The following is a 115,343-nucleotide window of genomic DNA, read 5'->3' as shown; positions in this document are numbered from 1 at the left end:
AACTACACTGCCGCCGACGTCAAGCGGCTCCGTGAGCTCACCGGCTCCGGAATGATGGACTGCAAGAACGCGCTCGCCGAGAACGACGGCGACTACGACAAGGCTGTCGAGTACCTGCGTATCAAGGGTGCCAAGGACGTCGGCAAGCGCGCCGAGCGCAACACCGCCGAGGGCCTCGTGGTCGCCGAGGGTGGAGTGCTCGTGGAAATCAACTCCGAGACCGACTTCGTCGCGAAGAACGACGAGTTCCAGACGTTCGCCGCGTCGGTCGCGGCAACCGCCGCAGCAGGCAAGCCGGCCGACGTCGACGCACTCAAGGCGCTCGACCTCGGTGGCAAGACCGTCGAGACGGCTCTGAACGAGCTGTCGGCCAAGATCGGCGAGAAGCTCGAAATTCGCCGCGTCGTCTCGTACGACGGCAACACCGCTACTTACCTGCACAAGCGCAGCGCGGACCTGCCGCCGGCCGTCGGCGTCTTGGTCGAGTACACCGGTGACGGTGACGCCGCAGGCGACGCAGCACGCGCCGCCGCCATGCAGATTGCAGCTCTCAAGGCCAAGTACGTGAGCCGTGACGAGGTCCCCGAGGATCTGGTCGCAGCCGAGCGTCGGATTGCCGAAGAGACCGCTCGCGAAGAAGGCAAGCCGGAGCAGGCTCTGCCGAAGATCGTGGAAGGTCGCGTCAACGGATTCTTCAAGGACGTCGTTCTCACCGAGCAGAAGTCGGTTCAGGACGGCAACAAGACTGTGAAGGCCATTCTGGACGAGGCCGGCGTGACGATCACTCGGTTCTCTCGATTCGAGGTAGGCGCCAGCTAGTCTGCGCACCTGTCGGTCGAGGCGATGCCGCTCATTCGATTCCATCGAGTGGGCGGCATCGCTCGTGTGTGCAGCAGGTCGGAGCCGTGTCCACCGATCCGGTGTCGATAGGGCAGGATGATCGGTGAGTAAACCGTAGTGTTCGACGAGTACCGAGGAGAGCTATGACCGATCCGGCCCCTGACCGTCCCGGGTTCCGACGCGTGATGCTCAAACTGGGTGGGGAGATGTTCGGTGGCGGCCAAGTGGGGCTGGATCCGGATGTCGTGAACAACGTCGCCGAGCAGATCGCCGAGGTGGTGGCCACGGGAGTTCAGGTTGCCGTGGTGATCGGCGGTGGAAACTTCTTCCGCGGGGCCGAACTGCAGCAACGCGGGATGGACCGATCGCGCTCGGACTACATGGGCATGCTCGGCACGGTCATGAATTGTCTTGCGCTGCAAGATTTCCTGGAGAAGCAGGGAGTCGCGACCAGGGTCCAGACGGCAATCACGATGGGTCAGGTCGCCGAGCCGTACCTACCGCTACGCGCGCGCAGGCACCTGGAGAAGGGCCGAGTCGTCATCTTCGGTGCCGGGATGGGAATGCCGTACTTCTCGACCGACACCACAGCTGCTCAGCGTGCTCTCGAAATCGGAGCCGAGGTGTTGCTGATGGCCAAGGGCGTCGACGGCGTGTACTCGGCCGATCCACGGATCGATCCCGACGCGACGATGTTCGAGAGCATCACCCATCGGGAGGCGCTCGAGCGGGGGCTCAAAGTCGCCGACGCGACTGCTTTCAGCCTCTGCATGGACAACCAGATGCCGATGCTGGTGTTCAATTTGTTGGTTCAGGGGAATATCGCTCGCGCTGTGTCCGGTGAGAAGATCGGCACTCTGGTCACATCGTGACCGTCACCGACCTGGACGCGAACGAATCGAGAACGAAAACGATGGAGGACAGATCGTGATTGACGAAGCTCTCTTCGACGCCGAAGAGAAGATGGAAAAGGCCGTATCGGTTGCACGTGACGACCTGTCCTCGATCCGCACCGGTCGTGCCAACCCGGGAATGTTCTCGCGCATAGTCATCGAGTACTACGGTGCACCGACCCCGATCACACAGCTGGCCAGCATCAGCGTGCCCGAGGCGCGGTTGGTGGTGATCAAGCCGTACGAGTCGAACCAGCTCGGGCCGATCGAAACCGCCATCCGCAATTCCGATCTGGGCGTCAACCCCACCAACGACGGCAATCTCATTCGCATCGGCGTACCGCAGCTGACCGAGGAACGCCGCCGTGAATTCGTCAAGCAGGCCAAGGGCAAGGGCGAGGACGCGAAAGTGTCCATTCGCAACGTGCGCCGTAGGACGATGGACGAGCTCAAGCGCATTCAGAAGGACGGCGAGGCGGGCGAGGACGAAGTCGTGCGCGCCGAGAACGAGCTCGACAAGACCACCGCGAAGTACACCGCATCCGTGGACGATCTCGTCAAGCGCAAAGAGGGTGAACTGATGGAGGTCTGACCTCCTTCGGGTTCGTGCGCCGAACGACAGAACGACGATGACATTCGAGGAGTTGACGACAGTGGTGGGACCCGATCGGCAGGAGGGCAGCGGAAAGCCCGTCGCCTCGTCCGGGGTCTCCTCCACGAAGTCCGCAGGCAAGGCCGGTCGCAATCTGCCTGCCGCAATCGGCGTCGGCGGCAGTTTGGGCATCGGTTTGATACTCGTGCTCGTGTTCGTGCCGTTGGTATGGATCGGCGTCGTTGCGGTCGCGTTGGCCGTCGCCACGTACGAGGTGTCCAAGCGGCTGCGCGAGGGCGGGGTACTGGTACCGCGTATCCCTTTGATCCTCGGTGGTCAGGCCATGATCTGGCTGGGCTGGCCGTTCGGTGCGGTGGGGGTCCTCAGTGCGGCGGTGGGCACCGTCGTGGTGTGCATGGTGTGGCTACTACTGCGACAAGGCTTCGGGGCTGCTCCCAAGAACTATCTCGAGGAGCTCTCGGTCACTGTTCTGGTGGCCTGTTGGCTACCGCTGTTGGCCTCGTTCGCTGTTCTGATGGTGTTGCAGGACAACGGTGCCGGGCGCATTCTGGTCTTCGTCATCGGAGTCGTGTGTTCGGATGTCGGCGGCTACATCGCGGGTGTGTTGTTCGGTAAACATCCGATGGCACCGGCCATCAGCCCCAAGAAGTCCTGGGAGGGGCTCGTCGGATCGCTCATCTTCTGCGTCATCGGATGTCTTCTGACAGTGACCCTGATCCTCGAGGCGAACTCGATGATCGGAATCCTGCTCGGGGTGGTGCTCGTGGTGACCGGCACCCTCGGCGACCTCATCGAATCGCAGGTCAAGCGTGATCTGCGGATCAAGGACATGGGCAGCCTTCTGCCCGGCCACGGCGGCATCATGGACAGACTGGACTCGCTTCTGCCGTCGGCGTTCGTTGCCTGGCTCGTTTTCACCGTCCTGCTCTGAACCGAGTGCGGACGGGAATGCGCGGCGACACCACCGGAGTGATCCCCAGTCCGAACATCTGGCACTGGCCACACCTGTACGAGGCGGAGAATCGAGCCCAGGACGCGGACGGTGCGCTGTTCGCTGCCATCGGATCCGGTGTCGACTGGACGGCGAAGATCGTCGTGGATGTGGGCTGTGGCACCGGTTTCCACCTGCCCGTCTTCGCCGCCGATGCCCGGTGCGTCATCGGTGTGGAACCGCACGAACCGTTGGTGTCCGCGGCGCGAGCACGAGTCGAGGCTCTCGGCAATGTCGAGGTTCGTACCGGTAGGGCGGACTCGCTGCCCGTCGACACAGGTTCGGTCGATCTCGTCCACGCGCGTACCGCGTATTTTTTCGGCCCCGGCTGTGGCCCGGGTATCCATGAAGCGATGCGAGTCCTGAAGCCCGGCGGGGCGCTGGTGGTCGTCGATCTCGATGCGACAGCAGCACCGTACGGGAACTGGATGCGTGCGGACCTGCCGCACTACGCTCCCGCGGCCGTCGAGGCGTTCTTCGATGCGCAGGGGTTCGACCTGCGCCGGGTCGACACCAGATGGACGTTTCCCGATCGTCGGACCTTGCGTGACGTACTGGGAATCGAGTTCTCACCGCGGGTAGCGCGCGCCGCGGCAAGACAGGTCGATGGCCTCACCCTGAATGTGCGCTATCGCATCCACACTCGATACAAGCCGACCGGCGTCGAGTCGGTCTGAGCCCGGCTCTCTGCACCGAGCGATCAGGACGCGGCAGAGATTCCGAAAACTCGAGCCAGCTCGTCGATCTTGAGCGCCTTCGCCAACCGTGGCAGATCGCTACCGTCTTTGACGTGGGCACCGTCCGCGCCCAGAGCATGGATCACCTCGTGTGCCCAGGACACGTCCGCGGGGGAGGGTGCCAACTCGCGGTTGACGATGGCCACCTGATCGGTGTGCATACACAGCTTGCCGGCCATACCCATCGACAGCGTCAGCGCTGCATCGCGCCCCAGAATACTGTCGTTCGCGGTCAGTGTCGGACCGTCGATGGGTCCGGGCAGTCGCGCTACCCGTGAGGAGACGACCAGCCGCGAGCGTGGATAGGCCATGGCCAACGGGTCGTCGCTCATGCCGGTATCACGCCGGAAGTCGCCACTGCCGAAGGCGAGTCGGAAAGTCGAGTCGGCACGGGCAATTTCGGTGGCTGCTTCGAGGCCTACAGCCGACTCGACCAGCGCGAGGATCGGAGTGCCGTCGGCAAGGCGGGCCGCAGTCGCCTCGACCTGGCCGCCGCTTTCTGTCTTTGCGAGCATGACGCCCACCAATCCGGGTAGCCCGGACAACGCGGCGAGGTCGTCCGCCCAGTAGGGGGTCGTCGCGTCGTTGACCCGGACCCAGGCAGAGTTGCCCTCGCTCAACCAACGCACGACGGACTCGCGCGCGGCAGGCTTGTTCGCCGGAGCTACCGCGTCCTCGATGTCGAGGATGACTGCGTCGACACCGGACGCCACGGCAGCGTCGAAGGTGTCGGGTTTCGTGGCGGGTACCAGCAGCCACGATCGTGCGCGGTCCGGTGCAACGCCGGATGCCACCGGTGTTTCCATGAATGTGGTCACGTCATGCTCCTCGCGTGAAGTCGGGCACCACCGACCTTATCGATTCAGTCGAGCCGTACCAGCTTCTGTGCATAGTGTTCACGAACTGTGACGCTCGTTTTTCCTCGCCGCGCGGCGGACCTGGGGGATTCGAGCGCCGCCCGCCATGGCCATCACCAGTGCGCCCGCGATCGCGGCCGGCAGCATGCCGATTCCAAGGGGTAGATCCAGTTGCCAGGCGAACATCTGAACCGAGTCGAGGTTCTACACGATGAAGGCGAGGAGGACGACGAGAACGACGGCTCCGACCACCAAGCCGGTCCAGAGCGCTGCGTTGCGGGTATGGGCAACGTCGGTGCGGGTGTGTTGCCGTTCCGGAACGAACTCGGGGTCGGGCGCGGAATGACCGTCCGAATCCGGGGTCGTGATCGGGTTCGGATCGTTCGAGGGTCCCGCCGGCCGGTGGAATGTCGGCTTGTCCGACGCCGTCGTGTCCGACGAAGCGTCGTTGCTGTCGTCCGCTCTGGAAGCCATGTCGATGATCCTTTCGCACGCGTGATCCGAATGCATGCGCAATCGGCCCGCTTCCGATACCCGCCGGGCACCGCCGGAAACCGTCGCGAATAGGACTGTGAGCAGAACGGGTGGACAATGGTCTGCATGGAGTTGAGTCAGCAGGAACGACGCGGAGGACGAGAATGAGCGATCCCGCACCCGCAACCGGCAGTACAACGGAGCAGAAGAGGCCGAATCTCCCGCTCGTGTTCACCGCTCCGCGCCGGGGAATGCCGTCGCGTCACCTCGCCGACCTCGACAAAGAGGGCCTTCGTGAGGCAGTGAAGGCGCTGGGTTTACCTGCCTTCAGGGCCGATCAGCTGGCGCGGCACTACTACTCGCGGCTCGAAGCCGACACGACCAAGATGACCGATCTTCCGGCCGAAGCTCGTGAGAAGGTCGGTGCCGATCTCTTTCCCACCTTGTTGACGCCGATCAAGCATTTGGCGTGTGACGACGGCGACACTCGGAAAACCCTGTGGAAGGCCAACGACGGGACTTTGCTCGAAAGCGTTCTGATGCGCTACCCGGACCGCGCGACGCTGTGCATCTCGAGCCAGGCCGGTTGCGGAATGGCCTGCCCGTTCTGTGCCACCGGTCAGGCGGGACTGACGCGGAACCTGTCGACGGCCGAGATCGTGGACCAGGTGCGCTCGGCCGCAGCGGACATGCGCGACGGCGTAGTTCCCGGCGGTGAGGGCCGTCTGTCGAACGTGGTGTTCATGGGGATGGGCGAGCCGTTGGCAAACTACAAGCGGGTCGTGGCCGCAGTGCGCAAGATCGTCTCGCCTGCACCCGACGGACTCGGCCTCTCTCAGCGCTCGGTGACGGTGTCGACGGTCGGTCTCGCACCGGCCATCCGGAAGCTGGCCGACGAAGGTCTGTCGGTGACGTTGGCGGTGTCGCTGCACACGCCGGACGACGAACTCCGCGACACTCTCGTACCCGTCAACAACCGGTGGTCGGTGGCCGAGGTTCTCTCGGCTGCGCGGTACTACGCCGATCAGACGGGACGACGGGTGTCCATCGAATACGCGATGATCAGAGACGTCAACGATCAACCGTGGCGGGCCGACATGTTGGGGAAGAAGCTGCACAAGGCACTCGGGTCACGAGTGCACGTGAACCTGATTCCACTCAACCCGACCCCGGGCAGCGAGTGGGATGCCAGCCCGAAGCCGGTGGAGCGAGAATTCGTGCGACGAGTGATTGCGCAGGGTGTCTCGTGCACTGTCCGCGACACTCGCGGACAGGAGATCGCCGCAGCGTGCGGTCAGCTCGCGGCCGAGAACTGACAGCCGCTATCTCGGCTTGCGGCGAACGACGACGTCGCGCACGACCAGCCCGATCAGGGTGGCAGCGAATCCGACCAGCCACAGATCCTCGACCTTGCCGGTGTGATTACCGATCATCATGAAGAGCAGGAATACGGCAACCACGATCGCGGCAACTCGCATCGCGCGGTTCGATTCGCCGCTCCACCCCCACTCGGCGGACGGCACGTCCGGGACCTCGTGACGGGTATCGACGACCTGGTCGTACGAAGCGGATTCCAGTTCGTTGTTTGCCACCGGGTCGGTCCTCTCGGGTGATGGTTCGCGTTGACGAGCGCACGGGCCGTCGAGACTGCCGCGTGTCGACAATATTGGCATACGACCGTCCGTCGTAGCCATCAGGGTTGTGCTCACCCGGCGCGAGTATCGACTTCGGTGAGAGACTGCCCAGGTGACGTCCGAGCGCCTTCCGCACCCGCTGACCCAGTTTCCGCTGAGCTACCCCCGTGACATGGTCGGGTACGGGCCGACGCCACCGGACGCGCAGTGGCCGGCAGGGGCGAACATCGCCGTCCAGTTCGTCCTCAACTACGAGGAGGGCGCGGAGAACAATGTGCTCGACGGGGACACGAAGTCCGAGACTTTCCTGTCGGAAATGATTGGGGCACAGGCGTTTCCGAATCGCCACATGAGTATGGAATCGCTGTACGAGTATGGATCACGGGCCGGGGTGTGGCGAGTACTCCGGGCATTCGAGAAGCGAGACCTACCTCTGACGGTGTTCGCCGTGGCCAAAGCCATGCAGCGCAATCCCGAAGTGGTTGCCGCACTGGCAGAGCTGGGCCACGAGATCGCCTGCCATGGACTGCGCTGGCTCTCCTATCAACAGATCGACGAGAACGTCGAGCGTGAGCACATGGCCGAGGCGGTGGCGATCCTGAAGGAGCTGACCGGCGCTGCGCCGTTGGGGTGGTACACCGGCCGGGATTCACCGAACACGCGGTCGCTGGTCGTCGAGCACGGTGGATTCGTCTACGACTCCGATTCCTACGCCGATGATCTGCCCTACTGGAAAAAAGTGTCAACGGGCAGTGGCACGGTCGACCACCTGGTGGTTCCCTACACCCTGGACACCAACGACATGCGATTCGCCTCACCGGGAGGCTTCTCGACCGGTGACGAGTTCTACGCACATCTGCGGGACGCGTTCGACGTGCTCTATGCCGAGGGAGAGCAGGGCAACCCTAAGATGCTGTCGGTCGGACTGCACTGTCGGCTGGTGGGCCGGCCCGCTCGCATCGCGGCTCTCGAACGCTTTCTCGATCACGTGCAATCGCACGAGAAGGTGTGGGTCGCCAAGCGAATCGACATCGCCGAACACTGGCGCGCCGTACATCCCCCCGGTCCCTGACTCAACGGGCGGAACGGCACGCTTTCTCCAGCGCGGCGAAGTATCGGTCGGTGGCCAATGCCTGCCCCTGTCGACCCACCGGGCCGGCGAGTCTGGTGTACCAGCGCCCCGGCCGTGAGAACGCCGAGATGTGTGCGGTGACGATGCCGTCGGCAGGGGAGTAGTCGATGTGGAAGAGTTCCTCGCCGGCCTCGGGGTGGCCGTCCAGCGTGCCGTAGGCGAAGCCCTGGCGATTGGCCTCGTCGATGACGTAGATCACCCGGCACGGGATTCGGATGGGGCCGAGCGTGAGCACCACGACCGCGTCGGTCACCGCGGTGTCGGTGGTTGCATGGACCTTCAGGCCCGCACCCCGATGCATATCCCACTGCATCAGGGCATCGGCTCCGGCCCCGAATTCGTCGAGTCCGGATCCGATCACTCGCGACTTCGTCAGGTGGTGGTAGCCGGTTGGAAACGTGCCGTTCGTCGCCCCCACATCGGCGTAGTTGAACGATGCCGTGCGGTACTTCGAGACGTCCATGGCCTCCAGCGTGCCAGCCTTTGTCGACGCATAGGGGTTTCTCAGACTCGGTAGGCAACAATGGACCGGTGCCAGACCATAGTGGAACGACCACCTCGGATCGTCCCGAGCCGATTCGCGTGCTGCTGTTGGGGAGTACCGGATCGATCGGAACCCAAGCGCTCGACGTCATTGCAGCCAACCCTGGTCGCTTCGTCGTCGTCGGTCTCGCGGCGGGAGGCGGCAACATCGACCTGCTGCGTCGTCAGATCGCCGAAACCGGAGTCGACCGCGTCGCCGTTGCAGATCCGGACGCTGCCGCCGCGCTCGATTTTCCGGGAACACTCAGTGGACCACGGGCAGTTACCGAACTCGTCGAGACGACTCCGGCGGACGTCGTGCTCAATGCTCTGGTTGGTTCGCTCGGTCTCGAACCGACGCTCGCAGCGCTGAAAACCGGCGCCCGGCTCGCATTGGCCAACAAGGAATCACTGGTGGCCGGCGGCGAGCTCGTCCTCGCTGCTGCCGCCCCCGGGCAGATCGTGCCGGTGGACTCGGAGCACTCGGCGTTGGCGCAGTGCCTTCGCAGCGGCACTCGGAGCGAGGTGGATCGACTGATCCTGACCGCGTCGGGTGGACCGTTTCGCGGGTGGAGCGAGATGGAACTGAAAGCCGTGACACCGGCTCAGGCCGCGGCGCATCCCACGTGGTCCATGGGTCCGATGAACACGTTGAACTCGGCGACGCTGGTGAACAAGGGGCTCGAGCTGATCGAGGCGCATCTGCTGTTCGGTGTGCCCTACGAGAAGATCGACGTGACCGTACACCGGCAATCCATCGTGCATTCGATGGTCACGTTCGTCGACGGGTCGACCATCGCTCAGGCCAGTCCACCGGACATGAAGTTGCCGATCGGGCTGGCGCTCGGGTGGCCCGATCGCGTGCCGGACGTCGCACGCGCGCTCGACTTCACGACCGCGTTCTCCTGGGATTTCGAGCCATTGGACGATCGCGTGTTCCCCGCCGTGCAACTGGCGCGCGAAGCAGGAATTCTGGGCGGCTGCATGACGGCGGTGTACAACGCGTCCAATGAGATAGCGGCCGAGGCCTTCCTTGCCGGAAGGATCGAGTTCCCGCAGATCGTGCAGACGGTACGTGCGGTGCTCGACGGCGGTCGCGGCGACTGGTCGGCGGTGCCCATCACCGTCGACGACGTACTTGCGGCGGATTCCTGGGCGCGCGCTCATGCGCGCGAGCTCTCGAAACAGAAGGGTCTCTGACTCACATGGCGTTCGCAATAGGTGTTGTGCTGTTCGCTTTCGGCATCGGTGTGTCGATCGCGCTGCACGAGGCGGGACACATGTGGACCGCGAAAGCGCTCGGCATGAAGGTCCGCCGCTACTACATCGGTTTCGGCCCCAAGATCTTCTCCTTCCGGCGCGGCGAGACCGAGTACGGACTCAAAGCCATTCCGGCAGGCGGGTTCTGCGATATCGCCGGAATGACGGCTATCGACGAGCTCGCGCCCGACGAGGTCGAGCGAGCGATGTACCGCCAGAAGACGTGGAAGCGCATCGCCGTCATGGTCGGCGGTATCGCGATGAACTTCGTGCTGGGCATCGTGCTGGTCTACACGCTGGTGGTGGTGTGGGGAACGCCGGATCGGGTGACACCGACGACGACGGTCCAGGCCGTCGTGTGTGTGAGTGCGACGCAGACGCAGGATGGCGCATTGTCGGAGTGTTCGGGGGGCGGTCCGGCAGCTGCGGCCGGACTGCTCACAGGCGACATCATCACAGCGGTGAACGGTGAGCCGACCGAGGTCTGGTCCGACGTCGTACTCGCCATTCGGGATTCGACCGGATCAGTCGTGCTCACGGTGGATCGTGACGGTTCTTCACGGACTCTCACCGTCCCCATCCAGCAGGTACAGCGATATGTCGTCGATCCCGACACCGGAGCGAAGGAATCGACGACTGTCGGCGCGGTGGGTATCACCGGCGGTCCGCCGCCGAACATCATGTACAACCCCATCGAGGCGGTGCCCGAGACGTTCGTCTTCACCGGAGACATCTTCGTCGAGACCGGCAAGGCCCTACTGCAACTGCCCACCAAGGTGCAGGCATTGTGGGAGTCCATCTTCGGCGGCGAACGCGGACTCGACACTCCGATGAGCGTGGTGGGTGCCAGTGTCATCGGCGGCCAGGCGGTGGAGCGCGACGACCTGGTGACGTTCGTGGGACTGCTGGCGTCGCTCAACTTCTTCCTCGGTGCGTTCAACATCGTGCCGCTGCTGCCGCTCGACGGTGGACACATCGCCGTGACGATCTACGAGCGCATTCGCAACATCTTCCGCAATCGTCGCGGCCTGCCCGACGGTGCGCCGGTGAACTACATGAAACTCATGCCGGTCACCTACGTGGTCATCATTGTTTTCATCGGGTTCTCCTTGCTGACGCTCACCGCGGACATCGTCAACCCGATCCAGATCTATCAGTAGACTGGTCAGTCGTAGCTAGGAAAGAAGGCCATTGTGTCCGTGTCAGTCGGATTGGGAATGCCCGCACCGCCGGTGCCCGTACTCGCGCCTCGCCGTAAGACGCGGCAACTTCAGGTCGGATCGGTGGGAGTGGGCAGTGAAAGCCCCATTTCGGTTCAATCGATGTGCACCACCAAGACTCACGACATCAACGCCACGCTGCAGCAGATTGCCGAGCTGACGGCATCGGGCTGCGACATCGTGCGTGTGGCGTGTCCCACACAGGACGACGCCGACGCTCTGTCGATCATCGCTCGCAAGAGCCAGATCCCGGTGATCGCCGACATCCACTTCCAGCCCAAGTACATCTTCGCCGCGATCGACGCGGGCTGCGCTGCGGTCCGCGTCAACCCCGGCAACATCAAGGAATTCGACGGCCGCGTCAAAGAGGTTGCCAAGGCTGCGGGCGACGCGAACATTCCGATTCGCATCGGCGTCAACGCCGGATCGCTCGATCCTCGCCTGATGAAGAAGTACGGAAAGGCCACTCCGGAGGCGCTCGTCGAATCGGCACTGTGGGAAGCAGGTCTGTTCGAGGAACACGGGTTCGGCGACATCAAGATCTCCGTCAAGCACAACGACCCGGTCGTCATGGTCGCCGCCTACGAGCAGTTGGCCGCGCAGTGCGACTACCCACTGCACCTCGGCGTGACCGAAGCAGGCCCCGCCTTCCAGGGCACCATCAAATCCTCGGTGGCGTTCGGGGCCCTGCTGTCTCGGGGAATCGGCGACACCATCCGCGTGTCGCTGTCGGCACCGCCGGCCGAGGAGATCAAGGTCGGCAACCAGATTCTGCAATCGCTCAATCTGCGTCCGCGCAAGCTCGAGATCGTCTCGTGCCCGTCCTGCGGACGTGCACAGGTCGACGTCTACACCCTCGCCGACGAGGTCACCGCGGGCCTCGAAGGCATGGAAATCCCACTGCGCGTTGCAGTCATGGGCTGTGTGGTGAACGGGCCAGGCGAGGCGCGGGACGCTGATCTGGGCGTGGCCTCGGGCAATGGCAAGGGCCAGATTTTCGTCAAGGGCAAGGTCATCAAGACCGTGCCCGAGGCGCAGATCGTGGAGACCTTGATCGAGGAGGCGATGCGCATCGCCGAGGAATTCGAGAAGGATGAGAGTGCCGACGGCGGCGCTCCGGTGGTGACCGTCAGCTGAGCACGGCGACCCCGATCTTCGTCCGGTTTGTCGCACTGCCACCGGGGGAACACGTTCTCTGGAATGATTCGGTGCACGCTCGATCGACGGGTGCGCGATAGGTGGGTCAGGAGGTCGGTAGGTGCTCAAGCTCCTCGGTGCGAAGCCTCTCGGTAATCGGGACGTTGCGCATGTCTTGCGGGTGCTCGATGCCGACCCCGTCGCGACATGCATGGTCGCCGCTCGGGTTCAGGAATCCGGACTGGATCCTCGGTCGTTTCACGGTGAGATGTGGAGCAGGGGCGGCCCCGACGAGTCGCTCTGTTTCTACGGTGCCAACCTCGTGCCCCTTCTCGGATCGAGTGACGATCTGCGCTCGTTCGCCGATCGTGCATGCCGCGGCCCACGATTGTGTTCCTCGTTGGTCGGTCGCGCCGAATTGACCCTGCCGCTGTGGGACATGCTCGAAACCGACTGGGGCCCTGCCCGCGAGGTTCGCGGTGAACAGCCACTGCTCGCCACGTCGGTTCCGTCATCCGTCACGCCCGATCCGTACGTACGTCTGGTTCGTCCCGAGGAGTTGGACGTCTACCTGACTGCGGCAGTGGCGATGTTCATCGAGGAAGTCGGAGTCGACCCGAGGCAGAACGACGGCGGCCGCGGATACCGGCGACGGATCTCCAGTCTGATTGCCGCGCGGCGTGCGTGGGCTCGATTCGAGGACGGTCGCGTCGTGTTCAAGGCCGAGATCGGATCGCAGTCTGCGACGGTGGGACAGATCCAGGGGGTCTGGGTTCATCCCGATCGGCGCGGGCACGGTCTCGGAGCGTCCGGTACCGCGGCGGTGGTGAACTCGGTGGTCGCTCAAGGCCGCACCGCCAGCCTGTACGTCAACAGTTTCAACTACGTCGCACGCCGTGCGTACGCCAAAATCGGCTTGACCCAGGTGGCCACCTTCACCACGGTGTTGCTCGATTAGCTTGTCGCGAACCGCGATTCGTTACCGTCGGTGAAGGTCCCGCCCTATTACGATGGGGCGCAATGAGATCTCGTGGTGCAACCGAAGTGCGGTATCGGGTCGGCGCGGTATCGGTGGTCGGAGCCGTCATTGCTGCTGCCCTCACCGGATGTACCCCCAAGCCCGACGGCCCGGAGCCGGCCGCGCAAGCCTTTCTCGCCGCGTTCGAGTCCAACGACATCGCGGCAGCGGCCGCGGATACCGACAAGCCCGACGCGGCGGCCACAGCGCTGGCCGAGGCGTGGACCAATCTCCAGGCCGAGGCTCTCGATGCCGACACGACGTCGGTACAGGTCGACGGCGACACCGCCACGGTCGGATACACCTACACCTGGCAGTTGCCGAGAGATCGGGAGTGGACGTACGACGGTGAATTGAACATGGGCCGGAGCGAGGGTGAGTGGGTGGTGCGCTGGACGGCGTCGGACATCCATCCCCAGCTCGGCGACACCCAGACCATGTCCCTGCGGTCCACTGCGGCTCCGCGCGCGCGAGTCAACGAGCGCTCCGGCACCGATGTGCTGGTTCCCGGTGTCGTGCACCGAATCAAGTTCGACTCGGCGAATGCGAACAACGTCGTGGCCTCGGCGACGGCGCTGTCGACGTTGCTGACGCCGTTCGATGCGTCCATCACCGCGCAGTCCATCGTGGAATCGGCCACCTCGGTCGACGGCGACTACCCGGTGGTGCTGCTGCGAGACAGTGACTTTCAGCCGATATCTGCGGCATTGACCGAGATTCCGGGAGTCACCGCGTCCGACGAATCGGATCTGGTGTCCACCGATCCGACATTCGCGCCGGACCTGGTCGGCCAGGTCAAGAAGGCCGTCATCGACGAGGTCGACGGCAAGGCCGGGTGGAGCGTGGTGACGACGAACCGCAACGGCATCGACATCGATGTCCTCACCGACACCCCACCGGAGCCGTCTCCGTCGTTGTCGGTCAGTCTCGATCGCAACATCCAGGTTGCTGCGCAGCGAGCGGTGAACGCGCGCACCGAACAGGCCATGACCGTGGTCATCCAACCGTCGACGGGTGCGATTCTCGCGGTGGCGCAGAATCCTGCGGCCGATCGGGACGGGCCGGTTGCGTCCGCCGGTCTTTACCCACCCGGATCGACTTTCAAGATCATCACTGCAGGCGCGGCCATTTCGAGCGGACTGGCTACCCCGGGCAGTACCGTCCCGTGTCCGGGTCGCATCGTGATCGGGGAGCGCAGTGTGCCCAACTACAACGAGTTCGCGCTCGGCAACGTGACGATGAGTACGGCGTTCACGCGATCGTGCAACACCTCCTTCGCCAAGCTCGCCAGCGAAATGTCGCCAGACGCATTGACCGTCGCGGCGTCTCAGTTCGGTGTGGGGCCCGACTACGACGTGGTCGGATTGCCGACCGACTCCGGTTCGGTGCCTCCGGCCGAAGAGCTTGTTCAGCGCACCGAGGACGGCTTCGGTCAGGGCAAAGTGGTCGTGTCGACGTTCGGAATGGCCCTGGCCGCTGCGACGGTGGCGAACGGCTCGACGCCCGTCCCCAATTTGCTGGTGGGCCGAGAGACGGTGATCACCGGAGATCATCCGCCGATCGAGCCGGAGATGGTGGACGGACTGCGCGGGATGATGCGCTCGGTGGTCACCAGCGGTACGGCCGAGCGCATCGCGGACCAGGGCGAGGTCTACGGCAAGACCGGCGAAGCAGAGGTCGACGGCGGCTCGCACTCGTGGTTCGTCGGTTATCGCGGAGACATCGCTTTCGCCACCCTCGTGGTGCGCGGCGGCAGTTCGGACAACGCGGTTGCGGTGACCCGAGAGATGTTCGAGCAGTTGCCGCCCGGATACTGACCGCGTTGCGGTAGGCGATGTTCAGGGGGCGCGATGTTCAGGGGGCGTGATGTTCAGGGGGCGTTGCTCAGTAGGGCAGCACGCCGAGCCGACGGCACGCCACCACGGCTTCGTAGCGGGTGTGCGAACCGGTTTTCCGCATCACACTGCGCAGATACGACTTGACCGTCTCGGCACCGATCGACAGGCGCGCACCGACCTCGATGTTTGTGCAGCCCAGCGCTACCTGTGAAATGACGTCGATCTCGCGTGGCGTCAACGACTGCGATATCTCCTGGGTTCGTCGATCGTGGGGGAGCTGCTCGCCGAGTGACTGGGCCACGCGCGCTGCGACGGCGTCGAGTCTGCGCCGGATCGCGGTGTCACCGATCGAACGGGCGAGATCGGACAGTTCCTCATGGACGCCGCGCAATTCGGCTGCGCGCGCGACATCCGAATCGAGTGTCGTGCGGGTGGTTGCCAACAGTCGGACCCTTCGGTCGACCTCGTCACGCACGGCGATCTCCTGGCCGAGGCGTCTGGCAGCGGTCGTCATCAAGTCGCCGACTCGGTCGCCGAGCGGACCGCGCTCGCGAAGCGCCGCGTACATCACCACTCGCGCTACTCCGGCCACGACCACCGGTACTGCGAGTATGGATTTGAGACCTTCACCGAGCACCGGTCGGTCGAAATGGTGTGTGATGGACATCGATGCGCCGTAATCGCTCACGGCCGCGGGCCTGCGCTGTTCCATGACGCGTCCGCCGAGACCGGATCTTGACGGAATGGCAAGTCCGTCGAGCCCGCGGGTTCTGGTCCCATGAAACTCGCTCAGGTACAGAGTGTCCGAGGAGACCTCACCGCCGAACACGACCGGCACATCGGACGTGGCCGCCACCCGGCGCAACTCGGCGCGTAGAGCATCGCCGTCACGGGGCCGCAACACATTCGAGTGGACCACGGGTCTTCCCTTCTCGCGTCGGTTGCGTGAGCGACGAACGTGATGCACATCATATCCACTGCGGCATGCGCTGTTCGGACTGGTTCGGGCACTGCGCTGCGGTTCGGGGCCGAACACGCGCCGACTACTCTGGACACCATGTCTGTGACCGCCGAGAGCAAGCCCCGCCAGCCACTCGTACCAGGCGTCGTGTCGCCCGTCCTCGTGGTACCCAAGTCCATCGAGAGCCCCGAATACGCGTGGAAGTCGACCGTTGCGGAAGGCCGCGAACCGTGGGTGCAGACCCCCGAGGTGATCGAGAAGATGCGGGTGGCTTCGAAGATCGCGGCCGGGGCCTTACAGGAAGCGGGCCGAGCGGTGGCACCGGGAGTCACCACCGACCAGCTCGACCGGATCGCTCACGACTACATGATCGATCATGGCGCGTACCCGTCGACGTTGGGCTACAAGGGTTTTCCGAAGTCCTGCTGCACCTCGCTCAACGAGGTCATCTGCCACGGCATCCCGGATTCCACGGTGATCGAGGACGGCGACATCGTCAACATCGACGTCACCGCGTACATCGACGGCGTCCACGGCGACACCAACGCAACCTTCTTGGCCGGCAACGTGTCCGAGGAAGCCCGCCTGCTGGTCGAACGTACGCATGAGGCCACAATGCGTGCCATCAAGGCGGTCAAGCCAGGGCGTGCACTGAACGTGATCGGCCGCGTCATCGAGTCGTATGCGCACCGGTTCGGTTACGGCGTCGTGGAGGATTTCACCGGCCACGGCATCGGCACCACCTTCCACAACGGACTCGTCGTTCTGCACTACGACCAGCCGTCGGTGGACACCGTCATCGAACCCGGAATGACGTTCACGATCGAACCGATGATCAACCTGGGCACAATCAACGCCGAGATGTGGGACGACGGTTGGACGGTGGTCACGCACGACAAGAAGTGGACCGCGCAGTTCGAGCACACGCTCGTGGTGACCGAGACGGGTAGCGAGATCCTGACGCTCCCGTGAGCGGAGCCTGCGGAGTGAATAGAAAACGAATGCCGTGAGACTGAAGGGCGCGCTGCTCGTCGCGGGGACGACGTCGGACGCGGGTAAGAGTGTGTTGGTGGCCGGTCTGTGTCGCATGTTGGCGCGACGGGGTGTGCGGGTGGCACCGTTCAAGGCGCAGAACATGTCCAACAATTCGGTGGTCACGCTCGACGGCGGTGAAATCGGTCGGGCCCAGGCGATGCAGGCGGCGGCCTGTGGTCTCGAGCCCAGTGTGCGGTTCAATCCGGTGTTGCTGAAACCGGGGAGTGACCGGACGTCGCAGTTGGTGGTGCGGGGGCGGGCCGTGGCGCAGGTGAGTGCGAGCAACTACATCGAGCATCGGCAGTTGTTGCGCGCCGTGGTGGCGGACGAGTTGGCTTCTCTGCGTGCAGAATTCGATGTGGTGATCTGCGAGGGCGCGGGCTCGCCCGCCGAGATCAATCTGCGCGCCACGGATTTGGCCAACATGGGGTTGGCGACGGTGGCGTCCCTGCCGGTGATCGTGGTGGGAGACATCGACCGTGGGGGAGTGCTGGCCCATCTGTTCGGCACGGTGGCGGTGCTGTCTCCGGGGGATCAAGCGCTCGTTGCGGGTTTCGTGATCAACAAGTTCCGCGGTGATCCAGCGCTGCTGGCACCAGGCCTCGATCAGCTGCGCGCGCTGACGGGACGGCCGACGTACGGCGTCGTCCCGTTCGCCGACGGCCTGTGGATGGACGCCGAAGATTCTCTGGGGACCGTTCCCGATGCTCCGGTGGGGCGGCCGCGTCCACCGCACGGCTCGCAGTGGTTGCGCGTCGCGGCGGTGCGGTTGCCGAGAATCTCCAACACCACCGATGTCGAGGCGTTGGCCTGCGAGCCCGGGGTGTCGGTGCACTGGGTAACCGAGCCGTCTCGGCTCGAGGATGTGGATCTGGTCGTGGTCCCGGGCAGCAAGTCCACGGTGTCGGATCTGGAGTGGTTGCGGCGCACCGGTCTTGCTCGCGCAATTTCCGAGCGCGCCGCTGTGGGTAGGCCGGTTCTGGGTGTCTGTGGCGGCTACCAGATGCTCGGCCGCACCATCTCGGACGCGGTCGAGTCGGGTGTCGGAGTGGTCGAGGGGCTCGGTCTCCTCGACCTCGACATCGAGTTCGCGGTCGAGAAGACGCTGGCGCAAGTGACGGGTCGGGCAGAGCGGTTCGGCGCACATTCCGTGTCCGGGTACGAGATTCATCACGGACGAGTTGTTCGTAGTGGGGACGATGCACTGCTGACTGCAGCGTCGGGTGTTCGCGAGGGCAGTGTGCGTGGCAGTGTCGTGGGAACCCATTGGCACGGTCTGCTCGAGTCCGACGATTTCCGGCGCTCGTTCCTGACCTGGGTCGCGGGCGAATCGGGCCGCGCGGGCTTCGTGGTGGCCCCCACAACGTCGGTCGCGGCTCTGCGGGAGCAGCAGTTGGACCTGCTGGCCGACTTGGTGGAAAACAACCTCGACATCGACGCCGTACTCGACCTCATCGAGAACGGCGTCGATCCGGGGCTCGACACGATCGTCAACCACGTGTCGTGATGTGTGCGAGTCCTAACGGCATCCCCACCAGGTCTTCGGTTCGTGACTCGGTCGACCGAGGGACTTCAGTCACTCTGCCGCGACTCGAGGCAGTACCGTCGTCCCCATGGAGTTCACGCATGTGAGTGCTGCGGGTGGCCGTTGTTCGGTGCGGGTTGCAGGCCCCGACAGCAGGCACGCCGTTCTCTTGCTTCCCGATGCAGGCGATCCGGTGGATGTGTACGACGCCGTCAGTGAGCGGCTGCACAATTCCGACCTGAAAACCGTTGCGCTGGAAAGCGTCGAGGGCGTCAGCGACGACGCCATTCTGGCGGTTCTGGACGAGCTGAAGCTCTCGTGGGTGCACCTGGTCGGCAGCGGTGCGGGTGCCGAACCCGCGTGGACGCTGGCTGCGCGAACATTCGGTCGCTTCGCCAGCTTGATTGCAGTGAACCGCTGTCACCCGGCTATCGCAGACGAGCACGGCTCCATACGAGCGGCCGACTGCCCGCCCGTCGAACTGCCGACGACACTGGTCGTCGGGTCTTCGCTCGGTCGGCCGTCCGCCGATGCCAGCGGGCGGTTCGTCTACTCGGATTTCCGGGTGGTCCAACTCGACGGCATCCGTAACATTCCCGCCGACGCGTCGGCGGCGCTGGCCACCGAGATCGTGCTTCGTACCAGCCCCTGGTGACCGGGGTTACAGGTCGAGCCCCAGCAATGCGTTCTCGACCACCTCGGGCAAGCCGGGGTGAATCCAGTACTGGCCACGGGCCATGTCCTGAGCGGACAGTCCGAAGCTCATCGCCTGTATGAGTGGCTGAATCAACGTGGGGGCCTGCGCGCCGATGATGTGTGCGCCCAGTATCTTTCCGGTGCCCTTCTCGGCGATGATCTTGCACAGACCTTGGCTGTCCTCCATGGCCCAGCCGTAGGCAACGTCGCCATAGTTCTGAACTTTGACCGTGATGTTCAGTCCCGCGTCACGCGCTTGCTGCTCGGTCATGCCCACCTCGGCAATCTGCGGATCGGTGAACACGGCCGCGGGAACGAAGCGATGGTCGTTGGCGCGCAACGCCGACGTGTCGCCGTGCCACGCGTCCTGCAGCAGGTTGTGTTGGACTACCCGGGCTTCGTGGTTGGCCACGTGCTTGAGCTGGTATGGAGAAGAAACGTCGCCGAGCGCGAACACTCCCTCGGCGGCGGTGCGGCCGAACTCGTCGACCACGATCCGGCCCTCGTCGTCGAGTTCGATGCCGGCTGCATCGAGACCGAGCCGATCGCCGTTGGGCGCGCGACCGATCGCCACGAGGAATGCGTCTCCGAGCACCTTCGTGCCGTCCGCCAGGACGACGCCGTGCCGACCGTTCTCCGACATCGTCTTGGTCTCGCCGGCGTCGAGATGCACGTCCCATTTGGCGCGGGCGAGCTCGGTGAACCGGCGTGAGATGTCGGCGTCGTTCGCGCGCAGTAGAGCCCCGCTGCGCGCGATGATGCTCACTTTCGATCCCAGAGCCGAGAACACGTGCGCGAATTCCGCTGCGATGTAACCGGATCCGAGAATGACCAGATGTTCGGGAAGTTCCGGCAGCCGCATCACGTCGTTGTTGGTGTGGTAAACGACACCCGAATCGACCACGGCCTCCGGAACGATCGGGCGGGATCCGGCTGCGATCACGATCTGATCGGCGGTGATGACGGTCCCGGTGCCGGTGTCGATGGTGCGCGGACCCGTGAAGGTGGCGTGCCCCTCGAACAGCGTGATGTTGGGGGTGCCCTCGGCGCGGTACCGCTTACCGCCCTCGGAGATTGGGTCCACACGTCCGAAGACGCGGTCGACGATGTCGGACCAGCGCACCGCGTCGACATGTGCGTCGACACCGTATTTAGCCGAATTACGTGCGGTCAGTGCCACTTCGGCTGCGTACACGAACATCTTGGTGGGGATGCAGCCGACGTTCAGGCAGGTGCCGCCGAACGTCGGGTTCTCCTCGAGCAGAGCGATCTTCTTGTCGTCGAAGCGCGCATCGACGATGGAGTTGCCCGATCCCGAGCCGATGATCGCGACGTCGAAATGCTCGCTCATGAAATGTGCCCGCTCTCGCTGTGGTCTTTGCCCGACGCGTGGTCGGTGCTCTCGCCTCGGTGCAACCACTCGATCCACTCGTCCATTTCCTCGAACGCCCGCGCACGTGCGTCCTCGGTCGACAGAAACACGTCGTGGCGGGCTCCCTCGATGGGCACGATCGTGGTGCGGTCGCCCAGGCACCCGGCCCAGCGAGCGATCTGGCGCACATCCAGCACTGCGTCTGCGGCATCGACGGCAGAGCTGTACCGGCGTGAGAAGTGCGTCACTTTGGAACGGAGGATCAGCGAGGGAATGCCGATGTCGAGGCCTCGATGCAACTCCGCGTGCCCGTGGCGGACAGCGCGAATCCAACCGAAAGTGATGGGGAAGCCGGCGAGCGGCTTCCAGTCCAGGTCGTAGTCCCATTCGCCGTTCTCGGACGCGGCGAGCGACAAGCCGTAGGTGTCGAGGCCGCCACCGGGTACTTGCGCCTTGGACCGGAATCGGCCGATGACGTCGATAGCAGCCGTGCCGACGCTGCGAATGGCGGGTGGACCCTGCAGGTCGAACCACGGACTGTTGAGGACGACGCCTGCCAGACCGAGGCCGGCGGAGCCGCCTTCCCGGCGGTTGAGGCGGTTGAGCCACAGCGGCAGGATGAGTCCGCCCGTGGAATGCGCCATCAGCAGCACGGGGGCGTCCCCACGCTCGGTGCGCACCAGGTTCAGTGACTCGTTCAGTTCGACGTCGTACATCGCCAGATCGGTCACGAAGTGCGCTGTGTGCCCCGCACGGCGGGACCGTCCGCATTTGCGGAGGTCCAATGCGTAGAACGCGTAGCCCATCGCCGCGAAGTGCTCGGCGATGTGTCGCTGGAAGAAGTAGTCGGTGAAACCGTGCACGTAGATCACCGCGCGCTCGAAGTTCGAGGTACCGGGCGGTTGGTACCGGACGAGAGTGGCTTCGACCTGCCCTTCGCCGTCCGGATCGTCACCGAGTGGAATGGTCGTCTGCTCGTAGCCGTCGCCGAGGACGTCGGGCACCCAGGTAGTCACAGATCACAACTGTAGTGGGCGCCGCAGGCGACGTCCGAGAAGCACAATCGAGAGCGGGTTGACGTGGTGTCCGATGGGGTAGGCCCAGCTAGTAACCTGACCGCATCGGGTGAACAGCCCTTGACAGCACAGTTCTCCCGTCGAGACCGCCACAGACAAGGAAGTCGATTCTCCAGTGTCCACAGAAGAGCAGGGTAAACGGATCAAGACCGACGTCGTTCTGGTCGGTGCCGGAATCATGAGCGCCACCCTCGGTGCGCTGCTCCGTCAGCTCGAGCCGAACTGGTCGATCGACGTCTACGAGCGCCTCGACGCCGCGGCGGCCGAGAGCAGCGACGCGTGGAACAACGCCGGAACCGGCCACTCGGCGCTGTGCGAACTGAACTACACACCGCAGAACAAGGACGGCAGCGTCGATATTGCCAAGGCGCTCAACGTCAACGAGCAGTTCCAGGTCTCCCGGCAGTTCTGGGCACACGGTATCGAGACCGGAGTGCTCTCCGATGCCAAGAACTTCATCAACCCCATCCCTCACGTGAGCTTCGTTCACGGCGAGGACAACGTGAAGTACCTGCGGGCTCGTTACGACGCACTCGTATCCAATCCGTTGTTCGCGGGCATGGAGTACATCGACTCCAAGGACGAATTCTCGGCACGACTGCCGTTGATGGCGAAGGGCCGCGACTTCTCCGATCCGGTGGCACTGAACTGGAGTCAGGAGGGCACCGACGTCGATTTCGGAGCCTTGACCAAGCAGCTGCTGAACTACCTGTCGGCCGCGGGCAGCACAGTGCACTTCGGTCACGACGTGCGCAACATCACCAAGCAATCCGACGGCACCTGGGACGTCAAGGTGGCCAACCAGCGCACCGGTGCCAAGAAGACGGTCAACGCGAAGTTCGTCTTCGTCGGGGCCGGCGGAGGCGCACTGCACCTGCTGCAGAAGTCCGGCATCGCGGAGATCAAGGGCTTCGGCGGTTTCCCGGTCAGTGGAGAATGGCTGCGGTGCACCAACCCGGAGCTGATCGCGCAGCATTCGGCCAAGGTGTACGGAAAGGCGTCCGTCGGAGCTCCTCCGATGTCGGTGCCGCACCTGGACACGCGCGTGATCAACAATGAGCAGGGGCTGTTGTTCGGCCCCTACGCAGGCTGGTCACCCAAGTTCCTCAAGCAGGGCAAGATCACCGACCTTCCAGGCTCGGTGAAGCCCGGCAACCTGATGTCCATGCTGGGCGTGGGCGTGACCGAACTCGGGCTCGTCAAGTACCTCGTCAGCGAGTTGGCGCAGTCTCAGGCCGACCGCGTGGACACTCTGCGTGAGTTCGCGCCCTCGGTGATCGGCAAGGACTGGGAACTGGTCACCGCGGGTCAGCGAGTGCAGGTCATCCGCAAGAAGGGGCGCGGTGGTGTGCTCGAGTTCGGCACCGCTGTGGTCAACGCGGCGGACGGCACGATCGCCGGATTGCTGGGTGCTTCGCCCGGTGCGTCCACCGCTGTCCCGGCGATGTTGGACGTACTCCAGCGGTGCTTCGGCGACAAGTACGACGCGTGGCAGCCCAAGTTGAAGGAAATGATTCCGTCTCTGGGGGTCAAGCTGGCCCAGTCGAGCTCGTTGTTCGACGAGGTCTGGAGCTGGACGTCCAAGACACTGGAGCTCGAAAGCACGCGCGAAGTCGCACAGCCCACGGGTGTGTGATAGCAAAAGGTATGAATACGCAAGCAGCAGCCCTCAAACGATCCTGGGCACTCGACCTGTCCAACAACACGTTGTACGACCTGTTGAAGCTGCGTGTCGAGGTGTTCGTGGTTGAGCAGGCGTGCGCATATCCGGAGTTGGACGGGCGTGACCTGCTGACCGAAACACGGCACTTCTGGCTCGAACGGGACGGGGAAGTGGTCTGTACTCTTCGCCTGCTCGAGGAGCACGACGACGGCGAGAAGGCGTTCCGTATCGGCCGCCTCTGTACCCAGCGCTCTGCCCGAGGACAGGGCCACACCACGCGCATTCTGCGGGCCGCGCTGGCCGAGGTCGGTTCTGCGCCGTGCCGCATCAACGCTCAGAGCTACCTCGTCGACATGTATGCCAAGCACGGCTTCCTGCCCGACGGTGAGGAAGTTCTCGAAGACGGCATTCCGCACACCCCGATGCGTCGGGGTGGCGGCACCGCGTGGAGCGAGGCCTGACCCTCTCGCAGTACTCGACTACCAGCGAGGTCGTTCCGCAGGCTCCAGTCCTGGAACGAATGCCACACACGGACCTACCGTGTGTGGCATTCGTTCGTTCGGCGGTAGTGTTCGGTTCGAAGTCGGTTGCGGAGAAGTCCTGTGTCAATCAGGCGCGGTCCCGCCACTGTGTTCAGGAGTTTCTTCTATCGGGAGATTCCCCTGTCAGCCAGATCGCCGCCCGGCTTCGCGTATCTCGACCGAACGTCCGGCGCGGAACTCCGGGCACGAAGGGAATTGGCTGTGCAGCAAAGTGGGAGTGTTCCCGAACCGGGATATCCGTTCAGTGCGATCGTGGGCCAGGACCAGCTGCGGCTGTCGCTGATTCTGTGTGCCGTACATCCCGGTATCGGCGGTGTGCTGGTGCGCGGCGAGAAGGGCACTGCGAAATCGACGGTGGTGCGAGCGCTCGCGACACTGCTTCCGGCAGTCGAAGACGAAGAAGGCTCGCACCCGGCGAAGCTCGTGGAGCTTCCGGTGGGGGCCACCGAGGATCGTGTGGTCGGCTCCATCGACCTCGAGAAGGTCCTGCGTGACGGTGAACGCGCCTTCCAGCCCGGTCTGCTCGCGGCCGCGCACCGCGGAGTTCTGTATGTCGACGAAGTGAATCTGCTGCATGATCATTTGGTGGACGTACTGCTCGACGCGGCGGCGATGGGCCGCGTCCACGTCGAGCGCGACGGCGTATCACATTCGCACCCAGCACAATTCGTACTCGTCGGCACGATGAACCCGGAGGAGGGCGAGCTGCGACCGCAGCTGCTCGACCGGTTCGGTCTCGCCGTCGACGTGACGGCATCGCGTGATGTCGACGTTCGCATGAACGTCGTCCGCCGCCGGATGAACTACGAGCGTGATCCGCACGCGTTCGCCGCACAATTCCGCGACGACGACATCGCCGTGGCCGAGCAAATTTTGGCGGCCCGCAAGATCCTCGACGATGTGGTGTTGAGCGACAAGGAACTTCGGCGCATCGCCGCCCTCTGCGCATCCTTCGACGTCGACGGGATGCGCGCCGATCTGGTGTTGGCGCGCACGGCGTCGGCCCACGCCGCGTGGCGGGGCGCGAGCGAGGTGACCGAGGAGGACGTGCGAATCGCCGCCGAACTCGCGCTACCGCATCGGCGTCGCCGCGATCCGTTCGACGAGCCGGGCATCGACGACAAGCAGTTGGACGACGCCATGCGCGACGCTGCGGAACAGGCCGAGCAGCAACCGGATCCCGATCCGGATCCGACCCCCGACGGGGACGGCGACGGTGACGGCGGAGCGCCCGTGCCGGACGGTGCCGACGGGAACGAGTCCTCGGAGTCCTCTTCGTCGTCGGCCGACACCTCGGACAACTCCCAGCCGCAGCCCTCCGGCGCGGGCACGAGCAAGCAAGCAGGAACCCCGGGTGCGCAGTTCAAGGCCCGGCTGCTCGAGGTCCCGGGAGTGGGCGAGGGTGCGCCGGGGCGACGCTCGCGGTCGCGCTCGTCGCACGGACGGTCGGTACGGCCCACCGTCGAGCGAGGCCGAGGGCTGCATCTGGTCGGAACTCTGTTTGCTGCCGCCGAGCATCAGGTCCTCCGCGGCCGCACCTCGGGCCGGTTGAAGCTCGAGCCCGCTGATCTGCGTGGGGCGATCAAGGAAGGCCGTGAGGGCAACCTGATCGTCTTCGTCGTCGACGCCTCGGGATCGATGGCGGCGCGAGATCGACTCTCCGCGGTGACCGGAGCGGTGCTGTCGCTGCTGCGTGATGCGTATCAACGCCGTGACAAGGTTGCCGTCATCACCGTTCGCGGCACGGAAGCCGAGACGGTACTGCCGCCCACGTCCTCGGTGGACGTAGCGGTGACCCGGTTGCGCAACATGAAGACCGGTGGTCGGTCTCCGCTGGCGCAGGGATTCCTGAAGGCCCGGGAACTCGTTCTGCGAGAACGGGTTCGAGACCCGCTGCGCCGCGCACTGGTGGTGGCGCTTACCGATGGCCGAGCCACCGGAGGCGCCGACCCTGTCGGCCGCGCCCGCATCGCCGCGGCCCGCATCGCGTCGGACAAGATCGCCTCGGTCGTCGTCGACTGCGAATCGGGCATGGTCCGTCTCGGACTGGCCGCCGATTTCGCTGCGTGTCTCGGGGGCGGCTACGTGGCGCTTGCGGACCTGTCGGCAGAGCAAGTCACCGCCGTCGTTCGCGCAGCGGCGTAGGGGGCACGCGATGCCTCAGGGTGTACCCGCCGCCGGCACCGTTCCGCAGGACGGCCTCACGACGCGTCAGCGCCGCAATCTGCCCGTCCTCGCCGTCCATACCGGCCCGGGCAAGGGCAAATCGACCGCCGCGTTCGGGATGGCGTTGCGGGCGTGGAACCAAGGGTTCGATGTCGGGGTGTTCCAGTTCGTCAAGAGTGCCAAGTGGAAAGTCGGCGAGGAAGCGGCGTTCCGGACTCTCGGCGAACTGCACGAGAGCACCGGCGTCGGCGGAGCCGTCGAGTGGCACAAGATGGGCGAGGGCTGGTCGTGGACTCGTAAGAAGGGGAGCGACGTCGACCACGCCGAGGCAGCGGCGGAGGGTTGGCGGGAGATCGCGCGGCGGATCGAGCAGGAGTCGCACCGCTTCTACGTGTTGGACGAGTTCACCTACCCACTCAAGTGGGGTTGGGTCGACGTCGCGGAGGTGGTCGACGTTCTGATTCACCGACCGGGCAACCAACACGTCGTCATCACCGGGCGGGATGCGCCGGCCGAGTTGATCGAGGCCGCGGATCTGGTCACCGAAATGGCCAAGCTCAAGCATCCGATGGATGCCGGGCGCAAAGGACAGCGAGGCATCGAATGGTGAATTCGTCGTGTCCCGCGGTGGTCATTGCCGCCCCCGCGTCGGGCAGCGGAAAGACGACGGTGGCCACCGGGTTGATGGGCGCACTACGTGCGGCCGGCCGAAAGGTCGCACCGTTCAAGGTGGGTCCGGATTACATCGACCCCGGCTATCACGGCCTGGCAGCAGGACTGCCGGGGCGCAATCTCGATGGCGTGATGGTGGGTGCCGACCGAATCGGGCCACTGTTCCGGCACGGCAGTCGAGGCTGCGACATCGCGGTCGTCGAAGGCGTCATGGGACTGTTCGACGGCAAGATCGACATGACCGGCCCCGGCGAGGCGTCCGCCGAGGGATCGACCGCACGGGTGGCGGCGATGCTCGGTGCCCCGGTGATCCTGGTGGTCGACGCCCGCGGGCACAGTCAGTCGCTCGCCGCTGTGCTGCACGGGTTCTCGACGTTCGACTCCAGCGTCCGCATCGGCGGTGTGATTCTCAACCGGGTCGGCAGTCAGCGTCACGAGGATGTGCTGCGTCAGGCGTGCGAGCGGGTGGGTGTGCCGGTGCTCGGCGCGCTGCCGCGAATGAGCGAACTGGTGGTGCCGTCACGACATCTGGGTCTGATCACCGCCGTCGAACACGGCGGTGCCGCCACCGACGCAGTCGACGCTATGAGCGCACTGGTCTCGCAGTTCGTCGACATCGAGGCAGTGAGCGCCTTGGCTCGATCGTCGGTGACAGCGCCGCAGTGGTCACCGGAAGACGAGGTGCGCAGGTCCGACGGATCCCCGGTCGTCGCGGTGGCGGGTGGGCCCGCGTTCACGTTCGGCTACACCGAGCACGTAGAACTTCTCCGAGCCGCCGGGGCCGACGTCGCGGTGTTCGACCCCCTCCGCGACGGATTGCCCACGGGCACAGCAGCAGTGGTGCTGCCGGGCGGATTTCCGGAGGAGCACGCCGCTGCACTGGCAGCGAACGGGCAATTGCTGACCGACATCAGGACAGCCGCGGCGCGGGGATTACCCATTCATGCGGAGTGTGCTGGATTGCTCTACCTGGCAACACGATTGGACGGCCACGCGATGGCAGGCGTCGTCGATGTCGATGCGGAGTTCGGAAACACGCTCACCCTGGGGTATCGCGACGCCGTCGCTCTCGAATCCTCGGCGCTGTTCGATGTCGGAACACGGGTCACCGGGCATGAATTCCACCGCACGAAGCTCGTCGCGACGCGTGATAGCGCCCCGTCGGCCTGGGGGTGGCATCGACAGCTGGCCGACGGCAGAACCGCGGCGCGCGAGGGTTTCGTTCGAGGCGGCGTTCACGCGTCGTACCTACACACGCACGCAGCGGGGAATCCGGATGCGGTCAGCCGATTCGTCTCCGCGGCAGTCGATTACGCGCACGTATAGGGAATTCGACCGTGCGAGTGGTGGTGGGAATAGGTGCCCGAGGCGGTGTCGGTGCTGAGGAAGTCCTGCGGGCCATCTCGCTGGTGCTGCAGCCGCACTGGCGTGTCGAGGCGATCGCCTCGATCGACCGCAGATCGGATCTGGTGGCAGCAGCGTCCTCGAACCTCGGGATCCGAGGAGTGATCTACTCGGCCGAGGAGTTGTCGTCGGTGTGGACTCCGTACGCGTCGCAACGGGTTCTCGACGCCGTCGGAAGCGTCAGTGTGGCCGAAGCCGCAGCACTCCTGGCCGGTTCGGCACAGCGGTTGCTGATCCCGAGATCGGTATGCGGGCCGACGGTCGTCGCGGTCGCGGAAGTGGCCGACGTGCCCACGAATCTGCGTCACGGACTGGCGAAAGCCGACGGACGAGGGCACTGTGAATCGAATGACCTCCGATAGCCCTGTCCTCCTCGGCCCGATCGTCCGATACGTGGGCACCGAAACCGCGACCCTCTGGTTCGAGACCGCCGAATCGACGACTGTAACGGTGGTGACCGATGTCGGCGTCCGCGGTGCCGAACGAACCTGGGGCGTACACGGCCATCACTACGCGCTGGTTCCACTCGAAGGCTTGCCCGCCAATTCTGCGGTGCACTACGAGGTGTTCGTCGACGAGCAGAAGGTGTGGCCGCGGGAAGGCCGGCGGGCAGCGATCCATACGGTAGACGCCCTCGGACCCGTCACGTTGGCGTTCGGATCCTGTAGGCGAGGCGACAATTACAGCGAAGAGTCTCTGAAACAGATCGGAGCCGACGCGCTTGCCGGACTCGGGAACGCTCTTATCGAGGAGGATCCGAGCCGCTGGCCACAGGCATTGCTACTTCTCGGTGACCAGGTCTATGCCGACGACCCCTCGCCCGAGATCGTCGAGCGATTGCAGGCGCGACGGCAAGCTGGGCAGGGACCGACGAGCGCGGTCGGTACCGATGCGGAGAACGAAATCTGCGACTTCGAGGAGTACTCCTGGCTGTACCAGGAATCGTGGGGGCTCGAGCCGGTTCGGACTCTGATGGCGAGCATCCCGTCGTGCATGATCCTCGACGATCACGACCTGCGCGACGACTGGAATTCCTCCGCGTCCTGGCGTCGGGATATCGAGACTCGGCCGTGGTGGAACGACAGGGTGATCGGCGCTTACTCGTCGTACTGGGTGTACCAACACCTGGGCAATCTGTCGCCGAAGGAATTGGCGGGGGACGAGATGTACGCGTCGGTTCGATCTGCTGAGACCGACGCAGATCGGGAAAAACTTCTGGCGGACTTCGCGATACGAGTGGATCGCAGGCCCGAGACCGGACGCTGGAGCTTCTACCGCGACTTCGGCGACACGCGGCTGATCATGATCGACTCGCGATGTTCGCGAAACCTGGATCCGAACAACAGAGAAATGGTGGACGCGAAGGAGTGGAAGTGGGTACGTGAGCGTGCGCTCGAAGCCACTCCGCGACACCTGCTGTTCGGGTCGTCGTTGCCCTATCTGATGCTGCCTGCTCTGCACTACCTCGAGCAGTGGAACGAGGCTGTGGCGCAGGGAAGTTGGGGCTCGATGTCGGCCAAGGTGGCCGAGAAGATGCGGATCGGGCTCGACCTCGAGCACTGGGCCGCGTTCACCAACTCCTTCAACGACATGGCTGCGTTGACGCGTGAGCTCTCGCGCGGGGAAAACAAGCCCGCCTCCATCATGTGGTTGTCGGGCGACGTGCATTGCTCCTACGTGGCGAACGCGGATTTCGGTGTGGGCGGACGCGATGTGCCGGCAACGTATCAGCTGACGATGTCGCCTTTCCGTAATCCGCTCGATCTCCCGATCCGTGCGGTCAACAAGCTGGCCATCAAGCGACCCGCGGCCCGAATTCTGTCCACGCTCGCGCGTGCTGCTCAGGTAGGACCGTCCGGAGTCGAATGGGAAGCCGAGGCGGGGCCGTGGTTCGACAACGGCGTCATGTTGCTGACGCTGCACGGCGATTCGGCGCGGTTGCAGGTGCGCCACGCGCACGTCGACGATGCGGGTGAGCAGGTGCTGACCGAGACGTCGAGTCTGGCTCTGGCGTAGAGAACGAGAAAACGATTGGCCATCGCTCGGCCGATGAGGTTGGCTGGTTCGCTGTGGCCCACCTCGAACTCAACGACATCGTCTACTTTCTGCCAGACGGGCGGCAGCTGCTGAACGGGGTCGGATTTCGAGTGGGCGACGGTGCCAAGACGGCGCTGATCGGCCCCAACGGAACCGGCAAGACCACGCTGACGAGGATCATCGCGGGTGACGAGACCCCCGACGAGGGCTCGGTGTCGAGTTCCGGCTCGCTCGGAGTGATGCGGCAGTTCGTCGGTCAGCTGCGGGACGACTCGACCGTGCGCGATCTGCTGCTCTCCGTGGCGTCGCCGGCCGTGCGTGCGGCGGCCACGGCACTCGACGATGCCGAGAACACGATGATCGAGGTCGACGACGAGAAGACCCAGATGAAGTACGCGCAAGCCCTGTCGGATTGGGGTGACGTGGGCGGTTACGACCTCGAACCGTTCTGGGACAAGGTCACCACCGCTGCGCTCGGTATGTCGTTCGACCGGGCCAAGTGGCGCGCCGCATCGACGCTCAGTGGCGGCGAACAGAAGCGTCTGGTGCTCGAAGCGCTGTTCGCGGGGCCGGACAACCTGTTGCTTCTCGACGAGCCGGACAACTACCTCGACGTGCCGGGTAAGCGGTGGCTCGAGGCGACCATTCGCGACTCGGACAAGTCGGTGCTGTTCATCAGCCACGATCGCGAACTGATCGCGAACGCCGCGAACCGAATCGTGACCCTCGAACCGGGGGTGAGCGGCGCGACGTCCTGGGTGCACGGCGGGGGATTCGCGACCTACCACGCCGCCCGGGAGGACCGGAATGCTCGGCTCGACGAGCTGCGGCGGCGGTGGGACGAGGAACTGGTCAAACTACGGGCTCTGGTGTTGCGTCTGCGCGAGAAGGCGAAGTTCAACGACGGCGTCGCCGCTCGCTACCACGCGTCACAAACGCGATTGGCCAAGTTCGAGGAGGCCGGGCCTCCCGAGGCAGTGCCGTTGAAGCAGCACGTCACCGTTCGGCTGCGAGGCGGACGAACGGCCAAGCGCGCGTTGGTCTGTTCGGCTCTGGAACTGACCGGCCTGATGAAGCCGTTCGACACCGAGATCTGGTACGGAGACCGCGTCGCCGTGCTGGGCTCCAACGGTTCCGGCAAATCGCACTTCCTGCGATTGCTTGCCAACGGTGGCACGGATCCCGAGAAGGAGCACGAGCCGGTCCAGGAACTCGCACTCGATCCGGTTCCGCACACCGGCACCGCGGTGCTCGGCGCACGCGTCCGGCCCGGGCTGTTCGCGCAGACCCACACTCGTCCGGATCTGGCGGGCAACACACTCCTCGACATCTTGCACATGGGCAACGAACACCGCGACGGTATGGGTAGAGAGGCCGCTGGTAGGGCACTGGACCGCTACGGTCTGGCCCGAGCGGCCGAGCAGTCGTACGACAATCTCTCGGGCGGGCAGCAGGCCCGCGTGCAGATCCTTCTGCTGGAACTGTCCGGCGCAACGCTGTTGCTGCTGGACGAACCGACCGACAACCTCGATCTCATGTCGGCCGACGCTCTCGAAGACGCGATCGCCGCATTCGAGGGGACCGTCATCGCGGTGACGCACGACCGCTGGTTCGCCCGCAGTTTCGACAGATTCCTGGTGTTCGGCAGCACCGGGCAGGCGTACGAATCCGACGAGCCCGTATGGGACGAAAAGCGAGTTCAGCGCGCGCGGTAGCGTTTCTTCCCGTGAACGCGACTGATTCTCCCTATTTGGTCGGCCTGAATCTGGACGGACGACGTGTCGTCGTGGTCGGGGGCGGCACCGTCGCGCAACGGAGGTTGCCGCTGCTCATCTCGTCCGGTGCCGTGGTGCACGTCATCACTCGCGAGGCCACGCCCGCAGTGGAGGCGATGGCGACCGCCGGGCAGGTGACCCTCGAATTGCGCGACTACCGCTCCGGTGATCTCGCCGACGCCTGGTATGCCATTGCCTGCACGGACGAGGCCGAGACCAACGTCGCCATCGTCGCCGAGGCCACCGCGTCCAAGATCTTCTGCGTCCGCGCCGACATCGCCAAGGACGGAACGGCGGTCACTCCGGCGTCGGCCGAATGGGACGGGTTGACCCTCGGTGTGCTCGCCGGTGGTGAGCATCGGAGATCGGCCGCCGTGCGCAACGCCGTGATCGAGGCTTTGCAGTCCGGAGTCGTCGCCGATTCGGCCCACGCTCCGATGACCGGCGTCGCACTGGTCGGCGGCGGCCCGGGCGACCCGGATCTCATCACCGTGCGCGGCCGCAGACTGCTTGCCTACGCCGACGTCGTGGTGGCCGACCGGCTCGCTCCACCCGAGCTCCTCGCCGAGCTGGGACCGCACGTGGAGGTCATCGACGCCTCGAAAATTCCGTACGGCCGGGCGATGGCGCAGGAGGCGATCAATCGAGCTCTCATCGACGGCGCGAAAGCGGGCAAGTTCGTGGTTCGGCTCAAGGGCGGCGACCCTTATGTGTTCGGTCGGGGATACGAGGAGCTCGAAGCGTTGGCCGCCGAGGGAATCCCGGTCACCGTCGTGCCCGGCATCACCAGTGCGATCTCGGTCCCGTCGTCAGCCGGAATCCCGGTGACGCATCGCGCCGTCACCCACGAGTTCGTCGTCGTCAGCGGTCACGTGGCTCCCGACCACCCCGATTCGTTGGTCGACTGGGACGCGCTGGCCAAACTCAAGGGCACGATCGTGTTGCTGATGGCCGTCGAGCGGATCGGCAAGTTCGCCGACGTACTCATGGCAGGCGGCCGGCCGTCCGACACCCCGGTCATCGTCGTACAGGAGGGCACCATGCGCACTCAACGTGAAGTTCGGGCGGATCTGAGCACCGTCGCCGAGGCCGTGAGCGAAGCAGGCATCAGGCCTCCTGCCATCGTGGTTATCGGAACCGTTGCCGGTTTCTCTGTAAACGCCGGTAACGTGAACGCTCGTGCCTGAGTCATCGATGTCCCAACCCCCCGCCACCGAGATCAAGTACCCGGTGACGACCCGGGCGTTCGGGATGGCGATCATCGTCCTGAGCGGCCTGCAGTTGATGGTGGTCCTCGACGGCACGGTGGCCAACCTGGCCCTGGCACCTCTGCAGGCGGACCTCGGCTTGTCCGACGCGGGGCGCAACTGGGTGCTGACCTCGTACGCCTTGGCGTTCGGTGGACTGATGCTGCTCGGTGGCAGGCTCGGCGATGCGTTCGGGCGAAAGAAGATGTTTCTGGCCGGCGTCGTGCTGTTCACGATCGCCTCGCTGCTGTGCGGTCTCGCGGTCGACGAAGCCACGCTCGTGGCGGCGAGGGCCCTGCAAGGCGTGGGAGCTGCGGTGGCGTCGCCCACGGCGTTCGCATTGGTGGCAACCACCTTTGCGCCCGGCCCGGTGCGCAATCAGGCCATTGCGATCTACGCGGCCATGACAGGTGTCGGTTCCATCGCGGGTCTGATCATCGGCGGCGCACTGACCGAGGTGTCCTGGCGCTGGATCTTCCTGATCAACGTGCCGATCGGTGTGGTCATCGCGGTGCTCGCGGTCGTGTCGCTGCAGGAGACGGTCGGGGAGAAATTGCCGCTCGACGTTCCCGGCGCGATTCTGGCCACCCTGGGCTGCACCGGTGTGGTGTTGGCGCTGAGCGAAGGTACCGAGTTGGGCTGGACCAGCCCGATCGTCATCGTGTCGCTGATTGCCGGGCTGCTCTTTCTCGGACTGTTCCTGCTCGTCGAGCGGCGTGCCGACAATCCGCTGCTGCCGTTCTCGCTGTTCCGCAACCGGGATCGGGTCGCGACGTTCGTGGCCATCTTCTTCGCCGGTGGAGTGATGTTCTGTCTCGCCGCCTACGTGGCCCTGTTCGTCCAGGACATTTTGGGGTACAGCCCGCTGTACGCGGGCCTGGCGTTCGTACCGTTCGCCTTCGGCCTCGGTGCCGCTGCCTTCCTGGCGTCGCAGCTGGTGACTCGCATTGCTCCGCGGTGGTTGATCCTGAGCGGTGCCGTCATCATGGTCGGCTGGCTCATGGTGTCGGTTGCGACGATGGACGCCGATTCGTCCTACTTTCCCGGGCTGTTCTTTCCCGTCATCGGCATCGGCTTCGGTGTCGGCCTGACGGTCGTGCCCCTACCGCTGTGCGCCATTGCCGGAGTGAGCCCCACCGAGATCGGACCGTTGACCGCGATTTCGCTGGTTGCCCAGACGCTCGGTGGGCCGTTGGCCCTCGCCGTCATCGGCGCCTTGGTCACCTCGCGAACCCTCTCGTTGGGCGGAATCTCCGGACCGGCGACGCTGATGAACGAGGGCCAGCTCGATGCACTGAGCTCGGGCTACATGTTCGCGCTGTTCTGCTGCGCCGTCTGCGCCGTGGTCGCGGGTATCGCTGCGGTGTTCATCCGCTTCACCCCGCAGCAGGTCGCTCAGGCTCAGGCTGCGCAGGAAGACGCTCAGAAGGGCTGATCCCTCAGCTTTTGCTCACCGCGCGTGCGCCAGGGCCGAGCGCCGTCGTTGAGTATGCCGACAGAATGTTCGGCCGCGCACCTGCACAGGTAGGCAACCGAATATTCTGTGGGCAGATGTCAGCGGCTCAGATCGGCCCGATTCGCCGCGGCCTGGCCCGAATCCCACCCCTCGGCGTCCAGACGAGGACCGCGCATCGGTTTCGCGGTGGGGAACAGCCGGTCGAATTCGGCCTCGACGGCGACGGTCTGCGCTGCCAGTATCGGTAGGAGGTCACCGGATTCGTGGCGAACTTCCTCCAGCGCGTGCGCGTCGGCGTCGCTCAGCCGGTCTCCGATTCGGATCGCGTACGCGTAGAGGAACGCCTTGCCGAATGCCGCCGAGCCGGCCTTCTTGCGCTTCTTGGCCTCCGGGGAATGGCCGAGGGCGCGGGTGGCCTGCACCAGCAGTGAGGTGAACAGCAATTCGGTCTGCTCCACATCGACCGGGGCTCCGACCAAGGTGGCAACCGCGAACTCGGAGTCCCAGATTGCCTTGACCCGGTTGGCCGTTCCGACGACGTGCAGTAGCTGCGCCTTGGCCGGGGCATGCGGGCCGTCCACGTGCACGCGTCGACCATGCAAATCGACGTGACCCTGCGCCAGCAGCATGGTGTCGATGGAGTAGCGCGTCATCAGCTCCTGCGCCTTGGCCGTCAGCGTTTCGGCTTCCTCCTCGAAGTCGGTGGCGTCGGCCTTGGCCAGCAGACCACGAATCTTGGTCAGCATCTTGGTGTTCGGTGAATCGGAGCCCGCGACACCCGTCACCGTGGGACGAATCCGTGGCCACTGGGACGGTTTGGGGCCCAGCTGAGGCCAGCGGGGCAGCGTCTGCCACAGACCGAGCAGGCTGAGCACGTTCAGCCACTGATCACTGGCTGCGATGTAATCGGACTTTCCCGAGGAGACCAGGTATGCGGTCAGGAAATCGGGCGTGGCCTCGACCCGAGCCGCAACCTTGGGGAACTGCTCACAGATCGTGGACATCTGATCCACCCAGTCCTGCGGGGCCCGTGAGTCGGCATCGGAGAGATCGGCCTGGTGCAGCAGCACAGCGGCAGCGAGATTGGCCACGGCCACAGTGTGCTGACGCCGCACCACATGTATCAGATCCATGGGCTGCCAGCCATTTTCGTACATGGTCTCGATCATGTTGGTCAGTGCCCGGGTCCCGAGTTCGGTGGCATCCATCGATACGAGGCGATCGGCGACATCATCGGCGACGCGTTGGCTCTTGGTCTTGCCGAACGAGGCGTCGGCCCCTCTGCGGAGCAGTGCGGGTACGTCGTTCATTCGGTGAGTACGACCACTTCGGTGCTCGACGCCACTTCCACACGCAGGCCCGCCTTGGACGCCACGCGCGCAACGGCTTTGACGTCTTTCGGTTCGGCGGTGGTCAGGGTGAGGGCGCGCGCTAGCAACCCCTTGTGGTGTTTGTTGAAGTGGCTCACCACGGATCGACTGCCGTCGGGCTTCTCGGTGAGCACTGTCGCGGTGATAGCCCCGGGGACGGGACCGAGTTGCTGATATGTGCCGGATCGGAGGTCGACCACGATTCCCTCGTCCTCGGCCAGTATCGCCTCGGACAACTCCGGCTTCCAATGCGATCGCAGGGTGCCGAAGTTCGGAATCGTGGACCCGCCGGAGAGCCGATACGACGGGATCGGATCGGAGGCGCGGACGGCCCCGAACAGTGCCGACCCGATCCACAGGCGCGCATCCGCTCGTGCTTTACCGGCCCGGGTGAACGATGCCGCGTCGAGGGCGTCGTAGAGCACACCGGTGTACCGCGTCAGTGCAGGTGTGGTCGGTGAGGTCCACAATCGGGCGTTGCGTTCTATCTCGTCGACCTGGGTGGGGCCGAGACCGAGCGCCGCGACAGACGCGTCGACGTCGTGTGAGAGTTCCACCAGTGCGTCGGCGAGCTTTCGGCGAAGTGGCGTCAGCGAAGGCAACGACAGTCGGTCCAGATCGAGGGGTGCTCCGGAACCGCCGTCGGACTTCGTCTCGGAGGGAGGCAGCAGAATCAGCACGGGCTCGAGGCTACTCACTGCCCGGCCGCCTGCTCACAGGCACTGCGTGAGCGACTAGTCTGACAACCCGTGATCACCCGTCTCTCGCAGCTGTTCCTCCGTACCCTTCGCGACGACCCGGCCGACGCCGAGGTCGACAGCCACAAGCTGTTGGTCCGCGCCGGGTACGTCCGTCGTATCGCGCCGGGTGTGTACTCCTGGCTCCCTCTGGGGCTGCGGGTGCTCCGGCAGGTCGAGCGAGTCGTGCGTGAGGAGATGAACGCGATCGGTGCGCAGGAGATCTCGCTGCCCGCGTTGCTGCCGCGCGAGCCGTACGAGACCACCAATCGGTGGACCGAATACGGCGATGCGCTGTTCCGCCTGAAGGACCGCAAGGGCAACGACATGCTGTTGGGGCCCACCCACGAAGAACTGTTCGCACTGATGGTCAAGGCCGAGTACAACTCGTACAAGGATCTTCCGGTCACGCTCTATCAGATTCAGACCAAGTACCGCGACGAGGAGCGTCCCCGCGCGGGGATCCTGCGCGGGCGCGAATTCGTTATGAAGGACTCGTACTCCTTCGATATGGACGAGGACGGACTGAAGAAGTCCTACGACGCCCACCGGGAGGCCTACCAGCGCATCTTCGCCAGGCTCGGTGTCTCGTACGTCATCGTTGCTGCGACGTCGGGTGCCATGGGCGGCAGCGCCTCCCAGGAATTTTTGGCCGAGAGCGACATCGGTGAGGACACCTACGTTCGGTGCATCGAATCGGGATACGCGGCCAACGTCGAGGCCGTCACGACCCCGGCACCCGACCCCATCGCCATCGAGGGACAGCCGGCTGCCGTCGATCACGAGACGGGCAACACACCGACCATCGCTACGCTCGTCGAGTGGGCCAATGGTGCTGATCTGGGTCGCACCGTGACCGGGGCCGACACTCTGAAGAACATTCTGCTCAAGGTTCGTAATGCCGAGGGGGAGTGGGAGCTGCTCGCGATCGGGTTGCCCGGTGACCGTGAGGTGGACGAGAAACGGCTCGAAGCATCCCTTGAGCCCGCCGAGTTCGCGCTGCTGACCGACGCCGATTTCGTGGCCAACCCGTTCCTCGTCAAGGGGTACATCGGACCGCGCGGGTTGCAGGCCAACGGAGTTCGCTACCTCGTCGACCCGCGCGTGGTCGACGGCACGTCCTGGATCACCGGCGCCGATGTCCAGGGTAAGCATGTGGTGAACCTCGTCGCCGGTCGAGACTTCGTTCCCGACGGGACGATCGAGGCGGCCGAGGTGCGCGACGGTGACATGTCGCCCGACGGCCGCGGACCCCTCGTCAGTGCACGCGGAATCGAAATCGGACACATCTTCCAGCTCGGGTACAAGTACACGGACGCGTTCTCGGTCGATGTTCTCGGCGAGACCGGTAAGCCGGTTCGCCTCACTCAGGGTTCCTACGGTGTCGGCGTCTCTCGTCTGGTGGCCGTGATCGCCGAGCAGATGCACGACGACAAGGGCCTGCGGTGGCCGTCGGAGGTCGCTCCCGCCGATGTCCATCTGGTGATCGCGAACAAGGACGACGCCGCACGAGCCGGCGCGGAATCCATTGCGACACAACTCGATACACAGGGCATCGAGGTCCTGTTCGATGATCGCAAGGCCTCGCCGGGGGTCAAGTTCAAGGACTCGGAACTGATCGGTGTTCCCCTGGTGGTCGTCCTCGGCCGCGGCTGGGCCGACGGCAAGGTCGAGATCCGCGATCGATTCTCCGGTGAGAGTCGCGAACTGGACATCGATTCGGCGGTCGAGGAGATCGTGAAGGCCGTACGCCGCACTCCGTGAGCGAGTCTCGCGATCTCTCTGCGCGGTTGTGTACCCGCTGGTAGCTTCGGGTCACACGACTAGGAGAGGTCACACCGTGGCTCAGTATGCGCTGTTCGATCCAACTACTTTCGACCCGGCAGAGCTCGACGAAGGCTCTCGCCGACAGTTGCGTGCGTTGATCGAGTGGTTCGAGAGTCGCGGTAAAGACCGACTGTTGGCGGACGATCTCGACAGCGTCTGGCCCGCCGAGTTCCTGGAGTTCGTCGCCGAGCAGAAGTTGTTCGCGACGTTCTCCACTCCCGCGGCGTATGCCGACGGCGCGTCGAACACGCGTTGGGACGCAGCCCGCAACGCCGCGCTGAGCGAGATTCTGGGTTTCTACGGCTTGGCCTACTGGTACACCTGGCAGGTCACGGTACTCGGCCTCGGCCCGATCTGGATGAGTGCCAACGACGACGCCAAGCGGCGTGCGGCGTCGGAGTTGGACCGTGGTGGCGTGATGGCGTTCGGCTTGTCCGAGCAGGCACACGGTGCCGACGTCTACTCCACCGATATGTTGCTGACACCCGCCGTCGACGACAGCGACCTGGAGTTCACCGCGTCGGGGGAGAAGTACTACATCGGAAACGGCAACGTCGCGGGCATGGTGTCGGTGTTCGGTCGGCGCACCGACGTCGAAGGTCCGGATTCGTACGTCTTCTTCGTTGCCGACAGCGCGCATCCCGCGTATCGGTTGCGCGAGAGCGTCGTACACGGCCAGATGTACGTCAGCAACTTCTCGTTGGAGAACTATCCGGTTCGAGCCCAGGACATTCTGCACACCGGCACCGACGCCTTCTCTGCGGCATTGAACACGGTCAACGTCGGCAAGTTCAATCTCTGCACCGGTTCGATCGGAATCTGTGAGCACGCGTTCTACGAGGCGATCACGCACGCGAACAACAGGATCCTCTACGGCAATCCCGTGACCGTTTTCCCGCACGTACGCAGCGCGTTCGTCGACGGCTATTCGCGCCTGATCGCCATGAAGCTCTTCAGCGCCCGAGCGTTGGACTACTTCCGTGCTGCCGGACCCGAGGACCGGCGGTACCTGCTGTTCAACCCGATGACCAAGGCCAAGGTCACCTCGGAAGGCGAAACCGTCGTTCGGTTGTTGCACGATGTCATCGCAGCCAAGGGGTACGAGAAGAACAGCTATTTTCGTGAGGCCGCCCAGCTGATCGGAACACTTCCCAAGCTCGAGGGCACCGTGCACGTCAACGTCGCATTGATGCTCAAGTTCATGCCGGCGTACATGTTCTCACCCACCGACTACCCCGACGTCGGAACCAGCATCGAGCCGACGGACGACGGATTCTTCTTCGCTCAGGGTCCCGCTCGCGGTGCGAGCTCGGTTCGGTTCCATGACTGGAATCCGGTGTATCGGAAGCATTCCGGCATTCCCAACGTCGGGCGCTTCTACGAGCAGGCGCGGGCGTTCTCGGATTTCCTCGCCACCTGTGCGCCCGATGCGGAACAGCAGAAGGACCTCGACTTCCTACTCGTGGTGGGTCATCTGTTCTCTCTCGTCGTCTACGGTCACCTCCTTCTCGAACAGGCCGACGAGATCTCGCCCGAACTGATGGACCAGATCTTCGATTTTCAGATCAGAGATTTCTCCGGCTACGCCATCGCGCTGTACGGGAAACCGTCATCGTCTGCGGCGCAGCAAGAATGGGCTCTCGCTGCCGTTCGCAAGCCGGTGGTCGACGCGGGCCGTTTCGAGACGGTCTGGAACGAGGTCGTCTCGTACGACGGCCGGTACGAGATGCGGCCCTAGTCGAGATCGGTCAAGGCTGACCGGGGAACGCTGTGGACGAGGGCGTGACGCCCAAGATCTGCTGCCACGTCGCGAGCCGCACCGCTGCGTCGGTCAGCGCTTGTACTCCCATCTCGCGCGTGCCGCCGGACTGGCTGCGCTCGATCAGCGAACGCCATGCCACGGACGTGTCGATCTCGGCCTGGGCGGCCAATCGAGCAGCCGAAATCGCATCGGTCACCGGAAACGGTGCTGCATAGGCCGGATCGGGAAGTGGAACAGAGACACTGGCTGCCTGCAGCGCGTCGATGGTCGCGTCCCTGCGCGCGCGGTGGGCAGCAGTGTTCGACGCAACCAGGTCAGCGCGCGCGGGGTTGGAGAACGCCGCGACGACGCCGTAGGCGAACACGGCCGCATATTCGGCTTCGAGGGCGTCGATCAGGCCTTGCTGTTCCGGACCCGGATCGCTCATGCCAGAACCACCCGTGCCGCGACCGTGCACGAGGCGCTGATGGAACCGAGAAGTCCTGCTCGGTAACCGCTTTCGTTGCGAGCCACAGTTGCTGCGCTGCCGGCAGAGGAAGTCAACATCTCCCGCACCGCCGCGATGTCCGGGGGCGGGGTCGTGGGAGCAGATGTGGTGGTGGTCGCGGTGGACGACGTGTCGGTCGAGGCGCCGGTGGCGCGGGCGATTTCCGTGTCGAGTGCAACGGCGTGCTCCGTGCGCTGAGCCGCAACGATAGCGAGCGCAGCGGCATAGTCGGGAATTACGGTCGACGCCGCGGTGGCTTCTGCGGCGTCGCTCCGAGCAGCACGCAACTGTGCGGTCAGAGAATCGAGCTCGGGGCCCGAAATTTCTTCGTCGGAGCAGGCCGCAACAGTGGAGACGGTGGCGGCCGACAGGGCAGCGGCACCGGCGAGTCGAAACAACCCGCGGCGACTGAGCGCGAAGGGAGCGGTCGGCGTGGGCACCCCGACATCGTGCCAGACCGCGGTGCCCGCACGTGCCGTGCCCGCGTGTCGCGACGCCGAAGGTGGTCACGAGCACTGTCCGCGGGGCGGTAGTCTGTTGGTTCGGCAAACGCAGTCCGGCTGCCGCTCGCCGGACAGCCCACAACTACACACGAGGAGTTCGCGACATGCCTGTTCCGTCCAAGGAAAGGGTTGTCGAACTGCTCGCCGACCTCGTGCGGGAACGTGGTTACGACCTCGAGGACGTGAACGTCGTCGCCGCAGGCAAGCACAGCGCAGTGCGCATCATGGTCGATCGCGACGAGGGCATCGACCTGGACGCGCTCCCGGAGCTGAGCCGCGAGATCTCGGACGCCTTCGACGCGGTTCCGGATTTCGGTGAGGCGCCGTACACGCTGGAAGTCACCACTCCCGGAATCGACCGGCCGCTGACCGAGGCCCGGCACTGGCGTCGGGCACGCGGACGCAAAGTGCGCATCGAACTGGCCGAGAGCAAGCTCGACGGTCGCGTCGGCGAGCTCGACGCAGACTCGGTCACCGTGGTGATCAAGGACAAGGGCGTGCTGTCCACAAGGTCGATCGTTCTGGCAGACGTCGTGAAAGCTGTTGTACAGGTGGAATTCTCGAAGCCCACCGCCGAAGAGATGGACCTGGCGGGTGGCGTGGTCGGCAGCAGGCCCTCACCTGCGAACGCTGACGAAATCGTGGACGTGGAAGCACCGGAAGAAGGGTCGAACAAGTGAATATCGACATTGCCGCACTGCGCGCCATCGAGGCGGACAAGGGAATTCCGATCGAGATGGTGATCTCGACGATCCAGACCGCGTTGTTGACCGCCTACCGGCACACCGAGGGGCATCAGTCCAACGCGTGGATCGACGTCGATCGCAAGACCGGCTCGGTTCGAGTGATGGCCAAGGAGATCGACGCCGACGGCAACGTGATCTCCGAGTGGGACGACACCCCGGAGGGCTTCGGGCGCATCGCGGCCACCACCGCGCGACAGGTCATTCTGCAGCGCTTGCGCGACGCCGAACACGAGCGCTCCTTCGGTGAGTACTCGACCCACGAGGGTGAGATCGTCAACGGAGTGATCCAGCGCGACACGCGTGCCAACGCGAAGGGCACCGTCATCGTGCGCATCGGCAGCGAAGCGAACGGAGCCGACGGCCTGCTTCCGCCCGCCGAGCAGGTTCCGGGGGAAACCTACGAGCACGGCGAACGAATCAAGTGCTACGTCGTCGGCGTTGCTCGGGGCAACCGGGGGCCGCAGATCACCCTCTCCCGCACTCACCCCAATCTGGTGCGCAAATTGTTCGCCCTCGAGGTGCCCGAAATCGCCGACGGTTCCGTCGACATCGTCGCGGTGGCCCGCGAGTCCGGTCACCGGTCGAAGATCGCTGTCGCCTCCACGGTGTCGGGCCTCAACGCCAAAGGTGCCTGCATCGGACCGATGGGACAGCGAGTGCGCAACGTGATGAGTGAACTGGCAGGCGAAAAGATCGACATCATCGATTTCGACGAGGACCCGGCCACGTTCGTCGGGAATGCGCTCTCGCCGTCGAAGGTTGTGTCTGTGACCGTCGTCGATGCTGTTGCTCGCGCCGCCCGCGTGGTGGTTCCCGAGTATCAGCTTTCTCTGGCGATAGGCAAGGAAGGGCAGAACGCCCGACTCGCCGCACGATTGACCGGTTGGCGCATCGATATCCGCAGCGATGCGGCGGCACCCGAGACGACCAGCGCATAGGGCCGGAATGCGGAGTTCGAGGCAATACAGCGGTAGAGTGGTCGATGGTTCGGTAACGAACTCTCTTTCCAAACGCACGAACGCGAGAATCCGGTTGTGAAAGCCCGGCCTATTCGCACGTGCGTCGGGTGCAGAGAGCGAGCGCCGGCCGCCGATCTGTTGAGGATCGTGGTTCGAGAAGCTGGTTCGCACGAATTCGCTCTCGTCCCCGATGTCCGGCACTCGATGCCCGGCCGTGGTGCGTGGTTGCACTACAGCCGAGAGTGCCTGCACAATGCGGAGCGACGCCGAGTATTCGGTCGTGCGTTTCGGATATCGGGAAATGTGGGATCGTCCGCAGTGTCAGCAGTGCTCGACGAGCACGAACTGCTGCAGGCCGAGGTCACGACAAGAGCAACACCCGTCGACAAGAACAGGCAACAGCACTGATGAGCACACCGTGAAGCACCAACGATGAACGTCCATCGGAGATAACCCGAGGTCGTGCGGGCACCAAGCCTCGCTCGGCCTCTCAGTGAGGAGAGCAGTGGCAGGCAAGGCCCGCGTGCACGAGTTGGCAAAAGAGCTCGGTGTCACCAGTAAGGAACTACTCGCACGGCTCAAGGAGCAAGGCGAGTTCGTAAAGTCCGCATCATCCACAGTCGAAGCCCCCGTGGCTCGTCGACTTCGTGAGTCTTTTCCGTCCGCAGATTCGAGCGCGGACGCATCTGCATCCGGTGCTGCAGCACCGAACGGTCGCGCCGCGGCCGACCGCGCTGCAGGCAGCACGGCAAAGCCGGGCGCAGCAAAGCCGGGCGGTCCTCGCCCCGGACCGAAGCCGGCAGCACGCCCGGCCGAGCCGGAGGCACCCGCTGCACCGGCCACTGCCGCAGAGATAGCTCCCGCTGCCCCAGCCGCACCGGTCGCCGCGCCCACACCGGCACCTGCTGCGCCGACGCCGCAGCCCGCTGCACCGGCAGAGCAGGCACCGGCCGCCTCGGCCGATGCCGCAGCATCTGCTCCGGCAGCACCCAAGCCTGCTGGTCCCGGCCCCAAGCCCGGCCCCAAGGCGCCGCGTGTCGGCAACAATCCGTACTCGTCGGCCCCCGTGGAGCGACCGGCTCCGCGCCCCGCTCCCGGTGCGCCTCGTCCCGGTGGCGGACGTCCCGCTCCCGGACAGGGTGGGCCTCGTCCCGCCGCACCGTCGGCGGGCAACCGTCCCGCTCCCGGTCAGGGTGGGCCTCGTCCCGCTCCGGGCCAGGCCGGACCTCGTCCGAGCCCCGGCTCGATGCCTCCTCGCCCCAACCCCGGTGCGATGCCGACCCGTTCGGCTCGTCCGGGGCCCGCAGCAGGACGCCCCGGTCGCCCCGGTGGCGCTCCGGGCGGACGTCCGGGCGGCGGCGGCGGTGGTGGCTACCGCGGTGGCGGCGCTCCCGGCGCTCCCGGTGGTGCCCCGGCAGGCGGCGCTCCCGCAGGTGGATTCCGCGGCCGTCCCGGCGGCGGTGGACGCCCCGGTCAGCGCGGCGCAGCAGCCGGTGCCTTCGGTCGTCCCGGCGGAGCAGTCCGTCGCGGTCGCAAGTCGAAGCGTGCGAAACGCGCCGAGTACGAGAGCATGCAGGCTCCCGCAGTCGGCGGCGTCAGGCTGCCCCGCGGCAACGGCGAGACCATTCGTCTCGCCCGCGGCGCGTCGCTCTCGGACTTCGCGGACAAGATCGACGCGAACCCGGCAGCATTGGTTCAGGCACTGTTCAATCTCGGCGAGATGGTCACCGCGACGCAGTCGGTCAACGACGAGACGCTGGAGCTGCTCGGCGGCGAGATGAACTATGTCGTCCAGGTCGTCAGCCCGGAGGACGAAGATCGTGAACTGCTCGATTCGTTCGACCTCACTTACGGCGAGGACGCCGGCGGCGAGGAAGATCTCGAACAGCGTCCCCCGGTGGTCACCGTCATGGGCCACGTCGACCACGGTAAGACTCGACTGCTGGACTCGATTCGTAACACCACGGTGCGCGAGGGCGAGGCCGGCGGAATCACGCAGCACATCGGTGCGTACCAGGTTCTGACCGAGCTCGAAGGCAACGAACGTCTCGTGACGTTCATCGACACCCCCGGTCACGAGGCCTTCACGGCCATGCGTGCCCGTGGTGCCAAGGCCACCGACCTCGCGATCCTGGTGGTCGCAGCCGACGACGGTGTCATGCCGCAGACGGTGGAAGCGATCAACCACGCTCAGGCGGCCGATGTGCCGATCGTGGTCGCGGTCAACAAGATCGACAAGGAAGGCGCGAACCCGGACAAGATCCGGCAGCAGCTGACCGAGTACGGTCTGGTCGCCGAGGAATACGGCGGCGAGACGATGTTCGTCGACATCTCTGCCAAGCAGGGCACCAACATCGATGCCCTCCTCGAAGCAGTTCTGCTGACGGCCGACGCCTCACTCGACCTTCGTGCCAACCCGGACATGGAAGCTCAGGGTGTTGCCATCGAGGCGCACCTCGACCGTGGTCGTGGCCCGGTCGCGACCGTGCTCATCGCCCGCGGAACGCTCCGTGTCGGTGACTCGATCGTTGCCGGCGACGCCTACGGACGCGTCCGCCGCATGGTCGACGAGCACGGCGAGGACGTCACCGAAGCGATGCCGTCTCGGCCCGTCCAGGTCATCGGCTTCACGTCGGTGCCCGGTGCAGGCGACAACCTGCTGGTCGTCGACGAGGACCGGATTGCTCGCCAGATCGCCGATCGCCGTAATGCCCGTAAGCGCAACGCGCTGGCAGCCAAGAGCCGCAAGCGCATCAGCCTCGACGATCTCGATGCAGCTCTGAAGGAGACTTCGCAGCTCAACTTGATCCTCAAGGGTGACAACTCGGGAACCGTCGAGGCTCTCGAGGAGGCCTTGCTCGGAATCCAGATCGACGACGAGGTCGAATTGCGTGTCATCGACCGCGGTGTCGGTGGCGTCACGGAGACCAACGTCAACCTGGCGTCGGCGTCCAACGCGATCATCATCGGCTTCAACGTTCGGGCCGAAGGCAAGGCAACCGAGCTCGCCAACCGTGAAGGCGTCGATATTCGGTACTACTCGGTGATCTACCAGGCCATCGACGAGATCGAGAAGGCCCTCAAGGGCATGCTCAAGCCGATCTACGAAGAGGTTGCGCTGGGTCAGGCCGAGATCCGCGCGCTGTTCCGTTCCTCCAAGGTCGGAAACATCGCCGGTTGCCTCGTCACCTCGGGTACGATCCGTCGCAATGCCAAGGCGCGTCTGCTCCGTGACAATGCGGTCGTCGCCGAGACGGTCACGATCTCCTCGCTTCGCCGCGAGAAGGACGACGCGGTCGAGGTTCGTGAAGGATACGAGTGTGGTTTGACGGTGACGTACTCCGACATCAAGGTGGGCGATGTCATCGAGGCGTACGAACTCCGTGAAAAGCCGCGCGACTAGTAGTGATGCGGAGCCTTACGGCTCCGCATCCGGTCGCGTCGGCTCGGTGGTGAAGCCAGGGGAGTGACACTGCGCTCCGACTTTCGAGCCGGTGGTGGTACGAGATCTGTACCGCCACCGGCTTTGTCGTCGGAGCCGATCGAAGGACGTCAGCGTGTATCTGGGTGCTCTGGAGTTGGACGTGTTGTTGGGGGACGTACGTTCGCTGGCCGAGAAGCGGTCGATGATGGAACCGGTCCTGGGTGACCTGCAGAGGTTGGGCGTGTCGGCAGCGGAAACCGGTGAGCGAGAACGTATTCGACGGTCGTTGCTGGGAGTCGCGGCTGCCGGCACCGATGTGGATCTGCTGCACGACAAGCTGGACGAGTGCGAACGGCATGTCGCCGAACGCCACGATCTGGAATTGTTGGCAGTGCGCCGGAGAATCTTCGGGCCCGAGGATTGATCCGGGAAGTTCGCCGGGCATCGTTCCGTTGAACGTGAAGTGCACAACTGCTGGACGTCGCGACAGAATCGACGTCCGGCCATGAAAGAGGAGTGTGATTGTCGTGGTGGATCAGGCCAGGGCTCGTAAGTTGTCCAAGAGAATCGCCGCCATCGTTGCAACGGCGATCGATCACGAGATCAAGGATCCACGGCTGGCGTTCGTGACCATCACCGACACCAAGGTGACCGCTGATCTGCACGACGCCACGGTGTACTACACCGTCATGGGGGAAGACCTCGACACTCCGCCCGATCTGCAGGCTGCTGCGGCCGGACTGGAGAAGGCGAAGGGTGTGCTGCGCTCGAAGGTCGGAGCCGGAACGGGTGTGCGGTACACACCGACATTGACGTTCGTGACCGACACGGTGCCCGACACCGCGCGGCACATGGAAGACCTGCTCGAACGCGCCCGAGTGGCCGACGAGGAGCTGGCCCGTGCCCGTGCGAACGCCAAGCCCGCCGGCGATCCGGACCCGTACAAAGCCCCCCGCGAGCTTGCAGACATGGACGGTCATTCCGCAGGCTCCACTCCTGCAGGCGTCGAGCCCGCCGAAGCAGACTGACGATGTCCGATGGTTCGGCAGCGCGGTCGGAGTTCGACGAGGATCTGGCGCAAGCGATCGAGATGCTCGAGCGCGCATCGTCGGTGACGGTACTGTGTCACGTCCAGCCCGACGCCGACACGATCGGTAGTGGGCTTGCGCTGGGTTCGGTACTCGAACGACGCGGTGCGGCCGTCCAGGTGGCGTTCGCAACTCCTGCGTCCTTACCCGAGTCCATGGACGAACTCCCCGGGCGGCACCTTCTGGTCGATGCAGACAAGGTGGCCGACGCTGTGGACCTCGTGGTCACGGTGGACGCAGGAAGTCGGGGCCGGCTGGGGTCGTTGGGCGGCCGACTCGACTCCGCGTCGGCCAGCCTGGTCATCGATCATCACCGCAGCAACACCCGGTTCGGAACGGTCAACGTGGTGCACGCTTCAGCGGAGTCCACCACGGCCGTGATCGTCCGTCTGCTCGATCAGTGGGGTGTCGACATCGATGCCGATCTGGCGCATCTGTTGTTCGCCGGATTGGTCACCGACACGGGATCGTTCCGTTGGGTCCGCCCGGGTTCGCACCTGCTGGCCGAGAGGCTGTTGGCAACGGGAATCGACGGTGCGCACATTGCGCGAAAGTTACTCGATACTCATCCGTTCAACTGGCTGCCGATGCTCGGGTCGGTGCTCGGTTCGGCATCGTTGGTTCCCGACGCGGCCGACGGACTCGGGTTGGTATATGCGGTCATCCGAAGCGAGGACGCGGCCGGGTTGCGGTCCGAAGAGATCGAGAGCGTCATCGACATCGTCCGCACCACCTCCGAAGCCGAAGTGGCCGCGGTGTTGAAGCAACAGGAATCCGGCACCGTCTGGGTGGTCTCGTTGCGTTCGAAGACCCAGATCGACGTGTCGGCCGTGGCGTGCACACTCGGGGGTGGCGGTCACCGCAACGCGGCGGGGTACACCGCCACCGGTGAGCTGGGCGATGTCATCGATGCTCTGCGCGGGGCATTGTCCGCATCGTGAGTTCCACCCCGGTCACGGCTCGTCGGATTCTCGGCTTGTCCCTTCCGTCGCTGGGCGTCCTGGCGGCGGAGCCGCTGTATCTGTTGTTCGATGCCGCGGTGGTCGGCCGACTCGGCGCGTTGGCGCTCGCCGGCCTGGCGATCGGCGGTCTGATACTCGCTCAGGTCAGTACCCAGCTGACGTTCCTGTCCTACGGCACCACCGCCCGGGCCGCTCGCATGCACGGTGCCGGACGTGAACGCGATGCCGTCGGCGAAGGGGTGCAAGCCACCTGGTTGGCCATCGGACTCGGCATCGCGATCGTCGCAATCGTGCAGCTCGCGGCCGAGCCCGTCGTGTCGTTACTGACCGGAGGTGGCGATATCGCTACCGAAGCGACCGCATGGCTGCGGGTAGCCCTGTTCGGCGTTCCGTTCATCCTGATCTCGCTGGCAGGAAACGGGTGGATGCGCGGTGTCCAGGACACGGTGACACCTCTACGTCTCGTCGTATTCGGCTTCGGAGTGTCTGCTGTGCTCTGCCCATTGCTGGTTCACGGGCTTCTCGGATTCCCACATCTGGGCTTGGTGGGATCGGCCGTGGCGAACGTGATCGGTCAAGCCGTAGCCGGAGCGCTGTTCGTCGTCGCAGTCGTTCGACAGAGCACCGAACTGCGTCCGCGATGGTCGGTGATGCGTGCACAGTTGACACTCGGTCGCGATCTGATCGTGCGGAGTCTTGCATTTCAGGCCTGCTTCCTCTCCGCCGCTGCAGTCGCGTCCAGGTTCGGTGCCGCCTCGGTTGCCGCGAACCAGGTGGTACTGCACATGTGGAACCTGGTATCGCTGATGCTCGATTCGCTGGCGATTGCCGCTCAGACCCTCGTCGGGGCAGCGTTGGGAGCCGGTAGGACCGAGGATGCGCGCGCTCTGGCAGGGCGGTTGACGGCATGGTCGACGGTATTCGCGGTGGTCCTGGCCGGCGTCTTCGCCGCCGGACGTTGGTTCATCCCGGACCTGTTCACCGGCGATGCGTCGGTCATCGATCAGATGCATTCGATCTGGTGGATCTTCGTCGCCATCATTCCCATTGCCGGCGTCGTGTTCGCGTTGGATGGAGTTCTGCTCGGCAGCGGCGACGCGGCCTTCCTCCGGAATGCAACCATGGCGTGCGCTGTCGTGGGCTTCTTGCCGTTCATCTGGTCGGCCCTGGTCTTCGATTGGGGCTTGGTGGGAATCTGGATCGGACTGGGGGTCTTCGTGTCCTTGCGCATGCTCGCTGTGGCAGGGCGGGTGCTGTCCGGAAAATGGCTGGTGATCGGCAGCGACCGTCAACTACGCCACTGACTGTGTTGGTGCTGCGACGGCAACGCAGGATGCAACGCCACCTCGAGACTCTTCACTACGAAGTACACGCTGCGGCCCGGCTCCAGCCCGAGATCGGCGACTGCGGCGGGGGTGATGTCGGCAGCCATTCCGGGGGAGCCGTCAGGGTGCGCGCGAGACCGGACACGAATTCCCGATCCCTGCACCTCCATGTCCTCGACCACCACCTCGAAGACGTTCCGTGGGCTGGCATGGGGTGCCGTCGGGTGCACCGAGACCGCAGCAGGAGAGAAGACCGCGACGAGCGACGTTCCCGTGTCGTGTTGTCCGGATCCGTGGACGGTCAGGCCCCAACTGGTGCTCAGAGCCGTTGTGCCGTCGGCGTCTACAGCGCGGCCCGACAGTAGGTTGACCCCGGCGATCCGGGCACCGAATTCGCTTCGCGGTGCTGCCAGTACGTCGGCGACCGACCCCCGCTCGACGACGCGCCCGCCGTCCACGATCGCGACCGAATCGGCGAGCGCTACGACGTCGAGCAGATCGTGGGTGACGATCAGTGCCGTGCGGCGGCCTTCTCGCAGTACGGAGCGCAGCACTCGGCGGACCGCCGGTGCCGTTTCGACGTCCAACGCCGCCAGGGGTTCGTCGAGCAGCAACAGACGAGGGTCCGCTGCGAGGGCCCGTGCGATGGCGATACGTTGGGCTTGCCCGCCGGACAGGCGGTCCGGCTTGCGGTCGCCCAGGTGGGAGGCCCCGACGGCCTCGAGCCACTTGTCGGCCACAGCGTTCGAGGACGCTCGACTCCCACCCGCGCTCCTCGGCGCGAAGGCGACGTTCGTCCTGGCGTTCATGTGGGGGAACAGCAGGGCGTCCTGCGCCAGAGTGGCCACACCCCGCGCATGTATCGGAACGACGGTGTTCGAAGAGGTGTCGGTCAACACGTCGTCGCCGAGTCGGACAAGACCGTCGTCGGGTATCACAGTTCCCGAGATCAATTGCAAAAGTGTCGATTTGCCGGCACCGTTCGGTCCGAGGACGGCCACCGTCTCACCTTCCTCGACGTCCAGTTCGATATCGATGCCGCGAACATCGACAGTGGCGCGCACGTGCAGTGAGCTCATGACGGGCCGGCCGAACGGTGTCGATGCGCGGTGACGACGACGAGGGCAGCGACCAGAATGAGTACCAGCGACAACGCCACCGCGGCATCGGGATCGGCCTCGCGCTGCAGGTAGATCTCGAGGGGCAATGTTCGGGTGACGCCCTCGAGCGATCCGGCGAAGGTCAAGGTCGCTCCGAATTCGCCGAGTGCACGCGCGAACGCGAGAACGGTCCCGGACATCAGTCCGGGCAGGATCAGGGGAACCGTGACGCGGCGCAGGACTGTGGTGGGAGTGGCCCCCAGAGTCGCGGCAACCACGTCGAAGCGGTCGCCCGCTGTGCGCAGGGCACCTTCGACACTGACGACGAGAAAGGGCAGAGATACGAACACCTGCGCCAACACGACGGCGGAGGTCGTGAACGCGATTCGAATGCCGAATGCGTCGAGATGTTCGCCCAACAATCCTTGGCGGCCGAAGGTGTAGAGCAGCGCGATACCGCCGACCACTGGCGGCAGGACGAGGGGGAGCACCACGAGGGTGCGAAGAATCGACAGACCTCGAATGTTGCTGCGTGAGAGGATGACTGCCATCGGTACACCCAGGAGCAGGCACACCGCCGTGCTGGCCGTGGCGGTTTTCAGGCTGAGGATCAGCGCTGCGACCGCGGATTCCGAGGTGATCAGGCCGACGAAGTTCGACCAGTCGATTCGGGTGAACATCGCGGCCAGCGGTGCCACGATGACGAGTGCGCCGACGAGGGCAGGAACGCAGATCCACAGTGGTACACCGACGCTCGACCGCCCGCCATCGGTGGCGCGCACGGTCACGGAACCTCGAAGCCTGCTCTGACGAGGACGTCTCGGCCCACCGGTCCGGTGACGAACTCGGCGAACGCGCGAGCGGTGGCTTCGTTCTCGGACCCACTCAGGGTCGCAATCGGATAGGTGTTGACGGCTTCGCTCGATTCCGCGAACGGCACTGCCGTCGCGGCGTCACCCGCCCCTGCTGCGTCGGTGACGTACACCAGCCCGGCATCGGCTTGACCCGACGTGACTTTGCCCAGTACGTCGGTGACGGACGATTCCTCGCTCACCGCCGGGATGTCCGTGCCGGTCGCAGTTTCCACGGCTGCCGTCGCCGCACCGCACGGCACCTGAGGCGCACAGACCACCGTCAGGATGTCGGGGTTCGCCAGATCTGCGAAGGACGCGATGCGTTCGGGGTTACCCGGCGCGGTGACGATGGTCAGGGTGTTGGAGGCGAAGTCGACGGGATCGCCCGCGACCAGGCCGGCATCGACCGCCTTCGTCATGTTCTTCGTATCGGCGGAGGCGAAGACGTCGGCAGGCGCACCCGAGATCAGCTGCGTGGTCAGGTCGGAGGAGCCTGCGAAGCTGAACTCGACGGCCGTACCGGCATTCTCGGCCTCGAAGCGCGCACCGAGTTCGGTGAACGACGCGCGCAGAGATGCTGCCGCGAACACGGTGATGTCACCCCCGGCGGTATTGCTGCTCGTACCGGCACCGGATACATCCGCGTCGCATCCGGCGAGCAGCGCAGCGATGGCAACGACTGCCACGGACGCCGGTCTAACTGTTCTCATCGACATCTCCTCCGACCTACGGTGTCTCGACGATGACAGTCGTGGCCTTGACGACCGCGACGGTGACCTTGCCCGGCTCGAGACCCAGCTCCCGCACGGACTCGGTACTCATCAGGGACACGATCGAGAACGGTCCGCACTGCATGGTGACCTCGCTCATCACCGTGTCGGAGACGACCTCGGTGACCAGCCCGACGAGCCGATTGCGGGCAGAACTGCCCGCGGACGCCACTTCCGGCGGGGGAGCGGCATGCGCGCGTGCATAGGCGGCGAGCTCCCGACCGGCGATCACCTTTCGTCCTGTCTCGTCCTCGAACGAGGCGAGAGCGCCGCTGTCGATCCACCGCCGCACCGTGTCGTCGCTGACGCCGAGCAGTGCGGCGGCGTCTCGAACGCGGACTGCGGGCACCGTCACCGCAACTCCCGCGGAGCCGAACAAAACCGCAAAATCGTCATGAACAGCACCATATACCCGAATTCGCGGTTGTTCTCATCGGGTGGCACCGCCGCGGTCCGGGCTTTCGACCGCTCATGGGGCGACGCTTCACCCCGCCGGGAGCGGGCGAGGAATCTCCGTGGAGGATTGAGCGTTGGTACGTTCTCGGATGGTTCGGCGACTCGCGTCGGCGGCCGAACCGATCGGAAGGAGTCAGCAGTGGCAGCGAAGCTGTGGGCAGTGAGCGACATTCACGTCGGACACCGGGGCAACAGGCCCGTCACCGAGGACATCTTTCCCGAATCGCCGGACGACTGGTTGATCGTGGCCGGAGACGTCTCAGAGAAGACCGACGACATCAAGTGGGCCCTCGAACTGCTTCGTAGCCGGTTTGCGAAGGTCATCTGGGTTCCGGGTAACCACGAACTGTGGACGACGGTGAAAGATCCCGTACAGATTCACGGAGCGGCTCGATACGAGTACCTGGTCAACCTGTGCCGCGAGATCGACGTCGTCACTCCGGAAGATCCGTATCTACTGTGGGAGGGGGAGGGCGGTCCGGCGACGATAGTGCCGATGTTCCTGCTGTACGACTACACGTTCCTGCCGCAGGGGGCTCGGGACAAAGAGCACGGACTCGCGATCGCGCGGGAGAAGAACGTCGTCGCCACGGACGAATTCCTGCTGTCCTCGCAGCCGTACGCGACGCGCGACGCCTGGTGTCATGCGCGTATCGAGTCCACTCGTGACCGTCTCGACGCCCTCGACACCTCCGTTCCCACGGTCTTGATCAACCACTTTCCGATGGTCCGTCAGCCGACCGAGGTGCTCTTCTACCCGGAGTTCGCGCTGTGGTGTGGGTCGACGCTGACGGCGGATTGGCACACGAGATACAACGCGATCTGCTCGGTGTACGGCCACCTCCACATACCGCGAACCACCTACTACGACGGCGTTCGCTTCGAGGAGGTGTCGGTGGGATACCCGCGTGAGTGGCAGCGTCGCGGACTACCGAACAACGTTCTGCGACAGATCCTTCCGGTTCCAGAATACCCACCGGGTGCATTGAACAAGTGGGGCGGACACTTCACCGTGACTCCCGAGATGGAGGCAGAAGTAGAGAAGATGAGGGCGGGCAAGTGATCGAATCCATACTCCCGAACGGCGTCGTCTCGGCCGAATTGTTCGCCGATCCGCCGGATCTGGTGCCGCATCCGCTCGAAGCCCCGCTGGTGGCCAAGGCAGTGGACAAGCGCAAGCGGGAGTTCACCTCGGCGCGGCATTGTGCGCGCGTGGCCATGGAGAAGTTGGGTGTGGAGCCTGCACCGATCATGCGGGGGAAATCCGGTGCACCACAATGGCCCAAGGGAGTGGTCGGATCGTTGACGCACTGCGACGGCTATCGCGGTGCCGTATTGGCATATTCGATGCAGGTGCGGTCGGTGGGGATCGATGCCGAGCCGCACGGACCTCTGCCCGACGGTGTGCTGGAGGCGGTGAGCCTCGAGGCCGAACGAGACTGGCTCGCGACCGCGGGCCGCGACGACGTGCACTGGGACCGAGTGTTGTTCTGCGCCAAGGAAGCCACGTACAAGGCGTGGGAGCCGCTGACCGGACGTTGGCTCGGTTTCGAGGATGCGCACATCACGTTCGAGCGCACCGGCTCGGGTGAGGACATCTCGGGAACCTTCCACTCCGAGTTGCTGGTGCCGGGGGACACGATCGCCGGGCCGCCGCTGCGGGCCTTCGACGGTCGATGGATGGTGGCGGGCGGCCTGGTGATGACGGCGATCTCGGTGATGTGACGACCGGCTCGCAGCGCCTGGCACAATGCACTCTCGTGAGTGCTCGCGGAAAGATCTCGTCCGGTCTGGTCGGTGCCGGCTTGCTGGTGGTGGACAAGGGGCCAGGAGTCACCAGCCACGACGTGGTGGCATCGTGCCGAAAGCTGTTGCGCACCAGAAAGGTCGGCCACGCCGGAACGCTCGATCCCATGGCGACTGGGGTGCTCGTGCTCGGCGTGGAACGGGCGACCAAGATGCTCGGTCTGCTCTCGCTGACCACCAAGTCCTACACCGCGACGGTGCGACTGGGCCGCAGCACCACGACGGATGACGCCGAAGGTGAGGTCCTCGCGGATATCTCGGCCTCGCACCTGTCCGATTCCGACATCGCGGCAGCGATCGATACGTTGACCGGCGATATCGAGCAGGTGCCGGCCAGTGTCAGCGCCATCAAGGTTGACGGACAGCGAGCGCACAAGCTGTCCCGAGCGGGCGAGGAGTTCACCCTCGCCGCCCGAAAGGTCAGTGTCACCCGATTCGACGTGTCTGCCAGACGTGATGTCGTCGAGGGCCAAGGTGTGTTCGTGGACCTCGATGTCGAGGTGGACTGCACGTCGGGAACGTACGTGCGGGCCTTGGCCCGCGATCTCGGCGCGGCGTTGAATGTCGGCGGCCACCTGACCGTATTGCGCCGTACTCGCGTCGGCCCGTTCACCCTCGCCCATGCACGGACGCTCGAGGAATTGGCCGAGGATCCGGCTGTCAGCCTCGATATCGACGAAGCTGCTCGCACGGCGTTTCCGCACCGACAGATCGATGCGGCCGAGGCGGAGTCGCTCAGTCAGGGGAGGTGGCTGGACCCCGTTGGAATCGATGGGGTGTACGCGGCCGTCGATCCCACGGGTCATACAATCGCGCTGCTTCAGGAGAAGGGCAAGCGCGCCAGCTCGGTCATGGTGGTGCGGCCCGCGACCTTGCGCGGGCACTGACTCGTCCGACTGTCCTAGTTCGGCGGTACCATCCAGATCGCCTCTGCGGCGCGATGACCGAGTTCGACGGAATCCTTGGCCTCGTCCCGGGCGAGTTCGATGGCGACGGTGCCGGCGTAGTCGCGTCGTTCGATGACGGTGATCGGTAGATCGAGGGTGATTCCCACGGAATCGAAGTAGCGGAGCATCGCGGGATCGGAATCGGAGATTCTGGCCACCCGTCCGGACTGCCCATCCACGTAGTCGCTCAGTCGCGTTGCGGACGGTGCTTCGATCGCGCCGTCGACCGACGGGATCGGGTCTCCGTGCGGATCTCGTTCGGGATGGCCCAGTTTGGCGTCGATCCGGTCCATCATCAGATCGGAGACGGCGTGCTCGAGGATCTCCGCCTCGTCGTGTACTTCGTCCCAGCCGTAGCCGAGTTCTCGAACCAGGTAGGTCTCGATCAGACGGTGTCGACGCACCATGCCGATCGCCGCCAGACGACCTTTCTCGGTGAGGGAGATGGCACCGTAGCGCGCGTGATCGACCATGCCCTGATCGGCGAGTTTACGAATCGCCTCGGACACCGTCGAGGCGGAGACGCCGATGCGCTCGGAGAGCATTTTCGTGCTGACGGAGTCCTCGCTCCACTCACTTGCGGTCCAGATGACCTTGAGATAGTCCTGCGCAACTGCGGACAGCTGAACGCCCTCGCTGGCTGCGGTCGGATCGGTTCGTTGTTGCGCCACGTCGCCGAGCTTAGGCAATCCAATGGAAAAAGACATCTCACCCGGCCGTGGCCACCGGTACCTGTCGATGCCTGCGCAGAACGCGGGTGACGATGCCCTGCGATGGGCTGAACAGGTAGGCGAGGACGAAGACGACTCCCTGGGTCAGGACGACGCTGCCACCGGAGGACACGTCCAGGTAGAAACTGACGTAGATCCCGACCAGAGCGCATCCCACCGAGATGAGCGGAGCCAACACCAACATGCGACCGAAACTGTGCGTGAGCAGATAGGCGGACGCGCCGGGAGTGATCAGCATCGCGACGACGAGGATGACGCCGACGGCCTGCAGCGCGACCACGGTCGTCAGAGCGAGCAGGGTGAGCATCACGGCCGAGATCACCGTCGGGTTGATTCCGACTGCGCGGGCCTGGGTGCGGTCGAACGCGAAGAGCGTGAAGTCGCGACGCTTGACGATCATGACGGCGAACGTGATGCCGCCGAGCACGAACACCTGGACCATGTCTGCCTGCGAGACTCCCAGCAGGTTGCCGAACAGGATGTGATTGAGGTCGATCTGGCTCGGAAATTTGGAGATCAGGACAACTCCGAGCGCGAACAGGGTGGTGAACACGACCCCGATCGCAGCGTCCTCCTTGACGATGGTGGTGTTGCGGACCACTCCGATGGCACCGACCGCGATGAGCGCGAACAACAATGCACCGATCGCGAAGGGCGCCCCGAGTAGATACGACAGCGCGACGCCGGGAAGCACCGCGTGCGAGACGGCGTCGCCCATCAGCGACCAGCCGATGAGAACGAGCCAACAGCTCAGAACGGCGCACACGATCGAGGCGGTGACGGTCACCAACAGCGCGCGTTGCATGAAGGTGTATTCGAGGGGGTTCACGAGGAAGTCGATGAGGTACACGGTGTCAGCTCGCTTCCGAGGTTCGGGTTGCCGGTGTCCGAGAACTCGCGCCCAGTTCGTCGGTGTTCGACGGGTCGATGCCGAAGGCCAACGCGAGGTTCTCCGGGCGCAGCACCTCGGCGGGGCTGCCGTGCATCAGGACGCGCTGTTGCAGCAGGATCGCTTCGTCGCACAAATTCGGTAAGGCGTGCAGATCGTGCGTGGACACCAGGACCGAAGCACCGTGTGCTGCGAGTTCGCGGAGCAATCGAGTGATGGTGGCTTCGGTCTTCTTGTCCACTCCGGCGAAGGGCTCGTCGAGCAACAGCAGCGACGCCTCCTGTGCGATGGCGCGCGCAACGAACGCACGTTTGCGCTGACCACCCGAGAGTTGGCCGATCTGCCGATTCGCGAGATCCGCGAGATCGACGCGCTCCAGTGCCTCGTCGACGGCTCGTCGATCGGAGGATCGGGGAGTGCGAAAGAAGTTCTGCTTGCCGTAGCGGCCCATCATCACGACGTCTCGCACGCTGATCGGAAAGGTCCAGTCGACCGATTCCGCCTGAGGCACATAGCTGACCGTGCCTGCCTTGCGTGCCTGGGCGGGGTCGCCGCCGAACACGGTGATCGAGCCGGAGTTCGGCTTGACCACGCCCATGACGGCCTTGAACAGAGTCGATTTTCCGGAACCGTTCATGCCGACCAAGCCGCACACCCGGCCGGGGGCGAGCGTCAGGCTGGCATCGACCAGCGCCACGACGTCGCGGTATCGGACATCGACGGAATCGACAGTCAGCGCTGGTCCGGCTGCGTCGGGGGAGTACTCGTACGGTTTCATCGCTGTCCTACCAGTGCGTCGGCAATCAGTCGTGCGTCGTGACGCAGCAGATCGAGGTATGTGGGAACCGGACCATCGGCATCGCTCAGGGAATCGACGTAGAGATTTCCGCCGAACCGCGCGCCGGTGTCCTCGGCGACCTGCAGCTGCGCCTTGTCCGAGACGGTCGACTCGCAGAACACGGCGGGAACAGCGTTGTTCCGAACGAAATCGATGGTGCGCACCACCTGTTGGGGTGTTCCTTCCTGCTCGGCGTTCACCGGCCAGAGATATGCCTCCTGCAGGTCGAAGTCTCGGGCCAGATAGCCGAAAGCGCCTTCACAGGTGACGAGTGCACGCTGACTGTCGGGTAGAGCGGACAGATCCGCTTCGAGTTCGTTGCCGACCTCGCGGAGTTGTCGGACGTACCCGTCTGCGTTGGTTCGGTACTCGTCTGCGTTGCCCGGGTCCAGCGTCACGAACGCGTCGGCGATGTTCTGCACGTACGTCTCGGCAACGACAGGCGACATCCATGCATGGGGGTTCGCTTTGCCCGCGTAGGTGTCGTCGCGGATGTAGACCGGCTCGACGTTCGCGCTCACCACGGCGTGTGGTGCGGGTACGCGCTCGACGAATTTCTCGAACCACGATTCGAGCCCCAATCCGTTGTCCAGAATCAGCTCGGCCTGTTCGGCGGTACGAAGATCTCCCGGAGTCGGCTCGTAGCCGTGAATCTCGGCACCGGCTTTTGTGATCGATTCCACTCGCAGATGTTCGCCGGCGACGTTCGAGGCCATGTCGGCGAGGACGGTGAAGGTTGTCAGCACCAAGGGCCTGCCGTCGTCCACCAGAGCGGGATCGTCCTCGACCACGGTGCGGGCACAGCCACTCGACGCCGCGACCAGTAGTCCGGCCAGGACCCAGCCCACGACGATGCGCCCAGACCGCGATCCACATGATCGAAGAAAAAAGTTAGGCACCCCGAAATATTTACCGTGAGGATACTTTTTTGTCCATAGCTACTGCCCGCGACACGCCTGTCCGAGGATGACCGCGCGGCCGTCGGGCCGTAGGCTTCGCGGTGTGCAGAGATGGCGAGGTCTCGACGATGTACCTGCCGACTGGGGTCGGTGCGTGCTGACGATCGGCGTCTTCGACGGCGTTCATCGCGGACACGCACAGTTGATCGGGCGCGCGGTGGATGCCGCGAAGGCGCGCGGTGTACCCAGCGTGCTCATGACCTTCGATCCGCATCCGATGGAAGTCGTACGGCCAGGAAGCCATCCTGCTCAGCTGACGACCCTGACGAGGCGGGCCGAACTGGCCGAGGAACTGGGCATAGATGTTTTTTGTGTCATGCCGTTCACGCCCGAGTTGATGAAGCTCACGCCGGAGCGATACGTACACGAAATCCTGATCGAGCGGCTGCATGTCGCGGAGGTCGTCGTCGGCGAGAATTTCACCTACGGCAAGAAGGCGCTCGGCACCGTTCCGATGTTGCGCAAGATCGGCGAGCGGTCCGGATTCGCCATCGACGGAGTCAATCTGCTCGCCGAACACGCGGTGACGTTCTCGTCCACGTACATCAGATCCTGTGTCGATGCCGGGGATGTCGCGGCAGCTGCTGCAGCGCTGGGGCGGCCGCACCGGGTCGAAGGCGTCGTCGTGCACGGTGACGGACGTGGCCGTCAAATGGGCTATCCCACAGCGAATGTCGCGCCGCCCATGTACTCGGCGATACCCGCTGACGGCGTCTATGCGGCTTGGTTCACCGTGCTCGGCCCTGGCCCCATCATGGGCACCGTGACGCCGGGGGAGCGGCATCCGGCGGCCGTGTCGGTGGGCACCAACCCCACGTTCTCGGGTCGCACCAGGACGGTCGAGGCATTCGTGCTCGATGGTGAGGCAGACCTCTACGGCCAACATGTGGCGGTCGACTTCGTCGAACGACTGCGGGGGATGGAAAAATTCGACTCGATGGAGGCGCTCGTGGTGGAAATGGGCCGGGACGCCGACCGCGCCCGGTCGATCCTGGCCTCGAGCCCCGCCTGATAGGCTGTCTCCTCGGTGCTCGCTGCGGTCCGCGGCGGCTGTACCGGTTTCGTTCCCGCCCGTTCGATCGGCGGGAATCGTTGCTTCCTTTCACGCGGACGTCATTGATCAGGAGTTGTACCAGTGGCATTGACCACCGAACAGAAGAAGGCCGTTCTCGGCGAGTACGGCTTGCACCCCACCGACACGGGCTCGCCCGAGGCGCAGGTTGCAATGCTCACCAAGCGCATCGTCGACTTGACCGAGCACCTCAAGATGCACAAGCACGATCACCACTCCCGCCGCGGCCTGCTGCTGCTGGTCGGACGTCGTCGTCGTCTGCTCAAGTACATCGCCAAGGTCGACGTCACCCGTTACCGCTCGCTCATCGAGCGTCTGGGTCTGCGTCGATAATTCGCATCTACGCGAGGATGGCACCGATGCATGGTTCGACGCGCCGGTGCGCACCCGACTCGCAGCAATAGTGCAGTAGCCAACGAGGCAGTGCTTAGACTGTTCCTCGTTGGCTATCTGTGTTTGCACAGCAAGAACAGTTCTGCCAGCACGACAACGCGGATGCACGGCATCCGCACACGCCGTGTATGCCTGTCATGCCGTGGTGACGGTCTTCGGTAGTGGCCTTTCGGATACGAGATCCGATGGGCTTCGATCGATGGCCGCCTCCGCGCAGCCGCGTCCCGAGCAAGCTCGGAGATGGACGGCACAGGTATGCCGCCACAGCCAGGAGGGCTCGTGGTGTGTCCACGCGGGCACGGCAAAGACGAGAGGACGAGAAGAGAACATATGACAGAGACAACAACCGTGGACGTCGAAGAAGGCGTCTACGAAGCAACTGCGATCATCGACAACGGCACGTTCGGCAAGCGCACCATCCGCTTCGAGACCGGTCGCCTCGCACAGCAGGCCGCAGGCGCAGTCGCCGCGTACCTCGACGAGGACACGATGCTGCTGTCGGCAACGACCGCAGGCAAGCACCCCCGCGAAGGGTTCGATTTCTTCCCACTGACGGTCGACGTCGAAGAGCGGATGTACGCGGCGGGCCGGATCCCCGGATCGTTCTTCCGCCGCGAGGGCCGTCCGTCCACCGACGCCATCCTCACCTGCCGCCTGATCGACCGGCCGCTGCGTCCGACATTCGTCGACGGACTGCGCAACGAGATCCAGGTCGTAATCACGGTGATGAGCCTCAATCCCGCGGATCTGTACGACGTCGTTGCCATCAACGCGGCATCGGCCTCCACGCAGATCGCCGGACTGCCGTTCTCCGGCCCGATCGGCGGCGTTCGCGTCGCACTGATCGACAAGCAGTGGGTTGCGTTCCCGACCAACGAGCAGCTCGAGAAGGCCGTGTTCAACATGGTCGTCGCCGGACGCATCGTGTCCGGCTCCGGTGCCGACGCAGACGTCGCGATCATGATGGTCGAAGCCGAGGCCACCGAGAACGTCATCGAGCTCATCGACGGCGGTGCCACCGCCCCCAACGAGGCCGTCGTCGCCGAGGGCCTCGAGGCATCCAAGCCGTTCATCGCAGCCCTGTGCACCGCACAGCAGGAGCTCGCATCGAAGGCAGCCAAGCCCACCGGCGACTACCCCGTCTTCCCGGCGTACCAGTCGGACGTCTTCGAGGCTGTGGAGAACGCCGCGAAGATCCCGCTGAACGAGGCACTGACCATTGCCGGCAAGGCCGAGCGCGAGAACAAGCTCGACGAGGTCAAGGCTCAGGTTCTCACGTCGGTCGGAGACAGCTTCGCCGGACGTGAGAAGGAGATCGGTGCAGCGTTCCGTGCACTGACGAAGAAGTCGGTTCGCCAGCGCATCCTCACCGATCACTTCCGTATCGACGGCCGCGGCATCACCGACATCCGGTCGCTGTCCGCCGAGGTCGCGATCATCCCGCGTACCCACGGATCGGCGTTGTTCGAGCGCGGCGAGACCCAGATCCTGGGCGTCACCACCCTGGACATGGTCAAGATGGCGCAGCAGGTCGACTCGCTCGGGCCCGAGACGTCCAAGCGCTACATGCACCATTACAACTTCCCGCCGTACTCCACCGGTGAGACGGGCCGCGTCGGTTCGCCGAAGCGTCGCGAAATCGGCCACGGAGCACTCGCCGAGCGCGCTCTACTGCCGGTGCTGCCCAGCCAGGCCGAGTTCCCGTATGCCATCCGCCAGGTCTCCGAGGCATTGAGCTCCAACGGCTCGACCTCGATGGGCTCGGTCTGCGCATCGACTCTGTCGCTGCTCAATGCCGGTGTGCCGCTGCGTGCCCCGGTTGCCGGTATCGCGATGGGCCTCGTGTCCGACGAGGTCGACGGCGAGACTCGCTACGTCGCCCTCACCGACATCCTCGGTGCCGAGGACGCGTTCGGCGACATGGACTTCAAGGTCGCCGGAACCAAGGACTTCGTCACCGCGCTGCAGCTCGACACCAAGCTCGACGGCATCCCCTCCAAGGTGCTCGCCGGCGCTCTGTCGCAGGCCAAGGATGCTCGCACCACGATCCTCGAGGTCATGGCCGAGGCCATCGACACCCCGGACGAGATGAGCCCGTACGCGCCTCGCGTCACCGCGATCAAGGTGCCGGTCGACAAGATCGGCGAGGTCATCGGGCCCAAGGGCAAGATGATCAACTCCATCACCGAGCAGACCGGTGCCAACATCTCGATCGAAGATGACGGCACGGTCTACGTCGGTGCAGCGGACGGCCCGTCCGCACAGGCCGCGATCGACATGATCAACGCCATCGCCAACCCGCAGCTGCCGAAGGTCGGCGAGCGATTCCTCGGAACCGTTGTCAAGACAACGGCTTTCGGTGCATTCGTCTCGCTGCTCCCGGGCCGCGACGGACTGGTGCACATCTCCAAGCTCGGTAACGGCAAGCGCATCAACAAGGTAGAGGACGTCGTGAGCGTCGGATCCAAGTTGCGCGTCGAGATCGCCGATATCGACAACCGCGGCAAGATCAGCCTCGTTCCCGTCGAGGACGACAACGCGGCTGCTCCCGCCGATGCTCCCGAGGCACCCGCCGAGGTCAGCGCTGAGTAAGAAGCAACCGAGCCGAACGGTACGTCCCCTCGGGACGTACCGTTCGGCCGTTCCAGAGAGCACTGGTATCGACACGGGCGTGCAGCGCACGACTATCCCCGGCGGTCTTCGGGTCGTCACCGAGTTCGTGCCCGGCGTTCGCTCGGCCTCGGTCGGTGTGTGGGTCGGAGTGGGCTCACGCGACGAACAACCCAGTGTGGCCGGCGCTGCGCACTTCCTCGAACATCTCCTGTTCAAGTCGACGCCGACGCGCAGTGCGCTCGAGATCGCTCAGGTGATGGACGGTGTCGGGGGAGAGCTGAACGCATTCACGTCCAAGGAGAGCACCTGCTTCTACGCGCACGTGCTCGACGAGGACGTGGCACTCGCCATCGATCTGGTCAGCGATGTGGTGCTACGCGGCCGGTGTCGATCGGCGGATGTGGACGTCGAGCGTCAGGTGGTGCTCGAAGAGATCTCCATGCGCGACGACGATCCCGAGGACCTGCTGGGAGATGCCTTCCTGGAAGCCATGTTCGGTGATCATCCGATCGGACGTCCGATCATCGGTTCCGTCGAATCCATCGAATCGATGACCCGAGCGCAACTGCACTCGTTCCATGTAAGGCGGTACACCCCGCAGCGGATGGTGGTTGCGGTGGCGGGCAACGTCGATCACAAGCAGATCGTCTCGCTCGCACGCCGGGCCTTCTCCGGTCATCTGGAAAAGGGTGTGCGGCCGGCCGAAAGGCGCGGTGGTACAGCGCGATTGCGTAGCGCTCCCACGTTGAGCCTCACCACTCGTGACAGCGAGCAGGCGCATCTGTGCCTGGGTGTACGCGCGTTCGGACGTCACGAAGGACATCGTTGGGCGTTATCGGTGCTGAACTCGGCAGTGGGCGGCGGGCTCAGTTCGCGTCTGTTCCAAGAGATCAGGGAAGAGCGTGGCCTGGCGTACTCGGTGTACTCGTCGGTGGACACATTTGCCGACAGCGGTGCCTTCTCCGTCTACGCCGGCTGCCAGCCGGAAAATCTGGGTGAGGTCACCACCGTGATTCGCGAGGTGCTCGCCAAGGTTGCGGCCGAGGGCATCACCGACGCGGAGTGCGCGCGGGCCAAGGGCTCTCTACGTGGGGGTCTGGTTCTGGGCCTCGAAGATTCGGGCTCTCGGATGAACCGGATCGGTCGCAGTGAACTGAACTACGGCAATCACCGGGACATCACCGATACCTTGGCGCGAATCGACAGCGTCGGCAACGACGAGGTGCGCGAGGTCGCCGCGGTGTTGCTCGATCGGCCCTTCGGTGCGGCGGTGGTGGGGCCCTACAAGAGCGCTCGCCAGCTGCCGGCGTCGGTCAAGTCCCTGGTTCGGTAGCGTCGCCGATCACGGATCGGGTCCGGAGGTTGTCAGGCAAGTAGACGTTGCCTACTCTCGCCCGTGACGTCGGCTTTCCGAACAGGATCGACTAGCGCTGGCGAACCTGTCGGGCCAGGGATACGTCGATGTGTACGCCGCGTCGGTCAAGGAGGCAGCGTGAGCACATCCGACCAGCAGGGACGACGTCGGACCGTCCTCGTCACCGGGGTCGGCCGGCGGCAGGGAATCGGATTCGCCATCGCCCGTCGGCTGCTCGGCGACGAGACCACCCGCGTCTTCGCGCAGTCGTGTGACGGCTACGACGTCACCGAGCCGTGGGGAGTCGGAACAGCGGGAGCGAAGAAGGTGTTGGCCGAGCTGTCGACCGCCACCGACAGGCTCGGCCACCTCGACGTCGATTTCGTCGATCCGGCGGCTCCTGCAGCTCTCTTCGACGCGGCGGAAGCCGGGTTCGGTGCCACAGACTCGCTGGTGGTCAATCATGCACGATCGCAGCTGGGCGATCTGGCTTCGATGACTGTGAGAACGCTCGACCTGACGTGGGCGGTGAATGGACGGGCGTCGTTGCTGCTGGTGCAGGAATTTGCGCAACGGTATGGGCGTCACCCGGACGGCGGACGCGTCGTGTTGTTCACCTCCGGGCAGGGCCAGGGGCCGATGCCGACCGAGATTCCCTATGCGGTGAGCAAGGGTGCCATTGCCGCGATCACATCGACGTTGGCCGATTCGGTGATCGAACGGGGTATCACCGTCAACACGATCAACCCGGGTCCCACCGACACCGGTTGGGCCACCGGAGATCTGAACGAATTCGTCGGTCGCCATATGCCGCGCGGTCGGTGGAACACTCCGGACGAGGCCGCGGCCGTGGTGGCGATGTTGCTATCCCCCGATTCGGGGTCGATCACCGGTCAGGTGATCGGGGCCGAAGGCGGGTTTCGACGCTTCACGCCGTGACCGCAGCTCGAGACCGAGTCAGAGCTTCTTCTTGCCCAGCAACAACTTCCAGGGCACCAATGCCGACTCGAGCTGAACCGACAGGCTCATCTTGGATTCGCCCTCGCTGCGCTCTTCGAACGTGATCGGTACCTCGGCGAGAGTGAGACCGTGCTTGACCGTCCGGTAGTTCATCTCGACCTGAAATGCGTAGCCGTTGCTCTCGACCGACGCCACATCGATGGTGCGCAGGGTGCGCGCATGCCACGCTTTGAACCCCGCCGTCGCGTCCTTGACGCCCAGTCGCAGAATCGTGTTGACGTAGAAATTCGCCCATGCGGACAGGGCCTTGCGGTGCCAGGGCCAATCGGCGGCGACCGCTCCGCCGGGCACATACCGAGACCCGAGAACGACAGCAGCATCGCTGGTGTTCAGCTTGTCGATCATCGCCGGGATCACCTCGGTAGGGTGCGAGAGATCGGCGTCCATCTGAATCACGATGTCCGCGCCCTCGTCCAAGGCACGTGTCATGCCTGCGACGTATGCGCGTCCCAGCCCGTTCTTCTCGGTGCGGTGCAGAACGCTGACGTCGATGGGGCCGTCGATGGCCAATTTGTCTGCGACGTCGCCGGTGCCATCGGGTGAATTGTCGTCGACGACCAACACGCCGAGCCCCTCTACCTGCAACCCTGCCAGCAGCTCGACGAGCTTGGGGAGGTTCTCACGTTCGTTGTACGTCGGCACAACGACGGTGGTCTTCGGGGCGACTCGTTCCGTACTCACCACCGTATGATCCGTGATTCGGGGTTCCGATCCAAATATCGGACACGATCGGCCGTGTCGGTTCGGCGGTTCGGTCAGGGATGAATCCGCGCGCGCCCGTCAACGAGCGGCGTCGACGAACATGTGGTCGCGCAGTAGAGGAACACAGGTACTCGAGCCGATTTCGGCCGCGATAGTCACGTCCTCCGGATGCCCCATCGCCGCCAGTTCCTGTCCGGACGCGCATCGGCGCAGCTCGGAGCCCACATTGGGTGCCACGTCGCGCCAGGCGTTCGCCGCGATCACCGCCTCGGGAGAAGCGTCGTCGACTCCGGATTCGAGCAGTTCGGTGATGACCGCGCCGGCACCCCACAGGTCCTCTGCGGCCGGACGGAGGGAACCGTCCGGCCATTGTTCACCCGCCGCTATGACGGCAATCACCGCGTCGGGGTGTTCGGCACGTAGCCATTGCCCGATCGTCGCGGCATTTCTCATTGACGCACCCACACACGAACCCACCCTGCCCGTGAGTGCTCTGGCGATCGTGGAGCCGTTGGGAGAGGGCAACACCAGCCGTGCGGGTGCCGGTGCGCTGCGGATGGTGGCCGGGCACAGGCTGAGGTGGCCCGGAGCGGCTGCCGATCGGCCTACTGCGAGCGTCGCGTCGAACTGTTTCGCGAGCTGTGCGGCTCGGTCGTCGCGCCACTCGCACGGAATCACGTCGATGCCGGCGTCCATCGCCACCGTCAGGGTCGTCGTGAACGACAGGACATCGACGACCACGGCAATATCCGCCTCGTCGGCAACGGCATTCGCACCCGATAGTCCCCACTCGAAGCGGAGCCCGTACGCACTCTGGGACAGCTCGGGGTCGACGGTCATTCCCGAACCGTATCGCCGAGCCGGGTCGAGGTGAACGACGGTGCTACCTTCGGCGAAGAATCGAATGGGGGAGCCGAGGATGCAGTTGGAGCTGGACACGAAGGTGATCGTCCTGGTGGCCGGTCTTCTGCTGATGTGGGCCTTGGGCTTGGGAGCGCTGAAGTATCGACAGATGTCGACGTCGGCGGACGGGGCGGCACATCGGTATGTCGACATAGCGCATCGAGCGGCGCTGATGTACTCGTTCGCTGCCCTGGTTCTGGCCGTTCTCGCGCAGTTCAGCGCCTGGCCGGTTCCGGTCGATCTGGCCGCCGCATCGGTGGTGCTGCTGTTCTTCGTGGCGGCGATCGCCGGCTACACCGTGCACGGGATCCGCCGCGACACCGAGAATCAGTTCGTGGATCCCATCCCGGGCACGCACCTGTTCATGGCCTTGTTGATCGTCGGCGAAATCGGCGGTACAGCGGTGCTCGTGGCCGGTTTCGCAGTTCAGCAGTTCGGTCCGAGCTGAGGCTTCGAGCTACCGAGGGTCCAGGTACAGCTGGGCGGTCTCGGTGGCTACCGCAGACACCGCAGCAGCCAGACCGGGCTCGAGATCCAGCGCAGCGGTGAGTCGTTCTCCGCGCAGTCCCTGCGTCCGCAGCAGCTCCCAAGCTTGTTCGACGAGGCGCACCGAGGTGGGATGGTCCAGCTCCGGGCGGTTGGAGCGTAGTGCAGTCGCCGCCCAGTCCGCATCGAACGTCCCGTTGGGCGGACCGAACACACGCTCACCGGACGAATAGCTCTTCGGCTCCATACTGTCCGACGCTAGCAGGATCGGGCGGCTGTGCAATCGTGACCGAAATGCATCGGGGCAGCACTACCTAACCGATCGGTTTCTTCAGTACGGTATGGCGATGTACGGCGGCTACCGCAGGGTTCCACTCGCGCTCTCGGTCGCCGGGTCACTGACGCTCGGTCTTCTCACCGGCTGTTCCGGCGAGGACGGCAGCGTGCCGGTCGACGAGGTCTCGGCTCGCACGAACTACACCACGATCACGGGATCGTTGGTCGTCGGTGATCCCATGGCCGGTCCGGTGGCGCCCACCGAAGCGCTGCCGCCGGTGGTGGTGCCGGAGATCCCGGGAAGTCTCGACGGCGGCCGAACTCCGAGTTCGTCGCCGGTCGGGGTCACCGATGTCGTGATGGTGAACTCCTCGACAGTCGAATATCGGCTGGCAGGCAATGGCCCGGTGTCGTACACGGTGCGGTACGTCGACGAGGCCGTCAGCTATGCCACCAGTGAACCGCTGGCGGTGCCGGGCACATCGGCATTGCAGGTGGACCTGTCGGGCACGTCGCCGGAGTCGGACGAGACGTTCTCCCCGTATGCCGGGCCCGAACGAATCCGAGGCGATACGAACTCCGCGCTCGTCTCGGTCGACTTTCTGGCCGGCCCCGGCGGGATCTCGCAGTCGTTCATCGGAGTTGCGGCGGATCGGCCCGAGTTCACGGTGACGACCACCGAAGAACCCGCTGCGGTGATTGTCACTGTCGAGTCCTGACCGAAGCCGCAGCGTCGAATGCACTTCGGCCGTGGCTGTTTCGATCCGTTGTGCGCGAACCGCGCGGTAGCATCACGATGTGTCCGACGCCACCGCGGGAGAGAGCCCATCCGGTCGTCTGCGCGTCCTCGTGTACAGCAGCAATGCCGCGACCCGTGCGCAGGTGCGGTCTGCGGTGGGAACTCGACCGGATCCCGCACTCGGTGATATCGAGTACGTCGAGATCGCCACGGCAGCGGTCGTCATCGAGCACATGGATGCCGGCGGTGCTGCGTTGGCGATTCTGGACGGCGAGTCCTCACCCGTCGGGGGTCTGGGTCTGGCGAAGCAGTTGAAGGACGAGATCGCCGACTGCCCACCGGTGTTGGTGCTGATCGGGCGTCCGGACGACGCATGGTTGGCCGATTGGTCGCGCGCCGAGGCTGCCGTCCCGCACCCACTGGATCCGATCCGGCTCGGACGTGCTGTGGTCGATCTGTTGAGGCAGCGCTCGGTTCACGACGCCGGAATCTCTCGGTCGCGGTAGATCAGACCGTCTTCTCCGATGCCGGCACCGTCAGTACGAACCGGTGGATCGCTCCTGCGATGACCGCTCCGAGCGCAGGGAACACGATGAACACCCATAGCTGAGACAGTGCAGGGCCGCCGGCGACGAGCGCAGGTCCGAAGGAACGAGCGGGGTTGACCGAGGTCGAGTCGATGCCGATGCCCAGTAGGTGAACCACAGTCAGAGTCAGGCCGATCGGGATGCCGGCCGCCACGACGGGGTGAACGGTGGGGGCCGTGGTGGCCAATACGACGAGGACGAGCAGGCCGGTCGCAATCGTCTCGAAGACGGCCACCGACAGCAGGCCGTATTCTCCGGGCGAGGAACTGCCGAATCCGTTGGTGCCCAGCCCGTCCGACGACATGTCGTATCCGGGACGGCCGGATGCAACCGCCAGTACGATCAGCGCGCCGATCAGGGCACCGACGGCCTGGGCGGCGATGTAGAACGCAGCCTTGATCGGGGTGATGGCGCGAGCTATCAGGGCCCCGATCGTCACGGCCGGGTTGATGTGACAGCCCGAGATCGGACCGATCGCGTACACGAGGGCCAACAGGGTCAGCCCGAATGCCAGGGCGATACCGGGGGTTCCGACGGTGTCGCCCGCGATGACGGCGGTGCCGACGCCGAATATCACGAGCAGGGCAGTTCCCAGTCCCTCGGCGACGAGCGCAGAGACGGAAATCGACTTCATCGTTTCTCCTTCGTGACTTCGGTGGCCCTTCTTCGGGCGACCGTGAATGTTCGGTGGTTGGTCGGCAGCCGCGGTCCGGAGGGTATGTGGAAGGGCAGTGAATCGGATCACACCGGATCCGCGCCCCCGACACCTCGACCATGGGCGTCAACGGTTTACGAAACTGAACTCATCGAAATCCCGCGAGATCGACCTCGAACCCATACTGTGTGTTTCAGGTCACATTGATACGGCCGTCGCATTCGGTTCGCGTCGGCGCGACGTCGATCGAGGGAGTCGATGCCCTGATGAACGCTTACGTTCCGATCCTCGTTCTCGGTGCCATAGCGATCGTGTTCGCGGTGTTCTCGGTGATGGTCGGCACCATGGTGGGGCCCGCGCGGTACAACCGCGCCAAGTTCGATGCGTACGAGTGCGGCATCGAGCCGACGATGCATGCTCCTACGGGTCAGCGGTTTCCGGTGAAGTTCTACTTGACCGCAATGCTGTTCATCATCTTCGACATCGAGATCGTCTTTCTCTATCCGTGGGCGGTCCACCTCGACGTACTGGGTGCCTTCGGGCTTGCCGCCATGGCGCTGTTCGTCGTCAACGTGTCGGTCGCCTACGTCTACGAATGGCGACGAGGCGGGCTCGGTTGGGACTGATTCGACGAAAAACGGTTCTTGTTCTCGATGTGCGGAAGCGAAAGAGCGTGATCGATGGGACTCGAAGAAAAGCTGCCCAGTGGATTTCTGTTGACGACCGTCGAAGGGCTGGCCGGATACGCCCGTAAGGGTTCGCTCTGGCCGGCCACATTCGGTCTCGCGTGCTGTGCGATCGAGATGATGGCCACCACGTCCGGTCGCTTCGACCTCGCTCGATTCGGCATGGAAGCCTTCCGGGCGTCGCCGCGACAAGCGGATCTGATGATCGTGGCGGGCCGCGTCAGTCAGAAGATGGCTCCCGTACTGCGGCAGGTGTACGACCAGATGGCCGAACCCAAATGGGTCCTGGCCATGGGAGTTTGCGCGTCCTCGGGCGGAATGTTCAACAATTATGCGGTAGTCCAAGGCGTCGACCACATCGTCCCCGTCGATATCTACCTGCCCGGGTGTCCACCCCGACCGGAAATGTTGCTCAATGCAATCCTGGAGCTGCACAAAAAGATTCAGCAGATGCCGCTCGGGGTCAATCGTGAGCAGGTGCGTGCGGCCGCCGAGGCCGCAGCGCTGGCGTCCACCCCGACCATCGACCTGAAGGGGCTGCTGCGATGACGGCGCACGGATCCCGCGGGATGTTCGGTGTCCGGGGGAGCGGCGACACCTCCGGCTACGGCCGGCTGCAGCCGCCGGTGGCATCTGCGGACACGGCTGTCCGACCCTACGGCAGCTACTTCGACGCCCTGGTCGATCGATTGGCCACTGTTCTCGACACCGGTGACGCGGCCGTGCCGTTCGAGGACGCCGTCGAGCGTGCCGTGATCTTTCGCGATGAACTGACGCTGCACCTTTCGCGCGAGCATGTGCCCGCTGTGGCGCGCGCACTGCGTGACGACGAGGAACTGAGATTCGAATTGTGCACGGGGGCATCGGGTGTGCACTACCCGGATCAGGTCGGCCGGGAATTGCGCGCTGTCTACCATCTGGTGTCCATCACCCACGGACGCCGTCTGCGACTCGAAGTGGCTGTGCCGGATGCAGATCCGCATACACCCTCGCTCTGCGGCGTGTATCCCACCAACGACTGGCACGAGCGCGAGGTCTACGACTTCTTCGGCATCGTCTTCGACGGTCATCCCGCACTGACGCGGATCGAGATGCCCGACGATTGGGTCGGTCACCCACAACGCAAGGACTATCCCCTGGGGGGAATTCCCATCGAGTACAAGGGCGCTCGGGTCGCGCCTCCCAACGAGCGCAGGTCGTACAACTGATGAGCGCAACGGATGAAACCATCTATGCAGTGTCGGGCCAGGACTGGGACGACGTGGTCGAACTCGCGCGTGGGTCGACCACGGAACGCATCGTGGTCAACATGGGCCCGCAACACCCGTCGACCCACGGCGTTCTGCGGTTGATCCTCGAGATAGAAGGCGAAACCGTCACCGAGGCTCGATGTGGCATCGGTTATCTGCACACCGGTATCGAGAAGAACCTGGAGTACCGCAACTGGACTCAAGGCGTCACGTTCGTCACTCGGATGGACTATCTCTCGCCCTTCTTCAACGAGACGGCATATTGCCTCGGGGTGGAAAAGCTACTCGATATCACCGACGACATTCCCGAGCGCGCGACGGTCGTCCGAGTGATGCTGATGGAGCTCAATCGGATCTCCTCGCACCTCGTCGCTTTGGCCACGGGCGGAATGGAATTGGGTGCCGTGACGGCCATGCTGTTCGGCTTCCGCGAACGCGAACTGGTTCTCGACGTCTTCGAGGCCATCACCGGACTTCGAATGAATCACGCCTACATCCGTCCCGGCGGCTTGTCTCAGGATCTGCCCGCCGATGCGGTCGACAAGGTCCGCGAGCTACTGCGGGTTCTTCCCGGCCGACTGAACGATCTCGAACTCATGCTCAACGACAACCCGATCTGGAAGGCCAGAACCGAGAACGTCGGCTATTTGGACCTCACCGGGTGCATGGCCCTCGGCGTCACCGGACCGGTGCTTCGCTCCACCGGACTTCCCTACGATCTGCGCCGGTCCGATCCCTACTGCGGGTACGAGAACTACGAATTCGATGTCGTCACCGACACCGGGTGCGACTGCTACGGGCGCTATCTGATTCGCGTGGAAGAGATGAAGGAATCACTCAAGATCGTCGAGCAGACCCTCGATCGCCTGCGGCCCGGACCGGTCGTCATCGACGACAAGAAGATCGCCTGGCCGGCCGAACTGGTTTCCGGGCCGGACGGTCTCGGCAATTCTCAGGACCACGTGCGGACCATCATGGACACCTCGATGGAGTCGTTGATCCACCACTTCAAATTGGTGACCGAGGGAATGCGAGTGCCGGCGGGCCAGGTGCTGTCCACGGTGGAGTCGCCGCGAGGCGAACTGGGTGTGCACATCGTCAGCGACGGCGGAACTCGGCCCTACCGAGTGCATTTCAGAGACCCCTCGTTCACCAACCTGCAGGCGGTTGCCGCGATGTGCGAGGGCGGCATGATCTCCGACGTCATCGCTGCCGTCGCCAGCATCGATCCTGTGATGGGCGGGGTGGACCGATGACCACGCCGCACTCGGAGCCGGTGCTGGTCCAACTCGGAGCCCGCCCGGAAGAAGCCGTACAACTTGTCGGCCCCGACGCACCCGCGTCCTATCCCGTCGATGTCCGAGCCCGCCTGCGCGCCGACGCCGACATCATCGTCGCTCGTTATCCTCAGGCACGATCGGCGTTACTACCACTGCTGCACCTGGTGCAATCCGAGGACGGCTATCTGACGCCGGCCGGAATCGAATTCTGCTCCGGCGTCCTCGATCTCACCGGTGCAGAGGTGACCGCGGTCGCGACGTTCTACTCGATGTACCGCCGCGAGCCCACCGGAAACTATCGCGTCGGAGTGTGCACCAACACCCTGTGCGCCGTCATGGGCGGCGACGCCATCATGGATGTCCTGCGAGACCACCTCGATATCGACCACGGCGGCACCACGGCCGACGGTGCCATCACCCTCGAGCACATCGAGTGCAATGCCGCATGCGACTTCGCGCCGGTGATGATGGTCAACTGGGAATTCTTCGACAACAGCACTCCGGCGTCGGCGCGGGAACTGGTCGACGCGCTTCGATCCGGTGCGCAGGTGACCCCGACCCGCGGTGCCCCGCTGTGCACGTTCCGCGAGACCGAGCGAATTCTGGCGGGGTTCGCCGACGACCGCCCCGGGGCGCTCGAATCGTCCGGCAGCGCAGGCGAAGCCAGTCTCGTCGGCCTGCGGTACGCCCGAGAGCACTCCATGTCGGCTCCTCGGGCCGTCGCAGGCTCCCCGGACGATCATCCCGATCTGGGTGCCGAGGCCGTGGCTGAGACGGTGCGCGAGAAACCGGCTCCGGCTCCCTCGGCGACCGTGCCACCACAGCCGAACACCATCGAGACCGATCCACCGACGAAGGGGGAGTGACATGGCCCTGACGCCGGTGCTGAGCGAGTTCTGGGACGGGAAGGACTCGTGGACACTCGAGACCTACCGCAGTCACGACGGATATGTGGGGCTGGAGAAGGCCCTTGCCATGGCCCCCGACGACCTCATCGCGTTCGTCAAGGATTCCGGCCTGCGCGGCCGCGGCGGTGCGGGATTCCCCACCGGAACGAAGTGGAGCTTCATTCCTCAGGGTGACGGTAAAGCTCACTATCTGGTGGTCAACGCCGACGAGTCGGAGCCGGGTACGTGCAAGGACATGCCACTGTTGATGGCGAGCCCGCACACGTTGATCGAAGGAATCATCATCGCCGCCTACGCAATACGTGCGTCGCACGCATTCGTCTACGTTCGCGGCGAAGTGGTACCGGTGCTGCGCAGACTGCACGCCGCGGTGGCCGAGGCCTACGCCGCGGGATACCTGGGCGAGGACGTTCTCGGCTCGGGGTTCGACCTCGAGTTGGTGATCCACGCCGGGGCCGGGGCATACATCTGCGGCGAGGAAACGGCTCTGCTCGATTCCTTGGAAGGGCGACGAGGTCAACCCCGGCTGCGTCCACCGTTCCCCGCAGTGGCCGGTCTGTACGCGCGCCCGACTGTGGTCAACAACGTGGAATCGATCGCCAGCGTCCCGGTGATCCTGCGCAAGGGAATCGAATGGTTCCGATCGATGGGAAGCGAGAAGTCACCCGGATTCACCCTCTACTCGATATCCGGCCACGTGGGTTGCCCCGGCCAGTACGAGGCCCCGCTGGGCATCACCCTGCGCGAGCTCCTGGACTACGCGGGTGGCATCCGGCCCGGTCACGAGCTGAAGTTCTGGACACCCGGAGGATCGTCGACGCCGATGTTCACCGGCGAGCACCTGGACGTGCCGCTCGACTACGAGGGCGTCGGCGCCGCCGGATCGATGTTGGGCACCAAGGCCTTGCAGATCTTCGACGACACGACGTGCGTGGTGCGAGCGGTGTTGCGCTGGACGGAGTTCTACGCACACGAATCCTGCGGCAAATGCACGCCGTGTCGAGAAGGGACCTACTGGCTGGTGCAGATACTGCGCCGCCTCGACGGCGGAACGGGCACCGAAGCGGACCTCACGACACTGCTCGACATCGCAGACGGCATAGCAGGAAAGTCGTTCTGCGCGTTGGGAGACGGAGCCGCAAGCCCGATCGTGTCCTCGCTGAAGTACTTCCGCGACGAATACATCCGACACGTCACCGAACAGGGTTGCCCGTTCGACCCCCATCTGTCCACCCTCTTCGCAGAGGAGCTGACGTCATGACGGTAACCCCGGGTCGTTCCGCGGGCTCCACTCCTACACCATCCGGTCGTTCCGCGGGCTCCACTCCTACACCATCCGGTCGTTCCGCGGGCTCCACTCCTGCACCGTCTTCACAGCCTGAGCAGTCGGTTGCCGAGGTGGAGATGGTGACCCTGACCATCGACGACCACGAGATCAGCGTTCCCAGGGGCACGTTGGTGATTCGTGCTGCCGAGCTCATGGGCGTGCAGATCCCACGCTTCTGCGATCATCCGCTGCTCGATCCGGTGGGGGCGTGCCGGCAATGCCTGGTCGATGTCGAGGGGCAGCGCAAACCGTTGGCGTCCTGCACGACGACGGTGACCGAGGGCATGATCGTGCGCACTCAGGTGACATCGGAGTCGGCGGAAAAGGCGCAACGCGGCGTCATGGAATTGCTGCTGATCAATCATCCGCTCGATTGCCCGGTGTGCGACAAGGGCGGAGAGTGCCCGCTGCAGAACCAGGCAATGGCTGCGGGTCGAGCTGAGTCCAGATTCGTCGAGACCAAACGCACGTATCCCAAGCCTATTCCCTTGTCCGCCGAGATTCTGCTCGACCGCGAGCGATGCGTCCTGTGTGCGCGGTGCACCCGCTTCGCGGCCCAGGTGGCCGGAGATCCGTCCATCGAATTGCTCGAACGCGGTGCGGTGCAACAGGTGGGCATCTTCGGTGACGAACCGTTCGACTCCTACTTCTCGGGCAACACCGTTCAGATCTGTCCGGTGGGCGCGCTGACCAACACCGAGTATCGGTTCCGGGCTCGTCCATATGACCTCACCTCGTCGCCGAGCGTGTGCGAGCACTGCGCGGGGGGCTGCGCTCAGCGCACGGACCACCGTCGCGGCAAGGTCCTTCGCCGGCTGGCAGGAGACGATCCGCAGGTCAACGAAGAATGGAACTGCGACAAGGGACGGTGGGCTTTCCAGTACGCCACCGAATCCGATCGCATCACCGCTCCGATGATCCGCGACGAATCAGGGGAGCTGATCGAGACGTCGTGGTCGGCAGCGCTGGCAGCTGCTGCAACAGGATTGGCGGCGTCCGTAGGTCGGGCCGCGGTCCTCGTCGGCGGAAGAGCGACGCTCGAAGATTCCTACGCGTACAGCAAGTTCGCCCGAACGGTATTGCACACCAACGACATCGACTTCCGTAACCGCAGCCACAGCGGCGAAGAAGCGGACTTCTTGGCCGGTCGTATCGCAGCGACCGGGTTGGGGGTCACCTACACCGATCTCGAGAACGCCCCGGTGGTGCTGCTCGTCGGCTTCGAGCCCGAAGAGGAATCGCCACTGGTGTTCCTGAGGCTCCGGAAGGCGCACCGCACGAACGCCGTGGTGGTGGCGTCGATCGCACCGTTCTCCACCCGGGGGCTCCGAAAGCTCGACGGCATTCTGCTGCAGTCGATTCCCGGTGACGAGCCGCGGTGGCTGGACGCGTTACACGTCGGCGATCGCGGCACCGAATCCATAGCTCAGCTCCTCCGGGAGCCCGGCGCGACCGTTCTCGTGGGTGAGCGGCTCGCCTCCGTTCCCGGTGGCCTGTCCGCAGCGTCGAAGCTGGCCGACGACACCGGGGCACGCCTGGCATGGATTCCGCGGCGCGCCGGGGAACGCGGTGCCCTCGATGCCGGTGCGCTGCCGAACCTGCTGCCGGGCGGGCGGCCGGTGGCCGACGCGGCGGCGCGCGCCGAGGTAGCGGCCGTATGGGGAGCAGAACTCCCTACGGGCGCGGGCCGCGATACCGGGGCGATACTGGCAGGTGCCGGTCCCGAGCGTGTATTGCTCACTGCAGGAATCGAACTCGATGATCTGCCGGATTCCCGCGGTGCGCTCGACGCACTGGACCGATCGGCGTTCGTGGTGAGCCTCGAACTTCGACACAGCGCGATCACCGAGCGCGCGGACGTGGTCTTCCCGGTGGCACCGGTGGTCGACAAGCAGGGAACTTTCGTCGATTGGGAGGGCAGAGCACGCGCTTTCGACACTGCACTCGGTGCCGGCGCGGTGATGCCGGACCAACGCATCCTCGATGCCATCGCCGCACAGATGGGCGTCGAACTGGCCGTGCCCGACGCGGCAGCGGCACGTGCCGAACTGACGCGCCTCGGGGTGTGGAACGGCACGCGCACGCCGGTGGCCCGAGTGACACCCCGTGCGGACGTTCCGGCCCTCGGCTCAGGGGACGCGATTCTGGCCACATGGCGGATGCTCATCGATGCGGGACGGATGCAGGACGGTGAGGACAATCTCGCCGCGACCGGCCGCACGCCCACGGTTCGACTGTCGCCGGCCAGGGCTTCGGCCATCGGAGCGGAGACCGGGGACCTGGTGAGCGTTGTCACGGATCGTGGCTCGATCACGTTGCCGCTGACGATCACCGATCTGCCCGACTCCGTGGTGTGGGTGCCGATGAACTCGCCCGGCTCGGCGGTCTACCGCTCGCTCGGCGCGGAGTCCGGTGCGGTGGTGAGAATCCGCAGGGCGCAGCCTGGGGAACACATCGAAGGTGGAGCATCGTGATCGTCTCTGCGCCGACCGATCTGTCGATGTTCGGTACCGACCCGTGGTGGTTGGTGGTCGGCAAAGCGTTGGCGGTCTTCGTTTTCCTGGTACTAACGCCGCTGATCGCGATCTACGCCGAACGCAAGATCATGGCGTGGATGCAGATGCGGGTGGGGCCGAACCGGGTCGGTCCCTGGGGGCTGTTGCAGTCCCTGATGGACGGAATAAAGCTCGCGCTGAAGGAGGGAATCACCCCGACCGGGGTCGACAAGCCGATCTACATTCTGGCCCCGATCATTTCGGTGGTACCTGCGTTCATGGCGTTCGCAGTGATCCCGTTCGGGCCGGAGGTGTCGGTGTTCGGCACCACGACCCCGCTGCAGATGACCGACCTGCCAGTGGGGGTTCTGTACATCCTGGCTGTCACCTCGGTGGGCGTGTACGGGATCGTGTTGGCAGGCTGGGCGTCGGGTTCGACATATCCGTTGCTCGGCGCACTGCGTTCGACCGCGCAGGTGATCTCCTACGAGGTCGCGATGGGGCTCTCGTTCGCAGCCGTGTTCCTCTATGCGGGGACCATGTCGACGTCCGGAATCGTTGCTGCGCAACAAAATACCTGGTACATCTTCCTGTTGTTGCCGTCCTTCCTGGTGTATGTGACGGCCATGGTCGGTGAAACGAATCGCGCTCCTTTCGATTTGCCCGAGGCCGAAGGTGAGCTGGTGGGCGGCTTCCACACCGAATACTCGTCTTTGCGTTTCGCCATGTTCATGCTCGCCGAGTACATCAACATGGTCACGGTGTCGGCGCTGGCCACCACTTTGTTCCTGGGCGGCTGGCGGGCCCCGATTCCGTTGAGTCTTTGGGCCGGTGCCAATTCCGGGTGGTGGCCGGTGCTCTGGTTCGTCCTCAAGGTGTGGGTGTTCCTGTTCGTGTTCATCTGGTTGCGTTCGACATTGCCGAGGCTGCGCTACGACCAGTTCATGAACTTCGGCTGGAAGATCCTCATTCCGGTCGCCCTGGTGTGGGTGATGGTGATCGCGACGGTGCGGGTACTGGGGGCCGGGCGATACGACGTTCCGCTGGTGACGTTCATTTCGTCGATGATCTTCGCGGTGGTCGTTCTGGCGTGGCTGCTACTCGTACTGCAACGACGCGCACGCGGTCGAAACGTCCCGCCTGCTGGACCTATCGAAGAATTCGACGCTGCGGCAGGTGGATTTCCGATTCCCCCCATCCCCGAGCAAGGCTCGACTTTTTCGAGTCGGCATGCCGGTTCGCGGTCTCACCCGAGCCGTTCACAGAAGGAGAATGCCGATGCCTGAATTTCTCGGTCCCATAGCCGGTTTCGGGGTCACCTTCGCCACGATGTTCAAGAAGCCCGAGACCGAGCTGTATCCGGAAGAGAAAAAGCCGACCGAAGTTCGGTATCACGGTCGGCACCAGCTCAATCGATACGCCGACGGCCTGGAGAAGTGCATCGGCTGCGAACTGTGTGCGTGGGCGTGTCCTGCCGACGCCATCTACGTAGAGGGAGCCGACAACACCGAAACCGAACGATTCTCGCCGGGCGAGCGGTACGGCGGGGTATACCAGATCAACTACCTGCGGTGCATCGGATGCGGTTTGTGTGTTGAGGCCTGTCCTACGAGGGCTCTGACCATGACCAACGAGTACGAGCTCGCCGGTGACAACAGAGCCGATCTGATCTACGAGAAGGACGAACTGCTGGCACCGCTCCAACCCGAGATGCAGCCACCGCCGCATGCGATGGCAGCGGGATGCTCGGCCGAGGACTACTACCGGGGCGCCGTTACCGCCGCTGCGAGCCAGGCCGAAACAGAGGCAGGTCCGGTGACATGACGGCCACCGTGCAGCTCGCCCTCGACGCGACATCCACCGGTGAGGCCGTGCAATTCTGGACCCTGGGTGTCGTGGCCGTCCTCGGAGCTCTGGGTGTGGTGGTGAGCACCAAAGCTGTCTACTCCGCGCTGTTCCTGGCCGCCACGATGGTGGTGCTCGCGACCTTCTACATGGCGCAGGGGGCGCTGTTCCTCGGTGTCGTACAGATCGTCGTCTACACCGGAGCAGTCATGATGCTGTTCCTTTTCGTGCTGATGCTCGTTGGAGTCGACACGTCGGAGTCGCTGACCGAAACCCTGCGTGGACACCGCATCGCGGCCGTCGTCATCGGAATCGGATTCGGACTGCTGATCATCGGGGTACTGCTGCGCGAAGCGGCAAATGCCGGTCGGCTCGACTTCACCGGGTTGGAGGTGGCCAACGCCACCGGCAACGTCGAGGGCCTGGCCGAGCTGATCTTCGTCGAGTACGTGTGGGCCTTCGAGCTGACTGGAGCGCTGTTGATCACTGCCACCATCGGGGCGATGATCCTGGCGCACCGGGAGGTGCTGGGTCCGGTGAAAGGCCAGCGGGAGATGTCGCAGGACCGATTCCGCGACGGTTCCACGGTGACGCCGCTACCGAGTCCCGGTGTGTTCGCCCGACACAACGGCGTCGATCGCCGCGCACTGTTGCCCGACGGAACCGAATCCGAGTCGTCCGTCAACGCCATGTTCGCCGATCAACGGACTCAGTACAAGGTGGACGGGGGTGACGAGCGATGAATCCCGAGAACTACCTCTACCTGTCCGTTCTGCTGTTCACGATCGGCGCGGCCGGTGTCATCGTCAGGCGCAACGCCATCATCGTGTTCATGTGCATCGAATTGATGCTCAACGCAGTCAATCTCGCGTTCGTCACGTTCTCCCGCATGCACGGCAATCTCGACGGGCAACTGTTCGCGTTCTTCACCATGGTGGTCGCGGCTGCCGAGGTGGTGGTGGGTCTGGCAATCATCATGGCCATCTTCCGTTCTCGTCGCTCGATCTCGATGGACGAGAACTCACTGATGAAGAACTGACGGGGGCATGGAAACGATGTCGATCCTGTGGATTCTCCCGGCGCTGCCGGCGCTCGGCGCAGCGGTCCTGCTGCTCGGTGGCAGGCGTTCCAACTCTTGGGGGCACCTGGCAGCAACGGCTGCAGCGGTGGCGTCGTTCGTGGTTGCGGCGCTGGTGTTCACATCGATGCTCGCACGGGACGAATCGAACAGGACCATCACTCAGACGTTGTTCCGCTGGATTCCCGTCGACGAACTCCAGGTCGATTTCGGTTTGCGCGCAGATCAACTGTCGATCTGCTTCGTCCTGCTGATCACCGGAGTCGGGTCACTAATCCACGTGTACTCCATCGGGTACATGAGTCACGACGCGGAGCGCCGCCGCTTCTTCGCGTATCTCAACCTGTTCCTGGCTGCCATGCTGCTGCTGGTACTGGCCGACAACTTCCTCGGACTCTATCTGGGATGGGAGGGCGTCGGCCTCGCGTCGTACTTGCTGATCGGGTTCTGGCAGCACAAGCCGTCTGCCGCCTCGGCTGCCCGAAAAGCATTCGTGGTCAACCGTGTCGGTGATATCGGTCTGGCCATTGCGTTGATGATCATGTTCGTGAATTTCGGGTCGGTGCAGTACGACGTGGTGTTCGACGGCATCGGAAGCTCGAGCGAATCGGTGGCCACCGCGATGGCGCTGATGTTGCTGCTGGCGGCGTGTGGAAAGTCGGCGCAGGTACCGCTGCAGTCGTGGCTCGGCGACGCCATGGAGGGCCCGACTCCGGTATCGGCACTGATCCATGCGGCGACGATGGTCACCGCCGGGGTGTACCTCATCGTGCGCTCCGGACCGGTCTTCGAGGCGTCGCCGGCGGCCCGCGCAGCCACCGTCACCGTAGGTGCGGTCACGCTGCTGTTCGGTGCCGTGATCGGCTGCGCAAAGGACGACATCAAGAAGGCGCTCGCGGCCTCGACGATGAGCCAGATCGGGTACATGGTGCTCGCGGCCGGCCTCGGCCCGTCCGGCTACGCCTACGCCATCGTGTTGTTGCTCTCGCACGGCTTCTTCAAGGCCGGCCTGTTCCTGGGGGCCGGCTCGGTGATGCATGCGATGAACGACGAGACCGACATGCGAAAGTTCGGCGGGCTCCGTGCCGCTATGCCGATCACGTTCGTCACGTTCGGTCTGGGCTACCTCGCCATCATCGGGGTACCGCCGTTCTCCGGGTTCTTTGCCAAGGATCCGATCATCGAGGTTGCGTTCGCGGCCGGGAATGTGGCAGGTCCGATTCTCGGCAGCGTGACATTGCTCGGTGCCGGCCTGACCGCCTTCTACATGACTCGGGTGATGCTGATGACGTTCTTCGGGCCGAAACGGTGGGCAGCGCAGGCACATCCGCACGAGGCGTCGGCGACGATGACGACTCCGATGATCCTCCTGGCCGTCGGTTCGGTTGCCTCGGGGGCGTTTCTCGTGGTGGGTGGACGGCTCGAGACGTGGCTGGAACCGGTGGTGGGATCGGCCCATGAGGAGCATGCGATACCGGCCTGGGTCGTCACTGTCGCGGTGATGGGAGTGGTGGCCGTCGGCGCGGGAGTCGCGTACCGGAAGTACATCGCTCAGGAGGTTTCCACGACACCGCCCGAGAAGGTATCCGTGCTCACCCGGGCCGCCCGGGCCGACCTGTACGGAGATGCCGTCAACGAGGCAACCTTCATGCGTCCCGGTCAAAAACTCACGCGCGCAATGGTGTACGCCGACAGTGCCGGTGTCGACGCAGTCGTGAACGGGGTGGGGAGATCGATCGGCGGCGTGTCGAACCGTTTCCGGCAACTGCAGACCGGATTCGTACGGTCGTACGCGCTGGCGATGTTCGCGGGAGCCGTTCTCGTCGTACTGATGGTGGTGGTCCTGTGACGATGCCGTGGTTGACGGTCTTGTGGGTACTTCCGGTCATCGGTGCGATCGTCGTCGCCTTCGTTCCCGCCGGTCGACCGACGCTCGCCCGGACCGTGGCAGTGGGTGTCGCGGCGGGCACGCTCGTGCTGTCCGCGGCGCTGGCGGTGTCGTTCGATTCCGGTGGCGATCGCTACCAGTTCGTCGAAGACCATTCCTGGATAGCAGCGTTCGGTGCGCGGTACACACTCGGACTCGACGGCATCGGCCTCGTGCTGGTGTTGCTGACCACCGTCCTGACTCCGCTGCTACTGGTTGCGGGGTGGCACGACGGCAGCCGTGTCGCGAACTACGGATCGCGTCGGGTCTCGCACACCTACATGGCGTTGATTCTGGTGGTCGAGTCGATGGTGATCGTCTCGTTCCTTGCCTTGGACGTGTTGCTGTTCTACATCTTCTTCGAGGCAATGCTGATTCCGATGTACTTTCTCATCGGTGGTTTTGGCGGCACCGAGCGAACGCGCGCCGCGGTGAAGTTTTTGTTGTACAACCTGTTCGGCGGCCTGGTGATGTTGGCTGCCGTCATCGGGTTGTACGTTGTCACCGCCAGGCCGGAAGGGCCGTTCGACGGCGGCACGTTCGATCTCCGCGCGACCGCGGATGCGGCGGCGTCGGGCGGGCTCGGGGTGGATTCTGCGGTACTGAACGCGCTGTTCCTGGGCTTCATGTTCGCGTTCGCGATCAAGGCACCACTGTGGCCGTTCCATACGTGGCTTCCTGACGCCGCCGTGCAGTCCACTCCCGCGACAGCGGTCATGATGATGTCGGTGGTGGACAAAGTCGGCACCTTCGCGATGCTTCGGTTCTGTCTCGAACTGTTCCCTGGGTCGTCGCAGACGTTCGCCCCGTGGATCGTCACGCTGGCGGTGATCGGAATTGTCTACGGCGCGATTCTGGCGATCGGCCAGACCGACATGATGAGATTGATTGCATACACGTCGATTTCGCACTTCGGGTTCATCATCCTCGGCATCTTCGCCATGACCGGTCAGAGTCAGGCCGGTGCCACGCTCTATATGGTCAACCATGGAATCTCGACTGCTGCATTGTTCTTGATCGCTGGCTTCCTCGTGTCGCGTCGAGGGTCACGAGCCATTGCCGACTACGGCGGTGTGCAGAAGGTGGCGCCGGTGCTCGCCGGGACATTCCTGATTTCAGGTCTGGCCACGCTCTCACTCCCCGGCCTGGCCCCGTTCGTCAGCGAATTCTTGGTCCTGATCGGCACATTCGGTCGTTACGGTGTCGCAGCGATCGTGGCGACCGGCGCGCTGGTTCTGTCTGCGATCTACATACTCTGGCTGTATCAGCGAGTGATGACGGGGCCTGCGCCGGTGGGCGACCAAAAGATCGCCGATCTCGTTCCTCGTGAATTGGCCGTGGTGGTTCCTTTGCTCGCATTGCTGCTCCTGTTCGGGGTGTACCCGAAACCGGCCCTCGATGTCATCACTCCGGCAGTGCAATCCACGATCGTCGACAGTCCAGGAGGCCAGCGATGACCACGCCCGAGGTGCAGTACGGCCTACTATCGCCGATGCTGATCGTATTCGGGGTCGCGGTTCTCGGGGTACTTGTCGAAGCGTTCGTACCGATGCGGGCACGTCGCGCGACCCACCTGGGTATTGCGCTCGCCGGGTTGGTCGCGGCTCTCGCCGCTGTTCTCGGCCTGGCCGGTACGGAGGCCTCTGCGATGAACGGGGCTGTGGCCATCGACGGGCCGACTCTCTTTCTGCAGGGAACCATTGTGCTGGTGGCAATCCCGGCAATCGCCCTGCTGGCCGAGCGCACCGTGGCCATCACCGGTGCCGGAGCCGAGCGTCGCATCGATTCGTTCACTCCGCAGGCATCCACTACCCCAGGGAGTGTGGCGGAGAAGGAAGCCATCGACGCCGGCGTTGCCCAGACCGAGGTGTTTCCGTTGGCGATGTTCGCGATCGGGGGCATGTTGTTGTTTCCGGCATCGACGGATCTGCTGACGATGTTCGTGGCGCTCGAAGTGCTGTCGTTGCCGCTGTATCTGCTCTGCGGGCTGGCTCGACGACGGCGGTTGCTCTCACAGGAAGCAGCGCTCAAATACTTTCTGCTGGGCGCGTTCTCGTCCGCGTTCTTCCTGTTCGGGGTCGCATTCCTGTACGGCTACGCCGGAACCGTTCGATTGGACGGCATCGCCGATGCCATCACGGTGGACGGTCAGGGCCGATCGCTCGCGCTGATCGGAACCGCGTTGCTGGCCGTGGGTTTGCTGTTCAAAGTCGGTGCCGTGCCGTTTCATTCGTGGATTCCCGACGTCTACCAGGGTGCCCCCACGCCGGTGACGGCTCTGATGGCCACGGTGACCAAGGTCGCGGCCTTCGGTGCCATTCTTCGCATCTTCGGGATGGCGTTACCCGGTCTCGAATCGAGTTGGCGACCGATGCTGTGGGTCGTCGCCATCGCGACGATGGTGCTCGGCTCGGTTGTTGCGGTGACGCAGACCGACGTCAAACGCATGCTGGCGTACTCGTCCGTGGCGCACACCGGGTTCATCCTCACCGGAGTGACGGCACTGGGTCATTCGGGTGATGTGGGTAGTTCAGGTGTGTCGGCCACGATGTTCTATCTCTTGGCGTATTCCTTCAGCACTCTCGGGGGGTTCGCGATCATCGGGTTGGCGCGCGACGAGCGTGGTGAGGTGAGCGATCTGGAACGGTGGGCGGGGATCGGTCGTCGGTCACCGTTGGTGGCCGCGGTGTTCGGATTGTTCCTGCTCTCGTTTGCCGGTATCCCGCTGACCAGTGGGTTCATCGGTAAGTTCGCGGTGTTCAGCGCTGCCTCCGGTGCCGGGGGAGCGGCCCTGGTCGTGGTCGGGGTGGTGTGCAGCGCCATAGCGGCGTTCTTCTACGTGCGGGTGATCGTGCTGATGTTCTTCACCGAGCCGGGCGAGAGGACTGCCACGATCGTGCGTCCGACTGCGTCGGTGTCGTGCGCGATCGGGGCTTCGGTGGTGGTCACCGTGGTTCTCGGCGTCTTCCCGCAGCCCGTCCTCGATCTTGCCGCACGTGCTGGAACTTTTCTGTAGCCGTCGAGCAGTTACGTCGCGGACTTCATGCGCTGCTTCCACGTGTGCGCGCCCGTGCCGACCGGGATTCCGCCGATGGATCTCGCAAGGCCGAACGCAGGCATGTTGACGTAGATCGCCTCACTGTTCTGTGCTGTCGCGGTATAGGTTTCGTGCCATACGCCCACATGGCGGGTTTCGGCCACCGATCGATTGAACGCGCGCCAGGCGGGTGCGTGGGGTGCGTCGGGATCGGAGGCGAACCGCGTCAGGTCCTCGGCGTTGCGCCAATAGCTGACGAGCATGGTGGTGCGGCCCAACCACGAGTGGTATCCGAGCAGCCCGGACGCGGGATCCTGCTCGAGATGGCTGAGCATCCGCGGCATCGCTTGCACTGCGGGTAGCCAGGAGCGAACGGCCACCGGATTGTTGATGCGCATTCCGATGAGGAAGACCGTCACGGTGTCTCGTTCGGATTCGACCGTGTGGCGGCCGTCGATGATGGGGGACATGGGGATCCTTCCGGTTCAAGGCGGGGTCGGTATGTCGTGACACTGTTATAAAACACCGTTGTGGTAAGTTTCGCAAGTGGCAAGACCCAGAATTCACGACGCCGAGTTGCGCTCCCGGCTACTCCAGGCCGCAGCGGAAACCGTTGCGCACCAGGGCGTCGACTCGTTGTCTCTGCGCAAACTCGCAGCCGCGCAGAACACCTCGACCACGGCGATCTACTCGTTGTTCGGCGGTCGTGCAGAGCTACTGGTGGCACTGTTCGCAACATCGTTCGCGAGTTTCGGCGACGCGCAGCGCAGTGTTCCCGTGACCGGAGATTTTGAGGTCGACCTACGCGAACTCGCTGCCGCATATCGAGACTGGGCACTGCACAACCCGCACCTCTACGCGGTGATGTTCGGCGGAGTGCTGGGTTCGATCGATGTCTCGGCGGAGGCCGAGCTCGCGGCCTCCGCCATGGACCCCCTGCGGGACGTGGTGTCCAGAGCGGTTGCGGCGGGCACCATGAGCGGCGCACCGGCCGAGTTGATCAGCCATTCCTTCTGGGCGATCGTGCACGGCCTGGTGTCCCTGGAATTGGCCATGCCCACGAACGGCGACGGCGAGACCCGTCGAGCGATGTTCGACGCCGGTACCGAGTCGGTGTTGCGTGGGTGGATGCGTCAGTAGGTGCGCGGTATGCCGATGATCTTGGTGGCATCCACGGTCATTCCCAGCCGCGCCGTCGGAGCAAGCTCAGGAAGGTCCGGAAGGTCATCGGGATCTGCTGTCGCAGCGCCGATGACGTCGGCACCCGCGATCTCGAAATCGGAGATCGCCCGTCGAAGGTGGCTGGGCGTCGTGGCCAGCACCAGATTGTCGACGCCGATCTCAGCTGCCAGTGCGGTGGCGCGTTGAGCGTTCTGCACCGTCGAATTCGCGCTGGACTCGGAGTGAATCCGGTCGGCGGCGATTCCTGAGTCGACAAGCCATGTCTTCATGGCCTCCGCCTCGGTCACGCCGTTCTGTGGATTCCCGCCGGTGACGATGATGGGAGATTCCGGGGAGCGCTCCGCTGCGGCAACGGCCGATTCCAGCCGGTCGACCAACTCGGGGGTCATAGCACCGTCGCCGTTCAGTCCCACGCCGAGTACCACGATCGCGGTCCGGGGTCCGTCGGTGGTCGGCGCGAAGTCGATTGTCTCCGTGGCGGCCTCGTCGATGGCGGCAATGGCTCGGTCGACGGCATCGCCGAGGGTGGGGGACAGGCCGCGCAGGCGAGCACCGTGTTCCGTCAGAGCGGCGGAATCGGCGGTCGCGTTGGCATAGAACGCCTGCAGCGCTGCCACATTGGCGTCGTCCGGGGCGGCGGTTGCGAGCGCATCGAGTGCGGCGAAACCGGCGTCGTAGCGTCCCTTCACGAGAGCATCCTGCGCGTCGTTGTACTGCTCCACGTCGGCCGAACGGGCCGACTCCGAGACAGTTGCCGGAGCCGACGCCTCGGGCTCGGCCAGCGCGGTGACAGGGCCGACACCGACCGCGAGTGCGGCGGCACAGGCCACGACAGCAATGCGAACGCTCGGACGTACTCGGCCTTGTCGCACTACTGACGTCCTTCCGAACGGTGGCGGGTTTCCGTCACCCTAGCTCAGTTCGGTGCCAATGTGACTGGTGTGAGCAGAGTTGTTCGAGTTACATCGATGTGGTTCTGAGCTGGGCTTTCACTACCGTCACAGGGTGACGGGCGCGCGTCCGCGATCGGCGGGTTCGATGGTCACCTCGGCATCGGGAAGAAACACGCGCTCGGTCGTCGTGGTGCCGTCGACGCCATCGGTCACCGTGACCGCCACGTTTTCGGCAACCTGACCCGCGCTTTCGATGAACCCGGTCGCAACCCCTTCTTCGATGAGCAAGTGGTCACCCACCAACAGAAGTAACTCGTCCGCCGTCACGGTCCGCCTGCCGCCTGCATCCTCGATAGTCATGAACCCACCGTAGTGCGAATCATCCGCATGGGTCGTTTCGCTGGCTCGATCGTCGACGCAGCGGGGATGCAGACACGATCTGTGCACACATCGATGGAGTCACCGGCCGCGGAGGCATACCGTAGACCCACGATCAGGCCCCTACCCGGAAGCAAGGTGTTTCAGTGACCGACTCCGACGCAGGATTCGACCCGGCCTCACTTCGGCCGTCGTTGTTCGTCGACGGGCAATGGCAGGGATCCGCTGACGGCGGAACCCGAGATATCGTGAATCCCGCGGACGGCAGCACGGTTGCCGTTGTCGACGAGGCCACGCCGGACGACGCCCTGCGCGCAGTGGCCGCGGCGCGGGTGGCCTTCGACGACAGTCCGTGGCGCTCGGTGACGGTGGGTGAGCGAAGCGACCTGCTGAACCGCATCGCGGATCTGCTGCAGAGAGACAAGGCCGAACTCGCACGTATCGAGACCCTCGATACCGGAAAGACGTTCGACGAGAGTGAGATCGACATCGACGACGTGACGTCGGTCTTCCGCTTCTACGCCGATCTTGCGGTGGTGCAGGCAGATCGCCTGATCGACGTCGACCGACCCGAGATTCTCAGCCGCGTGGTGCACGAGCCGATCGGCGTCTGCGTCATGATCGCACCGTGGAACTATCCGCTGCTGCAGATCTCGTGGAAGATCGCCCCCGCCTTGGCGGCCGGCTGCACGATGGTGCTCAAGCCGAGCGAGGTGACTCCGCTCAGCACCATCGCGTTCACGAAGCTGGTGGAAGAGGCCGGAGTGCCGGCGGGTGTGGTCAATCTGCTGCAGGGCAGCGGCGCGACTCTCGGGGACGCGCTCACCAGGAATCGGGACGTCGACTTCATCTCCTTCACCGGCGGCCTGGCGACGGGTAGGCGCATCCTGGCCGCGGCGGCCGAGAACGTCACCAAGGTGGCCGTCGAACTCGGTGGCAAGAATCCACATATCGTGTTCGCCGACGCGGTGGCCGACGATCGGGCCTTCGCCGACTCGGTCGACAACGTCCTGACCGGAGTCTTTCTGCATTCGGGTCAGGTGTGTTCGGCCGGCACTCGACTCATCATCGAAGAGTCGGTCGCCGACCGTTTCGTGGCTGCCGTGGCCGAGCGCGCGAAGACCATCGTGATCGGGCCGGGGATGGACCCGGCGAGCGAGACCGGTCCACTGGTGTCGCAGGCGCAGCGGGAGAAGATCGAAGCCTTCGTTGCTGGGGGCATCGAAGAGGGTGCGACGCTGGTGATCGGTGGAACGAAACCGGACAATCCGGCACTCGACAAGGGCAGCTATTTCCTGCCGACGATTTTCGACCACTGCCATCGGTCCATGAATATCGTGCAGGAGGAGACTTTCGGGCCAATACTCACTGTGGAGCGTTTCGACACCGAGGCCGAAGCCCTCCTGTTGGGCAACGATACGAATTACGGTCTCGCCGCGGGAGTTCGGACGTCGGACGCCGCGCGAGGCGAAAGAATGGTGCGTGGGCTTCGCCATGGCACGGTGTGGCTCAACGACTTCGGCGTGTACACCGCGGCCGCAGAGTGGGGCGGCTTCAAGCAGTCCGGGAACGGCCGCGAGCTCGGCCCGTCCGGTATGTCCGAATATCAAGAAGCGAAGCATATTTGGCACAACACCTCACCTACCGCGGCGGGGTGGTTCGGTACCCGATAGACCGCGATGGGAAAGGCCACAGGCATGGCAATACTGAACGACAACTCGAGCGGAATGGACGATTTCGGCTACAAGGAATCGCTCGACCGCAGTCTCGGCAAATTCGCCAGCTTCGCCGCAGGCGTCAGTTACATTTCGATCCTGACCGGCACTTTTCAGCTGTTCTACTTCGGCTTCGGCACTGCCGGGCCGGCGTACCTGTGGTCGTGGCCTGCGGTGTTCGTCGGTCAGCTCTGCGTGGCGCTGTGCTTCATGGAGTTGGCCGCGAAGTATCCGGTGGCGGGATCGGTGTACAACTGGGCGAAGCTGTTGGGCCGCAGGATCGTCGGGTGGTCTGCTGGTTGGTTGATGCTCACGGCCTCGATCGTGACGCTGGCCGCGGTGGCCCTGGCGCTGCAGTTGAACCTGCCGCGCATCTGGAGCGGGTTTCAGATTATCGGTGACGGCTCGGGTGCCACGGACTTCGCGGCCAATGCAGTTCTGCTCGGTGCGATTCTGATTGCCATCACCACCACGATCAACGCGTTGGGCGTTCGACTGATGGCGATGATCAACAGTGCGGGTGTGTTCATCGAGCTCATCGCGGCGGTATTGATCGCGATTCTCCTCGCCGCCAACATCACTCGGGGTCCCGAGGTGTTCTTTTCCTCGAACGGTTACGGTGCCGGTGAGAGCGGCGGCTATCTCGGTGCCTTCCTGGTCGCGTCGCTGGCGTCGGGTTACGTCATGTACGGATTCGACACCGCCAGCTCGCTCGGGGAGGAAACCGTCGAGCCTCGGCGCACCGCCCCCAAGGCGATCTTTCGCGCCATCCTCGCCTCGTTCGTCATCGGCGGAGCCATCCTGGTGTTCGCCGTCATGGCCGCGCCGGACCTGAACGATCCTTCCCTCGGCAGCCCCGACGGGAGCCTGCAGTCCATCGTCGAAGCGGTGATGTGGGGCCCGCTGGGCACCGTATTCCTCATCTGCATCGTCATTGCAGTGTTCGTTTGTTCATTGGCAGTACACACCGCGGCAATCCGGCTCACGTTCGCCATGGCGCGAGACAACGCGTTGCCCTTCGGCGAGAGCCTGGCCAAGGTGAATCCCAAGACCCAGACCCCGGTGGTGCCCGCGGTGACGATCGGCGTGCTGGCCATCGTCATTCTCGTCGTCAACATCGGTCAGCCGCAGATTTTCACGGTCCTCACCTCGATCGCGATCATCATGATCTATCTCGCGTACCTGATGGTCACCGGACCACTGTTGGTCAAGAGAATCAAAGGCGAGTGGCCGCCGGAGGATCTGAAACCCGGTGGATACTTCACGATGGGCAAGTTCGGCCTGCCGGTCAACATCGCAGCAGTGGTGTGGGGTGCGGGGATGGCGATCAATCTCGCCTGGCCGCGCGAGGCCGTGTACGGAACCCCTTGGTACAACACGTTCGGTGCGTTCGTTTACATCGGCGGCATCCTGGGCGTAGGCCTGCTGTGGTACGCAGTCAAGGGACGCAATCTGATCGGCACTCTGAAATCACATGCCTCCACGGGCGACTAGAAGGAGCGTGCAGTGACAGACGCCCAGTTCGATTACGTCGTCGCAGGTGGCGGGACGGCGGGGTGTGTCCTCGCTGCGCGGCTGAGTGAGGACCCCTCCGTCAGTGTCTGCCTCGTCGAAGCAGGTCCCACCGACGTCGGCGACAAGGCAATTCTCGAACTGGCCGAATGGATGCATCTGCTCGACTCCGGCTACGACTGGGACTATCCCATCGAACCGCAGGAGCGCGGCAACAGCTTCATGCGCAATGCGCGGGCGAAAGTGCTCGGTGGCTGCTCCTCGCACAACTCCTGTATCGCCTTTCACCCGCCTGCGGAAACTCTCGACGATTGGGCGGCCGCGGGCGCGACCGGGTGGGGCGCGTCGGACATCCTTCCCTTCGTTGCCCGCGTGGAGAACAACGACACCGGCCGCGGGCACGACGGCCCGGTGCGGATCCGCGACGTCCCACCGAACGATCCATGTGGTGCAGCGGTCCTCGAATCGGCAGCCGGAATCGGGCTTCCCACCGTCGGATTCAACCGCGGGACGCCGATACTCAACGGTGCGGGGTGGTTTCAGATCAACGCGGGGGAAGACGGCTCGCGTATGTCGACGTCCCACGCCTACCTGCACCCGATCATCGGATCGCGGCCCAACCTCGAGGTGCGCACCGACTGCTGGATCAGCGAGATTCTGATCGACGAGTCGCTGACCGCGACGGGGGTGCGGTACCAACGCCCCGACCTGACCGGTTACGACACCGTGTCCGCGCGACGCGAAGTGATCGTCACCGCCGGTGCCATCGACACTCCGAAGTTGTTGATGCTCTCCGGGATCGGGCCGGCGGATCAGCTGCACGAGATGGGAATCACGGTGCGAGTCGACTCATCCGGGGTGGGCGAGAACCTCGACGACCACGTCGAAGGATTGGTGTTCTGGGAGGCGAGCAAGCCCATGGTCACCACCTCCTCCCAGTGGTGGGAGATCGGCGTGTTCGCGCAGAGCGACGACTCGCTGAACTACCCGGACATCATGATGCATTACGGCAGCGTGCCGTTCGATATGAACACCCTCCGCTGGGGCTACCCGACGACCGACAACGGATTCTGCTTGACTCCGAACGTGACGCAGGGGCGCTCGCGGGGCACTGTTCGTTTGCGCAGCAGAGACTTTCGGGATCGGGCCAAGGTGGATCCGAGGTACTTCACCGATCCCGACGGCCACGACGACGCGGTGATGCTCGCCGGTCTGAAGTTGGCTCGTCGGATCGCGGCCGACGGCCCTCTCGCAGGATGGATCGAACGCGAACTCGCGCCAGGTCCCGACGCCGTCACCGATGACGACCTGCTCGACTACGTGCACAGAACCCACAACACGGTCTATCACCCGGCGGGCACTGCCCGGATGGGGTCGGTGGACGACACCATGGCCGTGCTGGATCCCGATCTTCGCGTCAAGGGGATCTCGCGACTGCGCGTCGTCGACGCGTCGGCGATGCCCAAGCTGCCGTATGTCAATCCCAACATCACGGTGATGACCATGGCGGAGAAATGCGCCGACTTGATCCGTGGCGGATAGTGCAGCGATTGCCGACTTCCTCGGCGCGCATCCGCCGTTCCAGGGTGCGTCCTCGGTCGTCCTGGCCGATATTGCCGCAGCAACAGTCGAGCTCGATTACGCCGGCGGTGCCTGGGTCGTGGGCGCGACGCCGGAGTCCGACGCAGCAGACACGGTATGGGTGGTGCGAACCGGTCGAGTGGTGATCGTGCACCCGGAAGATACTTCACCCGCAGACGGCCCGATCGACTCGATCGGGCCGGGCGGTGTGTTCGGATTCTCGGCGTTGCTCGCCGGCGGAACAGTCGAATTCCGAGCGCTGGCAACAGAACCCACTACGGTACTTCGTGTGCCGGGAGCGCTCGTGCGACCGCTGTTCGCAACGCCGACCGGTCTCGCGTTCCTGGCCGACGCCGTCACCTCGGCCGCTACTCCTCGCAGTGTCGCGGTCGAGGGTAGCGGTGGCCGCACCGTCGGCGAACTACTCTCGGCACCAGCAGTATTCACGTCGGTCGGCACCTCCGTCCGAGACGCAGTTCGGCACATGACCGAACAGGGCAGCTCGTACGTCCTCGTTCCGCTTCGAGGTTCTCGGCACGGAATCTTCACCGACCGTGACCTTCGAGTGCGCGTGGTCGCCGCAGGCATCGGTGTCGACACCCCGATCGAGCACGTCATGACGTCGCCCGCCGAGACGGTGACCGCGGACCGTTCGGCGGCCACCGTACTGATGGACATGCTCGAGCGAGGCCTGCGCCATATGCCGGTGATGTCGCCCCGCGGTGAGGTACTCGGCGTCGTCGAGGACGCGGATCTGCATGCCGCATCCACCCGCCGAAGTGTGGTGCGCCGCGCTGTGGCATCGGCGACGACATCCACCGAACTCGCCGACGCGGGAAAGCTGGTACCAGGATTGGTGGCGGAGCTGTTCCGGGCCGGGACCGACGCCATGGCGGTCAGCGCGATCTTGTCCGTCGTGGTCGACAGTCTCGTTCGCCGAGCCGTCGAGATCGAATGGTCCACGCGGCCCGAAGTGCCGCAACACAACTTCGCTTGGATTACTCTCGGCAGCGTCGCGCGCCGAGAAGCCATGCCGTCCTCCGACGTCGACAGTGCGCTGACGTGGTCGGACACCACCGTCGACCCGGATGTGAGCGCCCGATCGACCTCGAGGCCGAGAACTCGCGACGAAGCGCTGATGGACCTGGCCGCGCGGGTACACGTGACCCTCGACGGTGCTGGACTACCGCCGGACACCAACGGCGCGGTCGCGAGCTCACCGCGGTTCGCGCGCTCGGCCGGTCAGTGGGAGAGGGCTGCGGCTCAGTGGCTCAGCAACCCTTTCGGCGATCGAGGCGCAGGTCCTGGACGTTCTGCAAACGTCACTCCGGCTGGTGACTCCGGACTCATCATGTCGTCGCTGATGATCGACGGCAGGGTGGTGGGGGCCCGAGCGCTCTCGATACCGTTCCCGACGCCTATCGCCGGCTGCTGGCCGATCACCCCGACGCGTTGCGATTGCAACTGCGTAATGCGCTGGCAGGCAGGGCCCGGCTGCGCTCGTTGCGCGACGTGTTGGCTCGGCGCGGCGGCACGTTCGACCTCAAGGCGCATGCGCTCACTCCCATCGTGAACCTGGCCCGTTGGGGTGGGCTCTCGGTCGGAATGGCTTCTGCTTCCACCCCTGCACGGCTCGCGGCGGCCTCGGGCAACGGCATGCTCACCGACGGTGACGTGGCGACACTCACCGAGGTGTTCGCCCTCCTTCAACGACTGCGGCTGTCGCATCAGATCGAGCAGATCACCGCCGGTCACAGACCTGGAGACGTACTGATCATGGCAGATCTGTCGCCCCTCGAGCGCAGTCTGCTGACCGACGGTGTTCGAGAGATCGCCGCGGTGCAGCGCCGAGTGGGATACCTGGCCGCCAATGTCGGCGTGCACCGCTGACCGCCAACCACCAGACTGTGTGCCGTGACCACCAATCCCGTGAGCGTTCCCACCCCGTCCACCGTCGAGCACACTCGGCTGGCGGAATCGCCGGGGGTCAGCGGCCCGTGGCGTCAATGGGGCCCGTACCTGGCGGGACGCCAATGGGGCACGGTGCGCGAGGACTACTCGGAAGACGGCAACGCCTGGACGTCGTTTCCCTTCGATCAGGCGCACAAGCGGGCCTATCGCTGGGGTGAGGATGGCATCGGCGGAATCTGCGACCGCTTCGGGTTCCTCAACTTCTCGTTCGCGCTGTGGAATCGCAAGGACCCGATCCTCAAGGAACGGCTGTTCGGTCTGGCCAACGAGGAGGGTAATCACGGTGAGGATGTCAAGGAGTACTTCTGGGCGATAGACGGCACTCCGACGCACAGTTGGATGCAATGGCTCTACCGCTATCCGCACGCGGAGTATCCGTACGCGCACCTGCGCGAAGAGAATGCTCGACGCGGTCGCGACGACCGCGAATACGAATTGGCCGACACCGGCATCCTCGACGAGAACAGATTCTTCGACGTCCAGGTGACCTACGCCAAGGCCTCACCCGACGACATCTGCATCACCATCTCCATCACCAACCACGGCCCCGATGCGGCTTCGGTCGATCTTCTGCCGCACCTGTGGCTGCGCAACACCTGGTCCTGGGGACGCGACGACCGCGGCGGAACACTGGCGCAGCTCGGTCCACCGGACCTGCTGGCCGGTGGACTCGAGGCCATCGCCGCCGACCACGGATTTCTGGGGCGTTACTATTTGAGCGCCGAAGGTTCGCCTTCGGTTCTGTTCTGCGACAACGAAACCAACGCCGAGGATTTATGGGGACAGGAGAACATCTCGGCCTACCCCAAGGACGGGATCGGTCGCCGAGTCGTCGACGGCGACGTCGACGCGGTCAACCCCGAGCAGACCGGAACGAAGGCTGCATTCTGGTATCGGTTCGACGACATTGCCTCCGGCGCAACCGAATCGGTCAGACTGCGCCTGTCGCCCAACCGGCCCGATGAGCAGACGTTCGGGACGGGGTTCGACGCAGTCACCATCGATCGGCAGGTGGAGGCGGACGAATTCTACGGCGCAGTGATCGGTGCGGACCTCACCGACACCGATCGGCACGTGGCGCGGCGCGCGTACGCCGGGCTGTTGTGGACGAAGCAGCTCTACCGGTACGACGTGGAGGAGTGGATCGAAGGCGACAAGGTGGGGGCGCCGGCCCCCGAGGCCAGGCAGGATCCTGGCGGTCGTAACGCGCATTGGCGGCATCTCGCGTTGGCCGATGTGATCTCGATGCCCGACGAGTGGGAGTACCCCTGGTTCGCGGCCTGGGACTTGGCCTTTCACGCGATTCCACTGGCGCACGTGGACGCCGATTTCGCCAAGGAACAGTTGGTCCTCATGTGCCGGGAATGGGCCATGCACCCCAACGGCCAACTCCCGGCGTACGAATGGGAGTTCGGAGACGTCAACCCACCTGTGCACGCGTGGGCAGCGTGGCACGTCTATCGCATCGACGGCTACCGGGACCGCGAATTCCTGGTGCGGGTGTTCACCAAGTTGCTGCTCAATTTCGCATGGTGGGTCAATCGCAAGGACTCCGAGGGTTCGAACATCTTCGAGGGCGGGTTCCTCGGTATGGACAACATCGGCCTGTTCAACCGATCCGCACCGCTGCCACCGGGATTCAGACTGGAACAGTCCGATGCGACGAGCTGGATGGCGTTCTACTGCCAGCAGATGTTCAAGATCTCCCTGGAGCTCGCGCGGCACGACAGCGCCTGGGACGACGTCGCAACGAAATTCTTCTCGCACTTTCTCTCGATCGCGAAGGCGGTCAATTCGTTCGGTTCTCGGCACATCTCGCTGTGGCACGAGGAAGACGGGTTCTTCTACGACGTCCTGGTTCAACCCGGGGGCGGCGCCGTCCCGATGCGGGTTCGGTCGATGGTGGGTCTGCTGCCCATCCTCGGTGCCACCGAGATACCGCCGTGGGTCGAGGAAGAATGCCCGGACCTCGCGGCTCGGCTGCGGTGGGTGCAGCACCGACGGCCGGACATGGTCAGTCCGCTACTGGCTCGGCGCGAGGGCGGCGAGGTGCGAATGCTGCTCACGCTCGTCCAACCCGAACGGCTCAAGAGAATTCTGGCCCGCATGTTCGATTCGGAGGAGTTCCTGTCGCAGTTCGGTATCCGGTCGCTCTCGGCCTCGTACCGCGAACCGGTCACCTTCGACGTGGACGGCCGCAGCCTGTCCATCGAATACGAGCCGGGGGAGTCGCGGACCGGGATGTTCGGTGGAAACTCCAACTGGCGAGGTCCGGTGTGGTTCCCGGTCAACGTATTGCTGGCCGACAAGTTGCGCGCGTACGGCCGGTACTACGGCGACTCGTTCACCATCGAGATTCCCACCGGCTCGGGTAACCACCGCACCCTGACCGATGCTGCCGACTTGATCGACAACGGTCTCGCCGGACTGTTCCGTCCCGTCGACGGCAAGCGGCCTGCCGACGGTAAGCGGATCGAATCGAGTTCCGATCCACTGTGGAGTGCGCACCCCACTTTCAACGAATACTTCGACGGGGACACCGGCGAGGGACTCGGGGCCACCCACCAAACGGGGTGGACTGCATTGGTTGCCCACCTGCTCAGGCCACGTCTGCCGCTGTAGTGCGCTGCGCGCAGTGGTGCGGTTATGTGCCCCCCGCGGCACTCGTCCACACCACTGCGGCGGAGCCGCATAGTCTGACGGGATGAAGATTCGCGGCGCAGTACTCGAAGAAATCGGCCGATCACGTCCCTTCGCGGACTCGCATCCCATCACCGTCTCCGACCTCGAGCTCGGCTCGCCGGGGGACGGAGAACTGCTGATCAGAATCGAAGCCGCGGGTCTGTGCCACTCGGACCTGTCGGTGGTCGACGGCAATCGAGTTCGTCCCGTCCCGATGCTGCTCGGCCACGAGGCCGCCGGCCGAGTCGAGGAAATTGGACCGGGTGTCGACGACATCGAGGTCGGCACCCGCGTCGTCATGACGTTCCTGCCGCGCTGCGGTGAGTGCGCCGGGTGCGCCACCGACGGCCAGATGCCCTGTGTCGTGGGTAGCGCGTCCAACAATGCCGGTACGTTGCTCGGCGGGGGCATCAAGCTGCACCGGGACGGGGAGGAGGTCAAGCATCACCTCGGAGTCTCCGGATTCGCCACCCACGCGGTGGTCAGCCGCAAGTCCGTGGTTCCGGTCGACGACGACATTCCCGCCGACATCGCGGCGGTCCTGGGCTGCGCGGTACTGACGGGCGGCGGGGCGATCCTCAACGCCGGCACGCCCAAACCCGGACAGTCGGTCATGGTCGTCGGTCTCGGCGGCGTCGGCATGGCTGCAGTGCTCACCGCGGTCTCGATCGGTGCGGGTGAAGTCATCGGTGTGGACGGAGTCGCCGACAAGCTTTCCACCGCAACCGATCTCGGAGCAACGCAGGTCTACTCACCTGCCGAGCTCGCCGAGAAGGGCATCAAGGCCGATATCGTCGTCGAGGCGGCCGGAAATGCGCGAGCCTTCGAAACTGCCGTCGCGGCAACCGCTCCCGGCGGCAAGACCATCACCGTCGGTCTTCCTTCACCCGACGCCCGCTCGTCCATCTCACCGCTGGGTCTGGTGGCGGAGGCCCGCACGATCATCGGCAGCTACCTGGGCTCCGCTGTGCCGGCGCGCGACATCCCGACCTACGCCCAGATGTGGCGTGAGGGGCGGCTTCCCGTCGAGAAGCTGATCTCGTCGAGAATCACGTTGGACGAGATCAACCGCGGCATGGACGAATTGGCCGACGGCAACGCGATCCGTCAGGTCATCGTCTTCGACTGACCGTCAGCGGTGGGACGCCGTGGCGACCCATCGGCCGCGCTGCTTCGAGATCTCGATGGGATGGTCGAAACACTCACTGATGTTGTCGGTGGTCAGCACCGCGTCCACGGCTCCCTGTGCCTGCACCCGTCCGTCACGGATGAGCAGCGCATGGGTGGTCGAGGTCGGGATTTCCTCGAGGTGATGCGTCACCAGAATGCTGGCCAGGGTGGGGTGTCCGGCACGCAGCGAGTCGAGTGCGCTCAGAAGTTGTTCGCGGGCAGCGAGATCGAGCCCGGTGGCAGGCTCGTCGAGCAGCAGCAGAGCTGGGTCGGGAAGTAGAGCGCGCGCGATGAGCGCTCGGCCTCGCTCGCCCTGCGACAGCGTGTGCCAGGACGCCTCGGTGCGATGGGCGACGCCGAGGGATTCGATCAGCCGGTGAGCGCGTGCGATCTCGCTGTCGGAGGCCGACCATCGGGGAATCAGATCGGGAGTATTGGTGAGCCCGGTCAGCACCACTTGCAGCAGCGTCAGCGGAGCCTCGATCTTCAGGCGTGGGTCGACGTGACCGATGTGCGTTCGCAGCTCGCGCATGTCCACTCGGCCGAGGCGATGGCCCAGAACGTGCACGGAACCGTGCGTGGGATGGACGAGCGCGCCGAGCAAGCTGAGCAGGGTGGATTTACCCGCGCCGTTGGCACCGAGCAACACCCAGTGTTCGCCCGCCTGGACCTTCACCGTCGCGTCACTGAGCAGGTATCGACCCCCGCGGACCAGATCGACGTGGTCGGCGAACAGAACGGTGGACGTCACCGGACGACCGTAGCTGCCGTGGTGGAACGCGGAGAAGTAGGCTCTGAGGTCGGTAGAAGCGACAAGACGACGAAACGAGTGTGGGTACGACGTGAGTGCAACGGCACCTGTCCGAGTAGGGGTACTGGGGTCACGCGGCAAGGTCGGGCAGGCAATCTGCGCCGCCGTCGAGGCAGCCGACGATCTCGAGCTCGTGGCGAGCGTCGACCAGGGTGATCCGCTGGCGAACTTCGTCGACGCGAACGCCGAGGTGGTCGTGGATTTCACCCACCCCGATGTCGTGATGGACAATCTTCAGTTTCTGATCGAGCACGGCATCCATGCCGTGGTGGGTACGACCGGGTTCGACGAGCCTCGGCTCGAACAGGTCCGTGAATGGCTGGCCGGCTCTCCCGACACGGGAGTGCTGATCGCCCCCAACTTCGCCATCGGAGCGGTGCTGTCGATGCGGTTCGCCCAGCAGGCCGCTCGATTCTTCGACTCGGTCGAGGTCATCGAACTGCATCACCCCAACAAGGCGGACGCGCCGTCGGGCACGGCGTATCACACCGCCGCATTGATCGCCGAAGCGCGTGCCGCCGCCGGCACCGCGCCCAGCCCGGATGCGACGACGACCGAACTGGACGGCGCGCGCGGTGCGGACGTCGACGGGGTCCGTGTGCATTCGATCAGGCTCGCAGGACTGGTTGCGCATCAAGAGGTGCTGTTGGGGACGCAGGGGGAGACACTGAGCATCCGCCACGATTCGCTCGACCGGACCTCCTTCGCGCCAGGCGTGCTGCTCGGAGTTCGAGAGATCGCCACTCGACCGGGGCTGACCATCGGCCTCGACCCGCTCCTGGATCTGTGAGCTGATCTGCTGTGAACAAGGCAACCAAAGTCGTCGCCATCATTGCGGTGATGGTGCTGATCCTCGGCTTCTATTTCTTCTTGCTCGGACAGCGCGGGGTGACGCTGATCCAGAACGGCGGCATTGCCAGTACTGCTCTCGGTATCGGTGTGATCCTCCTTCCGATCGTCGGTCTGTGGATCGTGTGGGCGACGCTGAAGGCAGGTTTCGACCATCAGCGGCTGGCAGCGCGCATTCGAGAGGAAGGCCTCGAACTCGACGTCGACGACCTCCCGCTCAGGCCATCGGGAAGGATAGAACGCGATGCCGCCGACGAGCTGTTCCAACGGATCAAAGCGGAGTGGGAGAAGGATCCGGACAACTGGCGCAACTCCTACCGCCTGGCTCGTGCCTACGACTACGCCGGTGATCGTGGACGGGCCCGCGAGACCATGAAACGCGCAGTGGCACTGGAACAAGCGGAGCGCTGAGGCGGATGGCCCGCACGCTGCTGGTGGTACATCACACCCCGAGCCCTGCCACTCGTGAATTGCTCGAGGCCGTGCTCGCAGGCGCACGTGATCCTGACATCACCGGTGTGGACGTCAGGAGCATTCCCGCCCTGGGTGCGACCGTTCCGGATGTCCTCGGCGCCGACGGTTTTCTCTTCGGCACACCCGCCAATTTCGGCTACATGAGCGGGGCGCTGAAGCACTTCTTCGATACCGTCTACTATCCGTGCCTGGACGCCGTTGCCGGAAAGCCCTACGCGGCATGGGTTCACGGCAACAACGACACGGTGGGTGCCGCGCGCGGTATCGAGACCATCGCGTCGGGTTGGGGACTCGAGAAAGTGTTCGGCACCGTGCACCTCGCGGAAGGCGGTAAGGCTGCACGCGAGAGTTGCTACGAGCTCGGCGGAACCGTCGCGGCGGGGCTGTCCGACTGACGCATACGTGCCCGTCCTGGGACGCTACCGACTCAGTCGGAATTCGTGGGGGAGTCCGGACGCAGTATGTCGTCGGCCGGGATCGGTAGTGCGATCTCGAGCAGACGCTCCGGCCAACTCGGGTACGCGGGCCTGATCCACACCCGGTTGTCGTCGAGTTGCGTCATCAGCACCCGTCGCCACGGCCAATCGTCTTGCGGTGCAAACAGATCGGTCTCGGACTCCAGTGGTAGAGGTGCCTTCGTCCAGTGCGGAGCGGACAACGATGCCAGGCCGCGATCTTCCAGGCATGCGATGGCCTCCTCGATCGGGACGCCCTGCGCAACGGTGATTCCAGCAGGATTGACGGCGTCGACCACATATCCCTCGGCGTCTTCGTCGATCGGGTTCGACTCGTCCGAACTAAGCGCGACCGTCCACCCGATCACTTCGCCGTCGGAGGCCCGTTTCACCGGCAATCTGCTACGCCACCGTTCGATGTCCACACTCTCCAGGTTACGCGGCGCACATCGGTGAGTTCGGTGCAGAAACTATCCGATTGTGAGCAGGCAAGGCGATCCTCGTGTTTGACTGCAGGGGTTAGTCGATATTTGTACCGCTCTCGATACCAAGGGATTTCGATGACCCTCCCCATTCTCGACCGCTCCAGAATTGTTGCCACACCGGAGTGGAGCCGCTGGTTGATACCCCCGGCGGCCCTGTCGATTCACCTGGCGATCGGTTCTGCGTACGCATGGAGCGTATTCAAGAACGCGATCTCACAGCCCGACGCGCTCGGACTCAGCGGCACCGTCACCGCAATACCCTTCCAGCTCGCCATCGTGATGCTCGGCCTGTCCGCCGCGATCTTCGGGACCCGAGTCGAGAAGAACGGTCCGCGGTGGGCCATGGCCGTCTCGCTGGTCTTCTTCGTATCCGGACTTCTGATTTCCGCACTCGGCATGGCGCTCGGGCAGTTCTGGCTGGTGATCTTCGGCTACGGATTCGTCGGCGGTATCGGCCTCGGGATCGGGTACATCTCGCCCGTCTCGACACTGATGAAGTGGTTCCCGGACCGACCGGGAATGGCCACCGGTATCGCCATCATGGGCTTCGGCGGTGGTGCCCTCATCGCGTCACCGCTCACCAGCCAACTGATGGTGAACTTCGGCGGCTTCACCGACGGTTCGATCGCCAAGACGTTCCTCACCCTGGGCGTCGGATACGCGGTGTTCATGGCGTTGGGCGTTGCATTGATCAGAGTGCCCGCCGAAGGATGGACCCCGGCCGGGTGGACCCCGCCCGCCGCGTCCGCAATGGTGTCCTCGCACAATGTCTCGGCTGCCAACGCTGTCAAGACTCCGCAGTTCTGGCTGTTGTGGGTTGTGCTGTGTTTCAACGTCACTGCCGGAATCGGGATCCTCGAGCGAGGCTCGGGCATCTATCAGGACTTCTTTCCCGACGCCACCTCGCCGGAGGCTCTGGCCGCCGCGGCCGCCGGTTTCGTTGCCTTCCTCTCGCTGACCAACATGATCGGACGGTTCGTCTGGTCGTCGGTCTCCGATGTGGTGGGCCGCAAGAACATCTACCGCCTGTATCTGGGCGTCGGCGCGTTGCTCTACCTGTACATCGCGTTGTTCACCAACACCAACAAGATCCTGTTCATGGTGTCTGCGCTGCTGATCCTGTCCTTCTACGGTGCCGGATTCGCAACCGTCCCGGCCTATCTGAAGGATCTGTTCGGCACGTACCAGGTGGGCGCTATCCACGGAAGACTGCTCACCGCATGGTCGGTCGCCGGTGTTCTGGGTCCGCTGATCGTCAACGCCATCGCCGACGCCGGGGAGCCCGGCACCACCGGCAGATACCTCCCGGCCTTCTACGTGATGATCGGATTGTTGGTCGTCGGATTCCTGGCCAACGAAGCCATCAAACCGGTGGCGTCCAAATTCCACGAACCCGATCACGCGGATTCTGCAGTCACCACGGGAGCGAAGGCATGAGCGGCGCACAGAGACAGGTCACGATGGCTGTCGCATGGGCGTGGGTTGCCGTGCCGTTCGCCTACGGACTGTTCGAGCTGGTTCTCAAAGCGAAGAACCTCTTCAGCTCCTGACATGCCGTCTCGGTGACTCGTGACGGGCTGTCGGTGACTCGTGACAGGGTGGGCCGATGCAAGACATGAGCGCCGCCGCGGCCCGTCGTACCGCCTTGGCCGCCCAAGGTCTGGCGTCGACTCGATCGCGTTCGCGACCGGCGAGCACGAACGCGGTGCATGCTGCCATCGATACCACCGGGTTGTTGCAGATCGACTCCGTTTCGGTGGTGGTGCGTGCGCAGTACGCTCCGGTGTTCAGTCGAGTCGGTGTCTACGACCGCAAGATCGTCGACGATGCCGCGTGGACAGACACTGCCCGACGCCCCCGCCGATTGGTCGAATACTGGGCGCACGAAGCAGCGCTGCTGCCCGTGGAGGATTGGCCGCTCATGCGGTGGCGCATGGAGCTGTACCGACACGGGCGTTGGGGCGGTGCCGCACGCATTCTCGACCGCGAACCGGCGCTGGCGGACGACGTTCTGGCGGTGATCGCCGAGCACGGCGCTGCCAGTGCGGGTGAGATCGAGAAGCATCTCGACGTCGACAAACCCGGGCGCAAAGGACCCTGGTGGGACCGCAGCGACGTCAAGGTGGTGTGCGAGCAACTCTTCGCCGCCGGGGTGGTGAGCGTGCCGGCCCGGACCGGATTCGTTCGGCAGTACGAACTCAGCGAACGAGTGCTTCCGGAAGCCGTCCTGCGCAGACACGTCGACGAACGGGATGCCGTCCGGTTGCTGATCGAGAAGTCTTCTCGCGCATTGGGTATCGGTACCGAGCCGGATCTCCGCGACTACTACCGGCTCTCTCGGAAACAATCCAAGGCAGCGATCGCCGATCTGGTCGAGGACGGCGTGCTCGAGCAGGTGGCCGTTCGAGGATGGACTGCACCGGCCTATCTGCACCGGGACGCCAGAACACCGCGCACCGCAACCGCGGCGGCCCTGCTGTGCCCGTTCGATCCGATGATCTTCTTTCGGCCACGGGTGGAGCGGATCTTCGGCTTCCACTACCGCATCGAGATCTACACCCCGCAGCACAAGCGAATTCACGGGTACTACGTATTTCCGTTCCTGCTCGACGGTCAATTGGTGGCACGCGTCGATCTCAAGGCAGTGCGCGCGCGATCCGAACTGCATGTCGTCGCGGCCTACGTCGAGGGAGACCGCAACGCCCACGACATCGCTCCGCGACTGCGGGCCGTCCTTCGAGACATGGCCGACTGGCTCGAACTCGAACATGTGGTAGTGGGGGACCGGGGTGACCTGGTCGCCTCGCTGCTCTGAGTGCTGTCGACGTGCACTCGGCCCGGATCGGTGTCACTATCGGAGCGTGACTTCGCGTTGGACAGATTCCGATTCCGAGCTTCCACCCCAGGTCGTCGTGCTGTTCGGGGCAACCGGTGATCTGGCCAAACGAAAACTCCTGTCCGGAATGATGCACCTGGCACTGTCCGATCTCGCTCCCAATATTCGCGTAGTGGGGACGTCTCTCGAGGAGATGTCCACCGACGAATTCCGTGCTCTGGCGCGCGAATCGATCAACACGTACTCCAGCCGTAAGGTCGGCGACGAGCAGTGGCAGCAGTTCGCCTCGCGGCTGACGTACGTGTCTCAGAAGGCCGGGCCCGCAGCTCTGGGCGAAGCGGTGGCCGAAGCCGAGATCGACCTGGGCGGAAGTGCCAAGAGACTGCACTACCTCTCGGTTCCCCCCAGAGCGGCTCTGGCCGTGGTCGATACGCTGGCGTCCGCCGATCTGGTGAAGCGTTCGCGGATCATCATGGAGAAGCCCTTCGGTACCGACCTCGACAGCGCAATCGTGTTGAACGCCCGACTGCACGAGACGTTCGACGAGGACCAGATCTTTCGGATCGATCACTTCCTCGGCAAGGAACCGGCGCAGAACATCTTGGCGTTTCGCTTCGCGAACGGGCTGTTCGAGCCGATCTGGAACCGTAATTTCATCGATCACGTTCAGATCGACATTCCGGAGAAGCTCGCCCTCGACGGTCGAGCAGGATTCTACGAGTCCACCGGCGCGTACAAGGACATGGTCGTCACGCATCTGTTCCAGGTGCTGGCCTTCATGGCGATGGAACCACCGACTGCGCTCGAACCCCGCGCGATCGGTGAGGAGAAGAACAAGGTATTTCGTTCCATGCTTCCGCTGGACCCGAAAAACGTTGTGCGAGGCCAGTACACGGGATACCGATCGGAAGAAGGAGTCGCGCCCGATTCCGACACCGACACCTTCGTGGCACTGAAATGCGAAATCGACAACTGGCGCTGGGCCGGTGTGCCGTTCTACCTCCGCAGCGGTAAGCGTCTCGCCGAAGGCCAACGCATCATCTCCATAGCGTTTCGGGAACCGCCGAAGAGCATGTTCCCCGCCGGCTCCGGAGTGGGAGCCCAGGGCCCCGATCACCTCACCTTCGACCTTGCGGACGCCTCCAAGGTGTCGCTGTCGTTCTACGGCAAGCGGCCCGGTCCCGGGATGCGGCTGGACAAACTCAGCATGCAGTTCGCCATCCACGAAACCGAACGCGCCGGCGACGTGCTCGAAGCCTACGAACGTCTGATCCTCGATGCCATGTACGGCGACCACACGCTCTTCACGACCGCGGAGGGCATAGAACGTCTGTGGCAGGTGTCGGAGCCGTTGCTGGCCGATCCGCCTCCGGTGCGTCAGTATGCGCCAGGATCATGGGGCCCCAACGCAATTCATCAGCTCATCGCCCCACACGCCTGGCGGTTGCCGTTCGAGCGGGAGTGGCGGGAGAGGAAGTAGCGGCCCCGGCGTTTTCAGTTCCAGCCACGGTCCTTGCGCATCTGATCACGCAGTGCGCCCTGAACAGCTTGCGACAGCCATGAATTGAGAGATACACCGCGGTTGTTCGCGGCGTCCTCGGCGCGTTCCTTGATCTGCTCCACCAGTCGAAGCGTCACGCGACGCACTTCGCCGGAGACGTCGTCCATCGTGGGGTAGTCCTCGGCTTCGGGCGCGTCGGTGACGCCCATGTCCACGATCGGGGTGTCGTGTCGAACGTCGACATGCGCCTGCGTGCCGTCCAGTCGGACGGAGACGGAATGACCGTCCAGTTCGTTCGAGACCTCGGCCGCGAAATCCGACAACGCGGTCAGCAACATCAATCTGGCCGACGCTTCCGCGGTCTTGCCGAGTGCCTCGGCCGTCTGCCGGGTGTGCTCGTCTCCCAGGGCCGCAGCCGCGAGCAGATCGGTGCGCAACGACTCGGTGTACTTGTCCAGTTCCATGACGCCAGTGTGGCGTCGACAATGGCGTCAGTCAAGCTGCGCTGGTGACGTCATGCATGACAACCCGGTGTGACGTCATGCTTCGTCGAAAACGGCCGACCGCCCTTAGTGTTGTGCGGTGTCATCAGAAATCGAGGGTAGAGCGGCACCCCGAACAGTCGCGTTGAACGTGCAGCTCGTTGCCCGAACCGAGTTCGTCCCGCCTGTCGACATCCCATGGGAGACCGACGCCGACGGCGGACAGGCCTTGGTCGAGTTCGCCGGGCGCGCGTGCTACCAAAGTTGGTCCAAACCCAATCCTCGGACCGCCACGAACGCGTCGTACCTGCGTCATCTACTCGACGTCGGGCACCTGTCGGTGCTCGAGCACGCGAGCGTGAGTTTCTACATCACCGGTATCTCTCGGTCGTGCACACACGAGCTGATTCGCCATCGGCACTTCTCCTACTCTCAGCTCTCGCAACGTTTCGTTCCCGAGCACGACGCCAATGTCGTGTTGCCGCCTGCCGTCGAGGGGGATCCCGAGCTCGAGGCGTTGTTCGCGTCCGCGACGGAGGCGAGCCGCGCGGCCTATACCGAACTGCTCGGCGCCCTCGAGGGAAAGTTGGAGTCGGTCACCAATGCCGCGTTACGCGGGAAGCAGGCCCGGCAGGCGGCGCGGTCGGTGCTCCCGAATGCCACCGAGACACGGGTGGTGGTGAGCGGAAACTACCGCGCATGGCGTCACTTCGTGTCGATGCGCGCGTCGGAGCATGCGGACGTCGAAATTCGCCGCGTCGCCGTGGAATGTCTGCGTAAGCTCGTGGCAACGGCTCCGGACGTGTTCGGTGATTTCGAGATCTCGACGTTGCCCGACGGTACGGAAGTGGCCCGCAGCCCGTTCGTGACCGAGGTGTAGCGACGAGGTTCGGTTCGAGCCGGTATCGGGTACACCGGCGTGGGTGTCAGCGGGGAGTCCCGCTGCGCGAGAGGGGGCAAAGCACCGGGTAATCTGCTGCCATGACCTACGGTGACACCGCTTCTTCTGTTGCGCCTGTGTTCGGTACGGTGCTCACCGCGATGGTGACCCCGTTCACGGCGGACGGCAAGTTGGATATCGATGCCGGTGTTCGCTTGGCGCACCACCTCGTCGAGCAGGGCAACGACGGGCTGGTGCTGGCCGGCACGACGGGCGAATCGCCGACCACCACCGAGAACGAGAAGCTCGAACTGTTGCGAGCGGTGATCGCCGCTGTGGGTCATCGGGCTCGCATCATCGCCGGGGCCGGAAGCAACGACACCGCGCACAGTGTCGAACTGGCCCGCGATGCTGCTCGTGCCGGAGCGCACGGCCTGCTGGTGGTGACGCCGTATTACTCTCGGCCACCCCAGGCCGGGCTCTACGCTCACTTCACCGCGGTCGCCAGCGCGACCGACCTTCCTGTGATGCTCTACGACATTCCGCCGCGATCGGTCGTCCCGATCGAAACCGAGACCTTGCGTCGACTTGCCGAGCATCCTCGGATCCTGGCGGTCAAGGACGCCAAGGGAGATCTGAACGCCGGCGCCGAACTGATCGCGTCGACCGGATTGCAGTTCTACTCCGGCGACGACCCGCTGAACCTGCCCTGGCTCTCGGTCGGTGCCACCGGCTTCGTCAGCGTCATCGGCCACCTCGTCCCGGCTCGCCTCCGCGAGCTGCACACCGCCTTCATGATGGGCGACATCGCACGCGCACAAGCCATCAATGTCAGCCTCATTCCGGTCATTCGTTCGGTCGCGCGCCTCGGCGGCGTCAGCGCATCGAAGGCCGGCCTTCGCCTCATCGGACTCGATGTCGGCGAACCACGACTTCCCCAGGTGCCACCGAGCATCGACCACATCGAATTGCTCGCAGCGGAGCTGCGGGCGGCAGGAGTTCTTGTATGACACGACCGAACAGATCGCGCGGACGCGCAACCCGAAATGCCGGACCACCCTCCGAGCGCCCGGCCCCCACGCAGGGGAAACCGTCAGGAGCCCGGCAGGGCAAGCCGATGGTGCAGAATTCGGCGCGCACCCAACGTCCCGACACGCGCCGTCAGTTCGACCCCACCGAGCGGCTCGGCAGTCCGCCCAAAGCCCCGTTCAAGGGCCTGCGGGTGGTCGCACTCGGCGGAATCGGGGAGATCGGTCGCAACATGACCGTCTTCGAGCATCAGGGCAAGATGCTGATCATCGACTGCGGTGTGCTGTTTCCCGAGGACCAGCAGCCCGGTGTCGATCTGATCCTGCCCGACTTCCGGCACATCGAGAACCGCATGGCCGACGTCGAAGCCGTGGTCCTGACTCACGGTCACGAGGACCACATCGGTGCAGTGCCGTTTCTCCTCCGCCTGCGACCCGACCTGCCCGTCGTCGGATCCAAGTTCACCCTCGCTCTGGTCGCGGCCAAGTGCCGTGAGCACCGGCTGCGCCCGAACCTTGTCGAGGTGATCGAGGGCCAGCACACTCAGCACGGGCCGTTCGACTGCGAGTACTTCGCGGTGAATCACTCGATTCCCGATGCATTGGCCATTGCCATCAGGACCGATGCCGGTCTGGTGCTGCACACCGGCGACATCAAGCTCGATCAGCTGCCACTCGACGGCCGCCTGACCGACTTGGCCGGATTCTCGCGTCTCGGCGACGAGGGAGTGGACCTGTTCCTGGTGGACTCCACCAATGCCGAGGTGCCCGGCTTCGTCACCCCCGAGCGCGAAATCGGCGGCGTGCTCGACACCGTCATCGGCAAGGCGAAGCAGCGCGTCATCGTGGCGTCGTTCGCAAGTCACGTACACCGCATCCAGCAAGTGATCGATGTTGCCGAGCGGTACAACCGCAGAGTCGCATTCGTCGGCAGGTCGATGGTCCGCAACATGCAGATCGCTCAGGACCTCGGCTACCTGCGGGTTCCCGACGGCCTCGAGGTCAATGTCGACACGGCCGCAACACTTCCCGACGACCGGTTGGTGCTCATCTCCACCGGTTCACAGGGCGAGCCCCTGTCTGCGCTGTCGCGAATGGCTCGCGGCGAGCACCGTCAGATCAACGTCAAAGCCAACGATTTGGTGGTGTTGGCATCCTCGCTCATCCCTGGCAACGAGAACTCCGTGTTCGCGGTGGTCAACGGCCTCGCCAAGCGCGGTGCAACCGTGGTGACGCAGCAGAACGCGAAGGTCCACGTCTCGGGCCACGCCTCTGCGGGTGAGCTGCTGTACCTCTACAACGCGGTACGGCCCACCAATGCGATGCCGGTGCACGGCGAGTGGCGTCACCTGCGTGCCAACGCGGCTCTGGCCAAGGCGACGGGTGTACCCGAGGAGCGTGTGGTGCTGGCCGAGGACGGCGTGGTGGTCGACATGGTCGACGGTCTCGCCGAGATCGTCGGACAGGTGCCCGTGGGGCATGTGTACGTCGACGGACTCTCGGTCGGTGACGTCGGCGATTCGACGCTATCCGATCGGCTGGTACTGGGTGAGGGCGGCTTCATCGCGATCAGCGTTGCTGTCGATTCGGCCACCGGCCGTGCGGTGACCGCACCCGAGGTGTCCGGTCGCGGGTTCTCCGACGATCCGGCCGCGCTGAAGGAAGCCGGACAACTCGTCGAGGCGGAGTTGCAGCGTCTGGCCTCCGACGGCGTGTCCGATACGCACCGCATCGCGCAGGCCGTGCGCCGCGTCGTGGGCAGGTGGGTTGCGGACAAGTACCGCCGCAAGCCGATGATCGTACCGACCATCATCGCGGTCAAGCCGCAACCGCAGTCCTAGAGATCAGGCAGTCCTAGAAATCAGACGAGCAGTCGCCAGACGCCGATCAGGCCGAGGACGACGATGGCAGCGCGTAGGGCCGCCGGCGACAGCCGGCGGCCGTACCGTGCGCCCACCGCGCCGCCGATCAGTGACCCGATGGCGATCAGGCCCGCGGCCTGCCAGCTGATGTCGTCGAATCGGAAAATCGTGAAAGCAACTGCCGCAACGATGTTGACAACGAGCGACAGCAAGTTCTTGGCAGCGTTCATTCGCTGCATCGTCTCGGGTAACAGGGCTCCCATCACGCCGATGAGCAGTATTCCCTGCGCTGCAGTGAAATAGCCGCCGTAGATGCCGACCAGCAGAGTGCCGATGGTGACCAGAGCCATGCGGCCACGGCCGACATGGTGCGCCGCCTTGCCCGCCGCCTCCGACCGCCGTTTGGCCCAGGCTTGAATCTTCGGTTGTGCGACAACGAGAATCAGTGCGCCGATCAGCAGAACCGGAACCACGGAGGCGAACACTTTCTCCGGTAGGTGCAGCAGTAGCCAGGCTCCGCCGAGTGCTCCGACGAATGATGCGGGGAGTTGCCACCGCAGACGATGCCACTGTCCGCGCAGTTCTCGGCGATACCCCCATGTGCCCGAGACGCTTCCCGCCACCAATCCGATGGCGTTGGACATCGTGGCCACCACCGGGGGATAGCCGAACGCAACCAGCGTCGGAAAGGTGATCAATGTTCCGGAACCGACGACGGCGTTGATGGCACCGGCACCGAGGCCGGCGAGCAGAATGACGACAATTTCCGAGATCGGCACTGTTGCGAGGCTACCCAGACCCAGAGGTGATGCCTCCGGCAGGATGCCGCCGATCCGGAGTAGCCGTAACGTGGAGCGGGTGAGCCTTGCCCAGGATGAACGTTCCCAGCTTGTTCGTACCCTCCTCGACGTGGGTCCCGACGCCCCGACCCTGTGCGGTGACTGGAGTGCCGCCGATCTGGCCGCGCACCTCGTCGTGCGCGAGCGACGGCTCGACGCGTCGCCGGGCATCTTTCTGTCGCCGCTGGCCGGATACACCGAGCGGGTCCAACGGTCCGTCGCGAACCGACCGTTCGCGGCTGTGGTCGACGACGTCCGCACCGGTCCGCCGATGTGGTCTCCGTTCGCGCTGTTGGATCCTCTGATCAACCTCGGTGAGATGTTCGTACACCACGAGGACCTGCGCCGTGCGACCGAGAAGTGGACGCGAAGAGTGCTGCCGGCTGCTGTGGAGACGCGGCTGTGGCCGCAGGTTCGATTGATCGGTCGGGCCGGTCATCGGTCCGCCCCGATTCCGGTGCACGTCCGCACGCCGGACGGTCGGACGGCCACGTTCAAGGGCGGTTCCGGTACCGGTGTCACCGTGGTGGGGGAGCCGTCCGAACTGCTTCTCTACGCCTTCGGTCGTGATCAGGTGGAGGTCGAGTACCAGGGTTCGGCGAGCGACATCGCTGCGGTGAAAGCGCTCGATCTGAGCTTCTGACGCAGATCCCGTCCGCTGTTACTGGTGTTGCGGATGGTTTCGACGGGGCTGTTGCGACTAGCCTGGGTGCATGGCAGGAAAGACCAGCACCTCCACCACGAGGGCCGGATCCAGTGGGTCCGGCTCCTCGCGTGCGTCCGGGACCTCTCGTAAATCCGGTACCGGCCGCACGGCCCGAACCGTCACGACGCCGAAGAAGCCCACCGCGCCGCGCAACACGGCGAACACCCGGGCGGCTGCGTCGTCGCGTGGCAAGGGACCTGCGCGAGGTGCGGCTACTCGTCGACTTCCGGCGAAGAAGAAGTCTCGCGGTGCGATAGACGCGATCGGTCGTGGGATCGCCTCGACGTGGTCGTTGGCTGCGCGAGGTGTCGGAGCCACGACCAGGACTGTCGGTAAGGCAGCCGACATCGAGCACGGCCACCGTCGGGACGGAATCGCCCTCGGATTGATCGCCGTCGGCGTCGTCGTCGCCGCAAGCGTGTGGTTCAGTGCCGGTGGCCCGGTCGGTCGATGGATCGAGGTGGGCATCCGTGCCGTCATCGGCGAGGCCGGCTACGTCGCACCCGTACTGGCGGTAGCGATTGCCGTCGTGTTGATGCGTTCGGAGCCTCACCCGGACGTCAGACCGCGACTGATCCTGGGCTCGATTCTGCTCGGCCTGCCCATTCTCGGTCTGTGGCACATGGCCGCCGGCTCGCCGACCGATGCGACGGGCCGCTGCGAGGGCGCGGGCTTCGTGGGCTACGTGGCGGGCGGGCCCATCGCCGACGGTCTGACGGTGTGGCTCGCAGTGCCGTTGCTCCTGCTCGCCGGGCTGTTCGGAGTGCTCCTGCTGACCGGGACAACGGTGCGTGACGTGCCGGACCGACTGCGGGCATTGTTCGGTACCGACAGTCGCGGCGACGAATACGAGGACTACGACCCGGCGGACTTCGGATCCGAATTCGGCGACGAGGGGTACGGCGACTACGACTCCAACTTCGACGCCGACGGCTATCCGGTACATGCCGGCGCGGACCCGTACGACAACTACCCGACCGAGGAGTACATCCCGGTCGCGAAGCCGCCCCGCACGCGCAAGACCCCGGCCCCGGAGACTGCCACCGAGGTGATCGCGCCTGCGGCTGCTGCCTCCACGCCTGCCCCCGAGCCGTCCGCGCCCCCGCGGCCGAAGCCCAAGCCGATCGTCAAGGCCGCCGAACCGAAGCCGGCAGCCGAGGACGACAAGATCGTCGTCGATCGCGTCGTCGATGGGGATTACACGCTTCCGTCGTTGTCGTTGCTCATCGACGGCGACCCTCCGAAGACCCGCAGTCAGGCGAATGACGCCATGATCGAGGCCATCTCCGAGGTACTCGAGCAGTTCAAGATCGACGCTGCGGTCACCGGCTTCACTCGCGGACCGACGGTCACCCGCTACGAGGTGGAGCTCGGGCCGGGCGTCAAGGTCGAGAAGATCACCGCGCTGGCCCGCAACATCGCCTACGCGGTCGCGACCGACAACGTGCGTCTGCTCGCCCCGATCCCCGGCAAGTCCGCGGTCGGTATCGAGGTGCCGAACTCGGACCGTGAGATGGTCCGCCTGGCGGATGTGCTCACCGCCCCGTCGACGCGCAAGGATCACCACCCCTTGGTGATCGGCCTCGGCAAAGACATCGAGGGCGATTTCGTCAGCGCCAACCTGGCGAAGATGCCCCACCTGTTGGTGGCGGGATCCACCGGCGCGGGTAAGTCGAGCTTCGTCAACTCGATGCTCGTGTCGCTTCTCGCCCGGGCGACGCCCGACGAGGTGCGGATGATTCTGATCGACCCCAAGATGGTCGAGTTGACGCCCTACGAGGGTATTCCGCACCTCATCACACCGATCATCACGCAGCCGAAGAAAGCTGCCGCGGCCCTGGCCTGGCTCGTCGAGGAGATGGAGCAGCGCTACCAGGACATGCAGATCAACAAGGTGCGGCACATCGACGACTTCAACAAGAAGGTGCGGTCCGGCGAGATCACCGCACCGCTGGGCAGTGAGCGCGTCTACCGGCCGTACCCCTACATCCTGGCCATCGTCGACGAGCTTGCCGACCTGATGATGACAGCTCCTCGTGACGTCGAAGAAGCGATCGTGCGCATCACTCAGAAGGCGCGCGCCGCCGGTATCCACCTGGTGCTCGCCACCCAGCGACCGTCCGTGGACGTCGTCACCGGTCTGATCAAGACGAACGTGCCGTCGCGTCTGGCGTTCGCCACGTCGTCGTTGACCGACTCCCGCGTCATCCTCGACCAGCCCGGTGCCGAGAAGCTGATCGGCATGGGCGATGCGCTCTTCCTGCCGATGGGCGCGGGCAAGCCGACACGTCTGCAGGGTGCGTTCATCACCGACGAAGAAATCGCAGCCGTCGTCGACTTCGCCAAGAACCAGGCGGAGCCGGAGTACAACGACACCGTCACCGCTGCGAAGGTCTCGGACAAGAAGGATGTCGATCCCGATATCGGCGACGACCTCGACGTGCTGCTGCAGGCGGTCGAGCTTGTCGTCACCAGTCAGTTCGGCTCCACGTCGATGCTGCAGCGCAAGCTCCGCGTCGGATTCGCCAAGGCAGGACGGCTGATGGATCTCATGGAGAACCGCGGAGTCGTCGGACCGAGCGAGGGATCGAAGGCTCGCGAGGTACTCGTCAAGCCCGACGAGCTCGATGGTCTCCTGTGGTCGATCAAGGGCGGCGATCCGGACGAGCAGCCGGCGTCCGAGGAGTTCTGACGGCCCTGCGACCAGCGTGAATGGACCACTGCAGCCGTCTGGGCAGTTTCAAGCGGTCGTTGCAACAACTAGCTCGTTGATCACTTTTGCTGGTGAGTTCCAGCCTAGCGTTCGGCGGGGGCGGTCGTTGAGTTCGTCAGCGACCGCTTGAAGCCGCTCTGCGGTATGCGCGGAGAGGTCTGTGCCCTTCTTGAAGTATTGCCGCAGTAGCCCGTTGGTGTTTTCGTTCGTGCCACGTTGCCAGGGACTGTGGGGGTCGCAGAAGTAGATAGCCATGTCGGTGGCCATCGTGATCTCCGCGTGCCGGCGCATTTCCATGCCTTGATCCCAGGTCACCGACTGTTTGAGCGTGTCCGGCATCGACCGGATCGCGGCGATCATCGCATCTCTGAC

111 protein-coding genes and 1 riboswitch (1 of these 112 running past the window's edge) are annotated in these 115,343 nt (G+C 64.6%); of the genes, 79 read left to right on the top strand and 32 right to left on the bottom strand.

The features are described from left to right. From tsf to ACIGGF_RS11890, 5 genes are all read left to right on the top strand, one after another. A protein-coding gene (gene tsf / locus ACIGGF_RS11910) for a translation elongation factor Ts (protein ID WP_397521516.1) crosses the window boundary here: on the top strand, nt 1-819 show its 3' portion. It extends 6 nt beyond the left edge of the window; the window shows 819 of its 825 coding nt (coding positions 7-825); the start codon falls outside the window, past its left edge; the stop codon is at nt 817-819. Nucleotides 820-983: 164 nt separating this feature from the next. Continuing rightward, nucleotides 984-1,712, top strand: a complete 729-nt coding sequence (pyrH, locus tag ACIGGF_RS11905; RefSeq protein WP_397521515.1) for a UMP kinase — start codon at nt 984-986, stop codon at nt 1,710-1,712. A 55-nt stretch (nt 1,713-1,767) separates the two neighbouring features. Continuing rightward, nucleotides 1,768-2,325 (top strand): ribosome recycling factor, encoded by a 558-nt coding sequence (frr, locus tag ACIGGF_RS11900; RefSeq protein ID WP_397521514.1) that lies wholly within the window; start codon nt 1,768-1,770, stop codon nt 2,323-2,325. A 37-nt stretch (nt 2,326-2,362) separates the two neighbouring features. Beyond that, nucleotides 2,363-3,277: a phosphatidate cytidylyltransferase gene (locus ACIGGF_RS11895; RefSeq protein WP_397521513.1), complete on the top strand. Its 915-nt coding sequence runs from the start codon at nt 2,363-2,365 to the stop codon at nt 3,275-3,277. Between the two features lie 17 nt (nt 3,278-3,294). Then, nucleotides 3,295-4,014 carry a class I SAM-dependent methyltransferase gene (locus tag ACIGGF_RS11890; protein ID WP_397521512.1) on the top strand — a complete coding sequence of 240 codons (720 nt, stop codon included), beginning with the start codon at nt 3,295-3,297 and terminating at the stop codon, nt 4,012-4,014. A gap of 23 nt (nt 4,015-4,037) precedes the next feature. On the opposite strand, the gene ACIGGF_RS11885 is transcribed toward ACIGGF_RS11890, so the two are convergent. From ACIGGF_RS11885 to ACIGGF_RS11875, 3 genes are all read right to left on the bottom strand, one after another. Then, nucleotides 4,038-4,880, bottom strand: coding sequence for an HpcH/HpaI aldolase/citrate lyase family protein (locus tag ACIGGF_RS11885; RefSeq protein ID WP_397521574.1), 843 nt, complete (start codon nt 4,878-4,880; stop codon nt 4,038-4,040). 90 nt (nt 4,881-4,970) lie between these two features. Continuing rightward, entirely contained in the window at nt 4,971-5,117 is a 147-nt protein-coding gene (locus ACIGGF_RS11880; protein WP_397521511.1) for a hypothetical protein, read from the bottom strand. Nucleotides 5,118-5,135: 18 nt separating this feature from the next. After that, a complete protein-coding gene (locus tag ACIGGF_RS11875; RefSeq protein ID WP_397521510.1) occupies nt 5,136-5,405 on the bottom strand; it encodes a hypothetical protein in 270 nt (89 codons plus the stop codon). A gap of 164 nt (nt 5,406-5,569) precedes the next feature. Between ACIGGF_RS11875 and rlmN the strand changes: the two genes are divergently transcribed. After that, nucleotides 5,570-6,721: a 23S rRNA (adenine(2503)-C(2))-methyltransferase RlmN gene (gene rlmN, locus ACIGGF_RS11870; RefSeq protein WP_397521509.1), complete on the top strand. Its 1,152-nt coding sequence runs from the start codon at nt 5,570-5,572 to the stop codon at nt 6,719-6,721. Nucleotides 6,722-6,727: 6 nt separating this feature from the next. Here rlmN and ACIGGF_RS11865 read toward each other — a convergent pair whose 3' ends face one another. Beyond that, nucleotides 6,728-6,997: a DUF2631 domain-containing protein gene (locus ACIGGF_RS11865; protein WP_397521508.1), complete on the bottom strand. Its 270-nt coding sequence runs from the start codon at nt 6,995-6,997 to the stop codon at nt 6,728-6,730. A 214-nt stretch (nt 6,998-7,211) separates the two neighbouring features. On the opposite strand from ACIGGF_RS11865, the gene puuE reads away from it, so the two are divergent. Beyond that, nucleotides 7,212-8,111, top strand: a complete 900-nt coding sequence (gene puuE, locus ACIGGF_RS11860) for an allantoinase PuuE (RefSeq protein ID WP_397521573.1) — start codon at nt 7,212-7,214, stop codon at nt 8,109-8,111. 1 nt (nt 8,112) lies between these two features. Here the strand turns inward: puuE and ACIGGF_RS11855 are convergent, their stop codons facing one another. Further along, nucleotides 8,113-8,634: a DUF1990 family protein gene (locus tag ACIGGF_RS11855; RefSeq protein ID WP_397521507.1), complete on the bottom strand. Its 522-nt coding sequence runs from the start codon at nt 8,632-8,634 to the stop codon at nt 8,113-8,115. A 119-nt stretch (nt 8,635-8,753) separates the two neighbouring features. Between ACIGGF_RS11855 and dxr the strand changes: the two genes are divergently transcribed. The 5 genes from dxr (at nt 8,754) to ACIGGF_RS11830 (ending at nt 15,145) form a co-directional block, all read left to right on the top strand. Beyond that, on the top strand, nt 8,754-9,893 hold the full coding sequence (gene dxr / locus ACIGGF_RS11850; RefSeq protein WP_397521572.1) for a 1-deoxy-D-xylulose-5-phosphate reductoisomerase: 1,140 nt from the start codon (nt 8,754-8,756) through the stop codon (nt 9,891-9,893). Between the two features lie 5 nt (nt 9,894-9,898). Next, nucleotides 9,899-11,113, top strand: a complete 1,215-nt coding sequence (locus ACIGGF_RS11845) for a M50 family metallopeptidase (RefSeq protein WP_397521506.1) — start codon at nt 9,899-9,901, stop codon at nt 11,111-11,113. Nucleotides 11,114-11,146: 33 nt separating this feature from the next. Continuing rightward, nucleotides 11,147-12,310 carry a flavodoxin-dependent (E)-4-hydroxy-3-methylbut-2-enyl-diphosphate synthase gene (gene ispG, locus ACIGGF_RS11840; RefSeq protein WP_397521505.1) on the top strand — a complete coding sequence of 388 codons (1,164 nt, stop codon included), beginning with the start codon at nt 11,147-11,149 and terminating at the stop codon, nt 12,308-12,310. Between the two features lie 121 nt (nt 12,311-12,431). Then, complete coding sequence (locus ACIGGF_RS11835) at nt 12,432-13,268, top strand: GNAT family N-acetyltransferase (protein WP_397521504.1); 837 nt, start codon at nt 12,432-12,434, stop codon at nt 13,266-13,268. A gap of 62 nt (nt 13,269-13,330) precedes the next feature. Next, the gene (locus ACIGGF_RS11830) at nt 13,331-15,145 is read left to right on the top strand and encodes a penicillin-binding transpeptidase domain-containing protein (protein ID WP_397521503.1); all 1,815 of its coding nucleotides are present in this window, start codon (nt 13,331-13,333) and stop codon (nt 15,143-15,145) included. A gap of 67 nt (nt 15,146-15,212) precedes the next feature. Here the strand turns inward: ACIGGF_RS11830 and ACIGGF_RS11825 are convergent, their stop codons facing one another. Further along, nucleotides 15,213-16,085: a LuxR C-terminal-related transcriptional regulator gene (locus ACIGGF_RS11825; protein ID WP_397521502.1), complete on the bottom strand. Its 873-nt coding sequence runs from the start codon at nt 16,083-16,085 to the stop codon at nt 15,213-15,215. Between the two features lie 138 nt (nt 16,086-16,223). On the opposite strand from ACIGGF_RS11825, the gene map reads away from it, so the two are divergent. The 3 genes from map (at nt 16,224) to ACIGGF_RS11810 (ending at nt 19,342) form a co-directional block, all read left to right on the top strand. Then, nucleotides 16,224-17,099: a type I methionyl aminopeptidase gene (gene map / locus ACIGGF_RS11820; protein ID WP_397521501.1), complete on the top strand. Its 876-nt coding sequence runs from the start codon at nt 16,224-16,226 to the stop codon at nt 17,097-17,099. Nucleotides 17,100-17,139: 40 nt separating this feature from the next. Then, nucleotides 17,140-18,669: a cobyric acid synthase gene (locus ACIGGF_RS11815; RefSeq protein WP_397521571.1), complete on the top strand. Its 1,530-nt coding sequence runs from the start codon at nt 17,140-17,142 to the stop codon at nt 18,667-18,669. A 106-nt stretch (nt 18,670-18,775) separates the two neighbouring features. Beyond that, entirely contained in the window at nt 18,776-19,342 is a 567-nt protein-coding gene (locus ACIGGF_RS11810; protein WP_397521500.1) for an alpha/beta fold hydrolase, read from the top strand. A 6-nt stretch (nt 19,343-19,348) separates the two neighbouring features. Here the strand turns inward: ACIGGF_RS11810 and mtr are convergent, their stop codons facing one another. Together mtr and ACIGGF_RS11800 are read right to left on the bottom strand one after the other, a co-directional pair. Beyond that, nucleotides 19,349-20,734 carry a mycothione reductase gene (gene mtr, locus ACIGGF_RS11805; protein ID WP_397521499.1) on the bottom strand — a complete coding sequence of 462 codons (1,386 nt, stop codon included), beginning with the start codon at nt 20,732-20,734 and terminating at the stop codon, nt 19,349-19,351. Further along, nucleotides 20,731-21,771: an alpha/beta hydrolase gene (locus ACIGGF_RS11800; RefSeq protein WP_397521498.1), complete on the bottom strand. Its 1,041-nt coding sequence runs from the start codon at nt 21,769-21,771 to the stop codon at nt 20,731-20,733. The genes mtr and ACIGGF_RS11800 overlap by 4 nt, the downstream gene beginning before the upstream one ends. Before the next feature lie 175 nt (nt 21,772-21,946). Between ACIGGF_RS11800 and mqo the strand changes: the two genes are divergently transcribed. The 10 genes from mqo (at nt 21,947) to ACIGGF_RS11750 (ending at nt 34,772) form a co-directional block, all read left to right on the top strand. Continuing rightward, on the top strand, nt 21,947-23,467 hold the full coding sequence (gene mqo, locus ACIGGF_RS11795; protein WP_397521497.1) for a malate dehydrogenase (quinone): 1,521 nt from the start codon (nt 21,947-21,949) through the stop codon (nt 23,465-23,467). A gap of 11 nt (nt 23,468-23,478) precedes the next feature. Beyond that, nucleotides 23,479-23,955 carry a GNAT family N-acetyltransferase gene (locus ACIGGF_RS11790; RefSeq protein ID WP_032377066.1) on the top strand — a complete coding sequence of 159 codons (477 nt, stop codon included), beginning with the start codon at nt 23,479-23,481 and terminating at the stop codon, nt 23,953-23,955. Nucleotides 23,956-24,040: 85 nt separating this feature from the next. Continuing rightward, nucleotides 24,041-24,191, top strand: a riboswitch (cobalamin riboswitch). Nucleotides 24,192-24,231: 40 nt separating this feature from the next. Then, complete coding sequence (locus ACIGGF_RS11785; protein WP_397521496.1) at nt 24,232-26,181, top strand: magnesium chelatase subunit D family protein; 1,950 nt, start codon at nt 24,232-24,234, stop codon at nt 26,179-26,181. 10 nt (nt 26,182-26,191) lie between these two features. Further along, nucleotides 26,192-26,812, top strand: coding sequence for a cob(I)yrinic acid a,c-diamide adenosyltransferase (cobO, locus tag ACIGGF_RS11780; protein WP_397521495.1), 621 nt, complete (start codon nt 26,192-26,194; stop codon nt 26,810-26,812). Further along, the gene (locus tag ACIGGF_RS11775) at nt 26,806-28,200 is read left to right on the top strand and encodes a cobyrinate a,c-diamide synthase (RefSeq protein WP_397521494.1); all 1,395 of its coding nucleotides are present in this window, start codon (nt 26,806-26,808) and stop codon (nt 28,198-28,200) included. Before cobO ends, ACIGGF_RS11775 begins: the two co-directional genes overlap by 7 nt. An 11-nt stretch (nt 28,201-28,211) precedes the next feature. Beyond that, nucleotides 28,212-28,640 carry a cobalamin biosynthesis protein gene (locus ACIGGF_RS11770; protein ID WP_397521493.1) on the top strand — a complete coding sequence of 143 codons (429 nt, stop codon included), beginning with the start codon at nt 28,212-28,214 and terminating at the stop codon, nt 28,638-28,640. Beyond that, nucleotides 28,627-30,294 carry an alkaline phosphatase D family protein gene (locus ACIGGF_RS11765; RefSeq protein WP_397521492.1) on the top strand — a complete coding sequence of 556 codons (1,668 nt, stop codon included), beginning with the start codon at nt 28,627-28,629 and terminating at the stop codon, nt 30,292-30,294. Before ACIGGF_RS11770 ends, ACIGGF_RS11765 begins: the two co-directional genes overlap by 14 nt. A 53-nt stretch (nt 30,295-30,347) precedes the next feature. Further along, nucleotides 30,348-32,030: an ATP-binding cassette domain-containing protein gene (locus ACIGGF_RS11760; protein WP_397521491.1), complete on the top strand. Its 1,683-nt coding sequence runs from the start codon at nt 30,348-30,350 to the stop codon at nt 32,028-32,030. A gap of 11 nt (nt 32,031-32,041) precedes the next feature. After that, nucleotides 32,042-33,277, top strand: a complete 1,236-nt coding sequence (gene cobA / locus ACIGGF_RS11755; protein WP_397521490.1) for a uroporphyrinogen-III C-methyltransferase — start codon at nt 32,042-32,044, stop codon at nt 33,275-33,277. A 7-nt stretch (nt 33,278-33,284) separates the two neighbouring features. Next, nucleotides 33,285-34,772, top strand: a complete 1,488-nt coding sequence (locus ACIGGF_RS11750; protein ID WP_397521489.1) for an MFS transporter — start codon at nt 33,285-33,287, stop codon at nt 34,770-34,772. Between the two features lie 119 nt (nt 34,773-34,891). Here ACIGGF_RS11750 and ACIGGF_RS11745 read toward each other — a convergent pair whose 3' ends face one another. Beyond that, the gene (locus ACIGGF_RS11745) at nt 34,892-36,103 is read right to left on the bottom strand and encodes a DUF2786 domain-containing protein (RefSeq protein WP_397521488.1); all 1,212 of its coding nucleotides are present in this window, start codon (nt 36,101-36,103) and stop codon (nt 34,892-34,894) included. Further along, nucleotides 36,100-36,843 carry a peroxide stress protein YaaA gene (gene yaaA / locus ACIGGF_RS11740; protein WP_397521487.1) on the bottom strand — a complete coding sequence of 248 codons (744 nt, stop codon included), beginning with the start codon at nt 36,841-36,843 and terminating at the stop codon, nt 36,100-36,102. Before yaaA ends, ACIGGF_RS11745 begins: the two co-directional genes overlap by 4 nt. Nucleotides 36,844-36,912: 69 nt before the next feature. Here yaaA and ACIGGF_RS11735 point away from each other — a divergent pair, with 69 nt between their 5' ends. Both ACIGGF_RS11735 and ACIGGF_RS11730 read left to right on the top strand, forming a co-directional pair. Continuing rightward, nucleotides 36,913-38,664 carry a proline--tRNA ligase gene (locus tag ACIGGF_RS11735; RefSeq protein WP_397521486.1) on the top strand — a complete coding sequence of 584 codons (1,752 nt, stop codon included), beginning with the start codon at nt 36,913-36,915 and terminating at the stop codon, nt 38,662-38,664. Nucleotides 38,665-38,740: 76 nt separating this feature from the next. Further along, nucleotides 38,741-40,465: an acyl-CoA dehydrogenase family protein gene (locus tag ACIGGF_RS11730; RefSeq protein ID WP_397521485.1), complete on the top strand. Its 1,725-nt coding sequence runs from the start codon at nt 38,741-38,743 to the stop codon at nt 40,463-40,465. Nucleotides 40,466-40,475: 10 nt separating this feature from the next. Here ACIGGF_RS11730 and ACIGGF_RS11725 read toward each other — a convergent pair whose 3' ends face one another. Both ACIGGF_RS11725 and ACIGGF_RS11720 read right to left on the bottom strand, forming a co-directional pair. Then, nucleotides 40,476-40,916: a ferritin-like domain-containing protein gene (locus tag ACIGGF_RS11725; RefSeq protein ID WP_397521484.1), complete on the bottom strand. Its 441-nt coding sequence runs from the start codon at nt 40,914-40,916 to the stop codon at nt 40,476-40,478. Continuing rightward, the gene (locus tag ACIGGF_RS11720) at nt 40,913-41,416 is read right to left on the bottom strand and encodes a hypothetical protein (RefSeq protein ID WP_397521483.1); all 504 of its coding nucleotides are present in this window, start codon (nt 41,414-41,416) and stop codon (nt 40,913-40,915) included. The genes ACIGGF_RS11725 and ACIGGF_RS11720 overlap by 4 nt, the downstream gene beginning before the upstream one ends. A gap of 167 nt (nt 41,417-41,583) precedes the next feature. Here ACIGGF_RS11720 and rimP point away from each other — a divergent pair, with 167 nt between their 5' ends. From rimP to ACIGGF_RS11680, 8 genes are all read left to right on the top strand, one after another. Further along, nucleotides 41,584-42,159 (top strand): ribosome maturation factor RimP, encoded by a 576-nt coding sequence (gene rimP / locus ACIGGF_RS11715; RefSeq protein WP_397521482.1) that lies wholly within the window; start codon nt 41,584-41,586, stop codon nt 42,157-42,159. Further along, on the top strand, nt 42,156-43,163 hold the full coding sequence (gene nusA / locus ACIGGF_RS11710) for a transcription termination factor NusA (RefSeq protein ID WP_397521481.1): 1,008 nt from the start codon (nt 42,156-42,158) through the stop codon (nt 43,161-43,163). Before rimP ends, nusA begins: the two co-directional genes overlap by 4 nt. Before the next feature lie 96 nt (nt 43,164-43,259). Beyond that, nucleotides 43,260-43,592 (top strand): YlxR family protein, encoded by a 333-nt coding sequence (locus ACIGGF_RS11705; RefSeq protein ID WP_397521480.1) that lies wholly within the window; start codon nt 43,260-43,262, stop codon nt 43,590-43,592. Between the two features lie 97 nt (nt 43,593-43,689). Further along, complete coding sequence (infB, locus tag ACIGGF_RS11700) at nt 43,690-46,587, top strand: translation initiation factor IF-2 (RefSeq protein ID WP_397521479.1); 2,898 nt, start codon at nt 43,690-43,692, stop codon at nt 46,585-46,587. A 154-nt stretch (nt 46,588-46,741) separates the two neighbouring features. Next, nucleotides 46,742-47,032 carry a DUF503 domain-containing protein gene (locus ACIGGF_RS11695; RefSeq protein ID WP_032377081.1) on the top strand — a complete coding sequence of 97 codons (291 nt, stop codon included), beginning with the start codon at nt 46,742-46,744 and terminating at the stop codon, nt 47,030-47,032. Between the two features lie 103 nt (nt 47,033-47,135). Further along, nucleotides 47,136-47,636 (top strand): 30S ribosome-binding factor RbfA, encoded by a 501-nt coding sequence (gene rbfA / locus ACIGGF_RS11690; protein WP_397521570.1) that lies wholly within the window; start codon nt 47,136-47,138, stop codon nt 47,634-47,636. A 2-nt stretch (nt 47,637-47,638) separates the two neighbouring features. After that, complete coding sequence (locus ACIGGF_RS11685; RefSeq protein WP_397521478.1) at nt 47,639-48,637, top strand: bifunctional oligoribonuclease/PAP phosphatase NrnA; 999 nt, start codon at nt 47,639-47,641, stop codon at nt 48,635-48,637. After that, a complete protein-coding gene (locus ACIGGF_RS11680; RefSeq protein WP_397521477.1) occupies nt 48,634-49,962 on the top strand; it encodes an MATE family efflux transporter in 1,329 nt (442 codons plus the stop codon). The genes ACIGGF_RS11685 and ACIGGF_RS11680 overlap by 4 nt, the downstream gene beginning before the upstream one ends. Here the strand turns inward: ACIGGF_RS11680 and ACIGGF_RS11675 are convergent. From ACIGGF_RS11675 to ACIGGF_RS11660, 4 genes are read right to left on the bottom strand one after another with little or no spacing between them, the layout of a single operon-like run. Further along, complete coding sequence (locus ACIGGF_RS11675; RefSeq protein WP_397521476.1) at nt 49,947-51,062, bottom strand: sulfate/molybdate ABC transporter ATP-binding protein; 1,116 nt, start codon at nt 51,060-51,062, stop codon at nt 49,947-49,949. The genes ACIGGF_RS11680 and ACIGGF_RS11675 overlap by 16 nt on opposite strands. Beyond that, a complete protein-coding gene (locus tag ACIGGF_RS11670; RefSeq protein WP_397521475.1) occupies nt 51,059-51,871 on the bottom strand; it encodes an ABC transporter permease in 813 nt (270 codons plus the stop codon). The genes ACIGGF_RS11675 and ACIGGF_RS11670 overlap by 4 nt, the downstream gene beginning before the upstream one ends. After that, entirely contained in the window at nt 51,868-52,653 is a 786-nt protein-coding gene (gene modA, locus ACIGGF_RS11665; protein WP_397521474.1) for a molybdate ABC transporter substrate-binding protein, read from the bottom strand. Before modA ends, ACIGGF_RS11670 begins: the two co-directional genes overlap by 4 nt. 10 nt (nt 52,654-52,663) lie before the next feature. Then, on the bottom strand, nt 52,664-53,056 hold the full coding sequence (locus ACIGGF_RS11660) for a molybdopterin-binding protein (protein ID WP_397521569.1): 393 nt from the start codon (nt 53,054-53,056) through the stop codon (nt 52,664-52,666). Nucleotides 53,057-53,302: 246 nt separating this feature from the next. Here ACIGGF_RS11660 and ACIGGF_RS11655 point away from each other — a divergent pair, with 246 nt between their 5' ends. Genes ACIGGF_RS11655 through truB form a run of 3 tightly spaced genes read left to right on the top strand, consistent with a single transcriptional unit; the run spans nt 53,303 to nt 55,856 of the window. Then, nucleotides 53,303-54,226 carry a metallophosphoesterase family protein gene (locus ACIGGF_RS11655; protein ID WP_397521473.1) on the top strand — a complete coding sequence of 308 codons (924 nt, stop codon included), beginning with the start codon at nt 53,303-53,305 and terminating at the stop codon, nt 54,224-54,226. Continuing rightward, on the top strand, nt 54,223-54,888 hold the full coding sequence (locus tag ACIGGF_RS11650; RefSeq protein WP_397521472.1) for a 4'-phosphopantetheinyl transferase: 666 nt from the start codon (nt 54,223-54,225) through the stop codon (nt 54,886-54,888). Before ACIGGF_RS11655 ends, ACIGGF_RS11650 begins: the two co-directional genes overlap by 4 nt. 35 nt (nt 54,889-54,923) lie before the next feature. Further along, on the top strand, nt 54,924-55,856 hold the full coding sequence (gene truB / locus ACIGGF_RS11645; RefSeq protein WP_397521471.1) for a tRNA pseudouridine(55) synthase TruB: 933 nt from the start codon (nt 54,924-54,926) through the stop codon (nt 55,854-55,856). 14 nt (nt 55,857-55,870) lie between these two features. Here the strand turns inward: truB and ACIGGF_RS11640 are convergent, their stop codons facing one another. Genes ACIGGF_RS11640 through ACIGGF_RS11625 form a run of 4 tightly spaced genes read right to left on the bottom strand, consistent with a single transcriptional unit; the run spans nt 55,871 to nt 59,273 of the window. Continuing rightward, nucleotides 55,871-56,605 (bottom strand): metal-dependent transcriptional regulator, encoded by a 735-nt coding sequence (locus tag ACIGGF_RS11640; RefSeq protein ID WP_397521568.1) that lies wholly within the window; start codon nt 56,603-56,605, stop codon nt 55,871-55,873. Between the two features lie 19 nt (nt 56,606-56,624). Continuing rightward, a complete protein-coding gene (locus ACIGGF_RS11635) occupies nt 56,625-57,497 on the bottom strand; it encodes a metal ABC transporter permease (protein WP_397521470.1) in 873 nt (290 codons plus the stop codon). Between the two features lie 4 nt (nt 57,498-57,501). After that, complete coding sequence (locus ACIGGF_RS11630; protein WP_397521469.1) at nt 57,502-58,314, bottom strand: metal ABC transporter ATP-binding protein; 813 nt, start codon at nt 58,312-58,314, stop codon at nt 57,502-57,504. After that, a complete protein-coding gene (locus ACIGGF_RS11625; protein ID WP_397521468.1) occupies nt 58,311-59,273 on the bottom strand; it encodes a metal ABC transporter substrate-binding protein in 963 nt (320 codons plus the stop codon). Before ACIGGF_RS11625 ends, ACIGGF_RS11630 begins: the two co-directional genes overlap by 4 nt. Before the next feature lie 103 nt (nt 59,274-59,376). On the opposite strand from ACIGGF_RS11625, the gene ACIGGF_RS11620 reads away from it, so the two are divergent. From ACIGGF_RS11620 to ACIGGF_RS11600, 5 genes are all read left to right on the top strand, one after another. After that, nucleotides 59,377-60,345 (top strand): bifunctional riboflavin kinase/FAD synthetase, encoded by a 969-nt coding sequence (locus tag ACIGGF_RS11620; protein ID WP_397521467.1) that lies wholly within the window; start codon nt 59,377-59,379, stop codon nt 60,343-60,345. Nucleotides 60,346-60,468: 123 nt separating this feature from the next. Beyond that, nucleotides 60,469-60,738 (top strand): 30S ribosomal protein S15, encoded by a 270-nt coding sequence (gene rpsO / locus ACIGGF_RS11615; RefSeq protein WP_027496764.1) that lies wholly within the window; start codon nt 60,469-60,471, stop codon nt 60,736-60,738. 390 nt (nt 60,739-61,128) lie between these two features. Then, the gene (locus tag ACIGGF_RS11610; RefSeq protein WP_397521466.1) at nt 61,129-63,390 is read left to right on the top strand and encodes a polyribonucleotide nucleotidyltransferase; all 2,262 of its coding nucleotides are present in this window, start codon (nt 61,129-61,131) and stop codon (nt 63,388-63,390) included. Continuing rightward, nucleotides 63,353-64,744 carry a M16 family metallopeptidase gene (locus tag ACIGGF_RS11605; protein WP_397521465.1) on the top strand — a complete coding sequence of 464 codons (1,392 nt, stop codon included), beginning with the start codon at nt 63,353-63,355 and terminating at the stop codon, nt 64,742-64,744. The genes ACIGGF_RS11610 and ACIGGF_RS11605 overlap by 38 nt, the downstream gene beginning before the upstream one ends. A 159-nt stretch (nt 64,745-64,903) precedes the next feature. Further along, the gene (locus ACIGGF_RS11600; RefSeq protein WP_397521464.1) at nt 64,904-65,704 is read left to right on the top strand and encodes an SDR family oxidoreductase; all 801 of its coding nucleotides are present in this window, start codon (nt 64,904-64,906) and stop codon (nt 65,702-65,704) included. An 18-nt stretch (nt 65,705-65,722) separates the two neighbouring features. On the opposite strand, the gene ACIGGF_RS11595 is transcribed toward ACIGGF_RS11600, so the two are convergent. Together ACIGGF_RS11595 and ACIGGF_RS11590 are read right to left on the bottom strand one after the other, a co-directional pair. Further along, a complete protein-coding gene (locus ACIGGF_RS11595) occupies nt 65,723-66,466 on the bottom strand; it encodes a polyprenol monophosphomannose synthase (protein WP_397521463.1) in 744 nt (247 codons plus the stop codon). Between the two features lie 99 nt (nt 66,467-66,565). Then, nucleotides 66,566-67,327 (bottom strand): 2-phosphosulfolactate phosphatase, encoded by a 762-nt coding sequence (locus tag ACIGGF_RS11590; protein ID WP_397521567.1) that lies wholly within the window; start codon nt 67,325-67,327, stop codon nt 66,566-66,568. A gap of 79 nt (nt 67,328-67,406) precedes the next feature. Here ACIGGF_RS11590 and ACIGGF_RS11585 point away from each other — a divergent pair, with 79 nt between their 5' ends. Further along, the gene (locus ACIGGF_RS11585) at nt 67,407-67,838 is read left to right on the top strand and encodes a hypothetical protein (RefSeq protein WP_397521462.1); all 432 of its coding nucleotides are present in this window, start codon (nt 67,407-67,409) and stop codon (nt 67,836-67,838) included. A 9-nt stretch (nt 67,839-67,847) separates the two neighbouring features. On the opposite strand, the gene ACIGGF_RS11580 is transcribed toward ACIGGF_RS11585, so the two are convergent. Further along, nucleotides 67,848-68,123: a hypothetical protein gene (locus ACIGGF_RS11580; RefSeq protein ID WP_397521461.1), complete on the bottom strand. Its 276-nt coding sequence runs from the start codon at nt 68,121-68,123 to the stop codon at nt 67,848-67,850. 100 nt (nt 68,124-68,223) lie between these two features. On the opposite strand from ACIGGF_RS11580, the gene ACIGGF_RS11575 reads away from it, so the two are divergent. Together ACIGGF_RS11575 and ACIGGF_RS11570 are read left to right on the top strand one after the other, a co-directional pair. Further along, nucleotides 68,224-68,871 (top strand): hypothetical protein, encoded by a 648-nt coding sequence (locus tag ACIGGF_RS11575; RefSeq protein ID WP_397521460.1) that lies wholly within the window; start codon nt 68,224-68,226, stop codon nt 68,869-68,871. A 79-nt stretch (nt 68,872-68,950) separates the two neighbouring features. Continuing rightward, a complete protein-coding gene (locus ACIGGF_RS11570) occupies nt 68,951-69,397 on the top strand; it encodes a hypothetical protein (RefSeq protein ID WP_397521459.1) in 447 nt (148 codons plus the stop codon). Between the two features lies 1 nt (nt 69,398). Here the strand turns inward: ACIGGF_RS11570 and ACIGGF_RS11565 are convergent, their stop codons facing one another. Then, nucleotides 69,399-70,112 carry an aquaporin gene (locus ACIGGF_RS11565; protein ID WP_397521458.1) on the bottom strand — a complete coding sequence of 238 codons (714 nt, stop codon included), beginning with the start codon at nt 70,110-70,112 and terminating at the stop codon, nt 69,399-69,401. 287 nt (nt 70,113-70,399) lie between these two features. Here ACIGGF_RS11565 and ACIGGF_RS11560 point away from each other — a divergent pair, with 287 nt between their 5' ends. Genes ACIGGF_RS11560 through nuoN form a run of 14 tightly spaced genes read left to right on the top strand, consistent with a single transcriptional unit; the run spans nt 70,400 to nt 85,945 of the window. Further along, nucleotides 70,400-70,759, top strand: coding sequence for an NADH-quinone oxidoreductase subunit A (locus ACIGGF_RS11560; protein ID WP_397521457.1), 360 nt, complete (start codon nt 70,400-70,402; stop codon nt 70,757-70,759). A 54-nt stretch (nt 70,760-70,813) separates the two neighbouring features. After that, nucleotides 70,814-71,368 (top strand): NADH-quinone oxidoreductase subunit B family protein, encoded by a 555-nt coding sequence (locus tag ACIGGF_RS11555; RefSeq protein WP_068050739.1) that lies wholly within the window; start codon nt 70,814-70,816, stop codon nt 71,366-71,368. Further along, entirely contained in the window at nt 71,365-72,027 is a 663-nt protein-coding gene (locus tag ACIGGF_RS11550) for an NADH-quinone oxidoreductase subunit C (protein WP_397521456.1), read from the top strand. Before ACIGGF_RS11555 ends, ACIGGF_RS11550 begins: the two co-directional genes overlap by 4 nt. Continuing rightward, nucleotides 72,027-73,325 (top strand): NADH dehydrogenase (quinone) subunit D, encoded by a 1,299-nt coding sequence (gene nuoD, locus ACIGGF_RS11545; RefSeq protein ID WP_397521455.1) that lies wholly within the window; start codon nt 72,027-72,029, stop codon nt 73,323-73,325. The genes ACIGGF_RS11550 and nuoD overlap by 1 nt, the downstream gene beginning before the upstream one ends. After that, entirely contained in the window at nt 73,322-74,215 is an 894-nt protein-coding gene (gene nuoE, locus ACIGGF_RS11540; RefSeq protein WP_397521454.1) for an NADH-quinone oxidoreductase subunit NuoE, read from the top strand. The genes nuoD and nuoE overlap by 4 nt, the downstream gene beginning before the upstream one ends. Before the next feature lies 1 nt (nt 74,216). Further along, on the top strand, nt 74,217-75,518 hold the full coding sequence (nuoF, locus tag ACIGGF_RS11535; RefSeq protein ID WP_397521453.1) for an NADH-quinone oxidoreductase subunit NuoF: 1,302 nt from the start codon (nt 74,217-74,219) through the stop codon (nt 75,516-75,518). Further along, nucleotides 75,515-78,058 carry an NADH-quinone oxidoreductase subunit G gene (locus ACIGGF_RS11530; protein ID WP_397521452.1) on the top strand — a complete coding sequence of 848 codons (2,544 nt, stop codon included), beginning with the start codon at nt 75,515-75,517 and terminating at the stop codon, nt 78,056-78,058. Before nuoF ends, ACIGGF_RS11530 begins: the two co-directional genes overlap by 4 nt. Nucleotides 78,059-78,084: 26 nt before the next feature. Then, nucleotides 78,085-79,365 carry an NADH-quinone oxidoreductase subunit NuoH gene (gene nuoH, locus ACIGGF_RS11525; protein WP_397521566.1) on the top strand — a complete coding sequence of 427 codons (1,281 nt, stop codon included), beginning with the start codon at nt 78,085-78,087 and terminating at the stop codon, nt 79,363-79,365. Then, a complete protein-coding gene (nuoI, locus tag ACIGGF_RS11520) occupies nt 79,358-79,903 on the top strand; it encodes an NADH-quinone oxidoreductase subunit NuoI (protein WP_397521451.1) in 546 nt (181 codons plus the stop codon). The genes nuoH and nuoI overlap by 8 nt, the downstream gene beginning before the upstream one ends. Further along, nucleotides 79,900-80,667, top strand: a complete 768-nt coding sequence (locus tag ACIGGF_RS11515; protein WP_397521450.1) for an NADH-quinone oxidoreductase subunit J — start codon at nt 79,900-79,902, stop codon at nt 80,665-80,667. The genes nuoI and ACIGGF_RS11515 overlap by 4 nt, the downstream gene beginning before the upstream one ends. Next, on the top strand, nt 80,664-80,963 hold the full coding sequence (gene nuoK, locus ACIGGF_RS11510) for an NADH-quinone oxidoreductase subunit NuoK (protein ID WP_008717020.1): 300 nt from the start codon (nt 80,664-80,666) through the stop codon (nt 80,961-80,963). The genes ACIGGF_RS11515 and nuoK overlap by 4 nt, the downstream gene beginning before the upstream one ends. 16 nt (nt 80,964-80,979) lie before the next feature. Continuing rightward, complete coding sequence (nuoL, locus tag ACIGGF_RS11505; protein ID WP_397521565.1) at nt 80,980-82,851, top strand: NADH-quinone oxidoreductase subunit L; 1,872 nt, start codon at nt 80,980-80,982, stop codon at nt 82,849-82,851. Between the two features lie 2 nt (nt 82,852-82,853). Beyond that, a complete protein-coding gene (locus ACIGGF_RS11500) occupies nt 82,854-84,386 on the top strand; it encodes an NADH-quinone oxidoreductase subunit M (RefSeq protein WP_397521564.1) in 1,533 nt (510 codons plus the stop codon). Next, complete coding sequence (gene nuoN, locus ACIGGF_RS11495) at nt 84,383-85,945, top strand: NADH-quinone oxidoreductase subunit NuoN (protein ID WP_397521449.1); 1,563 nt, start codon at nt 84,383-84,385, stop codon at nt 85,943-85,945. Before ACIGGF_RS11500 ends, nuoN begins: the two co-directional genes overlap by 4 nt. An 11-nt stretch (nt 85,946-85,956) precedes the next feature. Here the strand turns inward: nuoN and ACIGGF_RS11490 are convergent, their stop codons facing one another. Next, nucleotides 85,957-86,436 carry a DUF4188 domain-containing protein gene (locus tag ACIGGF_RS11490; protein ID WP_397521448.1) on the bottom strand — a complete coding sequence of 160 codons (480 nt, stop codon included), beginning with the start codon at nt 86,434-86,436 and terminating at the stop codon, nt 85,957-85,959. 76 nt (nt 86,437-86,512) lie between these two features. Here ACIGGF_RS11490 and ACIGGF_RS11485 point away from each other — a divergent pair, with 76 nt between their 5' ends. Further along, a complete protein-coding gene (locus tag ACIGGF_RS11485; protein ID WP_397521447.1) occupies nt 86,513-87,106 on the top strand; it encodes a TetR/AcrR family transcriptional regulator in 594 nt (197 codons plus the stop codon). Here the strand turns inward: ACIGGF_RS11485 and ACIGGF_RS11480 are convergent. Together ACIGGF_RS11480 and ACIGGF_RS11475 are read right to left on the bottom strand one after the other, a co-directional pair. Then, nucleotides 87,100-87,978 (bottom strand): YdcF family protein, encoded by an 879-nt coding sequence (locus ACIGGF_RS11480; protein WP_397521446.1) that lies wholly within the window; start codon nt 87,976-87,978, stop codon nt 87,100-87,102. The genes ACIGGF_RS11485 and ACIGGF_RS11480 overlap by 7 nt on opposite strands. 168 nt (nt 87,979-88,146) lie before the next feature. Then, nucleotides 88,147-88,401, bottom strand: coding sequence for a hypothetical protein (locus ACIGGF_RS11475; RefSeq protein ID WP_397521445.1), 255 nt, complete (start codon nt 88,399-88,401; stop codon nt 88,147-88,149). A gap of 212 nt (nt 88,402-88,613) precedes the next feature. Between ACIGGF_RS11475 and ACIGGF_RS11470 the strand changes: the two genes are divergently transcribed. The 7 genes from ACIGGF_RS11470 (at nt 88,614) to ACIGGF_RS11440 (ending at nt 99,009) form a co-directional block, all read left to right on the top strand. Beyond that, nucleotides 88,614-90,092, top strand: coding sequence for an aldehyde dehydrogenase family protein (locus ACIGGF_RS11470; protein WP_397521563.1), 1,479 nt, complete (start codon nt 88,614-88,616; stop codon nt 90,090-90,092). 24 nt (nt 90,093-90,116) lie between these two features. After that, nucleotides 90,117-91,628, top strand: a complete 1,512-nt coding sequence (locus tag ACIGGF_RS11465) for an APC family permease (RefSeq protein ID WP_397521444.1) — start codon at nt 90,117-90,119, stop codon at nt 91,626-91,628. Between the two features lie 12 nt (nt 91,629-91,640). Further along, the gene (locus tag ACIGGF_RS11460; RefSeq protein WP_397521443.1) at nt 91,641-93,188 is read left to right on the top strand and encodes a GMC family oxidoreductase; all 1,548 of its coding nucleotides are present in this window, start codon (nt 91,641-91,643) and stop codon (nt 93,186-93,188) included. Next, nucleotides 93,178-94,800 carry a DUF294 nucleotidyltransferase-like domain-containing protein gene (locus ACIGGF_RS11455; RefSeq protein ID WP_397521442.1) on the top strand — a complete coding sequence of 541 codons (1,623 nt, stop codon included), beginning with the start codon at nt 93,178-93,180 and terminating at the stop codon, nt 94,798-94,800. Before ACIGGF_RS11460 ends, ACIGGF_RS11455 begins: the two co-directional genes overlap by 11 nt. Continuing rightward, a complete protein-coding gene (locus tag ACIGGF_RS11450) occupies nt 94,686-95,117 on the top strand; it encodes a putative nucleotidyltransferase substrate binding domain-containing protein (RefSeq protein WP_397521441.1) in 432 nt (143 codons plus the stop codon). The genes ACIGGF_RS11455 and ACIGGF_RS11450 overlap by 115 nt, the downstream gene beginning before the upstream one ends. A gap of 24 nt (nt 95,118-95,141) precedes the next feature. Next, entirely contained in the window at nt 95,142-97,820 is a 2,679-nt protein-coding gene (locus tag ACIGGF_RS11445; RefSeq protein WP_397521440.1) for an MGH1-like glycoside hydrolase domain-containing protein, read from the top strand. 82 nt (nt 97,821-97,902) lie between these two features. After that, the gene (locus tag ACIGGF_RS11440) at nt 97,903-99,009 is read left to right on the top strand and encodes an alcohol dehydrogenase catalytic domain-containing protein (protein ID WP_397521439.1); all 1,107 of its coding nucleotides are present in this window, start codon (nt 97,903-97,905) and stop codon (nt 99,007-99,009) included. Nucleotides 99,010-99,012: 3 nt separating this feature from the next. On the opposite strand, the gene ACIGGF_RS11435 is transcribed toward ACIGGF_RS11440, so the two are convergent. Continuing rightward, nucleotides 99,013-99,801 (bottom strand): ABC transporter ATP-binding protein, encoded by a 789-nt coding sequence (locus ACIGGF_RS11435; RefSeq protein WP_397521438.1) that lies wholly within the window; start codon nt 99,799-99,801, stop codon nt 99,013-99,015. Nucleotides 99,802-99,892: 91 nt separating this feature from the next. Between ACIGGF_RS11435 and dapB the strand changes: the two genes are divergently transcribed. From dapB to ACIGGF_RS11420, 3 genes are read left to right on the top strand one after another with little or no spacing between them, the layout of a single operon-like run. Further along, nucleotides 99,893-100,651 carry a 4-hydroxy-tetrahydrodipicolinate reductase gene (gene dapB, locus ACIGGF_RS11430; protein WP_397521437.1) on the top strand — a complete coding sequence of 253 codons (759 nt, stop codon included), beginning with the start codon at nt 99,893-99,895 and terminating at the stop codon, nt 100,649-100,651. Nucleotides 100,652-100,701: 50 nt separating this feature from the next. Next, nucleotides 100,702-101,121 carry a hypothetical protein gene (locus tag ACIGGF_RS11425; protein WP_397521562.1) on the top strand — a complete coding sequence of 140 codons (420 nt, stop codon included), beginning with the start codon at nt 100,702-100,704 and terminating at the stop codon, nt 101,119-101,121. Between the two features lie 5 nt (nt 101,122-101,126). Next, nucleotides 101,127-101,579, top strand: coding sequence for a flavodoxin family protein (locus ACIGGF_RS11420; RefSeq protein ID WP_397521436.1), 453 nt, complete (start codon nt 101,127-101,129; stop codon nt 101,577-101,579). Nucleotides 101,580-101,611: 32 nt separating this feature from the next. Here ACIGGF_RS11420 and ACIGGF_RS11415 read toward each other — a convergent pair whose 3' ends face one another. Further along, nucleotides 101,612-102,064, bottom strand: coding sequence for a hypothetical protein (locus ACIGGF_RS11415; protein ID WP_397521435.1), 453 nt, complete (start codon nt 102,062-102,064; stop codon nt 101,612-101,614). 135 nt (nt 102,065-102,199) lie between these two features. Between ACIGGF_RS11415 and ACIGGF_RS11410 the strand changes: the two genes are divergently transcribed. From ACIGGF_RS11410 to zwf, 3 genes are all read left to right on the top strand, one after another. Then, complete coding sequence (locus ACIGGF_RS11410) at nt 102,200-103,561, top strand: OFA family MFS transporter (RefSeq protein ID WP_397521434.1); 1,362 nt, start codon at nt 102,200-102,202, stop codon at nt 103,559-103,561. A 169-nt stretch (nt 103,562-103,730) separates the two neighbouring features. Continuing rightward, entirely contained in the window at nt 103,731-104,939 is a 1,209-nt protein-coding gene (locus ACIGGF_RS11405; RefSeq protein WP_397521433.1) for a winged helix-turn-helix domain-containing protein, read from the top strand. A gap of 46 nt (nt 104,940-104,985) precedes the next feature. Further along, a complete protein-coding gene (gene zwf, locus ACIGGF_RS11400) occupies nt 104,986-106,440 on the top strand; it encodes a glucose-6-phosphate dehydrogenase (protein WP_397521432.1) in 1,455 nt (484 codons plus the stop codon). 14 nt (nt 106,441-106,454) lie between these two features. Here zwf and ACIGGF_RS11395 read toward each other — a convergent pair whose 3' ends face one another. Continuing rightward, the gene (locus ACIGGF_RS11395; protein ID WP_397521431.1) at nt 106,455-106,925 is read right to left on the bottom strand and encodes a hypothetical protein; all 471 of its coding nucleotides are present in this window, start codon (nt 106,923-106,925) and stop codon (nt 106,455-106,457) included. Nucleotides 106,926-107,088: 163 nt separating this feature from the next. On the opposite strand from ACIGGF_RS11395, the gene thyX reads away from it, so the two are divergent. The 3 genes from thyX (at nt 107,089) to ACIGGF_RS11380 (ending at nt 110,692) form a co-directional block, all read left to right on the top strand. After that, complete coding sequence (gene thyX, locus ACIGGF_RS11390) at nt 107,089-107,823, top strand: FAD-dependent thymidylate synthase (RefSeq protein WP_397521561.1); 735 nt, start codon at nt 107,089-107,091, stop codon at nt 107,821-107,823. Between the two features lie 101 nt (nt 107,824-107,924). Next, complete coding sequence (gene dapA, locus ACIGGF_RS11385) at nt 107,925-108,833, top strand: 4-hydroxy-tetrahydrodipicolinate synthase (protein WP_397521430.1); 909 nt, start codon at nt 107,925-107,927, stop codon at nt 108,831-108,833. A 107-nt stretch (nt 108,834-108,940) separates the two neighbouring features. Continuing rightward, the gene (locus tag ACIGGF_RS11380) at nt 108,941-110,692 is read left to right on the top strand and encodes a ribonuclease J (RefSeq protein WP_397521560.1); all 1,752 of its coding nucleotides are present in this window, start codon (nt 108,941-108,943) and stop codon (nt 110,690-110,692) included. Between the two features lie 20 nt (nt 110,693-110,712). On the opposite strand, the gene ACIGGF_RS11375 is transcribed toward ACIGGF_RS11380, so the two are convergent. Continuing rightward, nucleotides 110,713-111,492, bottom strand: coding sequence for a sulfite exporter TauE/SafE family protein (locus tag ACIGGF_RS11375; RefSeq protein ID WP_397521429.1), 780 nt, complete (start codon nt 111,490-111,492; stop codon nt 110,713-110,715). A 79-nt stretch (nt 111,493-111,571) separates the two neighbouring features. On the opposite strand from ACIGGF_RS11375, the gene ACIGGF_RS11370 reads away from it, so the two are divergent. After that, on the top strand, nt 111,572-112,195 hold the full coding sequence (locus ACIGGF_RS11370) for a TIGR03085 family metal-binding protein (RefSeq protein ID WP_397521428.1): 624 nt from the start codon (nt 111,572-111,574) through the stop codon (nt 112,193-112,195). 70 nt (nt 112,196-112,265) lie between these two features. Next, complete coding sequence (locus ACIGGF_RS11365; protein ID WP_397521427.1) at nt 112,266-114,950, top strand: DNA translocase FtsK; 2,685 nt, start codon at nt 112,266-112,268, stop codon at nt 114,948-114,950. A gap of 48 nt (nt 114,951-114,998) precedes the next feature. Here ACIGGF_RS11365 and ACIGGF_RS11360 read toward each other — a convergent pair. After that, nucleotides 114,999-115,343 (bottom strand): IS30 family transposase (locus ACIGGF_RS11360; protein WP_397521426.1); only part of this gene is annotated, 345 nt, incomplete at its 5' end.

Source organism: Rhodococcus sp. NPDC078407, assembly GCF_044542515.1.
In the GTDB taxonomy this organism is placed as follows: Bacteria; Actinomycetota; Actinomycetes; order Mycobacteriales; family Mycobacteriaceae; genus Rhodococcoides.
The sequence above is the reverse complement of the archived record's forward strand: the minus strand, read 5'-3'. Positions and strand labels throughout refer to the sequence as shown.

Coding starts and splice junctions, on each gene's coding strand:
- modA (WP_397521474.1), bottom strand. CDS start 52,653: ATGTCGATGAGAACAGTTAGACCGGCGTCCGTGGCAGTCGTTGCCATC.
- nuoF (WP_397521453.1), top strand. CDS start 74,217: ATGGCCCTGACGCCGGTGCTGAGCGAGTTCTGGGACGGGAAGGACTCG.
- nuoD (WP_397521455.1), top strand. CDS start 72,027: ATGAGCGCAACGGATGAAACCATCTATGCAGTGTCGGGCCAGGACTGG.
- ACIGGF_RS11880 (WP_397521511.1), bottom strand. CDS start 5,117: ATGTTCGCCTGGCAACTGGATCTACCCCTTGGAATCGGCATGCTGCCG.
- ACIGGF_RS11675 (WP_397521476.1), bottom strand. CDS start 51,062: ATGAGCTCACTGCACGTGCGCGCCACTGTCGATGTTCGCGGCATCGAT.
- nuoI (WP_397521451.1), top strand. CDS start 79,358: ATGCCTGAATTTCTCGGTCCCATAGCCGGTTTCGGGGTCACCTTCGCC.
- cobO (WP_397521495.1), top strand. CDS start 26,192: ATGCCTCAGGGTGTACCCGCCGCCGGCACCGTTCCGCAGGACGGCCTC.
- ACIGGF_RS11855 (WP_397521507.1), bottom strand. CDS start 8,634: ATGGACGTCTCGAAGTACCGCACGGCATCGTTCAACTACGCCGATGTG.
- ACIGGF_RS11490 (WP_397521448.1), bottom strand. CDS start 86,436: ATGTCCCCCATCATCGACGGCCGCCACACGGTCGAATCCGAACGAGAC.
- ACIGGF_RS11885 (WP_397521574.1), bottom strand. CDS start 4,880: ATGGAAACACCGGTGGCATCCGGCGTTGCACCGGACCGCGCACGATCG.
- ACIGGF_RS11425 (WP_397521562.1), top strand. CDS start 100,702: ATGGTGCTGATCCTCGGCTTCTATTTCTTCTTGCTCGGACAGCGCGGG.
- ACIGGF_RS11845 (WP_397521506.1), top strand. CDS start 9,899: ATGGCGTTCGCAATAGGTGTTGTGCTGTTCGCTTTCGGCATCGGTGTG.
- ACIGGF_RS11775 (WP_397521494.1), top strand. CDS start 26,806: ATGGTGAATTCGTCGTGTCCCGCGGTGGTCATTGCCGCCCCCGCGTCG.
- ACIGGF_RS11830 (WP_397521503.1), top strand. CDS start 13,331: ATGAGATCTCGTGGTGCAACCGAAGTGCGGTATCGGGTCGGCGCGGTA.
- ACIGGF_RS11890 (WP_397521512.1), top strand. CDS start 3,295: ATGCGCGGCGACACCACCGGAGTGATCCCCAGTCCGAACATCTGGCAC.
- rimP (WP_397521482.1), top strand. CDS start 41,584: ATGCCTGTTCCGTCCAAGGAAAGGGTTGTCGAACTGCTCGCCGACCTC.
- ACIGGF_RS11750 (WP_397521489.1), top strand. CDS start 33,285: ATGTCCCAACCCCCCGCCACCGAGATCAAGTACCCGGTGACGACCCGG.
- ACIGGF_RS11465 (WP_397521444.1), top strand. CDS start 90,117: ATGGCAATACTGAACGACAACTCGAGCGGAATGGACGATTTCGGCTAC.
- ACIGGF_RS11580 (WP_397521461.1), bottom strand. CDS start 68,123: ATGGAGCCGAAGAGCTATTCGTCCGGTGAGCGTGTGTTCGGTCCGCCC.
- ACIGGF_RS11685 (WP_397521478.1), top strand. CDS start 47,639: ATGTCCGATGGTTCGGCAGCGCGGTCGGAGTTCGACGAGGATCTGGCG.
- ACIGGF_RS11550 (WP_397521456.1), top strand. CDS start 71,365: ATGACGGCGCACGGATCCCGCGGGATGTTCGGTGTCCGGGGGAGCGGC.
- ACIGGF_RS11575 (WP_397521460.1), top strand. CDS start 68,224: ATGTACGGCGGCTACCGCAGGGTTCCACTCGCGCTCTCGGTCGCCGGG.
- ACIGGF_RS11745 (WP_397521488.1), bottom strand. CDS start 36,103: ATGAACGACGTACCCGCACTGCTCCGCAGAGGGGCCGACGCCTCGTTC.
- ACIGGF_RS11590 (WP_397521567.1), bottom strand. CDS start 67,327: ATGACCGTCGACCCCGAGCTGTCCCAGAGTGCGTACGGGCTCCGCTTC.
- ACIGGF_RS11765 (WP_397521492.1), top strand. CDS start 28,627: ATGACCTCCGATAGCCCTGTCCTCCTCGGCCCGATCGTCCGATACGTG.
- ACIGGF_RS11610 (WP_397521466.1), top strand. CDS start 61,129: ATGACAGAGACAACAACCGTGGACGTCGAAGAAGGCGTCTACGAAGCA.
- ACIGGF_RS11895 (WP_397521513.1), top strand. CDS start 2,363: ATGACATTCGAGGAGTTGACGACAGTGGTGGGACCCGATCGGCAGGAG.
- ACIGGF_RS11515 (WP_397521450.1), top strand. CDS start 79,900: ATGACGGCCACCGTGCAGCTCGCCCTCGACGCGACATCCACCGGTGAG.
- ACIGGF_RS11555 (WP_068050739.1), top strand. CDS start 70,814: ATGGGACTCGAAGAAAAGCTGCCCAGTGGATTTCTGTTGACGACCGTC.
- ACIGGF_RS11365 (WP_397521427.1), top strand. CDS start 112,266: ATGGCAGGAAAGACCAGCACCTCCACCACGAGGGCCGGATCCAGTGGG.
- ACIGGF_RS11790 (WP_032377066.1), top strand. CDS start 23,479: ATGAATACGCAAGCAGCAGCCCTCAAACGATCCTGGGCACTCGACCTG.
- pyrH (WP_397521515.1), top strand. CDS start 984: ATGACCGATCCGGCCCCTGACCGTCCCGGGTTCCGACGCGTGATGCTC.
- ACIGGF_RS11810 (WP_397521500.1), top strand. CDS start 18,776: ATGGAGTTCACGCATGTGAGTGCTGCGGGTGGCCGTTGTTCGGTGCGG.
- ACIGGF_RS11725 (WP_397521484.1), bottom strand. CDS start 40,916: ATGAGCGATCCGGGTCCGGAACAGCAAGGCCTGATCGACGCCCTCGAA.
- nuoE (WP_397521454.1), top strand. CDS start 73,322: ATGACCACGCCGCACTCGGAGCCGGTGCTGGTCCAACTCGGAGCCCGC.
- nuoH (WP_397521566.1), top strand. CDS start 78,085: ATGTTCGGTACCGACCCGTGGTGGTTGGTGGTCGGCAAAGCGTTGGCG.
- dapA (WP_397521430.1), top strand. CDS start 107,925: ATGACCTACGGTGACACCGCTTCTTCTGTTGCGCCTGTGTTCGGTACG.
- ACIGGF_RS11875 (WP_397521510.1), bottom strand. CDS start 5,405: ATGGCTTCCAGAGCGGACGACAGCAACGACGCTTCGTCGGACACGACG.
- rlmN (WP_397521509.1), top strand. CDS start 5,570: ATGAGCGATCCCGCACCCGCAACCGGCAGTACAACGGAGCAGAAGAGG.
- ACIGGF_RS11420 (WP_397521436.1), top strand. CDS start 101,127: ATGGCCCGCACGCTGCTGGTGGTACATCACACCCCGAGCCCTGCCACT.
- ACIGGF_RS11440 (WP_397521439.1), top strand. CDS start 97,903: ATGAAGATTCGCGGCGCAGTACTCGAAGAAATCGGCCGATCACGTCCC.
- mtr (WP_397521499.1), bottom strand. CDS start 20,734: ATGAGCGAGCATTTCGACGTCGCGATCATCGGCTCGGGATCGGGCAAC.
- ACIGGF_RS11560 (WP_397521457.1), top strand. CDS start 70,400: ATGAACGCTTACGTTCCGATCCTCGTTCTCGGTGCCATAGCGATCGTG.
- ACIGGF_RS11380 (WP_397521560.1), top strand. CDS start 108,941: ATGGTGCAGAATTCGGCGCGCACCCAACGTCCCGACACGCGCCGTCAG.
- ACIGGF_RS11630 (WP_397521469.1), bottom strand. CDS start 58,314: ATGAAACCGTACGAGTACTCCCCCGACGCAGCCGGACCAGCGCTGACT.
- ACIGGF_RS11405 (WP_397521433.1), top strand. CDS start 103,731: ATGCAAGACATGAGCGCCGCCGCGGCCCGTCGTACCGCCTTGGCCGCC.
- ACIGGF_RS11410 (WP_397521434.1), top strand. CDS start 102,200: ATGACCCTCCCCATTCTCGACCGCTCCAGAATTGTTGCCACACCGGAG.
- nuoN (WP_397521449.1), top strand. CDS start 84,383: ATGACCACGCCCGAGGTGCAGTACGGCCTACTATCGCCGATGCTGATC.
- ACIGGF_RS11585 (WP_397521462.1), top strand. CDS start 67,407: ATGCAGTTGGAGCTGGACACGAAGGTGATCGTCCTGGTGGCCGGTCTT.
- nuoK (WP_008717020.1), top strand. CDS start 80,664: ATGAATCCCGAGAACTACCTCTACCTGTCCGTTCTGCTGTTCACGATC.
- ACIGGF_RS11475 (WP_397521445.1), bottom strand. CDS start 88,401: ATGACTATCGAGGATGCAGGCGGCAGGCGGACCGTGACGGCGGACGAG.
- ACIGGF_RS11605 (WP_397521465.1), top strand. CDS start 63,353: ATGCTCCCGAGGCACCCGCCGAGGTCAGCGCTGAGTAAGAAGCAACCG.
- ACIGGF_RS11500 (WP_397521564.1), top strand. CDS start 82,854: ATGCCGTGGTTGACGGTCTTGTGGGTACTTCCGGTCATCGGTGCGATC.
- puuE (WP_397521573.1), top strand. CDS start 7,212: ATGGTCGGGTACGGGCCGACGCCACCGGACGCGCAGTGGCCGGCAGGG.
- ACIGGF_RS11565 (WP_397521458.1), bottom strand. CDS start 70,112: ATGAAGTCGATTTCCGTCTCTGCGCTCGTCGCCGAGGGACTGGGAACT.
- ACIGGF_RS11395 (WP_397521431.1), bottom strand. CDS start 106,925: ATGGAACTGGACAAGTACACCGAGTCGTTGCGCACCGATCTGCTCGCG.
- ACIGGF_RS11530 (WP_397521452.1), top strand. CDS start 75,515: ATGACGGTAACCCCGGGTCGTTCCGCGGGCTCCACTCCTACACCATCC.
- map (WP_397521501.1), top strand. CDS start 16,224: ATGTCTGTGACCGCCGAGAGCAAGCCCCGCCAGCCACTCGTACCAGGC.
- nuoL (WP_397521565.1), top strand. CDS start 80,980: ATGTCGATCCTGTGGATTCTCCCGGCGCTGCCGGCGCTCGGCGCAGCG.